The organism is Streptomyces sp. NPDC028308 (assembly GCF_055565855.1).
This window is the reverse complement of the sequence record NZ_JBVHTO010000005.1, coordinates 55,233-165,348: the sequence shown is the minus strand read 5'-3', so window position 1 is coordinate 165,348 and position 110,116 is coordinate 55,233. Positions and strand designations below refer to the sequence as shown.

Genomic DNA, 110,116 nt, shown 5'->3' with positions numbered 1-110,116 from the left:
CTCGGCCTCGGCCCCTCCGGACCGCAGGTGATCGAGGGACTGCACGGTGTGCCCTTCGCCCGGCCGCTCGCACGGATGCGGGAGACCGTCGAGATCGTGCGGCAGGCCGCCACCGGCGAGAAGATCGCCTACTCCGGGCGGGAGTTCGAGATCCCGCTGCCGGGCGGGGAGGCGAAACCGATGCGCCTGTCCATGCGCGCCGAGCACGACATCCCCGTGTACCTGGCGACCCTCTCCCCGAAGATGCTGGAGCTGACCGGTGAGATCGCCGACGGCTGGCTCGGGACGAGCTTCGTCCCCGAGGGGGCCGGCGCGGCGTACTTCGCCCACCTGGACCGGGGGCTGGCCGCCGCCGGACGGACGCGGGCCGACCTGGACGTCTGCCAGGGTGCCGAGGTCGCCTTCGCCGACGACGAGGACGCCCTGCGCGCCATGGTCGCCGGGCGGAAGAAGGAGCTGGCGTTCAGCCTCGGCGGCATGGGCTCCGCGTCCACGAACTTCTACAACAAGGCCTACAGCCGCCAGGGTTGGGCCGAGGTCGCGGCAGAGGTCCGTACGCGCTGGCAGGCCGGGGACCGGGACGGCGCCGCCGCGCTGGTGACGGACGAGATGGTGCTGGCGACCACCCTGATCGGCACCGAGGACATGGTCCGTGACCGGCTCCGCGTCTGGCGCGACACCGGCGTGGACACCGTCCGCCTCTACCCGGCCGGGGACACCCTCGACGCCCGCCTGACCACCCTGGGCCGGGCGGTCGAGCTGGTCCGCGGCATCGAGGCCGAGACGGCCCCGTAGCGTCCGCGAGGCCGCCGGACCGCGCGTGCCGCCACCTCGCAACGTCCGTGCAACGTCGCGGGGTGTCGGCTGAGCACAGCCACGGGACGGGACCGCGTCGCGCCCCGACACTCCGAGGACGGGAGCCACCGCTGTGGACACCACCGCGCGCGTCGAACTGACCACGGCCGCCGCCGAACTGCTGGGCCGGCTGCGCGAGCTGCACGGCCCGCTGATGTTCCACCAGTCCGGCGGCTGCTGCGACGGCAGCGCACCGATGTGCTACCCGGCCGGCGAGTTCCGCACCGGCGGTTCCGACATCCTGCTCGCCGAACTGGAGGCGGACGGGGTCGCGGAGCCGGTGCCGTTCTGGATGTCCCGGAGCCAGTACGAGGTCTGGCGGCACACCCGGCTGATCGTCGACGTCGTGCCCGGACGGGGCAGCGGCTTCTCGCTGGAGGCACCCGAAGGAGTGCGTTTTCTGATCCGTTCCCGCGTCGTCGGCACGTAGCCACCGGCGCGGCCACCGCCGTCTGGTGCACTCCCCCTGAGTCCTGGGACAGTTGACGAGACATCAGGGGGGACTGTGACGCCTCGCACCGCACGGTTCAGAACGGTACTGACGGCACTCGCGGCCTGGAGCGCGCTGGCCGGAGCGTCCTTGGCGGGCGCGTCTCCGGTGAACGCCGTGGAGGACGGCACCCGGATCGCTCCCGGCGTGCTCTACAAGGAGTTCGACCTGCGGGCGGCGAAGGGCGTGACCCACGTCCACCTGCTGACCGTCGACCTGCGCGACTCCCGTACCGGCGTCGGCCTGCTGTATCCCGGTGTCGTGGCTTCCCGGGAGCCCGTCTCGCGCCTCGCGGGCGCGCGCGGCGCCGTCGCGGGCGTGAACGGCGACTTCTTCAACATCACCGAGACCCAGCACCCCGGGATCGAGGCGACCGGGGCGCCCGTCGGACCGGCGATCGAGAGCGGGCACGCGCTCAAGGCGGCGGTCCCGGACGGACAGCGGTTCGGGCCCGCCCTGCCGCCGGGCACCACCACGAAGGACGTGCTCGGCGTGGGAACCGACGGCAGGGCCCGGCTGGACAGCCTGGCGCTCGACGGTTCCGTGCACACGCCGGACGGCCGGTTCGCCCTCGGCGGGCTCAACCAGTACGCCCTGCCCCAGGATTCGGTCGGCGCGTTCACCTCGGACTGGGGCGGTGTCTCACGTGCCCGCGCCGTGTGCGGGACGGACACCGACCGGGCCGCGCCCTGCAGTTCGGACACCTACGAGGTGACGGTCAGAGGCGGCCGGGTCGTCTCGGCCTCGGACATTCCCGGCTCGGGTCCCGTCGCGGCGGACACCACCGTCCTGGTCGGGCGGGAGGCGGGCGCCCAGCGGCTGCGCAAGCTGTCGGCGGGCGAGACGGTGCGGGTGCGGCACCGGCTGGTGGCGGCCCGTTCCCGGGTCGCGTACCGCTTCGCGCTCGGCGGCTACCCGGTCCTCCACGGCGGCGAGCCGCTGCCCGGCCTGGACGACACGACGTCGGCCGTACGGACCGCGGCCGGCATCGCGGACGGCGGCCGCCGCCTCCTCCTGCTCGCCGTCGACGGGGCACCCGCCTACCGCAGCGGACTGACGATCGCCGAAGTGGCGGACACGCTGCGGTCGTTGGGTTCCGAGGACGCCTTCAGTCTGGACGGCGGCGGCTCCACCACGCTGGTGGCCCGGGAGCCCGGAGCCGCCGCCGTCACCGTGCGCAACCACCCCAGCGGTGGGGCGGAACGTCCGGTGCCCAACGGCATCGGGGTCTTCTCACGGTCCTGACGTCAGGGGTTCAGGCTGCTCACGATGTCCGCCGTGGCCGTGAGTCCCTCGCTGATGGTCGGCGCCATGCTCGTGCTCGCCAGGTAGAAGCCGAGCAGGACGCAGACCACCGCGTGCGAGAGCTTCAGTGCGCCGTTGCGCACGAAGACCACCGCCAGGATCATCAGCAGGACCACCACAGAGATGGAAATGGCCATCGTCAACCTCCTCCGCCACGTCCACACCGCGGCATTCGGCCGCAAGTGTCGCGTAGCGGAGGGTTCTTCCGGGCTGCTGACGTGTCCTCCGAACGTGTGGAGTTCTACGGCCTGTCGTGTGCGTCGAGAAACGCCTCGAGGCCGGCCAGGTCATCGGTGTTGAGGTGGTCGACGCCGGCGGCGAGCAGTTCGCCCCAGACGGCGTCGCGTGCCGGACCGGCCAGGTCGGGGGTGGCCCAGAACCGCACCCGCTGGCCGCGCGCGTGCGCCGAAGCGACGATGCCGCGCAGCTTGCGCCGCTCCGCCTCGGGGAACTGCCCGACGCCCAGCCAGGTGAAGTTGAGCGTCCAGTTGTCGCTGATCAGCGGGACGAAGGAGGCGGGTGCCGCGGTGCCGAGGTCGGCGAGGCGGCCGTCGTAGAAGGCGCGGCGCTCGCTCTGCGCCTCCATCGGGACGCGGGCCGCCCGGTCGCCGGAGATCACGGCGGTCACCGCTCCCGGGTGCACCCTGCCGTGCGCGTAGCTGGTGAACAGGTGCTTGTGGCGCCGCAGACGGCGGTCGAGTTCGAGGTACGTCGACGCGCCCTCGGTCTTGATGTCGATGAGCAGTTGCAGGGGCCTGCGGTGTCCGCGGTACACGGAGCCGTGGTTGGCCTTGACGCGTGCGGCGAGGGGGTCCAGGTAGAGGGCTTCGAGGGTGCGGGCGGGGTCGAGGTCGACCGGGTCGTGGGCGACGAGGAGTTGGCCGTCCACGAGGTAGATGTCGGCCTCGACGCTGCCGAAGCGGTGGTCGAGGGCGTCCAGGAGGGGCCGCGGGTGCTCGTAGTCGTTGTGCGCGTGGGCCCGCCACAGGGGACGCGGGCGGTGGCCTCGCTCGCTCGCCCCGGCGTACGCGGAGGGCAGCGCCACGGAGCCTGCGAGGGCGGCACCGAGAGTGGTGAGGGCTCTGCGACGGGTGGTGAGGGCCATGCTGTCTCCCTGGGTGTGCCGTACCGGACAGGTGGGGGCACCGCCCGTCCGGGCGAGATCGGGTCGGGGAGAGTATGCGGTCCGCGCGGCCCCAAGGAGCAGTGGCGTGCGCGGAGTTGGCCGGACTGCCGTCCCGGGTTCACTTCACCGGCGGCGCACGCGAGAGGCCCGCCCCCGGAGGGACGGGCCTTGGGCGGGAGCGGTTCGGGCGTCAGGGTGCCCGCAGGTCGACCAGTGCGGCCAGTTCCTCCCGCTGCCTGCCCGCCGTGCCGTACGCGAGCGAGTCGGCCTTCGCGCGCTTCAGGTACAGGTGGACCGGGTGTTCCCAGGTCATGCCGATACCGCCGTGCAGCTGGAGGGCCTCCTCGGCGGCGTGCACGGCGACGGGGGCCGCGTACGCCTGGGCGAGGGCCGCTGCGACGTCGGTGTCCTCGCTGCCGGTGGCGATCGCGTCGGCGGCGTTGCGGGCGGCGGCGCGGAGGTTGACGACTTCCAGCCACACCTTCGCGAGGCGGTGCTTGAGCGCCTGGAAGCCTCCGACGGGCCGGTTGAACTGCTTGCGGTCCTTCAGGTAGCGGACCGTCTCGGTCAGGCACCAGTCGGCGAGGCCGAGTTGCTCGGAGGCGAGCAGGCCGGCACCGGACCGCAGGGCTCGGCGGATCACGGGCGCGGCGTCGGGACTCAGGAGGCGCGCCGGGGTCCCGTCGAGGACGACCGTGGCCAGGGGCCGGGTGAGGTCCAGGGAGACCTGCGGCGTGAGGGTGACGGCGTCCGCGTCGACGGCGTACAGGGCGCCGTCCTCGCCGGGGACGAGTAGGACGTCGGCGGTCACCGCGTCGGCGATGCCGGTCAACTCCCCGTGCAGCGCGCCGTCTTCGTACCGTACGGACTTGGGGGTGCCGCCCGGCGCGGTGGACAGGGCGACCGCGAGCACGCCGACGGTCCGGCCGGAGGCCAGCGCGGTCAGCAGGGTGTCGGCCTCGTCGCCCTCGCAGGCCAGCAGTGCCTCCGTCGCGACGACCGCGCTGGTCAGGTAGGGCACGGGCGCGACCGCGCGGCCCAACTCCTCCAGCACCACGGCGGCTTCGCGGTGGGTGGCGCCCTGACCGCCGCGCGCCTCGGGCACGAGGAGCCCGGCGAGGCCCATGCCCTCGGCGAGCGCCTTCCACAGGGCGCGGTCGTGCGGGGCGTCGGTCTCGGTGCGGGTGATGACGCCGGCCGCGTCGCAGTGGTCGGCGAGGAGGTCGCGGACGGCGGCGCGCAGCGCCTCTTCCTCCTCCGAGTACAGCAGATCGGTCATCGGGCCAGGTCCTTCCAGGCGACGTCCTTGTCGGTGCGCGGCTCGGAGGGCAGGCCCAGCACGCGTTCGGCGACGATGTTCAGCAGGACCTCGGTGGTCCCGCCCTCGATGCTGTTGCCCTTGGAGCGGAGGTAGCGGTAGCCCGCGTCGCGGCCGGTGAAGTCGACCTTGTCGGGCCGGCGCATCGTCCAGTCGTCGTACAACAGGCCCTCCTCGCCGAGGAGTTCGATCTCCAGGCCGCTGATCTCCTGGTTGAGACGCGCGAATCCCAGCTTCATGGCGGAGCCCTCGTGGCCGGGCTGGCCGGCGACGAGCTGCTGGCGCAGCCGCTCGCCGGAGAGCCGGGCGACCTCGGCCTCGACCCAGAGGGTCAGCAGCCGCTGGTGCAGGTCGTGGGTGCGCAGTTCGGGGCGCTCGCGCCAGGTCTTGGCGACCGGGCCGATCATGCCGCCCTCGCGGGGGATGCGCATGCCGCCGATGGACACGCGCTCGTTCATGAGGGTGGTCTGGGCGACCCGCCAGCCGTCCCCCACGTCACCGAGCCGGTGGGCGTCGGGGATGCGCACGTCGGTGAGGAAGACCTCATTGAACTCCGCCTCGCCGGTGATCTGGCGCAGCGGGCGCACGTCGACGCCGGGGTCGGTCATGTCGCAGACGAAATAGGTGATCCCGCGGTGCTTGGGCGCGTCGGGGTCGGTGCGGGCGATGAGGATGGCCCAGCGGGCGACGTGGGCGCTGGACGTCCAGACCTTCTGCCCGTTGACCACCCAGCCGTCGCCCTCGCGGACGGCGCGGGTGCCGAGCGCGGCGAGGTCGGAGCCGGCGCCGGGCTCGCTGAAGAGCTGGCACCAGACCTCCTCGCCGGTCCACAGGGGGCGCAGGAAGCGCCGCTTCTGCTCGTCCGTGCCGTAGCCGAGGATCGTCGGCGCGGCCATGCCGAGGCCGATGCCGATGCGCCGCGGGTCGTTGTCGGGGGCGCCCGCGGCCTCCAGTTCGGCGTCCACGACGGCCTGGAGGGCGCGCGGTGCGCCGAGGCCGCCGAGGCCCTCGGGGAAGTGGACCCAGGCGAGGCCGGCGTCGAAGCGGGCCCTGAGGAAGTCGAGGCGGTCCGTCGTCGCGGGCGGGTGCGCGGCCAGCAGCTCCCGGGTGCGCTCGCGCAGTGCGGCGGCGTCGAGGGCGCCGCCCGCTCGTGTGGCGCCGTTCATGCGTCTGCTCCGTTCTCCGGGGAGGGGACCACGGCCACGCGTCCGGTCGTGGTGCCGTCGGCGACGCGCTGCACGGCCGCGGCGGCACCGCTCAGCGGCACGCGCTCGCTGATCAGCGGCTTGATCGCGCCGCGTGCGGCGAGGTCGGTGAGCTGCTCGTGGCAGTGCTGGACGAGCTTCGGGTTCTTGGTGTTGTAGAGGCCCCAGTGCAGGCCGAGGATCGCGTAGTTCTTCACGAGCGCGTGGTTCAGGCCGGGGCTGGGGATGGACCCGCTCGCGAAGCCGACGACGACGATCCGGCCCTCGAAGGCGACGACCTTCGTGGACTGCGTGTACGCCTCGCCGCCGACGGGGTCGTAGATCACGTCGGCGCCGCGTCCGCCGGTGGCCTCCTTGACGGCGGCGATGACGTCCTCGGCGCGCCGGTCGACGACGACGTCGCAGCCGAGGTCGCGGGCGACGGCCGCCTTGTCGGCGCCGCCGACCACGCCGATGACGGTGGCGCCGGCGGCCTTGCCGAGCTGCACCGCCGCGCTGCCGACCCCTCCGGCGGCAGCGTGGACGAGCAGCGTCTCCCCCGCTTCCAGGCGGGCGCGCCGGTGCAGACCGAACCAGCCCGTCTGGTAGCCGATGTGCAGGGCGGCGGCCTCGGCGTCGTCGAGGGCCTCGGGCGCGGGCAGGACGGCGGCGGCGTCCGCGACGGCGTACTCGGCGAAGCCCCCGTAGGGCAGCGCGGGGTTGGCGAGGACGCGGCGCCCGTCCTCGGTCTCGCCGCAGATCTCGACGCCGGGCGTGAACGGCAGCGGCGGCCTGACCTGGTACTGCCCCCGGCACATCAGGGCGTCCGGGAAGTTGATGTTCGCGGCGCGCACCTTGAGCAGGAGCTGCCCCTGGCCGGGCACCGGCCGCTCCACGTCCGCGAGCCGCATCACCTCGCTCGGCTCGCCGTTCTGGTGCACTTGCCATGCCTGCATGCGGGGCCTCCACGGGACTGCTTCGTCTGACCGGGCTCGTCCGCATACTAAGCGGTCGCTTGCCGATCAGGGAACAGTCGCGTGCGTCACGGCGCGGCAGGCCTGGTGGGCCGCGCCCTGACGTGCATCCGCTCTCCCTGGGGCCCGAAGAGGCTCAGGAACTCGACCGGCCCCTCCCCCGTCGACCCGAACCAGTGCGGGACCCGGGTGTCGAACTCGGCCGCCTCGCCGGGGCCGAGCACCACGTCGTGCTCGCCGAGCACCAGCCGGAGCCTGCCCGAGAGCACGTACAGCCACTCGTAGCCCTCGTGGGTGCGCGGGTCGGGCTCCTGGCGGCGGACGGGTTCGAGGACCTTGAACGCCTGGAGCCCGCCGGGCTGGCGGGTGAGCGGCCAGTGGGTGCGGCCGTGGCGCTGGATCGGCTTGGCCCGTACGCGCGGGTCGTCGACCGGCGGCGCGCCCACCAGTTCGTCCAGCGCCACCTTGTGGGCCCGGGCGATCGGCAGCAGCAGCTCCAGGCTGGGTTTGCGCAGCCCGGACTCCAGGCGCGACAACGTACTCACGGAGATGCCGGTGGCCTCGGACAGCCCGGCGAGCGTGGCACCGCGCTCCTTGCGGATGCGCCGCAGCCGGGGCCCGACCCCAGCGAGGACGGCGTCCGCCTCCGCCGCGTCGTCCCGCGTCCCGCCCGTTCCCTCGTCGTCGTTCATGACCGTATTGCAGGTTCGGCAAAGCCATTTGTCAAGACGGCAGGTGCGGGGCGACCGTCTGGGTGGAGGTGGTCACCATGACCGAGAGGTACGAAGCAGTCGTCGTCGGCGGCGGCACGGCCGGACTGTCGGCGGCGCTGGTGCTCGGACGGGCCCGGCGCCGCACACTCGTCGTCGACGCCGGCGAACCGCGCAACGCGCCCGCCGCGCACATGCAGGGCTATCTGTCGCGCGACGGCATGCCGCCCGCCGAGTTCCTCGCCGAGGGACGGCGGGAGATCGCGCGGTACGGCGTGGAGCTGGTCCGGGACCGCGCCGTGGACGTCGCCCGGGACGGGACGGGTGAGTTCGACGTGACGCTCGCGAGCGGGCGCACGGCGCACGCGCGGCGGCTGGTCGTCGCCACCGGCCTGGTGGACGAGCTGCCGAAGGTGCCGGGCGTCGCCGAACGCTGGGGGCGCGACGTGCTGCACTGCCCCTACTGCCACGGCTGGGAGGTCCGCGACGAGTCCTTAGGCGTGCTCGCGGCCGGCCCGATGAGCGTCCACCAGGCGCTGATGGTCAGCCACTGGTCGAAGGACGTGCGGCTGTTCCTGCACACGGTGGACGAGGACACGCTCGCGGACGACGACCTGCGCCGGCTGGCCGCCGCCGGGGTCGAGGTCGTGCCGGGCGAGGTCGCCGGGCTCGTGGTCGACGGGGACCGGCTCACCGGGGTCCGCCTCGCCGACGGCTCGGTCCACGACCGCACCGTGGTCTTCGTCGGGGCCCCCATGTCCCCGCGCACCGAACTCCTGGAGCGGCTGGGTGCCGAGCACCACGAGACGGCGTTCGGCACCTACCCGGTGGTGGACGAGACGGGCCGCACGACCGTGCCCGGCGTCTGGGCGGCGGGCAACGCGACCAGCCACGCCGAGCAGGTCGTCAACGCGGCGGGCGCCGGCTACCGGGCGGCGGTCGCGCTCAACGGCGACCTGCTGTTCGCGGACCTCGACGCGGCGGTCGCCGGCGGCTGAGCACCTCGGCCGGCCGGTGTCCGGGCGGCGCGCGGGAGGCCCCCTGGGGGTGTGCGCGGGGCGGCTCCGTTGCACCATGGCTGCATGCTGCTGAGCCGGCTCGCCCACGTGTCCCAGGAGGTCGCCGCCACCTCGGCGCGCACCCGGAAGATCGCTCTGCTCGCCGAGCTGTTCCGCGAAGCCGACGCCGAGGACGTGCCGGTCGTCATCCCCTATCTGGCGGGCCGGCTGCCGCAGGGGCGGCTCGGCGTCGGCTGGAAGCTCCTCGGCACGCCGGTCCCGCCCGCCGCCGAGGCCACGCTGACCGTGCGCGACGTGGACGCCCGTCTGACCCGGCTCGGCGCGGTCACCGGCACCGGCTCCCAGGCCGAGCGCAAGCGGCTGATGGGTGATCTGCTGGCGGCGGCCACGGAGGCGGAGCAGCGGTTCCTGTTCGGGCTGCTGACCGGCGAGGTGCGCCAGGGCGCCCTGGACGCCGTGGCCGTGGAGGGGCTCGCCCTGGCGACCGGGGCGCCCTCCGCGGACGTACGGCGGGCCGTGATGCTCGCGGGGTCGCTGCAGACGGTGGCGCAGGCACTGCTCGGCGAGGGGCCCGGCGCCCTGGAGGCCTTCCGCCTCACCGTGGGCCTGCCGGTCCTGCCGATGCTGGCGCACTCGGCGGGCTCCGTCACCGAGGCCGTCGGCAAGCTGGGCCCGTGCGCCGTCGAGGAGAAGCTCGACGGCATCCGGGTGCAGGTGCACCGCGACGGCGACGAGGTCCGGGTCTACACGCGCACGCTGGACGACATCACCGACCGGCTGCCCGAGCTCACCTCCTCGGCGCTGGAGCTGCGGGGCGAGCGCTTCATCCTGGACGGCGAGGTCATCGCCCTGGACGAGAACGGCCGGCCGCGCTCCTTCCAGGAGATCGCGGGACGGGTCGGCTCACGGGTGGACGTGGCCACGGCCGCCGCGGCGGTGCCCGTCTCCCCCGTCTTCTTCGACGCGCTGTCCGTCGACGGGCAGGACCTGCTGGACCTGCCGTTCACCGAGCGGCACGCCGAGCTGGCGCGGCTGGTGCCCGAACCCATGCGGGTCCGGCGCGCCCTCGTGTCCGGTCCCGACGAGGCCGGCACCGCCGAGGAGTTCCTCGCGGACACGCTCGCCCGCGGTCACGAGGGCGTGGTGGCCAAGGCGCTGGACGCCCCCTACAGCGCGGGCCGGCGCGGCGCCGCCTGGCTGAAGGTCAAGCCCGTGCACACCCTCGACCTCGTGGTGCTGGCCGCCGAGTGGGGCCACGGGCGCCGCACGGGCAAGCTCTCCAACCTGCATCTGGGGGCCCGCGCCGACGACGGGACCTTCGTGATGCTGGGCAAGACGTTCAAGGGCATGACGGACGCGATGCTCGCCTGGCAGACGGAGCGGCTCCAGGAGCTGGCCCTCGACGACGACGGCCACGTGGTGCGCGTACGGCCCGGACTCGTCGTCGAGATCGCCTACGACGGTCTCCAGCGCTCCACCCGTTACCCGGCCGGCGTCACCCTGCGCTTCGCCCGCGTGCTGCGCTACCGCGAGGACAAGACGCCGGCCGAGGCCGACACCGTGGACACCCTGCTCGCGGCCCACCCGGAGGTGACGAGGTGACCGCCAAGCGCAGTGCGGGACTCCTGCTGTACCGGCGCACCGCGGCCGGGATCGAGGTGCTCCTCGGCCACATGGGCGGCCCGTTCTTCGCGCGGCGCGACGCCGGGGCGTGGACGGTGCCGAAGGGCGAGTACGAGCCGGACGAGCCGTCCTGGGACGCGGCGCGCCGCGAGTTCCAGGAGGAGCTGGGGCTGCCGCCGCCCGACGGCGAGGCGACACCGCTCGGTGAGGTGCGCCAGTCCAACGGCAAGATCGTCACGGCCTGGGCCATGGAGGCGGACCTCGACCCGGCCGACATGGTCCCCGGCACCTTCGAGATGGAGTGGCCCCCGAAGTCGGGGCGTCTCCAGGAGTTCCCGGAGCTGGACCGGGTGGAGTGGTGCGGCCTGGAGCGGGCCCGGGCGGTGATCGTGCCGGCGCAGTCGGCGTTTCTCGACCGTCTCGTGGAGCACTCGGACTGAGAGCCGGCGTCCGCACGACGGCACCGGCTCCGCAAGGAGCCCTCCGCGTTGCGCCCTGTCACGCCGCGCGGGAGGGTCGAAGGACAGCCCCGCTCTCAGGAGGTCGGCCATGCCCATCGCGACGGTGAATCCGGCGAACGGCGAGACACTCAAGACGTACGACGCGCTGGGCGCCGAGGAGATCGAGCGCAGGCTCGCCACCGCCGCGGCGACGTTCCGCACCTACCGCACCACCCCCTTCGCCGAGCGCGCGCGGCTGCTGCTCCGGGCCGCCGACCTGCTGGACGAGGACCAGGACGACATCGCGCAGGTGATGACCACGGAGATGGGCAAGCCGGTCAAGCAGGCCCGCGCCGAGGCGGCGAAGTGCGCCAAGGCGATGCGCTGGTACGCCGACCACGCCGAGGAGCTCCTCGCCGACGAGGAGCCGCCCGAGTCCGCGGCGCGCGACTCCGGCGCGTCCCGGGTGATCGTGCGCTACCGGCCGCTCGGCCCGGTGCTGGCCGTGATGCCGTGGAACTTCCCGCTCTGGCAGGTGGTCCGGTTCGCCGCGCCCGCGCTGATGGCGGGCAACGTGGGCCTGCTCAAGCACGCCTCGAACGTGCCGCAGACCGCCCTCTACCTGGAGGACCTCTTCCGCCGCGCCGGTTTCCCCGACGGCTGCTTCCAGACGCTGCTCATCGGATCCGGCGCGGTCGAGGACATCCTGCGCGACCCGCGGATCAAGGCGGCGACCCTCACCGGCAGCGAGCCGGCCGGCCGCGCGGTCGCGTCCGTCGCCGGTGAGGAGATCAAGAAGACGGTCCTGGAGCTGGGCGGCAGCGACCCGTTCGTCGTCATGCCGTCGGCCGACATCGACAAGGCCGCGCGGACAGCGGTGACGGCGCGGGTCCAGAACAACGGGCAGTCCTGCATCGCCGCCAAGCGGTTCATCGTCCACACGGACGTCTTCGACGACTTCGCCGAGCGCTTCGCCGCGGCCATGAAGGACCTCACGGTGGGTGACCCGATGGAGGAGGGGACGGACGTCGGTCCGCTCGCCACCGAGCAGGGCCGCGGCGACCTGGAGGAACTCGTCGACGACGCGGTGGAGAACGGCGCGACGGTCCTGTGCGGGGGCGAGCGGCCCGAGGGCTCCGGCTGGTTCTACGCGCCGACGGTCCTCGCCGACATCACCCCCGAGATGCGTATCCATCAGGAGGAGGCGTTCGGGCCGGTGGCCACGCTCTACCGGGCCGCCGACCTGGACGAGGCGGTCGAGATCGCCAACGACACGCCGTTCGGTCTGAGTTCGAACGTGTGGACGCGGGACGAGGCCGAGGTGGACCGGTTCGTGCGCGATCTGGAGGCGGGCGGCGTGTTCTTCAACGGGATGACGGCCTCCCATCCGGCCTTCCCGTTCGGCGGGGTCAAGCGGTCCGGCTACGGGCGTGAGCTGTCGGGGCACGGAATCCGAGAGTTCTGCAACATCACCACTGTGTGGCACGGAGCGTGAGCATCCGGCAGCTACGATCCCCTGTGTGAACCGCGAAGTGACCCTCCCCCTGATCGTCGACGACCGCGGCACGCTGCAGGTGTCGGCCGCGGACGTCAGCAAGCTGCTGCGCACGGTGGGCGGCCGGTGGCTGCATCTGGTGGAGGCCGGCCAGGACGGACTCGACGAGGACACGGTCGCGACCCTCACCATCGAACTCGCCAAGCTCGCCGACCGCATCGACGTCGCCTGCATCGCGCACAGCAGCGGTACGTCGGCGGGCTGACCGGGGGCCGGCCGTCCTCCGTGGACGGCCGACCCCCGGTCAGGCCGTCCGCTGGTCGAGTTCCCACAGGGCGTGCCAGAAGCGGGCCTCGCAGCCCTGCAGCAGACGGCCGTGACGCAGCGCCCTGTCCTCGTCGATCCGGCCGACGTCGATCCCTTCCTGGACGGCGGCCGACGCACGGCGCTCCAGCTCGGGGGCGGGCTCCGCGAAGAAGTCGAAGAACGCGCACGCCTCGTCGTCGAAACCGTGGTGGCGGCGCAGCGCCTCGGCGATCGCCGCGCAATAGCCGCCCCACGCCGCGAAGTTGGCGCTGAGCGCGAGGACGACGTCGGACGGCGACGCGTTCAGGGCCAGCCAGGCGACGTACGCGGGATAGGCCTGGCAGTCCGCGAGCGGCTCGTAGGCGGCCGCGCTCGTCTCGTCCGCCCCGCACGCGGCGGCGTACGCGCCGAGCCGCTCCTGCGCCAGCGCCTCGCCCTCGGCGAGCAGTTCGAAGAAGGCCGCGCTCGCCGGTTCGCCCGCCGACCGCCCCGCCAGATGTAGGAACGCCCGCCGGTCCGCGGCGATCACGTGCCGCTGCTCCAGGGCGAGCGCGGCGAGCGTGGAGCGCCGGGCCGCGCCCCGCGTGATCACCGGCAGCAGCCGGTTGGCGTGCGGGTCCGGAGCGAGCTCGCCCGTGGTGCTCTCCAGCAGTTCCCCGGCGGTCCGCGTCATCGCCCACTCCTTCGGTCCGGCTGCCCCGTGACCCCCGTGACCAGGTTGCCACGCCGTCCGCGTGTTCCCCGGTCTGGAGTAGTCCGACGCGATATCCGGGCGCCCCCGGGTGATCGTGGGGACACCACCGTTCCGTGGTGAACCACCCTTCCGCCGGGGGACGAAGCGTTCCCCGGAAGCGAAAGTAGGCGCTTCGACATGGCGACTTTGTGCAGACCCGCGGTTTCAGTCCCCGAACACGTCATCACGATGGAGCAGACGCTGGAGCTGGCCCGCTCCCGTCACCCGGACCATCCCCAACTCCCGCTGGCACTACGGCTGATAGAGAACACCGGGGTCCGCACCCGGCACATCGTCCAGCCGATCGAGGAGACGCTGCGGCACCCCGGCTTCGAGGACCGCAACAAGGTCTACGAGCGCGAGGCCAAGGCCCGTGTCCCCGCGGTCGTGCAGCGGGCGCTGGACGACGCGGAACTCCTCGCCACCGACGTCGACGTGATCATCTACGTCTCGTGCACCGGTTTCATGATGCCGTCGCTCACTGCCTGGCTGATCAACGAGATGGGCTTCGAGAGCGACACCCGGCAGATTCCCATCGCGCAGCTCGGCTGCGCCGCGGGAGGCGCCGCCATCAACCGCGCGCACGACTTCTGCACGGCCTACCCCGAGGCCAACGCGCTCATCGTGGCCTGCGAGTTCTGCTCGCTGTGCTACCAGCCGACCGACCTCGGTGTCGGTTCCCTGCTGTGCAACGGCCTGTTCGGTGACGGCATCGCCGCCGCCGCCGTGCGCGGCCGGGGCGGCACGGGCATCCGGCTGGAGCGCAACGGCTCGTACCTGATCCCCAAGACCGAGGACTGGATCATGTACGACGTCCGGGCCACCGGTTTCCACTTCCTGCTGGACAAGCGGGTGCCGACCACGATGGAGCCGCTCGCCCCGGCGCTCCAGGCGCTCGCGCGGCAGCACGACTGGAACGCCTCCGACCTGGACTTCTACATCATCCACGCCGGCGGCCCGCGCATCCTCGACGACCTCAGCACGTTCCTCCGCGTACCGCCGGAGGCCTTCCGCTTCAGCCGGGCGACCCTCACGGAGTACGGCAACATCGCCAGCGCCGTGGTCCTGGACGCGCTGCGCCGGCTGTTCGACGAGGGCGGCGCGGAGCACGCCTCGCGCGGGCTGCTCGCGGGCTTCGGCCCCGGCATCACCGCCGAGATGGCCCTGGGCCGCTGGCACGACGCGGCCCACGAGACGACGGTGACGGGATGACGGAACAGACGATCACCGGGGCGCTGCCGCCCGTACGGCACTGGCCCGCCCTCCATCTGACCGGCGTGGAGTTCGACCCCGTGCTGGCCGAGCTGATGCGCGAGGGCCCGGTCACCCGGATCCAGCTGCCGCACGGCGAGGGCTGGGCGTGGCTGGTGACGCGCCACGACGACGTGCGCATGGTCGCCAACGATCCCCGGTTCAGCCGGGCGGCGGTCATGGGACGGCAGGTCACCCGGCTGGCGCCGCACTTCATCCCGGCGGCGGGCGCGGTGGGCTTCGCCGACCCGCCCGACCACACCCGGCTGCGCCGCTCGGTCGCGGCGGCCTTCACGGCCCGCGGGGTGGAACGGCTGCGCGAGAGCGCCCGCCGCATGCTGGGCGACCTGGTCGACGAGATGATCCAGGACGGTCCGCCGGCGGACCTCACCGAGGCGGTCCTGAGCCCCTTCCCCATCGCGGTCATCTGCGAGCTGATGGGGGTGCCCGCCGAGGACCGGCGGAGCATGCACACCTGGACCCAGCTGATCCTGTCCTCCTCGCACGGGGCCGAGGTCAGCGAGCGGGCCAAGGACGAGATGAGCGCCTACTTCGCGAAGCTGGTGGGCGACCGGCGGGACAGTACGGGCGAGGACGTCGGTTCGCTGCTGGGCGCGGCGGTGGGCCGGGACGAGCTGACCATGGACGAGGCGGTCGGTCTCGCCGTGCTCATCCAGATCGGCGGCGAGGCGGTCACCAACAACTGCGGGCAGATGTTCTACATCCTGCTGACCCGCCCCGACCTGTGGGAGCGGCTGCGCGCCGAGCCGGAGATCCGGCCGCAGGCCATCGACGAGCTGCTGCGCTACATCCCGCACCGCAGCGCGGTGGGCCTGTCGCGCATCGCCACCGAGGACGTGGACATCAGGGGCGTCCGGATCCGGGAGGGCGACGCGGTGTACGTGTCGTACCTGGCCGCGAACCGCGACCCGGACGTCTTCCCGGACCCGGAGCGGATCGACTTCTCCCGCAGTCCGAACCCGCACGTCTCCTTCGGGTTCGGTCCGCACTACTGCGTGGGCGGCATGCTCGCCCGGCTGGAGTCGGAGCTGATGGTCGACGCGCTCGTCGACCGGGTGCCCGGGCTGCGGCTCGCGGTCCCGGCGGCCGAGGTCCCGTTCCGCCGGGGCGCGCTCATCCGGGGGCCCGAGGCCCTGCCCGTGACCTGGTGACCGGCTCATGACGGCGCTCACCCCGCCCGAGGGGCTCCTCGTACCGCCCGGCCACGGCCGGACGGTGCGCACCCCCGCCCAGCACGTGACCTTCAAGGTGACGGGCACCCACTCGCGCAGCGCGTCCAGCTTCGAGGTGGTCGTGCCGCCGGGCTTCGACGTGGGGGCGCATGTGCACACGCGCAGCGAGGAGCTCTTCTACGTGCTCGAAGGCGAGCTGGACGTGCTCGCCTTCGAGCCCCGGGTGCGGACCCCGGACCACTGGCAGCGGTGGGAGTCCGGCACGGGGAACGGGATCGTGCGGGCGACCCCGGGCACGGTGATCGTCGTGCCGCCGGGGTGCCCGCACGCCTTCGCGAACCCGACGGACACGCCCGCGAAGATGTTCTTCCAGGCGTCGCCGCCGCCGGATCACGAGCACTACTTCGAGGAGCTGCTGGAGATCCTGTCGGCGGGCGGTCCCCCCGACCACGCGGCGATCGAGGAGCTGCGCTCGCGCTACGACATCGAGCAGCTGACGCCCCTCAGACACCGCTGAGCCGCCGGAGGGGGCCGGCGCTTTGCCGGACACGGCCTAGCGGATCGGCATCCCGGAGAGGGTGCGGGCGATCACCAGGCGCTGGATCTCGCTCGTGCCCTCGAAGATGGTGTAGATCGCGGCGTCGCGGTGCATGCGCTCCACCGGGTACTCCCGGGTGAACCCGTTGCCGCCGAGGATCTGGAGCGCCTGGGCGGTGACCTTCTTGGCGGTCTCGCTGGCGAAGAGCTTCGACATCGAGCCCTCGGCGGCGGTGAACGGCTTGCCGTTGACCGCCATCCAGGAGGCACGCCAGACCAGGAGGCGGGCCGCGTCGATCGAGGTCCGCATGTCGGCGAGCTGGAAGGCGACGCCCTGGTTGTCGATGATCGGGCGGCCGAACTGCTCGCGCGTCTTGGCGTACTCCAGCGCCTCCTCGTACGCGGCGCGGGCGGTGCCGACGGCCATGGCGCCGACGGCCGGGCGGGACGCCTCGAAGGTGGCCATCGCGGCGTTCTTCACGCGCTCGCCGCCCTTCCTGGCGCGCTCGCGGGCCCGGGCGAAGCGCTCGTCGAGCTTCTCCTTGCCGCCGAGCAGGCAGGAGCCGGGGACCCGGACGTTCTCCAGGACGACCTCGGCGGTGTGCGAGGCGCGGATGCCGTGCTTCTTGAACTTCTGGCCCTGGGAGAGGCCGGGCGTGTTCGGCGGGACGATGAAGGAGGCATGGCCCTTGGAGCCGAGCTCGGGGTCGACGACCGCGACGACGACGTGGACGTTGGCGATGCCGCCGTTGGTCGCCCAGGTCTTGGTGCCGTTGAGGACCCACTCGTCCTTGGCCTCGTCGTAGACGGCGCGGGTGCGCATGGAGGCGACGTCGGAGCCGGCGTCGGGCTCGGAGGAGCAGAACGCGGCGACCTTGACATCGTTGGCGTCGCCGTACATCTGGGGGATCCAGGTGCCGATCTGCTCCTCGGTGCCGTTGGCGAGGACGCCCACCGCGGCGAGGCCGGTGCCGACGATCGACAGGGCGATGCCCGCGTCGCCCCAGAACAGCTCCTCCATGGCCATCGGGATGCCGAGGCCGGTGGCGTCGAAGTACTGCTGCGCGTAGAAGTCCAGGGAGTAGATGCCGACCTTCGCCGCCTCCTGGATGACCGGCCACGGCGTCTCTTCACGCTCGTCCCATTCGGCGGCCGCGGGGCGGATGACGTCGGCGGCGAAGCCGTGCAGCCAGTCCCGGACCTCCTTCTGTTCGTCGTTGAGCTCCATGGTGAACTCGGCCATGACCCCTCCAGCGCTGCAATCGCGTGTTACTTGCGGTAACGCGAGTCTGTTACCGGCCGGTAGGAAAAGTCAACTCCCGGATCCCGTTCGGCAGCCCGTTCGATCCGACGACGCCTGTGAGTGTTAGTTTGCGCAGGCGTCACCAAATAAGCACGGGTGGGGAGAGCACATGGAGACCACGCAGCGGACCGATCAGCAGAGGTCCGCCGACCGCCGCCGGCGCGAGCTGCTGGAGGCCGCCGACCGGGTGGTGCTCCGCGACGGCCCCGGCGCCTCGATGAACGCGATCGCCGCGGAGGCGGGGATCACCAAGCCGATCCTCTACCGCCACTTCGGCGACAAGGGCGGACTCTACGCGGCCCTCGCCAAGCGGCACACGGACGCCCTCCTCGAAGCGCTGCGGGCCGCCCTGGACGCCCCGGCCGACCGGAGGGAGCGCGTCGAGAAGACACTGGACACCTATCTGGCGGCCATCGAGGCCCGCCCGCAGGTGTACCGCTTCCTGATGCATCCGGCGGAGGCCGGGCAGCCGGGCGAGCAGGGCTTCGACGTCGGCCTGCACTCAGCTCCCCTGCTGCGCCGCATGGGCGAGGAGCTCGCGGAGGTCATCGAGGAACGCGTCGACCTGGGCCCCGGCAGCCAGCAGCTCGCCCGGGTCTGGGGACACGGCATCGTCGGCATGATGCACGCGGCCGGCGACTGGTGGCTCGGCGAACGGCCCTGTCCCCGCTCCGAGTTGGTACGGAGCCTCGCCGACCTGCTGTGGGGCCGGCTGGCCGCCGCCGGCGACAAGGCGGGCGGCCCCGGCTTCTGACCCCGCGACGGGCGCCCGAGCGGCCTCAGCGCGCCCAGGAGGCCCGCGCCGCCCGGCGCAGCACCCGGCGGCGCCGCCACCCCGTGACCCGGTCCGGGTACACCAGGCCGTCGAGGTGGTCGCACTCGTGCTGCAGACACCGGGCGAACCAGCCGGTGGCGTGCACCGCGACCGGCTCACCGGTCACCGTGAACCCCTCGACGACCGCGTGGTCGTACCGCTCGGTGCCCGCCTCCAGTCCCGGCAGCGACAGACAGCCCTCCGGACCGCGCAGCACCACCCCGTCCGCCGTGACGAGCCGCGGGTTCACCACGTGTCCCAGATGGCGGACGTCCTCGTCGTCGGGACAGTCGTACACGAACACCCGCAGCGGCTCCCCGACCTGGTTCGCCGCGAGGCCGACCCCCTGGGCCGCGTACATCGTCGCGAACATGTCCTCGACCAGCCCGGCCAGTTGGGGACCGAAGTCCGTGACGTCCCGGCAGGGGGCGTGCAGGACGGGGTCGCCGAGCAGGGTGAGGGGCCGGACTCGCCCTCGGGCGCCCGGGATGGAGCCTTGTCGCATGGCGGCAAGGGTACGGTCCTCAATGTCGCGCGAATGTCGCGCGGGCACCGTGACGGTGCCGCGATTCGGGCACGTGAGTGGATCTCGATAGGCTGAGGGCCACACGGTGCCGGGGGCAGAGGCGCGGCGCGTACGCAAGGAGGATCGAGAACGATGTCAGGCAACTCGGACCCGCTGACGCCGCGGGCCAAGCTGGCCGTGACGGCGGGCAAGGCGGCCGCGGCTGTCTCGCGTGCCGCTGGACGCGGCAGCGGATCGGTGATCGGCGGCCGGGTGGCACTCAGGCTCGACCCCGACCTGCTGGCCCGGCTCGCCACACACCTGGACGTGATCCTGGTGTCGGCCACGAACGGCAAGACCACCACGACCCGGCTGATCGCCGAGGCGCTGCGCGCCGCGGGCCCGGTCGTCTCCAACGCGCTGGGCGCGAACATGCCCGCCGGGATCACCTCGGCGCTGGCCGGCGGCTCCGACGCCAAGTTCGCGGTCATCGAGGTCGACGAGAAGTACCTGGCCGGAGTCGCGCGCGACACCGACCCCAAGGCGATCGCGCTGCTCAACCTCTCGCGCGACCAGCTCGACCGCGCCGCCGAGACCCGCATGCTCGCCGAGCACTGGCGCGAGGGCCTGGCCGGCACCAAGTCCGTCGTGGTCGCCAACGCCGACGACCCGCTGGTCGTGTGGGCCGCCTCCTCCTCGCCGAACGTGGTGTGGGTGGCCGCGGGCCAGATGTGGAAGGACGACGCCTGGTCCTGCCCGTCCTGCGGCGGTGTGATGCAGCGCCCCGGCGACGACTGGTTCTGCGGGGAGTGCGGTTTCCGCCGCCCCACGCCGAGTTGGGCGCTCTCCGGCGACTACGTCCTCGACCCGCACGGCTCCAGCTGGCCGATCCACCTCCAGCTGCCCGGCCGCGCCAACAAGGCGAACGCCGCCTCCTCCGCCGCCGTCGCCGCCGTGTTCGGCGTGCCGCCCCAGGTCGCCCTGGAGCGCATGTACCAGGTGCAGGCCGTGGCCGGACGCTACGACGTCGTGCAGTTCATGCAGCGCGACCTGCGGCTGCTGCTCGCCAAGAACCCGGCGGGCTGGCTGGAGACGTTCTCGCTGATCGACCCGCCGCCGACCCCGGTCATCCTGTCGGTGAACGCGCGCGGCGCCGACGGCACCGACACCTCCTGGCTGTGGGACGTCGACTACACGCGGCTCACCGGCCACCCGATCTTCGTGGTCGGCGACCGGAAGCTGGACCTCGCGGTGCGTCTGGAGGTCGCCAACCAGCACTTCCAGGTCTGCGAGAACCTCGACCAGGCCGTGCAGGCGGCACCGCCGGGACGCATCGAGGTCATCGCGAACTACACCGCGTTCCAGGACCTGCGCCGCCGCGTCGGAAACTGACCCAAGAGGATGACCATGACTGACAACCAACTGCGGCTGGTGTGGATCTACCCGGACCTGCTCAGCACGTACGGCGACCAGGGCAACGCCCTCGTCGTCGAGCGCCGGGCCCGTCAGCGCGGCCTCGATGTGGCCCGCCTCGACGTGCGCAGCGACCAGCCGATCCCGACCTCGGGCGACATCTACCTGATCGGCGGCGGTGAGGACCGGCCGCAGCGCCTCGCGGCGGAGCGGCTGCGCCGCGACGGCGGTCTGCACCGCGCGGTCGGCAACGGGGCGATCGTCTTCTCCGTCTGCGCGGGCTACCAGATCCTCGGCCACGAGTTCATCAACGACCTCGGCCAGCGCGAGCCCGGCCTCGGTCTCCTCGACGTGGTCTCCACCCGCGGCGAGGGCGAGCGGTGCGTCGGCGACGTGCTCGGCGACATCGACGCGCGTCTCGGCCTGCCGCCCCTGACGGGCTTCGAGAACCACCAGGGCATCACCCACCTGGGCCCGACGGCGCGCCCGTTCGCGAACGTGCGGCTCGGCAAGGGCAACGGCACCGGCGACGGCACCGAGGGCGCGTACAACGACACGGTCTTCGGCACCTACATGCACGGTCCCGTGCTGGCCCGCAACCCGCTGATCGCCGACCTGCTGCTGAAGCTGGCGCTCGACGTCAACGCGCTGCCGCCGATCGACGACCGGTGGTACGAGGCGCTGCGGTCCGAGCGGATCGCGGCGGCCCAGCAGCCCGCCTGAGGCACGGCGCGCCGTCCGCCCGCGGCCCCCGCGAAACGGTTCAGCAGAGCCCGTCTGGCACGGGTTCCGCTCACCTGTGCGGGGGCGTCCAGCAGGCGGACGCCCGGTGCGTCCCCGCCCCCTCCCGCCGGTAGGGTGGCGGGGATCCAGCCGGACAACGTGGTCCGGTCCCCGGCCCACGTGGAGAAGGTATTTCGGGCTATGCGCATTGGTGTCCTCACCTCCGGCGGCGACTGCCCCGGTCTGAACGCCGTCATCCGGTCCGTCGTGCATCGTGCCGTCGTCGACCACGGCGACGAGGTCATCGGCTTCCGGGACGGCTGGAAGGGCCTTCTGGAGTGCGACTACCTCAAGCTCGACCTCGACGCGGTGAGCGGCATCCTCGCTCGCGGCGGCACCATGCTCGGTTCCTCCCGGGTCCAGCCGGCGCATCTGCGTGACGGCGTCGAGCGGGCCAAGGGACACGTCGCCGAGCTGGGCCTCGACGCGATCATCCCGATCGGCGGCGAAGGCACCCTGAAGGCCGCCCGCCTCCTGTCGGACAGCGGGCTGCCGATCGTCGGCGTCCCGAAGACCATCGACAACGACATCGCCGTCACGGACGTCACCTTCGGGTTCGACACGGCCGTCGGCGTCGCCACCGAGGCCCTGGACCGGCTGAAGACCACCGCCGAGTCCCACCAGCGCGTGCTGATCGTGGAGGTCATGGGCCGCCACACCGGCTGGATCGCGCTGCACTCCGGCATGGCGGCCGGTGCCCACGCCATCGTCGTGCCGGAGCGCCCCTTCGACATCGAGGAGCTGGCCGCGAAGGTCGGCGAGCGCTTCGAGGCCGGCAAGCGGTTCGCCATCGTCGTGGCCGCCGAGGGCGCCAAGCCCCGCGAGGGCACGATGAGCTTCGACGAGGGCGGCAAGGACATCTACGGGCACGAGCGCTTCGCCGGCATCGCCCGCCAGCTCTCCCTGGAGCTGGAGGAGCGCCTCGGCAAGGAGGCCCGCCCGGTGATCCTCGGGCACGTCCAGCGCGGCGGCACGCCGACCGCGTACGACCGTGTCCTCGCCACCCGGTTCGGCTGGCATGCCGTGGAGGCCGTGCACCGCGGCGAGTTCGGCATGATGACCGCGCTGCGCGGCACCGACATCGTGATGGCGCCGCTCGCGGACGCGGTCGAGACGCTGAAGACGGTGCCCGACGAGCGCTACGCCGAGGCGGAAGTCGTTCTCTGACCCGCCGGAGATGCCCGGGTTCCGTCCCACTCGTGCGAAGTCCTGCCCCCGGTCGCAGCCGCGACCGGGGGCAGTTCTACTCTGGTGCGGACAGACAGCGCACAAACCCCACCCAGAGCCGTAAAAGGGCCGGGAGGGCACCCCCACGAAACAGGAGCCGGCGGATGGATCACAGCGGGCACGGCATGTCGACGGATCTGCCGCCGTTCACGCTGGGACGCGGCCTGGAGTGGTCCCCGGACCCCTTCTTCCTCGTCGCCTGCCTGCTGGGGCTCGGCCTGTACGGATGGGGCGTCGTGCGCCTCGCACGGCGCGGGGACACGTGGTCGCCCGGCCGGACCGCGTCCTTCGTCGTCGGCGTGCTGACCGTCCTGCTCATGATGTGCACCCGGCTGAACGACTACGGCATGGTCATGTTCAGCGTGCACATGGTGCAGCACATGGTGATCAGCATGCTGTCGCCGATCCTGATCCTGCTCGGGGCGCCGATCACGCTGGCGCTGCGCGCGCTGCCGGTGGCCGGGGTCCGCGGGCAGAAGGGTCCGCGCGAGATCCTGCTGATGTTCCTGCACAGTCGCTACATGCGGATCATCACGCACCCGGCGTTCACCATCCCGCTCTTCATCGCGAGTCTGTACGCCCTGTACTTCTCGCCGATCTTCGACTTCCTGATGGGGTCCAGGACCGGTCACGTCGCGATGATGTGCCACTTCCTCGCCGTCGGCCTGGTCTTCTTCTGGCCGATCATGGGCGTCGACCCCGGCCCGCACCGGCCCGGCTACCTGATGCGGATGCTGGAGCTGTTCGCGGGCATGCCGTTCCACGCCTTCTTCGGGATCGCGCTGATGATGGCGTCGGCGCCGATGGTCAAGACGTACGAGAACCCGCCCGCCTCGCTCGGCATCGACGCGCTCGCCGACCAGAACGCGGCGGGCGGCATCGCCTGGGCGTTCAGCGAGATCCCCTCGGTGCTGGTGCTCCTCGCGCTGCTCTTCCAGTGGTACGGCTCCGAGCAGCGGCAGGCCCGCCGGACCGACCGGGCCGCCGACCGCGACGGCGACAAGGAGCTGGAGGCCTACAACGCCTACCTCGCCTCGCTGGACGCGCGGGGGCGCTGAACCGGCCCTCTCCCGTCCCGGGTGACCCGTTCCGCGCCGGATCGGGGCACCATGGAGGTGGACGAACCAGAGGAGGGTGTCGCGATGCCCGGTTCCACGAAGACCATGGGGGTGCTCACCATAGGTGGGCTGGTCGCGGTGACGGCCTACACGGTGGCGTTGGGGAGCAACGGCTGGCTGTGGTTCGGCTGGGTCGTGCTCGGTCTGATCACGCTGGGGATGGTGGCCACCCGTACCACCTGAGGCGCGGGTCCCGGGCCGGCAGCCGGCCGTCCCGGGGACCGGGTCCGGGGGCGCCTCCCCCGGCCGTCAGTCGCCGGGCAGCCGTCCCGCGGAGTGCACGCCCGGCTGGTACTTCGGCACCCGGGCCGTGATCTTCATGCCCGCGCCCACGGCGGTCTCGATGACGAGGCCGTGGTCGTCCCCGTAGACCTGGCGCAGCCGCTCGTCGACGTTCGACAGGCCGATGCCGCCCGACGGGCTGACCTCGCCGGCGAGGATGCGGCGCAGCAGTGCGGGGTCCATGCCCACCCCGTCGTCCTCGATGACGACCAGCGCCTCGGCACCGGCGTCCTGGGCGGTGATGCTGATGCGGCTCTTGTCCGTCCTGCCCTCCAGCCCGTGCTTGACGGCGTTCTCCACCAGTGGCTGGAGGCAGAGGAAGGGCAGCGCGACCGGCAGCACCTCGGGGGCGATCTGCAGGGTGACGGAGAGCCGGTCGCCGAAGCGGGCGCGGACGAGCGCCAGGTAGTGGTCGATGGCGTGCAGCTCGTCGGCGAGGGTGGTGAAGTCGCCGTGCCTGCGGAAGGAGTAGCGGGTGAAGTCCGCGAACTCCAGCAGCAGTTCGCGGGCGCGCTCGGGGTCGGTGCGCACGAACGAGGCGATCACCGCGAGCGAGTTGAAGATGAAGTGCGGGGAGATCTGCGCACGCAGGGCCTTGATCTCGGCCTCGATCAGGCGGGTGCGGGAGCGGTCGAGGTCGGCGAGTTCCAGCTGGACCGAGACCCAGCGGGCGACCTCGGCCGCGGCCCTGACCAGGACGGCGGACTCGCCGGGCGCGCAGGCCACGAGGGCTCCGTGCACCCGGTCGTCGACCGTGAGCGGGGCGACGACGGCCCAGCGCAGGGGGCAGTCGGGCGTGGCGCAGCTCAGCCGGAACGCCTCGCCGCGGCCGGAGTCGAGCGGGCCTGCGAGCCGTTCCATGATCTCGCCCCGGTGGTGCTCCCCCACCCCGTCCCAGGCGAGGACGCTCTCCTGGTCCGTGAGGCAGAGGGCGTCCGTGCCGAGCAGGGTGCGCAGCCGCCGCGCGGACTTGCGGGCCGTCTCCCCGGTGAGGCCGGCGCGCAGCGGGGGTGCGGCGAGGGAGGCGGTGTGCAGGGTCTGGAAGGTGGCGTGCTCGACGGGTGTGCCGAGGCCCCCGAGGCTGCGGGGCCGGGAGGTGCGCCTGCCGAGCCAGAAGCCGGCGGCCAGCAGGGGCAGTACGGCGACGCACAGGCCGGCCAGGAAGCCGCTCACGGCCGTGCCCCCGCCCCGTCGGGGAGCGCGCTCAGCGCCTTCGGCGGCGTCCCGTCGGTTGCCGGGACCGGGCCGGTCCCCCGTGCACTGCTCACGCCTCGGCCTCCTTCGGGTGCGGTACGGCGGTGCGCCGCGGCTCGGACAGCTCCTCCGGCAGGTGGAAGCGGGCCAGGATCGCCGCGGTCCCCGCGGGCACCCGGCCGGGCGTGGCCAGGGACACCAGCACCATGGTGAGGAAGCCGAGCGGTACGGACCACAGCGCTGGCCAGGCGAGCAGCGCGTGCAGGGTGCCGGTGCCGGGGTAGCCGGCCATCGTCGCGGCGACGGCCACGAACGCGGCGCCGCCCCCGACCAGCATCCCGGCCGCCGCGCCGGGCGGGGTCAGCCGCCGCCACCAGATGCCGAGGACGAGCAGCGGGCAGAAGGAGGACGCGGACACCGCGAACGCGAGACCCACCGCGTCGGCCACGGGCAGCCCGCCCACGAGCATGCTCGCCGCCAGCGGTACGGCCATGGCGAGCACCGTCCCGAGGCGGAAGTGCCGTACTCCGCGGGCGGGCAGCACGTCCTGGGTGAGGACGCCCGCCACGGCCATGGTGAGTCCGGAGGCCGTGGACAGGAACGCGGCGAAGGCGCCGCCCGCGACCAGTGCCCCCAGCAGGTCGCCGCCGAGGCCGCCGATCATGCGGTCGGGGAGCAGCAGGACGGCGGCGTCGGCGTCCCCGGTCACGGTCAGCTCGGGGGCGTACAGCCTGCCCAGTGCCCCGTAGACCGGGGGCAGGAGGTAGAAGGCGCCGATGAGGCCGAGCACCGCGACGGTGGTGCGGCGGGCGGCGACCCCGTGCGGGCTGGTGTAGAAGCGGACCACGACGTGCGGGAGTCCCATGGTGCCGAGGAAGGTGGCGAGGATCAGGCCGTACGTGGCGTAGAGGGGGCGTTCCTCGCGGCCCGGGGCGAGCGAGGTCGACATGCCGCCGTCGTCGGCGCGGCCGGCGGCGGGGACCGGGGTGCCCGCGGCGAAGGACAGCCGGGTGCCCTGGGCGATGTGGTGGACGCCGGCCGGCAGCCGCAGCCGCTCCCGCGTGTGCCGGCGGCCGTCGACGGTGCCGGTGACCGTGACGGCCAGCGGCTCGGCGAGGTCCAGGTCGAGGCTGTCGTCGACGTGGACGACGCGCTGCTCGCGGAACGCGGCCGGCTCCTGGAAGGCGTGGCGGGGCGCGCCGTCGCCCTGCCAGGCGAGGACCAGGAACAGGGCGGGCACCAGCAGCGCGGTGAGCTTGAGCCAGTACTGGAAGGCCTGGACGAAGGTGATGCTGCGCATGCCGCCCGCGGCGACCGTCGCGACCACGACGAGCGCGACGAGCAGCCCGCCGAAGCGGTCGGGCGCGTCGGTGAGCACCGCCAGCGTGAGCCCCGCTCCCTGGAGCTGGGGCAGCAGGTAGAGCCAGCCGACTCCGACGACGAAGGCGCCGGCCAGCCGCCGGACCGGCTGGGAGGCGAGCCGCGCCTCGGCGAAGTCGGGCAGGGTGTACGCCCCGGAGCGGCGCAGCGGCGCGGCCACGAAGAGGAGCAGCACCAGGTAGCCCGCGGTGTAGCCGACCGGGTACCAGAGCATGTCCGGCCCCTGGACCAGGACGAGCCCCGCGATGCCGAGGAAGGAGGCCGCGGACAGGTACTCGCCACTGATCGCGGCGGCGTTGAGCCGCGGCCCGACGGTGCGGGAGGCGACGTAGAAGTCGGAGGTGGTCCGGGAGATGCGCAGTCCGAAGGCGCCGACCAGGACGGTCGCGAGGACCACCAGGGCGACGGCGGGGACGGCGTAGCTCTGGTTCACCGGGCGCGGCCAGTTCTCGTGTACGGGGTCATCTCAGCGGTCCTCGACCAGCCGGACGAAGTCCTTCTCGTTGCGTTCGGCCCGGCGCACGTACCAGCGGGCCAGCAGCACCAGCGGCGGGTAGAGGCCGAAGCCGAGCACCGCCCACTCCGCGCCCGCTCCGTCGGGCAGCGCGGCGAAGACGAGGGGCAGCGGGCCGATCAGGAGCACCAGGACGGCGAACACGGTGAGGGCGGCCCGCAGTTGGCTGCGCATGAGGGAACGGACGTAGGTGTGCCCGAGCGTGGTCTGCTCGTCGATCTCGGTCCTCGGCCGGTAGGAGCCCGCGGCGTGCGGGTACCGTCCGCGCGAGCGCAGCCGGGCGTGCGGGAGGGTGCGCCGGGGCACTCCGGTGACGACGACCCGGCGTTCGGTGGGGTCCTGCGGCACGCCGTCCCCCTCAGCCCGCGGTCCGGCGCAGCAGCAGATCACGCAGTTCGCGGGCGTGACGGCGGCTGACCTGGAGTTCGACGGCGCCGACCAGGACGCTGACGGTGCCCGCGTCCAGGCGGAGTTCGTCGACGTGGCGCAGGGCCACGAGGTGGCGCCGGTGGATGCGGACGAATCCGCGGGAGCGCCACCGCTCCTCCAGGGTGGAGAGGGGGATGCGCACGAGGTGGCTGCCCTGGTCGGTGTGCAGGCGGGCGTAGTCGCCCTGGGCCTCGACGTGGGTGATGTCCTCGACGGCGACGAAGCGGGTGACTCCGCCGAGCTCGACGGATATGTGGTCCGGGTCGGGTTCGTGCACGGGGATGAGCGGGGCGGAGTCCATGAGCTGGGCGGCGCGCCGGACCGCCTCCGCGAGCCGCTCCCGGCGCACGGGTTTGAGTACGTAGTCGACGGCCTTGAGGTCGAAGGCCTGGACGGCGAAGCCCTCGTGGGCGGTGACGAACACGACCAGCGGCGGCTTGGCGAACCCGGTGAGCAGGCGGGCCATGTCCAGTCCGTCGAGCCCGGGCATGTGGATGTCGAGGAAGACCACGTCGATGGCCTCGGGCCCGTCGGGTCCCGATTCGAGCGCGCGGTTGATCCGGCGCAGTGCCTCGGTCGCACCGCTCGCCCCCTCGGCGCTGCCGACCCGTGGATCGGCGTTCAGCAGGTAGAGGAGCTCCTCGAGGGAGGGTTGTTCGTCGTCGACGGCGAGCGCGCGCAGCATGAAGGTGGAGTGTAAGAGGAATTCGTACGCGTGGACATGTGCGGGCGCGGACGTTCCCGCCGTCCGGGGCGCGGGTGCGGCGGCGGACCCGGTGCCGGGCCCGTGCTGGATACAGTGCCGCCATGAACAGCAAGCCCGCCGTGTTCGACGACCTCGACCGCAAGATCATCACGGCTCTGACGGCGAACGCCAGGGCCACCTTCGCGGAGATCGGGGCGGTGATCGGGCTGTCGGCCACCGCGGTCAAGCGCCGGGTCGACCGGTTGCGGGAGACCGGGGTGATCACGGGTTTCACGGCCACGGTGAAGCCGACGGCGCTCGGCTGGCGCACCGAGGCGTACGTCGAGGTGTACTGCGAGGGCGCGGCCCCGCCCCGGCGGCTGGCCGAGGTGGTCCGCAACCATCCGGAGATCACCGCGGCGATGACCGTGACCGGCGGCGCGGACGCGCTGCTGCACGTACGGGCGACGGACGTGGAGCACTTCGAGGAGGTGCTGGAGCGGATCAGGACCGAGCCGTTCATCCGGAAGACGATCAGCTACATGGTGCTGTCCCACCTGCTGCCGGAGGCTCCGGAGGCGGGGGCGACCCACGCCGCCCCGGAAGACGCAGCAAACATGCGCTGACCACCGCGATCACGCAGCAATGCTGCGCACACGCGCAGCTCTCCACACTTGTCGCCCGTATCCCCTCATTCCTACCGTGGAAGCATCCCAGTCGACACCGCAGGAAGCGGAGGAACCTCTCTGTGCCCGACAGCCGTGTGCCGCGCCCCCGGCGCTTTCTCGTCTGCGAACCCAGACACTTCGCCGTGCAGTACGCCATCAATCCGTGGATGCATCCGGACCATCATGTCGACCCCGGTCTCGCCCACGGGCAGTGGCAGGCGCTGATCCGCGCCTACCGCGCCCACGGCCACACCGTCGACGTCGTCGACCCCGTCTCCGACCTCCCGGACATGGTGTTCGCGGCGAACTGCGCGCTCGTCCTCGCGGGCCGGGTCTTCGGCTCGTACTTCCTCGCCCCGCAGCGCCGGCCCGAGTCCCTGGCCTACGAGAGCTGGTTCAAGACGGCCGGCTTCGACGTCTACCGCCCGGAATCGGTGTGCGAGGGCGAGGGCGACCTGGTGCCGGTCGGCGACTACGTCCTGGCGGGCACCGGCTTCCGCACCACCCGCGAGGCCCATCACGAGGTCCAGGAGTTCTTCGGCGTCCCGGTCGTCAGCCTCCAGCTGGTGGACCCGCGCTTCTACCATCTGGACACGGCGCTGTTCGTGCTGGACGACGGGAAGGGCGGCGGCGAGGCGAACATCGCGTACTACCCGGAGGCGTTCTCGCCCGGCAGCCGCGAGGTGCTGACGCGCCTCTTCCCGGACGCGGTGATCGCCACCCGCGAGGACGCGATGACGTTCGGGCTCAACTCCGTATCCGACGGCCGCCACGTCTTCATCTCGCCGCGCGCCACCGCCCTCGCCGACCAGCTCGACCGCCACGGCTACGCCCCCGTCCCCGTCGACCTCTCGGAGTTCCACAAGGCCGGCGGTGGCATCAAGTGCTGCACTCAGGAGATCCGCTCATGACCGCTCCCGCCCCCGCGCGCACCTCCGCCGACGTCATCCGCGCCGAGGCACCCGTCCTCGCGCACAACTACCACCCGCTGCCGGTGGTCGTCGCCCGTGCCGAGGGCAGCTGGGTGGAGGACGTCGAGGGCCGCCGCTATCTGGACATGCTGGCCGGCTACTCGGCCCTCAACTTCGGCCACCGCCACCCCGCCCTGATCGAGGCCGCGCACCGCCAGCTCGACCGGCTGACCCTCACCTCCCGCGCCTTCCACAACGACCGGCTCGCCCGGTTCGCCGAGTCGCTGGCCGAACTGACCGGCCTCGACATGGTGCTGCCGATGAACACGGGCGCCGAGGCGGTGGAGAGCGCCGTCAAGGTGGCCCGCAAATGGGCGTACGAGGTCAAGGGCGTCCCGGCGGACCGCGCGACGATCGTCGTGGCCTCGGGCAACTTCCACGGCCGTACGACCACCATCGTCAGCTTCTCCACCGACGAGAGCGCCCGCGCCGGCTTCGGCCCCTTCACCCCGGGCTTCCGCGTGGTGCCGTACAACGACCTCGCCGCTCTGGAGGCCGCGCTCGACGAGACGACGGCCGCGGTGCTGATCGAGCCCATCCAGGGCGAGGCGGGCGTCGTCATCCCCGACGACGGCTATCTGACCGGCGTGCGCGAGCTGACCCGGCGTGCCGGGTGCCTGTTCATCGCGGACGAGATCCAGTCGGGGCTCGGCCGCACCGGGCGCACCCTCGCCGTCGACCACGAGAACGTCGTGCCGGACATGCTGCTCCTCGGCAAGGCGCTGGGCGGCGGCATCGTGCCGGTCTCCGCCGTGGTCGCCCGGCGCGAGGTGCTGGGGGTGCTGCGTCCCGGCGAGCACGGCTCCACGTTCGGCGGCAACCCGCTGTCCGCGGCGGTCGGTTCGGCCGTCGTGGAGCTGCTGGAGACCGGCGAGTTCCAGCGCCGGGCCGCCGAACTGGGGGTCGTGCTCAGGGGCGGGCTCGACGATCTGGTGGGCCGGGGTGTGGTGGGCTTCCGCGCGCGCGGGCTGTGGGCGGGAGTGGACATCGACCCGGCGATCGGCACGGGCCGCGAGATCAGCGAGCGCCTCATGCGGGAGGGGGTTCTGGTCAAGGACACCCACGGGTCCACCATCCGGCTCGCCCCGCCGCTGACCGTCACCGGTGAGGAACTGGGGTCCGCTCTCGGGGCTCTGGAGAAGGTTCTGGCGCACGGGGCCTGATACCGGCCACGTGACGACAGAGCGTGACGCCGGGATGGTTACGCCCGGCGACGGCCGTGCCTACACTGATCGCTCCCCTGGGGAATGAAGGAGCGGCAGAGTGTTCTACTACGTGCTCAAGTACGTGCTTCTCGGTCCGTTGTTGAGGCTGGTGTTCCGGCCTCGGATCGAGGGCCTGGAGCACGTGCCGTCGTCGGGCCCGGCCATAGTCGCCGGCAACCACCTGTCCTTCTCGGACCACTTCCTGATGCCCGCGATCCTCAAGCGGCGCATCACCTTCCTCGCGAAGGCCGAGTACTTCACCGGCCCCGGCATCAAGGGGAAGCTGACCGCGTTCTTCTTCCGCAGCGTCGGGCAGATCCCCGTGGACCGCTCGGGCAAGGAGGCCGGCCAGGCGGCCATCCGCGAGGGACTGTGCGTCCTGGCCAAGGACGAGCTGCTAGGCATCTACCCGGAGGGCACCCGCTCGCACGACGGCCGCCTCTACAAGGGCAAGGTCGGCGTCGCGGTGATGGCGCTCAAGGCGGGCGTGCCGGTGATCCCCTGCGCGATGATCGGCACGTTCGAGGCGCAGCCGCCCGGCCAGAAGATCCCGAGGATCCACCCCGTGGTGATCCGGTTCGGCACCCCGCTCGACTTCTCCCGCTACGCCGGGATGGAGAACGAGAAGGCCATCCTGCGCGCCGTCACCGACGAGATCATGTACGCCATCCTCACGCTCTCCGAGCAGGAGTACGTCGACACGTACGCGGCCGTCGCGAAGGCCGAGGCGAGCGCGGAACGGGCGGAGCGGGCCCGCAGGTTCCCGCGGCTGCCGCTGAGCTGACGGCGAAGGGGGCGGCCGGAGTACCGGCCGCCCCCTCGTCGTGAACCGGGCGCTGTTACGGCTTGGGCGTGGCGTGCGGAGCGCACGTCACGTCGGCCGCGTCGGTCTTGCCCGTGAGCAGGTAGGTGTCCACCCGCTCGTTGATGCACGGGTTGACCAGGCCGGTCACACCGTGCGAGCCCGCGTCCTTCTCGGTGATCAGGCGGGAGCCCTTGAAACGCTTGTGCAGCTCGACGGCGCCCTCGTACGGGGTGGCGGCGTCATTCGTGGACTGCACGATCAGGACGGCCGGCAGACCCTTGCCGGTCCGGACGTTCAGCGGGGTCTGCTGCTTGGCGGGCCAGGTGGCACACGGCAGGTTCATCCACGCGTTGGCCCACGTCATGAACGGGTAGTCCTTGTTGAGCCGCGTGTTGTCCCGGTCCCACTTCTGCCAGCTGGTGGGCCACTTGGCGTCGGTGCACTCGACCGCGGTGTAGACGGCGTTGCTGTTCTCCGAGGCCTTGTTGCCGGCGATGTCCGACGGGTCCGGGGCCGCGGCGTCGACGAGCGCCTGGGTGTCGCCGGCGACGTACTTGCTGAACACCGTCGCGATCGGAACCCACGACGAGTCGTAGTACGGGGCGCTCTGGAAGAAGCCGATCAGCTCGGCCGGTCCGACGACGCCGCCGAGCGGGCTCTTCTTTGCGGTGGCGCGCAGCTTGAGCCACTGCTCCTGGACCTCGGCACGGGTGTCACCGAGGTGGAAGGTCGCGTCGTTCTTCGCGACCCAGTCCTCCCAGTCCTTCCAGCGGCCCTCGAAGGCGACGTCCTGGTCGAGGTTGGCCTCGTACCAGATCTTCTCCCGCGAGGGGTTGACCACGCTGTCGACGACCATGCGGCGGACGTGGCCCGGGAAGAGCGTGCCGTAGACGGCGCCCAGGTACGTGCCGTAGGAGACGCCCAGGTAGTTGAGCTTCTTCTCACCGAGGGCGGCCCGGATGACGTCCAGGTCGCGCGCGGTGTTCGGCGTGGTCATCTGCGGCAGCATGTCGCCGCTGCGCTCGGCACAGCCGTCCGCGTACTCGGCGGCGAGCTTGCGCTGGGCGCGCTTGTCCGCCTCGGAGTCCGGGACCGGGTCGGCCTTCGGCGCCTTGACGAACTCCTGCGGGTCGATGCAGGAGATGGGGGCCGAGTGGCCGACGCCGCGCGGGTCGAAGCCCACGAAGTCGTACGCCTTCGCGGCGTTCGCCCAGATCGGGTTCTTGTTGGTGACCCGGGTCGGGAAGCGCATGCCCGAGCCGCCGGGGCCGCCCGGGTTGTAGACGAGGGCGCCCTGGCGCTCCTCCTTGGTACCGGTGTTCCCGATGCGGTCGACGGCGAGCTTGATCTGCTTGCCGTTGGGACGCGCGTAGTCGAGCGGCACCGTGACCCAGCCGCACTGGATCGGCTTGGCGAAGCCCCAGTCCGCCGGACAGTCCTGCCAGTCGATCCCGGCCTTGGCGGCCTTGGCCGCCGCGATCGCGGCACCCCTGGCCTGCCGGTCCTGACCGTGCCGGGCGTCGGCCGCGGCCGACGGCGCCGCGACGGCTCCGGCTATCAGGGTCGCGGTGACGAGCGCTCCGGCCGAACCGAGCGCGGCCACCCGCCTCGTCGGTCTGATACCACTCAAGTGGGACCTCCCCGTACATCGTTGCGATTGGTACGGGGATCCTTTCTGCTGTGAGACCCCTGAGAACAGAGGCCACGTGGCTTCTTTACTAATCCGATAACCGGTGCGCGCTGCTCCGTTGAGCGGGGCAGGCCCCGTCAGCCCAGTGCGCGCAGCGCCTCGTCGAGCGTCCGCCGCAGTCTCAGCGCGTCCGGCGCGAGGGCGCTCACGAGCACCGCGGGACCGGCGAGCGGAGTCAGCGCGGCGCTCTCCCCGAACAGTCGCGGCTCCTCCGGCCGCTCCTCGAACTCGGGTCGTACGACGACGAGTTGGCCCAGCGCGCGGTGACCGCCCAGCACGGCGGGGCCATCCCAGCCGCCGGGTGCACCGGGCCCGCAGGACAACTCCTGGTCCAGCACGGTCCTCGTGCCGAGGCGCACGGTGAGACGGCTGGTGAGCCGCCCCGGTTCCTCACCCGCGCGCCCGAGCACCTGCTCCTCGCGGAACACGAGCCGGGCGCCGACGGCCAGGTCGACGCGGGAGGAGACGTGCAGTTCGCTGCCGTTCGCGGAGATCAACTGCTCGGGCATCCAGCGCAGTTCACCCCCGGCGGCGACGGTGAGCCGGACGTCGTAGCGCGCCTCGCCCTTGGCCTGGCCCGGCAGGGCGATGGTGGCGGCGGCCGACCCCACGTGCAGGCGGGCACCCTCGCCGGCCGTCGCCTCGACGGTGAGGTGGTCGCCGCCCAGCGGGCCGCTCATCGCGCCGACGATCATCACGCGCGCCTCGGAGCCGTGGGCGCGCGTACGGCGGGGCGCCAGCGGGCCCTCGCCCTCCAGCACCGGCAGGGACGTGCCGCCTCTGCCGTCGGCGCGCGCCTCGATCCGCGCGGTGGCCCGTACTCCTGTCATGCCGTCCACGCCGCGTACTGCCGGCGCACCCACGCCGCGACGTCCGCCACCCCGGCCTCGCTCCTCAAGGACTGGAATACGACGGGGAGTTCGGCCCGCTGCGCCTTGGCGTCGGCGGCCATCCGCCCCAGGTCGGAGCCGACGTGGGGCGCGAGGTCCGTCTTGTTCACGACGAGCAGGTCGGCAGTGGTCACCCCGGGTCCGCCCTTGCGCGGGATGTCGTCACCGCCGGCGACGTCGATCACGAAGATCTGCGCGTCGACGAGGCCCTTGGAGAAGGTGGCCGTCAGGTTGTCCCCGCCGGACTCGACCAGGATGAGGTCCAGGCTCCCCAGTTCGTCCTCCAGGTCCTCGACCGCCTCCAGGTTGGCGGAGATGTCGTCCCGGATCGCGGTGTGCGGGCAGGCCCCGGTCTCCACGGCGGCGATCCGCTCGGGCGGCAGGACGGCCTCCCGCAACAGGAACTCGGCGTCCTCGCGCGTGTAGATGTCGTTCGTCACGACGGCGAGGGACAACTCGTCGCGCAGCGCCCGGCAGAGCGCGGCGACGGTCGCGGTCTTGCCCGAGCCGACGGGCCCGCCGAGCCCGATGCGCAGCGCGCGCCGGCTGCCGTCGGCCCGGTGGGCGTCGGCTCCGACGGCCGCGGGCCCGTCGTGGTGGTGGGAGTGGTCGAGGTGCATGAGCGGCTCCAAGTGCGTGTGGGCGCGTTCCGGCACGGACGGCGCGTCCGGCCGGCGGGCGGGTCCGTGCGGATCGGTACGGGGCAGGGCGTCCGGGATGCGGAACCTCGGACGACGGGTCGGGCAGGGGCGGCGGGGGACGCGGACTCGCGCACCGGGTGACCGGGTCACCCGAGTCGGGCTCGCCGGGTCACCAGGTCACGCGGGTCGCCGGCTCACGAGGCGAACAGCCGTACGGACCAGGCCGCGTGGGCCTGTGCCCCGATCTCCAGCAGCGGGGCGGAGGCGGCCGGCAGGGCGTCGGTGCCGTCGGTGAGCACCCGCCGGGCCGCGTCCGTCGCCGCCCGGGCCACCAGGTCCAGCTCGGGAGCGAGCCGGGCCAGGACGGCGGTGGCCTCGAACGGGTCGAGACTCAGCAGCCGGACCGTCGCCGTCGCCGGACCGCTCACGCTCTCGAACACCGAGCAGTGGGCGGCGTCCTCCGGTCCCAGTCCGGCGGCCCTGGCCGCGAGCCCGAGGACGACCGGCTGGTGCGCGCCCTTCGGGAACCGCCGTGCCAGGGCGTCCAGTTCGGGACTCGGCCAGGCGGCCCGCGCGGCCCGCACGAGCTGCCGTCCGAGCCGTCGCGCGGCCACCCGCAGCGCGGGCGAGGGCGTACGGGCGTCCGCGGCCGAGTCCAGTTCCCCCGGATCGGCTCCGGCCGCCGCCGCGGCGGCCAGGGCGGCCGACACCAGGCCCGTGGTGTGCAGCCGGCCCCGGCAGAAGTCCTCCAGGCTCGCCGCCCCGGTGATCCGTCCGGCCTTGACGGCCGCCTCCGCGCCGCCCGAGTGGGCGTGCCCGCCTGCGGGGAAGCGGCCGTCGGCCAGGACGAGCAGTGCCGCGCGGGTCATCAGAAGAGGAAGTAACGCTGGGCCATGGGCAGTTCGGCCGCCGGTGTCGCCTCGACCAGCTCCCCGTCGATGTGCACGGCGAAGCTGTCGGGGTCGACCCGTACCCGCGGGCGCGCGTCGTTCTCCCGCATGTCGGCCTTCGTCACCGCCCGCGTCGACTCGATGGGCACGAACCGTTTGCCGAGCGCGAGCCGCTCGGGCAGCCCGTCCTCGATCGCCAGCGGTGCCACGAAGTTGAACGAGTTGGCGGCCGGGGCCCGCCCGATCGCCCCGAACATCGGCCGCGGCAGGACCGGTTGCGGGGTGGGGATGGAGGCGTTGGCGTCGCCCATCTGCGCGTAGGCGATCTGTCCGCCCTTGATGACCAGGAGCGGCTTGACGCCGAAGAAGGCGGGCTCCCACAGCACGAGGTCGGCGAGCTTGCCGCTCTCCACGGAGCCGATCTCACGGGCGAGTCCCTGCGCGAGGGCGGGGTTGATCGTGTACTTGGCGACATAGCGGCGTACGCGGTGGTTGTCCGCGCGTCCGTCGCCGGGCAGTGCCCCGCGCCGGCGCTTCATCACGTGCGCCGTCTGCCAGGTCCGCATGACGACCTCGCCGACCCGGCCCATCGCCTGCGAGTCGGACGAGATGATCGAGATGGCGCCCAGGTCGTGCAGGACGTCCTCGGCCCCGATGGTGGAGGGCCGGATCCTGGACTCGGCGAAGGCGAGGTCCTCGGGGACGGCCGGGTTGAGGTGGTGGCAGACCATCAGCATGTCGAGGTGTTCCTCGGCGGTGTTGACGGTGAACGGCCGGGTCGGGTTGGTGGAGCTGGGCAGCACGTGGGACTCGGAGACCACGGTCATGATGTCCGGCGCGTGCCCGCCGCCCGCGCCCTCCGTGTGGTACGCGTGGATGCCGCGCCCGGCGATCGCGGCGAGGGTGTCGCCCACGAACCCGGCCTCGTTGAGGGTGTCCGTGTGGATGGCGACCTGGATGCCGGTCCGCTCGGCGACGGTGAGCGAGGCATCGATGACGGCCGGCGTGGAGCCCCAGTCCTCGTGCAGCTTGAGACCGAGGGCGCCGCCGCGGATCTGGGAGAGCATCGCCTCGTGGGAGACGGTGTTGCCCTTGCCGAGGAAGCCGATGTTGAGCGGGTACCGCTCCATCGCCTCCAGCATCCGGGCCAGGTGCCAGGGACCGGGCGTGACGGTGGTGGCCTTCGACCCCTCGGCCGGTCCGGTGCCGCCGCCGACCAGCGTGGTGATGCCGGAGGCCAGCGCCTCGTCGGCGATCTGCGGGCAGATGAAGTGGACGTGCGCGTCGATGGCACCGGCGGTGAGGATCCGTCCGTTGCCCGCGATGACCTCGGTCTCGGGGCCGATGACCAGGTCGGGGTGGACCCCGTCCATGGTGTCGGGGTTGCCGGCCTTGCCGATGCCGGTGATCCGGCCGTCGCGGATGCCGACGTCGGCCTTGACGACACCCCAGTGGTCGATGATCACGGCCCCGGTGATCACGGTGTCCGGGGTGCCGTCCGCGCGGGTGGCACGGGACTGGCCCATGGACTCGCGGATGACCTTGCCGCCGCCGAACACCGCCTCGTCCCCGGCGCGTCCGGGGCCGCCGCAGCGGTCCTCCTCGATCTCGACGAGGAGATCGGTGTCGGCGAGCCGGATCCGGTCGCCGGTGGTGGGGCCGAACAGGTCGGCGTACGCGGCCCGTGACAGCTCAGGCATCGAGGGCACCTCCGGTCTCACCGCGAAGTCCGGGCACCACGCGGGCACCGGCCAGCGGGACGAGTTCGACCTCGACGGGGATCCCGGGCTCGAACCGCACGGCGGTGCCGGCGGCGACGTCGAGCCGCTTGCCGCGCGCGGCGGCGCGGTCGAAGTCAAGACCGGGGTTGGCCTCGGCGAAGTGGTAGTGGGAGCCGACCTGCACGGGGCGGTCGGCGGCGTTGAGGACGGTGAGCCGGGTGACCTCGCGGCCTTCGTTGAAGGCGACGGGTCCGTCGGCGAACAGGATCTCTCCGGGGATCATCGGGCCGCTCCCCCGTCAGACGATCGGGTCGTGGACGGTGACGAGCTTGGTGCCGTCCGGGAAGGTCGCCTCGACCTGCACGTCGTGGATCATCTCGGGGATGCCCTCCATGACGTCGTCGCGGGTGAGCAACTTGCGCCCCGAGGACATGAGTTCGGCGACGGTGCGGCCGTCGCGCGCGCCTTCGAGGATGTGCGACGTGATGAGGGCGACGGCCTCGGGGTGGTTCAGTCTCAGCCCGCGGGCCCGGCGCTTCTCGGCGACGTCGGCGGCCACATGGATCAGCAGCCTCTCTTGCTCGTGCGGGGTCAGTTGCACGGCGTCCCACCTCACAGTCTCGCTCCGGACCGTGCGGGGTCCGGTTGCCGCAGCCACCGCGACAGGATAGGTGTAACACACAGGCAGATGGCGTGATCGTGCCCGCTCCGGATACGGAAACCCCTGGTGGCGTGGATCGGCAGGCTAGTTGGACGGAGTTTCGGCTACGTTAACCAGCCCTTGATCAGGTCATGACCGCGAGCTGGGCTCCCCCATACTCATCAGGCCCCTGAGTCCTTCCTGCGCGACTCCGGCGGGTGTCGCGCCGAACAGGGCCATCTGCGCGACGAATCCCTGCGCCAGGGCGATCATCGTCCGGGCGACGCTCTCAGCCGGGACGTCGGCCGGCATCATGCCCGCGTCCTGGTACGCCTCGACGACTCTCACCCAGACGGCCCGGACCTTGTCGTAGCCCCGGAGGAGTATCGCCGCGAGTTCCTCGTCGCGCAGCGTCTCGGTCCACACCTGGACGACGAGGCGCGGGAGGGCGAGGGCACCGTCGTCGACCAGTGCGGGCCTCGCGCCCAGGACCTGTTCGAGGACCTGCCCGACGAGAAGGTCGGGCGGCGGGGGCGGGCTCTGCCGGGCGGCCTCCTCGAAGGTGGCGCTGACCTCGTCCAGCACCTCGGTGACGATGGCGCCGATCAGCTCGTCCTTGCCGCTGAAGTAGCGGTAGACGGCCCCGGCGGAGAGGTCGACCTCCTTGAGGACGTCCTGCATCGACGTGGCGTGGAAGCCGTTGCGTGCGAAGCAGAGCGCCGCGCCGTCGAGGATCTGCCGGCGGCGGGCGTCGAGGTGTTCCTGGGATACACGGGCCATGGCCGACAACGTAAAACGAACGTTCCTTCTTGACAAGGCGCCGACGCCGTCCGACAGTGTGGGCGTTCGGTAAAACGAACGATCATTCTTTTTATTTTCGGCGCCCGGGCCCGGTACCGGGACTCCCCGCCCCGTCCAGTGGAAACGAGGAAGACCATGTCCGCCCCGCCCACCACCCCTTCCGCCGCCACCTCGCCGCCGGTGCCGCAGGGCCGCCGTATGGTCGCGGTCGTCGTGCTGGTGCCGGTCCTGGTGGCTCTCGCGCTCTGGGCCTTCGCCTGGCCCTCCGCCCGGCCGGCCCCGCGCGACCTCCCCGTCGGCGTGGCGGGCCCGGCCGCCGCCGCGGGCGAGACGCAGCGTCAACTGGAGTCCCGGGAGGGCGCGTTCGAGGTCCACCGGTACCCCGACGAGGCCGCCGCCCGGAGCGCCGTCGAGGACCGGACCGTATACGGAGCGGTGGTCGTCACCGAGCACGGACCCGAGCTGCTCACCGCGTCCGCCGCGAGTCCGCTCGTCGCCCAGCTCCTCCAGCAGGCGATGGCGGAGCGGGCACCGAAGGGCTCCGCGGTCCCGGTCACGGACGTGGTGCCCACCGACGCCGACGACCCGCGCGGCGCCGTGCTGGGCGCCGCCGTCCTGCCGCTGGCCCTGGCCGGTGTGGCGGCGGGCGCCGTGGTGACGCTGCTCGGCCTGCGCGGGTTCCGTGCGGTGGCGTCCCTGGTCGGTGCCGCCGCCCTGGTCGGCCTGGTGGCGACGGCTCTCGTCCACAGCTGGCTCGGGGCGCTCTCCGGCGACTGGTGGGCCGAGGCCGGCGCCTTCGGCCTGGCGACCCTGGCGGTGGGCGCCGCCGTCGCCGGTCTGGCCGCCCTCGCGGGGCCGCCCGGCATCGGTCTGGGTGCCCTGCTGGTGGTGCTGCTCGGCAACCCCTTCTCGGGTGCCGCCTCCGCACCCGAACTGCTGCCCGAGCCGGTGGGCGTGATGGGGCAGTGGCTCCCGCCGGGCGCGGCGGTGTCGCTCCTGCGCTCCGTGTCGTTCTTCGACGGCGCCGCGGCGACCACGCCGGCGCTGACGCTCACCTGGTGGGCCGCCCTGGGGCTCGGGGCCGTGCTGCTCCGGGCGTCCCTCACGCGCCGCCGGACGGCCACGCGACCGGCCACGGAGAGGGAACCGGTTCCGGCGGGCTGACCCGGCGAGACGCGGACGGCCCACCGCACCGGCGGCAACCGGCTGCACTTGGGGCCACGCGACCGGTGGCCGGGCGAGCCGGCACCGCAGGGGGGACCGACCCGCCAGACGCGGACGGCCCACAGCACCACGCCGGAACCGGCCGTACGGGGGTCGGCACGCCACCGCACGGGGCCGGCCCCCGAAGGGGAGCCGGGATCGGCGAGACACGGCCGCCCAACGCACCGCGCGGGACCCGCGGTAAGGGGGCCACGCGACCGGCGACCGAGAAGGAGCCGGCACCGGCGGGCTGACCCGACGAGCGTGGACGGCCCATCGCACCGGGCGGGACCCGGCCGGGCGGGAGCCGGCACCGGCAGGCGGACCGACCCGGCCAGACGCGGACGGCCCACAGCACCACGCCGGAACCGGCCCTACGGGGCTCGACGGCGCCCGCCACCGCACGGGGCCGGCGACCGAATGGGAGCCAGAACCGGCGAGACACGGCCAGCCCACCGCACCGCGCGGAACCCGCGGTAAGGGGGCCACGCGTCCAGCGACCGAGAAGAAGCCGGTGCGGGCGGAATGACCCGGCCAGACGCGGACCGCCCACAGCACCACGCCGAAACCGGCTATACGCGAGCTACGCGACCGGTGGCCGAACGGGAACCGGTACCGGCGAGGCGCAAGCGCCCACCGCACCGCGCGGGGCCCGCCCGTACGGGGGACGCGGCCGACCCGTGCGGTGGGGCGTCCGGAGGGCGCGTCACGGAGTGGGGCCGCGGTGCTCGGCGGCGATGCCGAAGCGGTGCCGCTCGCGAGGCGAGGGATTGATCTCGCGGACGTTGGAGACCGCGCTGACCACCTGCTCGTCCTCGGTGGCCCGGAGCTTCTCCAGCCGCTCCAGGTCGGCGGCCGAGACGAGGGCGACCAACGGCTTCCCGTGCCGCGTCACGACGACGCGCTCGTCGCCGTACACCACGCGGTTGATCAGATCGGCGAGTTCAGCCCTGGCTTGCGTCACCGGAATCTCGTAGGCCATGTTCCCCAGCTTAGACCGGGGTTCCGGGCCCCTCAGGGTGCGCGATCCGCCCTTACTCGACCGGCGGGCACGCGGCTCCCCCTTTTCGCTGTCAGCCAGGAACCTCGGCCCCCTTCTGTACGCCCTGTACATTTTTACAGGAGTTCTTCAGAGGAGGCGCGAGCCATGAACGAACCGTCCGCCCGCCACGTCCCGCCCGACCTCACCGGACGCCCCGGCGCGGGCTCCCGGACACCGGATCCCTACGCGAAGCTGCTCGACGAACGGATCGTGTTCCTCGGGACGCCGATCGACGACACGTCGGCGAACGACGTGACGGCTCAGTTCGTGCACCTCGAACACCGGGCGCCGGACCGGGACATCTCGCTCTACATCAACTCCCCCGGCGGCTCGTTCACCGCGATGACGGCGATCTACGACACGATGCGGCAGGTGTCCTGCGACGTGGAGACCGTCTGCCTGGGCCAGGCCGCGTCGACGGCCGCCGTGCTCCTCGCCGCGGGCACCCCGGGCAAGCGGCTCGCGCTGCCGGGCGCGCGTGTCCTCGTCCGCCAGCCGTCGGCCGCCGAGCCGGTGCGTGGGCAGGCGAGCGATCTGCTCATCCACGCGGCGGAGACGGCCCGCACCCGCGACACGCTGGAGGAGTTGCTCGCGCGGCACACGGGGCGGAGCCGGGAGCGGATCGCCGCCGACATCGAGCGGGACACGGTCCTGGACGCCCCGGCGGCGGTGGCGTACGGGCTGGTCGACCGGGTCGTGCCGCGCCACCGGTCCTCGCGCCCCGCGACCGGCGGAAGGTGAGGCGCCGATGCTGCCGCCCGAACTGCCTCCCCTGCCCGCGCTGACCCGCGCCGAGGCGGAGCTGATCGACCGTTACCTCGACGTCGTCGACCTGCTGGGCCGGATCAATCCGGCCCGCCCCGGGGACACCTACCGCGGCCTGCGGGCCGCCCAGGCGCTGGTCGTGAAAGCCGCCGCACTGCGGGACGCGCTCACTCTGATGCACCAGCGGGGCGAGAGCGAGGTCCACGCGCCGACCCTGGCCCAGGCCCTGCGGGTCCTGGACGGTGAGCGGCGAGCGGCCAGGGTCACCCTGCCGCCCCCGGCGGACAACTGACGCACCCCCATCCCGGGCCGGTCCCCGCCGCCGGCGCGCGGTGTCCGGCCCGGGACACAAACGCACCAAAAGGCGTACCCCCCAACGGCGTAGACGCGCCCCCTTTTTCCAGCCCTCCCGAGTTGCGCAACGCGCGTACACCAAGGGCGGAATGAGGCGTTCCGCCGCAGGTGCGCGCATGGTCGACACCCCCAACCCCCGTTCGAAATGGGGGGTGTCCACCCGAACGGGTGAGTGGTGAGTAACCCCACAAATCCCCGGTTCCGTTCGGATTTTCCGACATCCATGAGTGAAGATCCCTCCGACGACAAGCCCCCGCCGCAGCGGCGGGGCGGTCCGGGCGGACGCCGAGTCCTGCCGCCGCCCGGATGACCGGTCGACAGAAGTGGATCGGCAGGAGTGGAGGACCCAGCACGACGGGCCGCCGGAGCAATCCGCGTGGTCCTTGGGGTGAAGCCGCACACCGCGGCCGGGCAACTTCGCCAGCCCGAATCCGACAGGTCATCCTTCACAGGCGGCTGACGAAGGGTTGCGCATGACTGCGCTCAATCGTGTCCCGTCGCTGTGGACCCGGGCCGGTACGGCCTCGGCCCTCACCATCGCCGCCGTCGGCGGCAGCCTCGTGGTCCCCGGCGTCGCATCCGACGCCGCCGCGGCCTCGACGGCGACGAAGGCACTCCAGATCGCGGCCTCCAAGAAGGGTGCTCCGTACAAGTACGGCGCGACGGGGCCGCGCCGCTTCGACTGCTCCGGGCTCACGCTCTACTCGTACAAGAAGGCGGGCAAGAAGCTGCCTCGTACGGCCGCGGCGCAGTACAACAAGACCCATCACGTCTCCGCCTCGCACCGCAAGGCCGGAGACCTCGTGTTCTTCCACTCGGGCCGGAACGTCTACCACGTCGGCATCTACGCCGGGAAGGGACGGATCTGGCACTCGCCGAAGACCGGAGAGGTCGTGAAGCTCACGAAGATCTGGACGAAGAGCGTCTGGTACGGCCGGGTCGGCTGACCCGCCCGTAGAGGGCGGCGGCGGTCGCCGTCGCCCTCCGAGGGCGTGACCGGGGCCGGAAGCGGATACACGTCCGTCCATGGCCGACCGACACCCTCACTCCGCGCGGAACGAGACGTCCCTGGAGCGCGCGGACCGCAACTTCGCCGAACTGCTCCAGGAACTGCGCGTCGTCCAGACGGGCGTGCAGATCCTCTTCGCGTTCCTGCTGACCCTGGCGTTCACCCAGCGGTTCCCGTCGCTCGACACGGTGCAGCGCGCCACGTACGTCACCACGCTGCTCCTCGCCGTGCTGGCCGCCGCCCTGTTCGTCGCGCCGGCCGCCCTGCACCGGTCGCTGTTCCAGCAGAACGCCAAGGCCACCATCGTGCGGGTCTCCTCCGCTCTCGCCTCCGCAGGGCTGTGCGTCCTGACGCTGGCCTTCACCGGCTCCGTGCTGCTCGTCGTGGACGTCACGCTGGGGCGGGGGGCGGGAATCGCCGCGGCGGCGGGGACGCTGGCCGTCTGCGTGACGCTGTGGGGCGTCCTGCCCAGGCTCGTAAGGCGCTCTCTGAGGGCGAAGGGGGCCCCGGTGGGCAAACAGGGGCAGGACGGGCCGATGGGGCGCCGGTGACGGCCCTGAGGGCCCCGGCGGCGGGGAGCGTCTCCGGACGGGGCGCGCGACGCGTACGCGGGGACGGCGTGGCCGGGTGCCGCGTCAAGGTTCCTGTCCCGCCGTGACCGGCTGGGCCGGGAGGGACCAAGGGAGCTCGATCGCGACCGTCTTGCCGCCCTCCCGGGTGGGCCGCACGCTCATCTTTCCGCCGCACTCGGCGGTGAGCCAGCGGATGATCACGAGACCGCGGCCGTTGTCCTGCTGGACGGCCGCGGGCAGCCGCTTCGGGAAGCGCGGGTGGCTGTCGGTGACGCCGATGCGCAGCTGCTCGTCGCGGTCGAGCACGACGTCGACGGTGAAGGTCGGGGACTGCCCGAGGGTGTGCTGGACGGCGTTGGTGGCGAGTTCGGACACGATCAGGCGTACGGTCTCGGCGATGTCGGAGTCACCCGGCAGACCCCACTCGGCGAGCACGCCGGTGACGTAGTTCCGGGCCGCGGAGACCGAGGCGGGATCGCTCGGCAGAGTGACGGATGCTTCCTGGTGATCTGCCATGGCGACGTCGTCCCTTTCCCACGGGACCCGTAGTCCGACACGGAGCGGATGGTTCGAGTACGGTCCCGGACTGGTGCTTCGCGCCAGACTGCCATCACCGCACGCCTCACGGGCGCCATCCACCAAGATATGCATATATCTGTCGCTCGAAGCGGTGAACTCTGCGGCGAGCGAACCCATTTGGCCGGGTCCCGGGCTCATCCTCTACCGTCGCCGTGAACGCCGCTCACCGGGCGGAAGGAGACGGCCATGCGACACGGTCCAGCGGTGCGGCGCCGCAAGCTGGGCGCCGAACTGCGCGCCCTGCGCACCCGGGCGGGACTCACGAGCGGCGAGGCGGCCCGGCTCGTCGGGTGGCACCAGTCGAAGGTGAGCCGGATCGAGACCGGCACCAGCGGGGCGAAGCCGCCGGACGTGCGCCGGCTCCTCGACGCCTACGGCGTGCAGAACCCCGGGCTGCGGGAGCTGCTGATCGGGCTGGCGGGCTCCGAGGGCGGCGGGCGCGACCACTGGTGGCACGCCTACCGCGGTGTACTCCCGCCTGCGTACCGGGACTTCATCAGTCTGGAGTCGCAGGCCAGCACCATGCGCACGCTGGAGACGTCCGTCGTACCGGGCCTGCTGCAGACACCCGAGTACGCCCGAGCGGTCACCCGGGCGGCCGTGAAGGGGCTGGAGGACGGAAAGCTGAACACGCTCGTGGAGGTACGGCTGGCCCGTCAGGACGTGCTGTGTTCGAATGCGCCGCTGGAACTGAGCGCCGTGCTCGACGAGGCGGTGCTGCGGCGGACGGTCGGCGGACCTGCGGTGATGGAACGCCAACTGGAACGGCTGCTGGAGGCGGCGCACCTTCCTCACGTGCGCCTCCAGGTCCTCCCCTTCGCGACCGGAGCCCACATCGGAATCACCGGGCCTTTCGTAATCTTCTCATTTCCGAACACTTCTGATCTGGATGTGGTTGTTCTTGACCACATGACGAGTAGCCTCCATCTCGAACGGAAAGAAGACCTCCAGGCCTATACGGAGGCCTTCAACACCCTTCGGATCCACGCCCTTTCGCCCGAGGAGTCCGTGGATTACATCGCCGCGATACGTGACGGCGCGTGAGGAGTCTTCATGTCCGCACTGCCTCGGTACGTACCTTCCAGCACGTCCCTGCACGGCGTGCGCTGGCTGCGCAGCAGCCGGAGCACCGGGATGAACAACTGCGTGGAGACCGCGCGACCGGGACCGGGCCCCTGGGCCGGGCTGGTCGCCGTCCGCGACTCGAAGAACACCGCGGGGCCCGCCCTGCTCTTCGCCCCGGCCGCCTGGGAGGGGTTCATCGCCGCCCTGGGCTGAGCCCCGCACCACCCGCCTCGCCGTACCGGGCTGGTCCCCGGGGCGTTCACCGCGTCCGGCTGATCACCCGTACGGCGTGCTCGATCTGTCCCTCGGCGAGGTCCGCGCGGGCGGTCAGCCGCAGGCGCGAGACACCGTCCGGCACGGACGGCGGCCGGAAGCAGCCGACGGCGAGACCCGCCTCCCGGCAGCCGGCCGCCCACGCCACCGCCCGCTCCGGGGACGGCGCGCGCACCGACACCACCGCGGCGTCCGGCCGGACCGCCTCCAGGCCCTCGGCCGTCAGCCGGGTGTGCAGGGTGCCCGCCACCCGCCGTGCACGTGCCGCCCGCTCCGGTTCACGGCGCAGCAGCCGCAGCGCCGCCAGCGCCGCGCCCGCCGCGGCCGGTGCGAGGCCGGTGTCGAAGATGAAGGTCCGGGCCGCGTTGACCAGATGGTCGATCACCGCGGCCGGTCCGAGGACCGCGCCGCCCTGGCTGCCCAGCGACTTGGAGAGCGTGACGGTGACGACGACGTCGGGCGCGCCCGCCAGACCGGACGCCTCCGCGGCACCGCGCCCGCCCTCGCCGAGCACGCCGAGGCCGTGCGCGTCGTCGACGACGAGACCGGCCCCGTACTCCCGGCAGGCGGCGGCGAGTCCGGCCAGCGGTGCCGCGTCCCCGTCCACCGAGAAGACGGTGTCCGACACGACGACGGCCGGCCCCTCGTGGGTGCCGAGCGCCTTGCGGACCGCGTCCGGATCGCCGTGCGCGACGACCTGTGTCGTGCCGCGGGCCAGCCGGCAGCCGTCGATCAGCGAGGCGTGGTTGCCCGCGTCGGAGACGATCAGCGAGCCGTGCGGCGCGAGCGCCGTGACGGCCGCGAGGTTGGCGGCGTACCCCGATGAGAAGACGAGCGCGGACTCGAAGCCGCAGAAGTCGGCCAGCTCCCGCTCCAGTTCGCCGTGCAGCTCCGTCGTGCCGGTGACCAGCCGGGAGCCGGTGGCGCCGCCGCCCCAGCGCCGCGCGGCCTCGGCCGCCGCCTCCGTGATCTCCGGATGGCGGGCGAGGCCCAGGTAGTCGTTGCTCGCGAGGTCGAGGAGCGGGGAGTCGGCGGGGCGCGGGCGCAGGGTGCGGACGAGACCCGCCCGGCGGCGGTGCTCCGCCTGCTCGTCGATCCACGCGAACGGCGATGCGGCCATGCTGGCGCCTCCGGGCCCTGATGAGGTCGTTTTGTGGACAGTGCACAGACCCTAGCCGCCCGGCTCGCCGCCCAGGATGTGGCAATACCCACACCTCGAACGGTCTCTGTTGTGCAAACTCTCCTTGGCCCCGGGCGGTCGCATAGGCAAGGATCGGACCTCATGGACCTGCTGAACACGCTGGTGGACAAGGGGCTTCGGCGCGAGCTGCCGACCCGGGACGAAGCTCTGGCCGTGCTGGCCACGTCCGACGACGAGCTGCTCGACGTGGTGGCGGCGGCGGGCAAGGTGCGCCGTCACTGGTTCGGCCGACGGGTGAAACTCAACTATCTGGTCAACCTCAAGTCCGGTCTGTGTCCCGAGGACTGCTCCTACTGCTCGCAGCGGCTCGGTTCGAAGGCCGAGATCCTGAAGTACACCTGGCTCAAGCCCGACGAGGCCTCGCAGGCCGCGGCGGCGGGCCTGGCGGGCGGCGCCAAGCGCGTGTGCCTGGTGGCGAGCGGGCGCGGTCCGACGGACCGTGACGTGGACCGGGTCTCCGACACCATCAAGGCAATCAAGGACCAGAACGAGAGCGTCGAGGTGTGCGCCTGCCTGGGGCTGCTCTCCGACGGGCAGGCCGAGCGGCTGCGCGAGGCGGGCGCGGACGCCTACAACCACAACCTGAACACGTCCGAGGGGACGTACGGGGACATCACGACCACGCACACGTACGCCGACCGCGTGGACACGGTGCAGAAGGCGCACGCGGCGGGACTGTCCGCGTGCTCCGGCCTGATCGCGGGCATGGGCGAGAGCGACGAGGACCTGGTCGAGGTCGTCTACGCGCTGCGCGAGCTGGACCCCGACTCCGTTCCGGTGAACTTCCTGATCCCGTTCGAGGGCACCCCGCTCGCCAAGGAGTGGAACCTGAGCCCGCAGCGCTGCCTGCGCATCCTGGCGATGGTCCGCTTCGTCTGCCCCGACGTCGAGGTCCGGATCGCCGGCGGGCGCGAGGTCCACCTGCGCACGATGCAGCCGCTCGCGCTGCACCTGGCCAACTCGATCTTCCTCGGCGACTACCTCACCAGCGAGGGCCAGGCAGGCAAGGCCGACCTGGAGATGATCGCGGACGCCGGCTTCGAGGTGGAGGGTGCGGGCGAGGTCACGCTGCCCGAGCACCGCGCGCCGGCCGGCGGGTGCGGTTCCCGGGAGAGCGCGGGCTGCGGCTCGCACGAGGGCGCGGGCTGCGGGTCGCACGCCGAGGCGGGCTGCGGGTCGCACGAGGGCGGCGGTGGCGGCGGTGTCTGCGGGTCGGCCGCCGCGCCGCAGGCGAGCGAGGCGCGGACCGACCTCGTCGCGGTCCGCCGACGGGGTGCCGGAACGGACCTCGCGCCCAATGCCTGAGCTGTCCGTGCCGGAACTGCTCGACCTGGACCGGCGGCACGTCTGGCACCCCTACGGTCCGATGCCGGGCCGTCAGACGCCGCTCGTCGTGGAGTCGGCGAGCGGCGTGCGGCTGCGGATGGCCGACGGTTCGGGCGAGCTGATCGACGGGATGTCGTCGTGGTGGTCGGCGATCCACGGCTACAACCACCCGGTCCTGAACGACGCGGTGCGCGGCCAGCTGGACCGGATGAGCCATGTCATGTTCGGCGGGCTCACCCACGAGCCCGCCGTGCGGCTGGCGAAGCGTCTTGTCGACATGTCTCCGGAGGGCTTGGAGCACGTCTTCCTCGCCGACTCCGGTTCGGTCTCGGTCGAGGTCGCCGTCAAGATGTGCCTCCAGCACTGGCGTTCGCTGGGCCGTCCCGGCAAGCAGCGGCTGCTGACCTGGCGCGGCGGATACCACGGCGACACGTGGCAGCCGATGTCCGTGTGCGATCCCGAGGGCGGGATGCACGAGCTGTGGCAGGGCGTCCTCCAGCGCCAGGTCTTCGCCGACGCGCCCCCGGCCGCGTACGAGGAGTCGTACGCCGAGCACCTGCGTGAGCTGATCGGGCGGCACGCGGACGAGCTGGCCGCGGTGATCGTGGAACCGGTGGTGCAGGGCGCGGGCGGGATGCGCTTCCACTCCCCCGAGTATCTGCGGGTGCTGCGCGAGGCGTGCGACGCCCACGACGTGCTGCTGGTCTTCGACGAGATCGCGACCGCGTTCGGCCGCACGGGCACGCTGTTCGCGGCCGAGCAGGCCGGGGTGACGCCGGATGTGATGTGCGTCGGCAAGGCGCTGACCGGCGGGTACGTGACGATGGCGGCGACACTGTGCACGGCGCGCGTCGCCGACGGCATCTCGCGCGGCGAGGTCCCGGTGCTGGCCCACGGGCCCACGTTCATGGGCAACCCGCTGGCGGCGGCCGTGGCGTGCGCCTCCATCGACCTGCTGCTCGGGCAGGACTGGCAGACCGAGGTCAAGCGCATCGAGACCGGCCTGCGCGACGGGCTCGCGCCGGCGGCGGAGCTGCCGGGGGTGCGGGACGTGCGGGTGCTCGGCGCGATCGGCGTGGTGCAGCTGGACCACGACGTCGACATGGCGGCGGCGACGCGGGCCGCCGTGCGCGAGGGCGTGTGGCTGCGGCCGTTCCGCGACCTCGTCTACACGATGCCGCCGTACGTCACCGGCGACGCGGACGTGAAACGTATCGCCCGCGCGGTGTGCGCGGCGGCACGGGAGGGATGACATGCGGGACACAGCGGTACTGGTGATCACGGGGACGGGCACGGAGGTCGGCAAGACCGTCACGACCGCCGCCGTCGCCGCCGCGGCGGTCGCGGCGGGCCGGTCGGTGGCGGTGCTCAAGCCCGCCCAGACGGGCGTGGGTCCGGACGAGCGCGGCGACGCCGACGAGGCGGCGCGCCTCGCTGGCGGCGTCACGACGCTCGAACTCGCCCGGTTCCCCGAGCCGTTGGCACCCGGCACGGCCGCCCGCCGGGCCGGCCTTTCGCCGGTACGGCCCGCTCAGGTGGCGGAGGCCGCGGCCAAGCTGGCCACCGAGCACGACCTCGTCCTGGTCGAGGGCGCGGGCGGTCTGCTCGTCCGCTTCGACGAGGCGGGCGGCACGCTGGCGGACGCGGCGCGGCTCCTGGACGCGCCGGTGCTGGTCGTCGCCTCGGCCGGTCTCGGCACCCTGAACACGACCGAGCTCACCGCCCTCGCCCTGCGCGAGCGCGGGCTCGACCTCGCGGGCGTGGTGATCGGCAGCTGGCCCGACTCCCCGGATCTGGCGTGCCGTTGCAACCTCGCGGACCTGCCCGTGGTGTCCGGGGCGCCGCTGCTCGGGGCGCTCGCGGCCGGGGCGGGTTCGCTGGCCCCCGCCGACTTCCGCACGGCGGCGCCGAGTTGGCTGGCCCCCCGGTTGCACGGGACGTGGGACGCGGACGCTTTCACGGCCGCCGAGGCTCCGTAGCCGCGAGTCCGTCCGGGTCCCGAGGCGGCTGCCGGTCGTCCCGGGACCGGGCCCGTTCGCAGCGCCACGCGACCCGGGCTTCGCGGCCGGGCCGTGGGAAGAGGTCCCGATACAGGGGAACGGCCCGCGGCTGCCTGGCTTCTCGTGCGTGCCGGGCGGCGGTCCGGACGGGGCGCACGGGACAGCTCACAGGCTCCACTGGCGCAGTTCGTGGGCGATCTCCTGGACCGTGGCCTCGCCGCTCTTCACCAACCGGGCGAGATCGCGGACCTGTTCGGGCGAGATGACGACCTTGACGCCGCCGGCGACGAGGTAGGCGTACGCGACGGCCGACGCGAACAGCGCGTTGGACCGCTCCAACGCCGGTACGTGCAGAAGGAGTTGCAGCAGGGCCGCGGCTCGGTCGTGCGGAGTGTCGTAGACGGGGGTGCCGAATATCTCCGCCTCGTGCCTGCTGACGGCGGCGACGAGTGCGCCCCAGTCGGTGACCTGGGGATCTCCTGGCGTCTTCTGTTCGGCGATCATGAGGAGCCAGGCGAGATCGATTCTGAGATGGCTCAACGGATCAACGACGACCTTCGCGCTTGCCCTCACGCTCCGCGCCGAACTCCTCGGCGAAGACGGTCTCGTACTGCTTCATGAAGTCGGCGGCGGCGTCCACGAAGGTGTGGCCGGCCTCGCCGGTGTCCTGTCTGACCAGCTCTTCGATGTAGCGGTTGACGCTCATGCCGCGCTCCAGGGCACGCTCGCGGGCGGCACGGGCGGTGCCCTCGTCCACCCGCACGTTCAGCTGGGTCTTCGCCATACCTCGAAGCTAGCGCCGAAGTGCTAGCAGCGGCAAGGGGGCCCCTGAGGTCCTCCCAGGGGTGGAAAGTGCCCCTTACATCGGTGTCGGGGGCCCGACCTGGGGCGGAGAACGACCGGCACCTCGGGGGGATACCGGGTGTGCCCCCGGTCACACTACGCTCTGCCCGACATGGAACCGGCACGTCGGACGTCTGGGAGGCGGCCTTGTCCACACCCGCAGCGGAGCACGCGCCAGGACGGGCGGAGGCCGACGGGATCGCGGCCGGCGCCCGCGGTCTGACCAAGGCCTACGGCTCCGGCGAGACGACCGTGCTCGCCCTCGACTCGGTGGACGTGGCGATCGCGCGCGGCCGGTTCACCGCCGTCATGGGCCCCTCCGGCTCCGGCAAGTCCACGCTCATGCACTGCCTGGCGGGGCTCGACACCGTCTCGGCCGGGCAGGTGTGGCTCGGCGACACCGAGATCACCGGGCTCAAGGAGCGCGAGCTGACCCGGCTGCGGCGGGACCGCATCGGCTTCATGTTCCAGTCGTTCAACCTGATCCCGACCCTGAACGCGGCCGAGAACATCACGCTGCCCATGGACATCGCCGGCCAGAAGCCCGATCAGCAGTGGCTGGACCGGGTCATCGACACGCTCGGGCTGCGCGACCGTCTCAAGCACCGGCCCGCCCAGCTGTCCGGCGGCCAGCAGCAACGCGTGGCCTGCGCCCGCGCCCTCGCCTCCCGCCCCGAGCTGATCTTCGCGGACGAGCCGACCGGCAACCTCGACTCCCGCGCCGGGCTGGAGGTGCTCGGCTTCCTGCGCGAGGCGGTGGACGAGCTGGGGCAGACCGTCGTGATGGTCACGCACGACCCGGGCGCCGCCGCCCACTCCGACCTGGTGCTGTTCCTGGAGGACGGGCGGATCGTGGACGAGATGGCGCGGCCGACCGCCGAGGCGGTCCTGGAGCGCATGAAGCGCTTCGACTCCGCCCGCTCCGCGTTCACCGATCCGGCCGCCGCCGGTGCCCCGCCGGTGGTGGCGCAGCGGGATCCGGACGACCCGTCCGCCCCCGGAGACCGGCGCTCCGACGGCGGTTCCGGCGACGTCACCCTCGACAAGGACTGAGGCGGTCGTGCTCAAGGCGACACTGCGGAGCTTCCTCGCGCACAAGGGACGGCTGCTGCTCTCGGCGCTGGCCGTCATCCTGTCCGTCGCGTTCGTCGCGGGCAGCCTGATCTTCTCGGACACCGTCACCCGCACCTTCGACCGGCTCTTCGCCTCGACGTCCGCCGACGTGACCGTGTCACCCCGGGACGACCTGACATCGCAGATCCCGTCCGGGGCGACCGCCACCGTGCCGGCCTCGCTCGCCGACCGGGTGGCCGGGATCGACGGGGTGGCGACCACGCACGGTGACGTGTCGGTCGAGAACATCACCGTCGTCGACAGCGAGAACGAGTCGGTCGGGCCCACCACGGGCGCGCCGACCATCGCCACCGACTGGTTCGTCACCGACCGCAGCCCGGTGAAACTGACCTCCGGGCACGCGCCGGAGGGAGCGGGGCAGGCGCTCCTCGACGCGGACACGGCGAAGAACAAGCACGTGAGGATCGGCGACACGCTCACGGTGCTCGCCCGGCCCGGGTCCTTCAAGGTGCGGGTGGTCGGGATCGCCACCTTCACGACCACCAACCCCGGCGCCGCACTGGTCTATCTCGACACGCCGACCGCCCGCTCCAAGCTGCTCGGCCGCGCCGGAGTGGTCACCAGTATCGCCGTGACCGCCGAGCCGGGGGTGAGCGACGACGCGCTCAAGCGGCGCATCGCCGCCGAACTCGGCACGGACAAATACGAGTTGCAGACGGCCGACGAGGAGGCGGAGTCGGCGGCCGAGGAACTCGGCGGCTTCCTCGACGTGATCAAGTACGTGATGCTGGGCTTCGCCGGGATCGCGGTCCTGGTCGGCGTCTTCCTCATCGTCAACACCTTCTCGATGCTCATCGCTCAACGCACCCGCGAACTGGGCCTGTTGCGGGCACTGGGAGCCGACCGGCGGCAGGTGCGCCGCTCCGTGCTGACGGAGGCGACGCTGCTCGGCCTGGTCGGCTCGACGCTCGGTCTCGCCGCGGGCATCGGCCTGGCGGCCGGACTGATCGAGCTCATGGGCGCGTTCGGGATGAACCTGAAGTCCACCGAGATGGTGATCGGCTGGGCGACCCCCGTCTCCGCGTACGTCGTCGGAGTCGGCGTCACCTTCCTGGCGGCGTACCTCCCGGCCCGCCGCGCGGCGCACGTCTCCCCGATGGCGGCCCTCGCCGACGCGGAGATCGCGGGAGTGGGACGGCCGTTGCGGACGCGCGCGATCGTGGGCGGGCTCGTCGGCGTGGCCGGTGCCGCCGCCCTCGTGGGCTGCGTGACGGCGACCGACACCTCGTCGGCCGCGTCCCTGCTGGGGCTCGGGGTGGTCCTCACCCTCGTCGCCACCGTGATCGCCGGCCCGCTGCTGGTGCGGCCCGTGATCCGGGTGCTGGGCGGCGCCTTCCCGGCCCTGTTCGGCTCCGTCGGCCGGATGAGCCAGCGCAACGCGCTGCGCAACCCGCGGCGCACCGGTGCCACCGCCGCGGCCCTGATGGTGGGCCTCGCCCTCGTCGGCGGGATGTCGGTGGCGAGCGCGTCCATGAGCAAGTCCTTCGACCAGCAGATCGACAAGACCCTGGGCGCCGACTTCGTGGTGCAGAACAGCAACTTCCTGCCGTTCCCCCAGGAGATCACCGACAAGGTCAGCGCCACCGACGGCGCCGGGCTCGTCGTACGGCAGCGGTTCACCCCCGTGGCGGTCCGGCTCCCGGACGGCAAGCGCGTCGAGACCACCGCCGCCGCCTACGAGCCGCGGCTGGACGAGGTCGCCCACATCACCTACGCCCGGGGCGACACGGCTGCGGCACTCGCGGACGGCCACATCGGCATGGACGCCGAGTTCGCCGAGGACCACGGCGTCCGCGTCGGCGGCACAGTCCCCGTCGAGTTCCCGGGCGGGCGCACGACCGAGCTGGAGGTGGCCGCCCTCACCGCGCAGGAGTCCGCCGAGGGCTTCGGCGTGCAGGGCGGCCTGTACTTCGGCTTCGGGACCATAGAGAAGTACGTGCCCGACGGGCAGGACTCCGCGCTGTACGTGAACGCGCGGGCCGGCACCGACGCGGACGGGCTGCGCGCGGGCCTGGAGCGGACGCTCGATCCGTATCCGCAGGTGCAGGTGCGCGATCTGGCCGACTACAAGAAGCTCATCCACGACCAGATCGCGGTGCTGCTCTACCTCGTGTACGCGCTGCTCGGGCTCGCGATCGTCATCGCCGTGCTCGGAGTGGTCAACACCCTCGCCCTGTCGGTGGTGGAGCGCACCCGCGAGATCGGACTGCTGCGCGCGATCGGGCTGGCCCGGCGTCAGCTGCGCCGGATGATCCGCCTGGAGTCGGTGGTGATCGCCGTCTTCGGTGCGGTCCTCGGCCTGGCGCTCGGGCTGGTCTGGGGGCTGTGCGTGCAGCAGGTGCTCGCCCTTCAGGGCATGACGGCGCTGGCGATCCCCTGGAGCACCATCGTGGCGGTGGTGGTCGGTTCGGCGGTCGTGGGCATCGTCGCGGCGCTGCTCCCGGCGCTGCGGGCCTCACGGATGAACGTGCTCGCGGCCATCGCACACGAGTGACCCGGGCCGCGCCCGGGCCCAGGCGGGCGCCGCACGGCGCGTAGCGGCGCCCGCCCTGGTTCGTAAGGCCGGCGCCGCGTCCGCCATGGGTTCGTGGGACCCGTCGCACGGGCTCGCGGGCCTTCCAAATCGCGGAATTCCCGTGTCGCGCGCGGAGGCCCGTGGTGGGATCGCGGCATGACCGATCTGCGGATACGGGCCGCCACGGCCGAGGACCTGGACAGCGTGCTCGCCTTCTGGAAGACGGCGGCCGAGGGCGCGAGCATCAGTGACGACCGGGACGGCGTGGAGCGGCTGGTCCTCCGCGATCCCGAGGCGCTGATCCTCGCGGAACGCGACGGGGAACTGGTCGGCACGGTGATCGCGGGCTTCGACGGCTGGCGCTGCCATCTGTACCGACTGGCGGTGCACCCCCGGCGACGGCGGCTGGGCATCGGCTCGGCGCTCCTGGCGGCGGCCGAGGAGCGGTTCGTACGGCTCGGCGGGCGCCGCGGGGACGCGATGGTGCTGAAGCGGAACGAGACCGCGCATCATGCCTGGCGCGCTGCGGGGTACACGCCCGAGGAACACTGGCGCAGGTGGGTCAAGCCCCTCACGGACTGATCCACTTTGCCCATCCTTTACCATTGACCCATCAGCCGTTCTCCCGCATGGAAAGGTGTGAGCGTCCGCCCATGGGCGAACCTCCCGGTACGCGGCACTGCCGTCCCCCCGGTCTCCGACATCGCGCGATCCCCCCGCCCCTGGCCGATCATGGGACGGAGGTGACCCGATGACCGAAGTGCTCCTTCTCCTGGTGGCGATCCTGCTCTCCGTGGCCTGTGGCGCCTTCGTCGCGGCGGAGTTCTCTCTGACCACGGTCGAGCGCGGCGAGCTGGAACGCGCCGTCGAGCGCGGTGAGCGGGGCGCCTCCGGTGCCCTCAAGGCCGCACGCAACCTGACGTTCCAGCTGTCCGGCGCGCAGCTCGGCATCACGGTGACCAACCTGGTCGTCGGCATGCTCGCCGAACCGTCCATCGCCAAGCTGATCGCCGGCCCGCTGGAGGCCATGGGCGTGCCGAGCGGCGCCTCGCACTCGATCGCGCTGGTGCTGGGAACGGCCCTGTCGACCGTCTTCCTGATGGTCGTCGGCGAGCTGGTGCCCAAGAACTGGGCGATCTCCTCGCCGCTCGCCGTCGCCAAACGGGTGGCGAGCCCGCAGCGCTGGTTCAGTGCCGCGTTCCGCCCGTTCATCACCCACCTGAACAACACCGCGAACCGCCTGGTGCGCCGTTTCGGCATCGAGCCGGCCGAGGAACTGGCGTCCGCGCGCGGCCCCAAGGAACTCGTCGCGCTGGCCCGCCACTCGGCCAAGGCGGGCGCGCTCGAACCGGACACCGCCGAGCTCTTCGTCCGCACCCTGAACCTCACCGATCTCACCGCCGAGAACGTGATGACGCCGCGCGTGCAGGTCATCGCCCTGGACGTCCAGGCGACCTGCGAGGACGTGGCGAACGCGACGCGGGCCACCGGCCTGTCCCGGTTCCCGGTCTACCGCGGGAACCTCGACTCGGTGGTCGGTGTCGTGCACATCAAGGACGTGCTGACGGTGCCCGCGGGGCTGCGGGCCCGCACGTCGATCGCCCAGATCACGCGCGAGCCGCTCTTCGTGCCGGAGTCCCTGACCGTCGACCGCCTCCTGGACCGGCTGGCCGGCAAGCGCACGATGGCCGTCGTCATCGACGAGTACGGCGGCACCGCCGGCGTCGCGACGCTGGAGGACATCGTCGAGGAGGTCGTCGGGGAGGTGCGGGACGAGCACGACCCGCACGAGACGCCCGACCTGGCCCCGGCCGGCGAGGACGGCGAGGGCCGCACGCTCTACTCGGCCGACGGATCGGCCCGCACCGACCAGCTCGAACGCGTCGGCCTGCGGGTGCCGGACGGCCCGTACGAGACGCTGGCCGGCCTCGTCGCCGCCGAGATCGGGCGCATCCCGGCCGTCGGCGACACCGTCGAGGTGGCCGGCTGGCTGCTCGAGGTGACGGACGCCGGGGGCCGCCGCGCCGCCCGGGTGCTGCTGCACGCGCCCGGCAGCGGGCAGGGCGCCGGACACAAGGAGGAGGCACGATGACCGCCGTCCAACTGCTCATCGGCCTGGCCACGCTCGTCGTGAACGCCTTCTTCGTGGGCGGCGAGTTCGCCCTGATCTCCGTGCGCCGCAGCCAGATCGAGCCGCACGCCGAGGAGGGCGACCGCCGTGCCCGCAGCGTGCTGTGGGGTCTGGAGCACGTGTCCGCGCTGCTGGCGGCGGCGCAGCTGGGCATCACCCTGTGCACACTGGTGCTCGGCGTGGTCGCCGAGCCCGCCATCGCGCACCTGCTGGAGCCGGTGTTCCACGCGGTGGGCGTCTCCGAGGGCGCGGGCCACGCGGTCTCGTTCGTCATCGCGCTGACCCTGGCGACGTATCTGCACATGCTGCTCGGCGAGATGGTCCCGAAGAACGTCGCGCTGGCCGAACCGGTGCGGACCGCGCTGCTGCTGGGCCCGCCGCTGGTCGCGCTGGCCCGTGGACTGCGCCCGGTCATCTTCTCGGTGAACGCCTTCGCGAACGGGCTGCTGAAGCTGCTCCGGGTGGAGGTCAAGGACGAGGTCACGGCCACGTTCTCGGACGACGAGCTGGCCCGCTTGGTCGCGGACTCCGGCGAGGCCGGCCTCATCGACGACCGCGCCCGGGAGCGGCTGCACGACGCCCTGGAGCTCGGCCGGCGGCCGGTGCGCGACGTCGTACTGCCGCTGGAGAGCGTGGTCTACGCGAGTGTGGGGGTCACGCCCGAGCAGCTGGAGCGGCTGTCGGCCGAGAGCGGGTTCTCCCGCTTCCCCGTGGTGGACGACGGTCGCCGGATCGTCGCGTACCTGCACGTCAAGGACGCGCTGGACGCGATGCCTCGCGACCTGCCGTTCTCGGTGCGGGACATGCGCCCGATCGCCCGGGTCCGGGAGAACACCCCGCTGGACGACGTCCTGACGGCCATGCGCCGAAGCCGTACGCACCTGGCGGCGGTCCTCGGCGAGGACGGCCGTCTCTCGGGGCTCGTGACCATGGAGGACGTCCTGCGCGAACTGTTCGGCCAGCCGGTGTGAGGTCCGGAAGCTGATGGCCACCGGGGCCCGGTGCACGCCGGGTCCCTGGTGCGCGCCGGGCTCCGGTCCGGCCGCCCCGGGGCGGGCCGCTACCGGGGGCCTCGAACCGACGGTGTGCGGCTGATCCCTCGGTGCGCACGGACGGACCCGGCGGGGGGGGGGGGGGGGGGGCGGCGCGGGGGGCGCGGGGGGGGGGGGGGGGGGGGGCGGGGGGGGGGGGGGGGGCCCCCGGGGGGGTGGGGGACCGGGTGGCGGTGGGGGGGCGGGCCCAGGTGGGCGGGCGGGCGCCCCCGGTGGGCGCCGCGGGGGTCCGGGCCGCCCGCGGTGGGCCCCCGGGGCCGGGGCCACGCCGGGTCCGTCCGCGTAGGCGGCCGTAGGCGGAGGCCGACCGACCGGCGGGTATGGAGCCGCGTTACCATCGCTCTCGCCATGCAGACGAAACCCACCCACACCAGTCTTGTCGCGGTCGGCGACTCCTTCACCGAGGGCATGTCGGACCTGCTGCCCGACGGCTCGTACCGCGGCTGGGCCGACCTCCTCGCGGCCCGGATGGCCGCGCACACGCCCGGCTTCCGCTACGCCAACCTGGCGGTCCGCGGCAAGCTGATCGGCCAGATCGTCGCGGAGCAGGTGCCGTTGGCCGCCGCCATGGAGGCCGACGTGATCACGCTGGTCGGCGGGCTCAACGACACCCTGCGGCCCAAGTGCGACATGGGCCGGGTCCGCGGCCTGCTGGAAGAGGCCGTGGAGCGGCTCGCGCCCTCCTGCAAGCAGCTCGTGCTCATGCGCAGCCCCGGCCGCAACGGCCCGGTGCTGGAGCGCTTCCGGCCCCGCATGGAGGAACTGTTCGCCTGCATCGACGACCTCGCGGCCCGGCACGGCGCCATCGTGGTCGACCTGTACGGGGCCGCCGCGCTGTCCGACCCGCGCATGTGGGACGTGGACCGGCTCCACCTGACGTCCGAGGGGCACCGCCGGGTCACCGAGGCGGTCTGGCAGGCGCTCGGCTACGACCCCGAGGACGTCGACTGGCACGCACCGATGCCGCCCAGCCTGCCGCCCGGCTGGGTCGCGCGCCGCACGGCGGACGTGCGGTTCGCCCACCGGCACCTGCTGCCGTGGATCGGACGCCGGCTGACCGGCCGCTCCTCGGGTGACGGCCTGCCGGCCAAGCGTCCCCACCTGCTGCCGTGGGAGAAGCCGGAGGCATGAGCCCCGGCGCCCGCCGACGGGGCTCGCGCTCCGTCGGCGGTGGCGTGGACCGGCGCGGTGGCGCAGGATCGGTTCGGCGGGACGCGCGGCGAAGGGAGCCAGGGTGAGCACCTCCGTGATCAACCTCAAGGGGCGGATCCACGACTTCGGCCCCCGGCTGGAGGACGCCCCCGACGACCTGGTGTACATCGGGCGGCGCTGGACCTTGGGCCACTGGGACCTCCCCCAGCACCCGCTGTACAACCCGTTCGCCTACGACACCCCCAAGAAGAAGCGTGACGGCACCCGCGCCGAGGTGATGGCCAAGTACCGGGCGTACCTCCTCGAACGGCCCGAGCTGCTGGAGCAGGTCCCCGCGCTGCGGGGCAGGACGCTGGCGTGCTGGTGCGCCCCCGAGCTGTGCCACGGCGACATCCTGGCGGAGCTGGCCGACGCCTCGTGAGCGGCCGGCCGCCGCCCGCCGGCCCGGGACGCTCCCCTGCCCCGGCGCGCACTCGTAGCTTCCGACGAACAACCCCGCGGCGCTGGCCTGCACGAATCGCCAGTAGAATCCGTACACGTGACTGCCGCGCCTGCAAAGCCCCGTATCCCGAACGTACTCGCCGGACGCTACGCCTCCGCCGAGCTCGCCACGCTCTGGTCCCCCGAGCAGAAGGTCAAGCTGGAGCGTCAGCTCTGGCTCGCCGTGCTGCGGGCCCAGCGGGACCTCGGGATCGAGGTGCCGGACGCCGCCGTCGCCGACTACGAGCGGGTGCTCGACCAGGTCGACCTGGCCTCGATCGCGGAGCGCGAGAAGGTCACGCGGCACGACGTGAAGGCGCGGATCGAGGAGTTCAACGACCTCGCCGGGCACGAGCACGTGCACAAGGGCATGACGTCCCGTGACCTCACGGAGAACGTCGAGCAGCTCCAGATCCGCCTCTCGCTGGAGCTGGTGCGCGACCGTACGGTCGCCGTCCTGGCGCGTCTGGGCAAGCTGGCCGGCGAGTACGGCGAGTTGGTCATGGCCGGCCGCTCGCACAACGTGGCCGCGCAGGCCACCACCCTCGGCAAGCGGTTCGCGACCGCGGCCGACGAGCTGCTCGTCGCCCACGCGCGGGTCGAGGAACTGCTCGGCCGCTACCCGCTGCGCGGCATCAAGGGCCCGGTCGGCACCGCGCAGGACATGCTCGACCTGCTCGGCGGCGACGCCTCGAAGCTCGCCGACCTGGAGCAGCGCATCGCCGGGCACCTCGGCTTCTCGCAGGCGTTCACCTCGGTCGGCCAGGTCTACCCCCGCTCGCTCGACTACGAGGTCGTGACCGCGCTGGTGCAGCTGGCGGCGGCTCCGTCCTCGCTGGCCAAGACGATCCGGCTGATGGCCGGCCACGAGCTGGTCACCGAGGGCTTCAAGCCGGGCCAGGTCGGCTCCTCGGCGATGCCCCACAAGATGAACACCCGCTCCTGCGAGCGCGTCAACGGCCTGATGGTGATCCTGCGGGGCTACGCCTCCATGACGGGTGAGCTGGCGGGCGACCAGTGGAACGAGGGCGACGTGTCGTGCTCGGTGGTGCGCCGGGTCGCGCTGCCGGACGCGTTCTTCGCCCTGGACGGCCTCCTGGAGACCTTCCTGACCGTCCTCGACGAATTCGGCGCCTTCCCCGCCGTCGTCGCCCGTGAGCTGGACCGCTACCTGCCCTTCCTGGCGACCACGAAGGTCCTCATGGGCGCGGTGCGGGCCGGTGTCGGCCGCGAGGTCGCGCACGAGGCCATCAAGGAGAACGCGGTCGCCTCCGCCCTCGCCATGCGCGAGCAGGGTGCCGAGCGCAACGAGCTGCTCGACAAGCTCGCCGCGGACGAGCGCATCCCGCTGGACCGCGCCCAGCTCGACGCCCTGATGGCCGACAAGCTGTCCTTCACGGGTGCCGCCGCCGGTCAGGTCGCCGTCGTCGTCGGCCGCATCGAGGAGATCGTCAAGCAGTACCCGCAGGCCGCGGGCTACACCCCGGGGGCGATCCTCTGACGCGGCCCACTCCCGCGGACCTGGAGGCCGCCCGCGACCGGCTGGTGCCGGATATCGTCGCGGACGGCCTCCGCGTCCTGTTCTGCGGCATCAACCCGGGTCTGATGACCGCCGCCACCGGCCACCACTTCGCCCGGCCCGGCAACCGCTTCTGGCCCGTGCTGCACCTGTCGGGTTTCACCCCGCGGCTGCTGAAGCCGTCCGAACAGGGCGAGCTGCCGTCGTACGGGCTCGGGATCACGAACGTGGTGGCGCGCGCGTCGGCGCGGGCCGACGAACTGACCGCCGAGGAGTACCGCGAGGGCGGACGGCTGCTCGCCGCCAAGGTGGAGCGGCTGCGTCCGAGGTGGCTGGCCGTGGTGGGTGTCACGGCGTACCGCGCCGCGTTCGACGACCGCAAGGCCAAGGTGGGGCCGCAGGAGCGGACGATCGGGAGCAGCCGGGTGTGGGTGCTGCCCAACCCGAGCGGTCTGAACGCCCATTGGACGGCGGCGTCGATGGCGGAGGAGTTCGCCCGTCTGCGGGAGGCCGCGGAGGCGGACGGCGGGGCTCCCTCGTAGGGACCGGTCCGCGGAGCGCGTGCCTGGCGTCCTCCGGACCCTGCTCCGAGGCGGTGCGGGCGGGCGCCGTCAGGTCAGGGCGGGTCCATGACCGTGACCACGGCGAGGAGTTGGAAGGGCAGCTCCTTGTCCCACTGCGAGACGCCGAGGGCTATCCAGCGGCCGTGCGCCTCCGCCCGCCAGAGGTGCAGGTCGGGCACGTGGGCGCTCAGCGAGCCCCACGGCTCCGGTATCTCCTCGCCCGCCTCGGCCCGTTCGAGGACGCTCATCAGGGAGAACCTCCGCGGCGGGCCCCAGCGGTCCGCCAGCCGCTCCGCGAGGCCGTCCCGGTCGGCCTCGTACTGCTCCTCCGCCTCCAGGCGGCGGGTGCCGTCGTCCTCCCAGAAGTCCTCGCTCGTGGCCAGTTCCGCCAGGTGGTAGCCCGGTCCCCCGGTGCCGACGTCCGATCGGCCGGGCTCCGGGGGGAACGCCTCGGAGCACAGCCGGTCGATCGTGGCGAGTTGCCGCGCGATGGTCATGCCGTCCAGTAAACCGGCCCCCACTGACAATTGGCGGTCCGTCAGCGCCCCACCCCCGTGGGCCCGGTGACCGTCAGGCGTCGCGCCGCCGGACGCTCCACGCTCCCGCGCACAGGGCCGCCACCGCCCAGGCGGCGGTCACGGCCAGTCCGGTCCAGGGGCCGAGGGCGCCGTCCCAGGTGTCGCGCAGCGCCACTTGGCCCGCCCGGTCGGGGAGGTAGTCGGCCGCGCCGCCGGAGACCCCGCCGACCACGAAGGAGACGATGAGCAGGAACGGGATCAGGATGCCCAGTGTCGCGACCCCGCTGCGCAGCAGGGCGGTCAGTCCGGCTGCCAGAAGGGCCATGAGGGCGAGGTAGAGGCCGCAGCCGACGACGCCGCGCAGCGCCTCGGCCCCGGTGACACCGCTCCAGCGGGAGCCGAGAACCGCCTTCCCGACGGCGAGCGTCACGACTCCGGTGACCAGGCCCACGGCCAGTGCCGGTACGCCGACGGCCACCGCCTTGGCCGCGAACCAGCGCCATCGGTCCGGCATCGCGGTCAGCGAGACCCGCAGGGCCCCCTCCCGGAACTCGGCGGCGACGGCCTGCGCGCCGAAGGTGACCGCCGCGATCTGCCCGAAGCTGACGCCGAAGAACGCCGAGTACAGGGCGTCGAATCCGGTGCCGTCGGACTCGTCGGCCCCGGCGAGCGCGGAGAAGGAGGCGGTGAGCAACGGGACCGCGAGCAGCGCTCCGAGGAGTGGGCGCAGCGTACGGACCTTGATCCACTCCGCGTGGAGTGCGGGGACGAACGGCACGGTCAGGCCTCCTGAGACGGTACGGGGGACGGTGTGGCGGTGAACTCGGCCTCCGGTGAGGTCAGTTCGAGGTAGGCCTGTTCCAGGGTGGCTTCCTCCGCCGCGAGTTCGAGGATCGGGAGCCCGGCGCCGGAGACGAGGTGCCCGATGTCCTCCACGCGCGCGTGCGGCACGGTCCAGCGTCCGTCCTCGCCCTCGACGGCCTCGTGGCCGTGCCGTGCCAGCAGGCGGCTCAGCTCCTTGCCGTCCGTGGTCCGCACCCGGACGCGGGGCCGCACGCGCGCGTGGATGAACTCCCGCACGGGCGTGTCGGCGAGCAGGCGTCCCCGGCCGAGGACGATCAGGTGGTCGGCGAAGGACGCCGTCTCGGTCATCAGATGGCTGGAGACCAGGACGGTGCGGCCCTCCCGGGCGAGCCGGCGGAGCAACTCCCGTATCCAGACGATGCCTTCGGGGTCGAGTCCGTTGGACGGCTCGTCCAGCAGCAGCACCGGGGGGTCGCCGAGAAGCGCAGCCGCGATGCCGAGCCGCTGCCGCATGCCCAGCGAGTACGTTCGCACCCGGTGCCGTGCGACCGGGGCGAGTCCCGTCTCCTCCAGGACCTCGTCCACCCGGCGTCCCGGGACGCGGTTGCTCGCCGCCAGTGCGCGCAGGTGGTCGCGCGCGGTGCGGGAGCCGTGCGGGGCGCCCGCGTCGAGCAGCGCGCCCACCTGACGCAGCGGCTCGCGCAGCGAGGCGTAGGGCCGTCCCCCGATCGTGGCGGTGCCGGACGTGGGCCGGTCCAGCCCCAGCACGAGCCGCATGGTGGTGGACTTCCCGGCGCCGTTGGGCCCGAGGAACCCGGTGACCCGGCCGGGCCGCACGCTGAACGTCAGCCCGTCCACGGCGCGTCCGGTCCCGTACTCCTTGGTGAGGTCCTGTACGTCGATGCTGGTCATGGCACCAGCGTGGCCGTGTCCGGGCCGCCGTCCCTCCCCCGCGCGGGGAAAGCGTCTCCCCCGCTCGGGGGAGCCCCGCTGTCGGTGCCGCCTGGCACGATGACGCAATGGACCGGTTCCTGCGCCCGCTGACGAGCGCGACGACGTACACGCGTCTGCTGCACCTGTGGGTGCCGATGCTCTTCGTCAGCGTGTGGCTGTTCATCGACATGTCCCGGCCGTGGGTGCCGGCCCTGCTGCTGATCCCGCTGGGACTGGTTCCGGCCGTGCGGGCGGGCGAGGGTGTGCAGGCGCGCCTGATGCTGATGCCGGACGGGGGGACGGCCGTCTCGGTCACCAGGTCGGCCGCGTGGCGGGACCGGCTGCGGACGGTGCTGTGGCTGGAGGCGCGGATGGCGCTGGGGGCGGTCACGACGGCGGTGTGCGTGTGGCTGCCGGTGCTCGTCGTCGATCTGTTCCGGGCCGCCTTCGGCGACGCGCCGGTCCACGACCCGCTCCTGACGGTGGACCACCCGCACTGGGGCTACGTCCTGCTCGTCCCGCTGCCCGTGCTCGCCCTGTACGCCGCGGTCCTCGGTCTGGGCGGCCTGGTCACGGCGCTCGCGCGCCGCCTGCTCGGCCCCTCCCCCGGTGAGCGGCTGGCGGCCTTGGAGGAGCGGACCGAGCAGCTGCTGGAGCGCAACCGCATCGCCAGGGAACTGCACGACTCCATAGGGCACGCGCTGACGGTGGCCGTGGTGCAGGCTGGAGCGGCGCGCACGGCCCGGGACCCGGCGTTCACGGACCGGGCCCTGGCGGCGATCGAGGACACCGGCCGGGCCGCTCTGGAGGACCTGGAGCGGGTCCTGGGTGTGCTGCGCGAGGCGGAGCGCCCGGCGAGCAGCCGTCCCGCGCTGACCGAGGCGGACCGCCTCCTGGAGTCCGCGCGTGCCTCCGGCGCCGAGGTCGACGCCGAGGTGACGGGCCCCCTGGAGAGCGTTCCGGGCCCGGTCTCCCGGGAGGGCTACCGCATCCTCCAGGAGTCCCTCACGAACGCGCTGCGGCACGCGGGCGGAGTGCCGGTCCGGGTCCGGGTCGCGGTCGCGGACGGCACCCTCGGCCTGGAGGTGCGCAACCCGCTGACGGCGACCGTCCCCGGTCCCGGCCGGGGCAGCGGACTGCGGGGCATACGGGAGCGCGCGGCGCTGCTCGGGGGCCGCGCGCGGACGGGCCCCGACGAGGGCGAGTGGCGGGTGCGCGTGGAGCTGCCGCTGGGCTGATCTACGCTGGCCGGATGCCGGTCACCCCCGTCACCGTTCTGCTCGTCGACGACGAACCCCTCGTACGCGCGGGTCTGCGTGCCGTCCTCGAAGCGCAGCCGGACATCGAGGTGTGCGGTGAGGCGGCCGACGGCGCGGCAGTGATCCCGCTGGTGCGGCGGCTGCGCCCCGACGTGGTCGCCATGGACGTGCGGATGCCGCTGCTGGACGGGATCGAGGCCACCCGGGCGGTGCTGCGGACCGTCGCCGACCCGCCGAAGATCCTCGTGATCACGACGTTCGAGAACGACGAGTACGTCTACGAGGCGCTGCGCGCCGGCGCCGACGGGTTCCTGCTGAAGCGGGCCCGGCCCGCCGAGATCGTGCACGCCGTACGGCTGGTCGCCGAGGGCGAGTCCCTGCTGTTCCCCGCGTCCGTGCGGCAGTTGGCCGCCGAGTACGGCGACGGCGGCGGGAATCCGGCGGCCCGGGCGCTGCTGGAGCGGGCCACGCTGACCGGGCGGGAGGCGGAGGTGCTGCGCCTGATGGCCCGGGGTCTGTCCAACGCGGAGATCGCCGCCCGGCTGATCGTCGGGACCGAGACGGTCAAGTCCCACGTCAGCGCCGTACTGGCCAAACTGGGCGCCCGCGACCGCACTCAGGCGGTCATCACGGCGTACGAGTCGGGGTTCGTGTCACCGGGCTGAGACGGACCCGTCGGTAACCTGGGGGTGCCCGGCACTCGCCGGAGGCCGCCACGCCGAGTACGATCCGGCCAACACGCGCGCGAGCTGGGAGGAAAGACGTTGGGGCGGTTGACCGGCGGGGACCCCTCTCTGCTGCGAAGGATCAATTCCGCGGTGGTGCTGCACGCCCTGCGTGCCACGGACTGCGCGACCCTCACCGAGATCACCCGGGTGACCGGGCTGTCCCGGCCCACGGTCGAGGGCGTCGTCGAGGGTCTGATCGAGGCGGGGCTGGTCGTCGAGAAGGCCGCCGACGACAGTGCCGCGAGGCGCCAGGGACGGCCCGCCAGGCGCTTCAGGTTCCGGGCGGAGGCGGGGCACCTGCTGGGCCTGGAGATCGGCCCGCACCGGGTCGCCGCGCTCCTCGCCGACCTGGACGGCCGGGTGCTGGGCGCCATCTCCAAGGAGGTCGAGGAGACCGCTCCGGCGGACGAGCGGCTCGAACGGCTGCGGGGCGCGGTCGCCGAGCTGCTGCGCCGGGCGGGCGTCGCGCGCAGCTCCCTGCGGGCGGTGGGGGTGGGCAGCCCCGGCATCGTCGAGGCGGACGGCACCGTCCGACTCGGTACGGCCCTGCCGGAGTGGACGGGCCTGCCCCTCGGCGAACGGCTCAGCCGCTCCTTCAAGTGCCCGGTGCTGGTCGAGAACGACGCCAACGCGGCGGCGGTCGCGGAGCACTGGAAGGGCGCGGCGACGGAGTCCGACGACCTGGTGTTCGTCCTGGCTGGGCTGAGCCCGGGCGCCGGATCGCTGATCGGCGGCCGGCTGCACCGGGGCTACGGCGGCGCCGCCGGGGAGATCGGGGCGCTGCACCTGCTGGGCCGCGGGGCGACGCCGGAGACGCTGCTGTCGACGACGGACGAGCCCCTGCACCCCCTCGACGAGCAGGCCGTCGCCGACGTCTTCGCGCTCGCCCGCGAGGGCGACCAGCGGGCCCGGGCCGCCGTCGACCGGTTCATCCAGCGGCTGGTCCACGACGTGGCGGCGCTGGTGCTCGCGCTCGACCCGGAGCTGGTCGTCATCGGCGGCTGGGCGGCCGGTCTCGACGGTGTACTGGAGCCGTTGCGGCGGGAGTTGGCGCGCTACTGCCTGCGGCCCCCGAAGGTGGCGCTGTCCCTGCTGGGCGAGGCGGCGGTCGCCACGGGCGCGCTGCGGCTGGCCCTGGACCACGTGGAGGAGCAGCTGTTCGCCGTGGAGGGCACGGTCACCGCACGTCGCTGACACGTCCTCAAACGCGGCGAGAGACGTCGACGCCCCGGCCGGTGGCCGGGGCGTCGACGTGTCCCGCGTGAACTCGGGTGCGGGCGCTGTCGCCCGCCGGGTCAGGAGGCGCGGCGCTCCTGGTCGTGGTGGATCTCGACGCCGCCGGAGTCCCCGAAGGTCAGCCGGCAGGTGTCGGCCCGGTACGTGGCCAGCGAGACGGCCACCGTGCGCCCTTCGGCGAAGAAGCGGGTCGTGACGACGAGGACGGGCGCCCCGGGGAGGCGGTCGAGTTCCTTGGCGTCGTCCGCGCGCGCGGAGCCGAGTTCCACCGCACGGTCCTGGCCCTCCAGGCCCAGGCGCTGGAGCTCGCGCAGCACGGCACGCGCGCGGGCCGGACCGGAGGGTGCGTCGATGGAGCTGAGGTCCGGCACCGAGGCGGCCGGGACGTAGAGCAGTTCGGCGGCGACCGGCTGCCCGTGCGTCACCCGGGAGCGGCGCACGACGTGCACCGCCTCGCCGCGGTCCGTCCCCAGCATGTCGGCGACCGCGCCGGGCGGCACGGCCAGTGTGCAGTCCGCGGGCTGCCAGGCGTCACCGGCCGCGCCCGGCCAGGTGTGCTGCTCGGACCCGACGGCGACGCCCACGCGCGGCGGGGCGACCGTGGTGCCCACTCCGCGGCGGCGCTGCAGGCGGCCTTCCAGTTCCAGCTGTTCGAGGGCCTGCCGGAGCGTGGCGCGGGCGACTCCGAACCGGGCCGCGAGGTCCCGCTCGTTGGGCAGGATCTCGCCCACCGAGAACTCGGAGTCGAGTGCCTCACTGAGCACGGTCTTGAGATGCCAGTACTTCGGCTCCGGCACCGTTTCCAGCTGCGTGGTCCCCACCCTGTCCTCCGCAATCGCCGTGGCCCGGCGGCGTTTTAGCGCCCTTGTTTATTAAAGGTTCCTGCACTATCCCTGCGACCATAGGACGGGCCCCACCCTTGGTCAAGACCAATCCTCGATCCCTTGCGGATTGCTCGGGTGCCTTGCCGCGCAGCGTTCATACGGCGTTCGCGCCGGGTCACGTGCGCGACACGAGCGCGCGGCACGGGGCGCACGGCCGCCCGGGGACCCGGCCGCGCGTGAACCGGCGCACGGCAGGAAGCCCCCGCCGGGACGACGGGGGCTTCGGGACTTCCGGGGCCGGTGGGGCAGGTGGGGCCGGCGAGTCAGTGGGGTGACAGGGAGAGCAGCTTCTCCGGGTTGCGTATGACGTAGACGCACTGGATCCGGCCGTCCGTGACGTCCAACTGGAAGACGCTGTCGACCTTGTCGCCGGACAGCACCAGGAAGGCGGCGCCGCCGTTCAGCTCCACCATGCGGAACGAGACGTCCGGCACGCCCTTGCCCGAGACCGCGTGCAGGAAGCGGCCCACCTTGTCCGCGGAGTGCAGGACCCGGAGCGGCGCCTTGGACAGCCCGCCGCTGTCCCCGACCAGCTGGACCTCGGGGGCCAGCAGGGACATGAGGCCCGCCAGGTCGCCGTCCACCGCGGCGGCGAGGAACCGCTCGGTCAGCGCGCGGCGTTCGGCCGGATCGACCTCGTAGCGGGGCCGTCGTTCCTCGACGTGCCGGCGCGCCCGGCCCGCAAGCTGGCGTACCGCCGCCTCGCTGCGGTCCAGGGTGGTGGCGATCTCCGCGTACGGGAATCCGAACGCCTCCCGCAGCACGAACACCGCGCGTTCGAGGGGCGACAGGGACTCCAGGACCACGAGCACGGCGAGGGAGACGGAGTCGGCGAGCACGGCCCGTTCGGCGGTGTCCGGCGCGGTGTCCCCGAACTCGGTGACGTACGGCTCGGGCAGCCAGGGGCCCACGTAGGCCTCGTTGCGCGACTGCACCTGGCGCAGCCGGTCGATGGCGAGCCGGGTGGTGACGCGCACCAGGTAGGCGCGCGGTGTGCGCACGTCCGAGCGGTCGGAGTCCGACCAGCGGAGCCACGCCTCCTGCACCACGTCCTCGGCGTCGGCGACCCTGCCGAGCATGCGGTAGGCGACGCCCATCAGGACGGGGCGGTGCTCTTCGAAGACGTCGGTGGCGGTGCCGGTGTCCGTGGTCACCCGTCCATCCCATACGACCTCCGGCCTCGTGTCCAGGCGATATCCCACCCACGGCGCGGCGCCGGGCACTCGGCGCGCCCGCGCCGGCCGGGCGGGGCGTCGAGCCCGCGCCGTCGGGCGTTCGGTGCCGGTCGGGCACGATGTCCGGCGGGCCTTCCAAGTCGGGCCGGTACGGGGGCTACCCGCCGGTAGCCATTGCTGACAAGCTGTCTACGAACGTGTCCGTCACCCGTGCCCGTCGCCCGTCAGCGCGTCCCATGTGAGGAGCAGCACCATGTCCGCCACGGTCTCCTTCACCGTCCCCTCTCCGCACGGCCCCGAGCCGGTGACCCTGTCCTACACGCGTGTGGGCACCGGCGAACCGCTGCTCCTGCTGCACGGCATAGGCCACCACCGGCAGGCCTGGGACCCCGTCCTGCACATCCTGGCGGCCGAGCGGGACGTGATCGCGGTGGATCTCCCCGGGTTCGGCGAGTCCCCCGCCCTGCCCGTCGGGCTGACGCACGACCTCGCCACCATGAACGCCGCGCTGAGCGCGTTCTGCGACGCCCTGGACCTGGACCGACCGCACGTCGCGGGCAACTCCCTCGGCGGCCTGCTGGCCCTCGGACTCGGCCGCGACAAGCTCGTACGCTCCGTCACGGCACTGTCGCCCGCGGGCTTCTGGACGCAGGCCGAACGTCGGTACGCCTTCGGGGTCCTGACCGCGATGCGGCACGCCGCGCGCCGCCTGCCGCTGCCCCTCGTGGAGCGCCTCTCCCGGACGGCCGCCGGGCGCACGGTGCTGACGAGCAGCATCTACGCGCGGCCTCACCGCCGTTCACCCGAGGCAGTCGTCGCCGAGACGCTCGCGCTCGCCCACGCGGAGGGCTTCTCCGAGACCCTGCGGGCCGGCATCACCGTCCGGTTCACCGACGACGTCCCGGGAGTGCCGGTCACCGTCGCGTGGGGCACCCGGGACCGGCTGCTGGTCCGCCGTCAGGGCGTCCGCGCCAAGCGGATCATCCCCCGCGCCCGCCTCGTCCGGCTGCCCGGCTGCGGCCACGTCCCGATGAACGACGATCCGGCCCTGGTGGCGCGGGTCGTCCTGGACGGCAGCCGCTGACCGGCGCGCCCGCACCCTGAGCGCCCCCGAGCCCAGGGCGACACCGGCCCCCACGAGGGCACTGCCGACGGCCTGCGCGGCGCCGTACGCCCCCGTGCCGACGAGGGGCGCTGTGCAGGCGGCGGCGACGGGGATGAGCCCGGAGAAGAGCGTGGCGCGTTCCGCGCCGATGCGCTGCATGCCCATGTACCAGCAGACGAAGCCGACGACCGTGACGACCACCGCCTGCCACAGCAGGGCCGCCGCCTCGGTGGCGTCCGGTACGCGCAGCCACCCGCCGCCGTCCGCGAGCAGCCCCGCCGCGGCCGACTCGGCCGCGGCGACCGCGCAGACGGTGGCGGACAGCAGCCGGGGCCCCAGCGGGCGCAGCACGGGCACGGCGAGGACCGCGAAGCCGACCTCCCCGCCGAGCGCGCACGCGGACCAGGCGATCCCCGCGCCGTCCGTACGCCCCCATCCCTGCACGGTGAAGGCGCCGACCGCGACCAGCAACGCCCCGTACAGGACGAGGCGTTGGGGCCGGCGCCCGTCCAGGAGGGGGACGAGGACGGCGACCGCCACCGGGGCGCAGCCGACGAACACCCCTGGAACCGCCGGTTCCGCGGTGCGTTCGGCCGCGATGACGGCGAGGTTGAAGCCGACCATGCCCACCGCCGCGAGGAGGGCGAGGCGCGTCCACTGGCGCGGGGCGAGGCGGCGCAGCGGTGCCGTGCCGCCCCGGCCGAGGAGGGGCAGGAGCAGCAGGCAGGCCAGGCCGTAGCGCAGGAACTGGCCACCCGCGTACGGGTAGTGGCCCAGCACGCTGTTGGCGGTGAAGGAGCCTCCGACGAGGACGCAGGCGAAGGCGGCGAGCAGGGCTCCGCGGGTGGTGGCGTTCATGGCGGTGACGCTACGAAGCGTCCCGGTCCGGTTTAAGGTCCACTTCCATGACGCCATCGGGGACCAATCGGGACGAGGGGGCCGTGGCGCGGTCGCCGTGGGCCGCCGCCTGGGAGCTGCTGCTGCCGGCCGCGTCGGCGCCCGCACGCGCGCGTGGCCGCACCCTCCAGGCGGCGCTGCGGGAGGCGGTGCGCTCGGGACGGCTCGCGCCGGACACCCGGCTGCCGCCGAGCCGGGAACTCGCGGCCGATCTCGGGGTGTCACGAGGGCTCGTCACGGAGGCGTACGAGCAGCTGACGGCGGAGGGATACCTGCGCAGCGGCCGGGGCGCCGGGACCTGGGTGGGCGGCGCGGCCCGGGCGGCCCGACCGCCCGCGCGCGATCTCGCGCCGCGCTCCCCGGGCGCCCGCGCCGACTTCCTGCCCGGCACACCGGACCTGTCTCTGTTCCCGCGCGCCGCCTGGGCCGCCGCGCAGCGCGGGGTGCTCGCCGAACTGCCCCACCACGCACTCGGTTACCCCGATCCGCGGGGGCTGCCCCGGCTGCGGACCGCCCTGGCCGAACTGCTCTCCCGGCGCCGGGGCGTGGTCGCGGACCCGGAGCGGGTGGTGGTCGTCTCCGGGGTGGCGCAGGCGACGACGCTCCTCGGATTCGTGCTCCACGCGCGCGGGGTGCGCACCGTCGGTGTGGAGGACCCCGGCAGCCCCGAGCACGGCGCCCTCTACACCTCGGCCGGCCTCACCGCCGTCCGCCTGCCGCTCGACCGCGAGGGCCTGTCGACCGGCCCCCTGTACGACTCCGGAGTGCGGGCGGTCGTCACCACCCCCGCCCACCAGTTCCCCTCGGGGATCGCGTACTCGGCGCGGCGCCGTGCCGAACTGCTCGACTGGGCCCGCTCGGTGGACGGTCTCGTGGTCGAGGACGACTACGACGGGGACTTCCGCTACGACCGTGCCCCGGTGGGCGCGCTCCAGGGCCTGGACCCGGAGCGCGTCGCGTACACCGGGTCGGTCAGCAAGTCGCTCGCGCCCGGGCTCCGGCTGGGCTGGCTCCTCGTGCCCGGGTCGCTCGCCGAAGAGGTCGTCGAACGCAAGCGGACCATGGATCTCGGCCATCCCGCCATCGACCAGGCCCTCATGGCGCGGTTCCTGGAGCGCGGTGACTACGACCGGCAGCTGCGGCGCTGCCAGCGCGCCTACCGGGAGCGGCGCGACACGCTCGTGGCCGCCCTCGACGAGCACTTCCCCGGCACGAAGGTGTCGGGGATCGCCGCCGGACTGCACGCCATCGCCGAACTGCCCGACCGGTACGGGCCCCCGGACCGCTTCCTGCGGCTCGCGGCCGCCGAGGGCATCGCGGTGCGGCCGCTGTCGGACTACGGCACGGCGGTCGACGAGGGCGTGCGGCTGGTGCTGGGGTACGCGCACCTGTCCCCGGCCCGCATCCGGGAGGGGGTGCAGTTGATGGCGGCGGCGGTACGCCACGGGTGACGGGGATTCGCCGGTGGGTCGCCGGCCGGTGGCGCACGCCGGTTCCCCTGCCGGTGCGGTCAGTTGTTCACTTGGGGTTTCCGTGTGCGCTGCGGCGCACCAGTAGTTGTGGCACTGCACACTGGCCGGAACCCGTCCCTGGAGGCGCATCCATGTCACACCGTCCGCCGTTTCCCGGCCGCCGCAGCGTGCTGCGCGGCTCTCTCGCCGCGTCGGCGGCCCTGGCCGTGCCGGCTGCGGCCGGCGCCGCTCCGGCGTTCGCCCTGTCGGGACGGCCGGAGGCGGGCTGGGGCGTCCAGGCCGGCGACGTCACGACCGACTCCGGTCTGGTGTGGGTGCGTTCCGACCGGCCGGCCCGGATGATCGTCGAGACGTCGGCCACCGAGTCCTTCCGCAACGCCAGGAGATGGCACGGTCCGCTGCTCGGCCCCGGCACCGACTTCACCGGCACGACCAGGCTGCGCGGGCTGCCGCCGGGCGAGCAGATCCACTACCGCGTGCTGCTCGCCGACCCCGACGACCCGCGGCGCACCGGCGAGCCCGTCCCCGGCACCTTCCGCACGGCACCGGTCCGGCGGCGCGACGGCGTACGCTTCCTGTGGTCGGGCGACCTGGCCGGGCAGGGCTGGGGCATCAACCCCGACCGCGGGGGCTACCGCATCTACGACGCCATGGCGGCGCTGGACCCGGACTTCTTCCTGTGCAGCGGCGACAACATCTACGCCGACGGGCCGATCTCCGCGACCGCCGCCCTGCCCGACGGCAGCACCTGGCGGAACGTCACCACCGAGGAGAAGTCCAAGGTCGCCGAGACCCTGGCGGAGTTCCGCGGCAACTTCCGCTACAACCTGCTGGACGACAACCTCCGCCGCTTCAACGCCCAGGTGCCGTCCATCGTGCAGTGGGACGACCACGAGGTGCGCAACAACTGGTACCCGGGCGAGGTGATCGCGGCGACGGACACGCGGTACACCGAGAAGAGCGTCGACGTGCTGGCCGCGCGCGCCAACCGCGCGTTCGGCGAGTACTTCCCGGTCTCCGCGCTGCGTCCGGGCGCCCGGGAGGGACGGGTGCACCGCGTCGTGCGCCATGGCCCCCTGCTCGACGTCTTCGTGCTGGACATGCGCACCTACCGCAACGCCAACACCCCCGGCACCCAGACCACCGACCCCCAGGGCATCCTCGGCGAGGAGCAACTGCGGTGGCTCAAGCGGGAACTGTCCCGCTCGCGCGCCGTGTGGAAGGTGATCGCCGCCGACATGCCCCTCGGGCTGGTCGTGCCGGACACCACCGAGGGGCAGAAGAACATCGAGGCGGTGGCCCAGGGCGATCCGGGGGCACCGCTCGGGCGCGAACTGCAGATCGCCGAGCTGCTGCGGTACATCAAGCACCGGCGGATCACGGGTACCGTGTGGCTGACGGCCGACGTCCACCACACCTCGGCCCAGCACTACCTGCCGGAGCGCGCCGCGTTCACCGACTTCGAGCCGTTCTGGGAGTTCGTCTCCGGCCCCCTGAACGCCGGCGCGTTCCCGGCCAGCGCCCTCGACGGCACGTTCGGCCCCGAGCGGGTGTTCGTGAAGGCGCCCACCGCGTCCAACGTCTCGCCCGCCGGGGGCTACCAGTTCTTCGGCGAGGTGGACATCGACGGCGGCAGCGGCGACCTGACGGTCCGGCTGCGCGAGCAGGACGGCACCGTGCTGTTCACGAAGGTGCTGCGACCGGGCCGGGTCGGGCAGTGACCCGTCGCTGAGCCGGACGGTCCCGTACCCTCGAACCGATGGGCAGCGCACCGGAGTCATCCCCCGGTGCGCCGCTCCGTTCGCCGTGCGCCACCACGGTCTGCCGGGCACAACCACCGGCGGCACAGGGGCCATTGTCAGTGGTGGCCTCTACGGTTCTCCCAACGCGATCTCCGCACGCCGGGGTCGGCGCCCGGCCGCACCAAGCCGCGAGGGCGCGTTCCACGGCGTCCTCCACCCTCGCGCGCGCCGCGCGGACCGTGCGGCCCGGGGTCGTTCCCGGGCCGGGGCCGCCGCCCGCGCCGGGGTCGTGCGCACAGTGGGGGCCGGGAGACCGAGGATCGACGGGGGCGTGCGATGGGTGTGCTGATGGAGGCCGTGCGGGCGGGGCGGACGGCTGAGGTCGTGAGCCTGCTGGACGGCATGACCGATACGGAACGCAGGGCGTGCCTCCCGGGGCTGAGACAGCTCCGCAAGGAGCTGGGGGCGACTCCTTGGAACGTGGAGTCCCGCCGCGCCCAGCCCGCGCTGCACGCGGCCGGAGCGGCATGCCAGACCGGGGCCGCCGCGGCGGCCACCTGGCTCGCGGCGCCCGATCTGCGCTGGTCGCAGGCGTCGCCGGCCGTCCTGCTCGACGTGCTCGGGGACCGTGACCCCGCGTGGCTGGCCGACGTGACGCACCGGCTCGCCCAGCAGCCGCTCGCCTCCGGTGTGCCGTACGCGCTGATGGCGGGTCTGGTGCGGCTGTCCGGGTGTGCCGCGCCGACGACGGACGCCTATGTCCAGGGCTGGATGGAGCATCTCGGCCATGTCTGGAAGCGCGGGGACACCGTCCTGGACCGGCTGCGCAGGGATCCCCACCTGACGGAGCTGGCCACCGCCCTCTTCACGACCGACGGCATCGGCGCCCGCGTGGAGTGGCAGTACGGTGAGGGCGCCGACATCTGGACGGTGGCCCTGGCCCGGCTCGGCGGCGAGGGCCTGCTGGACCGCCGGACCATGGTCGACGCCTGTGTGGCCAGGCTGCTGCGGGGCGGGTCGCCGGCCGACCACCGGGTGTTCCTGCGGCTGTTGGTCTCGCTGAAGCTCACTCCGGACGAACGGCGGGAGCGTGTCGGCGACTGGATCGCCCTGGTCCGCGACGCACCCTCGGCCGTGGCCGCACACGCCCAGGCCGTGCTGGGCGCTCTCGCCCTCGACGGGCAGCTGACCGCCCGCCGTATCTCGGAGATGTCCGGCGGGGTGCTGCCGCGCAGCGAGAAGAAGCTGGTCCGCACCCAGCTCATCCTGCTGGCCAAGGTGATCGGACGCGATCCGTCCACGGCCGCGGAGCTGCTGCCCGCGGTGGCACCGGCGTTCACGCACCAGGATTCCGGGGTGCAGGAGCGGGCGCTGAAGCTCGTGGAGCGCCACTTCGACCGGCTGGAGGACGCCGCCGCGCGGTCCGAACTGTCCCGGGCGGCGCACCGGTTGACGCCGGGACTGCGCGCGCGGGCGGCCCAGTTCCTGGGAGAGGAGCCCAGCGACGGGGAGGAGGCCGGCGCGCTGCTGGCGTCCGGCTGAACGCCGCGTGACCGGGAGTGTCTCCCGTCCGCGTCACACCCGGTGACGACAATCATAGAAAATGAAATAAAAAGGACAGAGAGACACTTAACCGATCAGTCACAAAGCGTTCGTGATCACGCAACACCGTTCCTTCACAGTGGCTGCATGACTCCGGACATGTCTGATGTGACGCGCACGAAGCACGGGCGCCCCGTGCACCACTGGCGGCGGGACCTCGTCGAGCTCGCCGCCCTGTTCACGGCCGTCGCGGTGGCCGACGCCGTGGCCAACCTGATCGGGCACGGCCCCGACGGCCCCGCCCTGCTGGGGATCTCGGCCGTCGTCCTGGTCGCCACGGCCGGATTCCACACCTGGTGGGCACGACGCCACGGTCACGCACCGCCGACAGGCGATACCGGCGCCCGGCCGCCCGCCGGGGCACTCCAGGCCGGGCAGCCCGAGGCCCCGGCGTCCGGGGACGCCGCGGAGGCACCCGTCCTGTGGCGGATGCGGACCACGGTGCAGGACGCTCCGGGCTCGCTGGCCGCGCTGTGCACCGCGCTGGCCCGGCACGAGGTCGACATCCTGAGCCTGCAGACCCATCCGCTGGCCGAGGGCACGGTGGACGAGTTCCTGCTGCGCGCCCCCGCCGCCCTGACCGCCGCCGAGGTCACCCGCGCCGTCGCCGGGGCGGGCGGCAGCGGCACGTGGATCGAGCGGGCAGACGCCCACGACCTGGTGGACGCGCCGACCCGGGTCCTCGGCCTCGCCACCCGCACCGCCCTGGACGCCGCCGAACTCCCGCTGGCGCTGCGGCAGTTGCTCGGCCGCTGCACAATCCGCTCACTGCCCGCCAGGTCACCGGGTTCCGGCCGTGCGAACGAGACCGCCCCCGTCGAGGGCGCCCTTGAGGACACGGTGATGCGGCTGCGGGCTCCCGAGGGCGGCGTGATCACCGTGGAGCGGCCGTATCTGCCGTTCACGCCGACCGAGTTCGCCCGGGCGCGGGCGCTGGTCGAGCTGGACGCGCGGCTCGGACCGCGCATCCCGCGCGGCCTCGACGTCCTGACGCTGCCCGAGGGCAACGCCATCACGGTGCGCCGGGCCGACGCCGCCGACCACGAGGCCGCGAAGGCCATGCACGAGCGCTGCTCGCCGCGCACCCTGAGCATGCGGTACCACGGCCCCGTCGGGGACGCCGACCGCTATCTGAACCACCTGCTCAGCCCCCGCTTCGGGCGGACGCTCGCCGTGCAGACCGCCTCGGGCCGCATCGTCGGCCTCGGCCACCTCCTGTGGGACGGCGACGAGACCGAGGTCGCCCTGCTGGTCGAGGACGAGTGGCAGCGGCGCGGCATCGGCGGGGAACTCCTCGGCCGGCTCGTCGCCATGGCGGTCGAGGCGGGCTGCGAGAGCGTGTACGCCGTGACGCAGGCGTCCAACACGGGCATGGTCGCCGCGATGCGTGCCCTGGATCTCCCCCTCGACTACCAGATCGAGGAGGGCACCCTCGTCATCACCGCCCGCCTCGAGAGCGCCCCGTCCGCCGCACCGCAGTCGCGGAACCACGCGGGCGGACGGGCCACCCGGGACTGACGACGGAGCCCGGTGCCGGTGCCATTACGGCACCGGCACCGGACACATCCGGTACGCGGCCACGTCCGGTACGCCGGGCAAGTCCGGTAGGCCGGGCACCCCGAGCACGTCCGGTACGCCGGGCGCATCCGGTACGCCGGGCGCATCCGGTACATCGAGCACGCCTGGCACGCCGGGCACATCCGGTACGCCGGGCGCGTCCGGTAGGCCGGGCACGCCGGGCACATCCGGTACGTCGAGCACGCCGGGCACATCCGCAACACCCCGCACGCCGGGCGCCCCGGGGCCGTATGGCACACCCGCAACCGTCCGACACGCCTGGCCCGACTGGCCCGCCTGGCCCGCCTGGACACCGGCCCGCCTGGACACCGGCCCGTCAGAGACCGTACGCGCCCGACACCCGGAACCGCAGGCACCAGAGGCACCACCGCGCTCACCGCGACGGCCAGGCCACGACGGTCCGTCGGCGGGGCCACCCGCCTCGCCGCGGGCGGCGTGTGCACCCCAGGCACGGCAAGCCCCACCCGCAGCGGCCCGGCGTATCCCGCCGGGCCGTTCGCGCGTGCCGGGAGCGCGCGGCGCCCCGCGGGCCGACGCGACTCCCACCCGTCGGTACGGCCCCCGCCGGGCCTCGGCCGTCACCTGACCGCGGCCACCACCGGTCCGCAGCACCCGCCGGTCCGCGGCCCCCTCCCCTCGGCGCCCGCCGTCAGGCCCCCTGTGCAGCCACCTCGCGCCGGCGACCCTGGTCCCGCGGCTCCGGAGGCGAACCCAGTGCGGTGTCCAGGTCGGCCCACAGGTCGTCCACGTCCTCCAGGCCCACCGACAGACGCAGCAACTGGTCGCTGACGCCCGCGTCCTGGCGGTCGGCCGAGGGGACGATGCGGTGGCTGATGGACGCGGGGTGCTGGATGAGGGAGTCGACGCTGCCCAGGCTCACGGCGGGGGTGATCAGGCGGACCCCGGCGATGACCTCGTGCGGGTCGCCGACGACCTCGAAGGCGATCATGGCGCCGCCGATGCGCGGGTAGTGCACGCGGGCCACCCGCGGATCGGCGGCCAGCCGGCCGGCGAGTTCGGCGGCGTTGGCCGAGGCCGCCCGGACCCGTACCGGAAGCGTCGACAGGCCCCGCAGCAGCAGATAGCCGGCGAGCGGGTGGAGCACCCCGCCGGTCGCGAACCGCACCTGGCGCAGTCCCCGCGCGAACTCCTCGTCGCAGGCCACCACCCCGGCCATGACGTCGCCGTGTCCGCCCAGGTACTTGGTGGCGCTGTGCAGGACGAGACGGGCGCCCTGCTCGGCCGGCCGCTGGAGCACGGGCGTGGCGAAGGTGTTGTCCGCGAGCAGCGGTACCGAACCGCAGGAGTGCGCGACGGCCCGCAGGTCGAGTTCGGCGAGCGTCGGGTTGGCCGGGGACTCGACCATGACCAGTCCCGTGTCGGGCCGCAGCGCGTCCGTGATCCCGGCCGGGTCGACCCAGGTCACCTCCGAGCCCAGCAGCCCGGCGGTCAGCAGATGGTCGCTGCATCCGTACAGCGGCCGTACGGCCACCACGTGGCGCAGGCCCATCGCGTTGCGCACGAGCAGGACCGCGCTGAGCGCCGCCATGCCGCTGGCGAAGGCGACCGCGCTCTCGGTGCCTTCGAGCCGGGCCAGCGCGGTCTCGAAGCGGGCGACCGTCGGGTTGCCGAGGCGCCCGTAGACCGGCGGCCCCTCCGGTTCGGCGCCGTCCGCGGCGAAGGCGTCGATGCGGGCGGCCTCGCCCCGGCTGTCGTAGGAGGGGTAGGTGGTGGACAGGTCGATCGGCGCGGCGTGCAGGCCCAGCCGTGCGAGGTCGTCGCGCCCGGCGTGCACGGCCTCGGTGGCCAGCTTGCGGGGCGCGGGGCGAGGATCGGGGACGCGGGAGGCGTTCGGGGTGACGGAGTCCATGGCCGCAGCCTGAACACCGGACGGGCCTACGGCGTCGAACCCCGTGCTACGTTCGGGCCATGGCCGAAACCGTCGTACTGGATCCGGTGGATCTTCATCTGCTGCGGCTGCTGCAGAACGACGCACGGACCACCTACCGCGATCTTGCCACGCAGGTCGGGGTCGCGCCGTCGACCTGCCTGGACCGGGTGACCCGGCTGCGCCGCGCCGGGGTCATCCTCGGGCACCAGCTGCGGCTCGACCCGGCGAAGCTGGGGCGCGGTCTGGAGGCCCTGCTGTCCGTGCAGGTCAGGCCGCACCGGCGGGAGTTGGTCGGACCGTTCGTCGACCGCATCCGGGCGCTGCCGGAGTCCCGTACGGTCTTCCACCTCACCGGCCCCGACGACTACCTCGTGCACGTGGCGGTGTCGGACATGACGGATCTGCAGCGCCTGGTGATCGACGAGTTCACGTCCCGGCGCGAAGTGGCCCGGGTCGAGACCCGGCTGATCTTCCAGCAGTGGGACTGCGGGCCCCTGCTGCCCCCGCAGCGGGACGCCTCCACGGCCACATCGGCGCACGGGGCACAAGGAGCCACGCCCTCAGCGGAATCGGGCTGACGCGGACGGGTTCCTCGTATGAGGATTGTCCGCATGTCAGACACCAAGAGCCCGCTGCCCCGCGAGGTCGCCGACACCTATGTCGACGAGCTCATCGCCCTCGACCCGGTCACCGGTACCTACCTCGGCGACAAGGCAAGTTCGACCAGGCTGCCGGACACCTCGCCCGCGGGCCAGGAGGCCCTGGCGGAGCTGGCACGGACGACGCTGGCACGGCTCGACGAGGCCGAGCGGCAGCCTGGCGCGGACAGCGGCATCGAGCGCCGCTGCGCCCGTCTGCTGCGTGAGCGCCTGACCGCCGAACTCGCCGTGCACGACGCCGACGAGGGACTGCGGGTGGTGAGCAACCTGCACTCCCCCGCGCATTCGGTGCGTGACATCTTCTCCCTCATGCCGACCGGGACGGACGAGGACTGGGCGGCCGTCGCCGAGCGGCTGCGCGCGGTGCCCGCCGCGCTGGAGGGCTACCGCGAGTCCCTGGCCCTCGGCCTGGAGCGCAAGCTGTACGGCGGTCCGCGTCCGACGGCCACCTTCATCACCCAGCTGACCGAGTGGGCGGACCCGCACGGGCAGGGCCGCGGCTGGTTCGAGGACTTCGTCTCGCCCGGTCCCGAGGCCCTGCGCGATGATCTCGACTCGGCCGCCCGCACGGCGACCGCGGCCCTGGCGTCCCTGCGGGACTGGATGCGCGACGTGTACGCGCCCGCCATCGAGGGCGCGCCGGACACCGTGGGCCGTGAGCGGTACGCGCGCTGGTCGCGGTACTACAACGGCACGGACCTCGACCTCGACGAGGCGTACGCGTACGGCTGGTCCGAGTACCACCGGCTGCTCGGCGAGATGAAGCAGGAGGCGGAGAAGATCCTGCCGGGTGCCGCGACGCCGTGGGTGGCGCTCGCGCACCTGGACGAGCACGGCACGCACATCGAGGGGGTCGACGAGGTCCGCGACTGGCTCCAGGGCCTGATGGACGAGGCGATCGACGCTCTCGACGGCACCCACTTCGAACTCGCCGAGCGGGTACGGCGGGTGGAGTCCCGTATCGCGCCGCCCGGGAGCGCGGCGGCCCCGTACTACACGGCCCCGTCCGAGGACTTCTCGCGCCCGGGCCGTACCTGGCTGCCGACGATGGGCCAGACCAGGTTCCCGGTGTACGACCTGGTGTCGACCTGGTACCACGAGGGCGTTCCCGGTCACCACCTCCAGCTCGCGCAGTGGGCGCACGTCGCCGAGGACCTCTCCCGCTACCAGGCCGGCGTCGGCGGGGTGAGCGCCAACTGCGAGGGCTGGGCGCTGTACGCGGAGCGGCTCATGGACGAGCTGGGCTTCCTCACGGACCCGGAGCGGCGGCTCGGCTACCTGGACGCGCAGATGATGCGGGCGGCCCGGGTGATCGTGGACATCGGCATGCACCTGGAGCTGGAGATCCCGGCCGAATCGCCGTTCCACCCGGGTGAGCGCTGGACCCCGGCGCTGGCCGAGGAGTTCTTCGGCTCCCACAGCAGCCGGCCGGCGGACTTCGTGGAGAGCGAGCTGACCCGCTACCTGTCCATCCCCGGGCAGGCCATCGGCTACAAGCTCGGCGAACGGGCGTGGCTGCTCGGCCGGGAGAACGCGCGGAAGCGGCACGGTGCCGCCTTCGACGCCAAGGCCTGGCACATGGCGGCGCTCTCCCAGGGCTCCCTGGGGCTGGACGACCTGGTGGACGAGCTGTCCCGGCTGTAGCCGGTCCGCCGTCCCCGGCGGGCGGGCCCGGGCGGGAGCCCGGACCCGGCCGCCGGTCCCGTGACGGGCGCCGGGTCAGCCGGTCAGCCGGCGCAGCTGTACGAGTCCCAGCCACGTCTCGGGTCCCGGTTCCACGTAGGCCGCGCGGACGCCGTACCGGCCGGGCTCCAGGGCGACCCGCAGGTGGTCCGTCCGCTCGGAGACCCGGCCCGGCCAGGCGGCGTCGAACAGGAGCACCGGTCCGGGGACGTCCCACCGCACCTCCGGCTCCCACACCGCCGCGTCGAGCGCGGCCGGGACGCCGGCGAGGAGTTCGGCCTCGGAGTCGGCGGCGCACCACCGTACGAAGGTGCCGTGCCGGGGCAGGAACGTGGTGGAGGCGGGTTCGTCCCCGAGGACCAGGGCCCGGGTGTCCCCCACCGGCACCAGGCCGATGAACCCCTCGACGTCGCAGGCCCGGTCGTAGTCGGACGACATGTCGTCGCCGTCGGCCCCCGACCAGAACGGCAGGACCACCTCGGGAATCGCTATGAGCGGCCCGCCGCCCGACTCGACCCACTCCACCGCACCCGGTTCCGCGTAACGCGCCATGCGCAGAAGTTACAGGCAGCGTTCCGCTCCGGCTCTCCCGCTCCCCCGCTCCGTCCGAATTCCCCTGTTCCGCCCCAACGCCTCGGCGTGGCAGGCCCCTTGGGGTGCCGCGGACGGCGGACTCAGCAGCCGCACTCGTCGGCGTCCACCGGCGCGGTCAGCGCGTCGGCGCTGCGCCGCTCGCTTCCCTCCCAGGTCTCGTAGGCGAAGCCCTCGCGCACCCAGTACTCGAATCCGCCGAGCATCTCCTTGACCTGGAAGCCGAGTTCGGCGAGCGCCAGGGCCGCGCGGGTCGCGCCGTTGCAGCCGGGGCCCCAGCAGTAGGTGACGACGGGCACGGAGCGGTCGAGGAGCTGCTCGGCCTGCTCCGGGATGAGCGCGGTGGGCAGGTGGACGGCGCCGGGCACGTGTCCCTGGTCCCAGGAGGCCGTGGAGCGCGAGTCGAGCACGACGAACCCGGGGTCGCCGCCCGCCGCGAGCACGGAGGCGACGTCGGACACGTCGGCGTGGAAGGCGAGGCTCGCGCCGAAGAAGGCGGCGGCCGCGGCCGGAGTCGCGGGGGCGATCCGCAGCACGGGGTTCGTGGCGGTCGCGTCGGTGGTGGCGGTCACGGTCATGGTCAGGCCTTCCTCCCGGTCCCGTCGTACCGGCGCTTTCACCGCGCCGGCCGTACGGGACTTCCTGTCCAGAAACCTACGGTCGGCGGCCGCCTCGATGAAGTGGCGAATCACGGCGTCGGTCTTGCCCGACCGGGGATTTCCCTGTTGTCTCTCGGGTATGACCGCGTATTCCCCGGACGCCACCGACTGGCGCATCCTCGACGTCCTGCAACGCGAGGGCCGGGCCAGCTTCGCCGAGCTGGCCCGCGCCGTCTCCATGTCCGCGAGCGCGGTCACCGAGCGGGTGCGCCGGCTGGAGGAGGCGGGCGTCATCCAGGGCTACGCGGCCGTCGTCGCCCCGGAGAGCCTCGGGCTGCCGATCCTCGCCTTCGTCCGGCTCCGGTATCCGACCGGCAACTACAAGCCCTTCCACGACCTGGTGGCGGTGACGCCCGAGATCCTGGAGGCCCACCACGTCACGGGCGACGACTGCTTCGTCATCAAGGTCGCGGCGCGCTCCATGGCCCATCTGGAGGAGGTGACGGGCCGGATCGGCACCCTGGGTTCGGTGACGACCAGCGTCGTCTACTCCTCGCCGCTGCCCCGGCGCCCGGTGGGCCGCTGAGTCCGGCAGGGGCCCGCCGGGGCGGGTCAGCCCGCGCCCCGCTGGCGTACGGCCGAACCCGTCCGGCCCTTCACGATCTCCAGCTGGGCGTGGATCCGCCGCCGCAGGTCCCCGACGTGGCTGACGATGCCGACGCTGCGGTCGCGTTCCCGGAGGGAGTCCAGTACGTCGAGGACCTCGTCCAGGGTCTGTTCGTCCAGGCTTCCGAAGCCCTCGTCGATGAAGAGGGTGTCGAGCCGGACCCCGCCGGCCTCGTCCGTGACCACGTCCGCGAGACCGAGCGCCAGCGCGAGCGAGGCGAAGAAGGTCTCGCCGCCGGACAGCGTCGCGGTGTCCCGCTCCCGGCCGGTCCAGGCGTCGACCACGTGCAGGCCGAGTCCGCTGCGGCCGCGGCCGGAGCGGTCGTCGGAGTGGACGAGGGTGTAGCGCCCGGACGACATCCGTTGCAGCCGCACGGTCGCCGCTGCGGCGACCTGCTCCAGGCGCGCGGCCAGCACGTACGACTCCAGGCGCATCTTGCGCTCGTTGTCCGCGGAGGTGCCCGCGGCGAGGCCCGCCAGTCGCGCCACCCGGTCGTACTCCTCCCGCAGGGGCCCGAGGCGGCGTACGCCCGCGAGCGCCCGCGCGGACAGCCGGTCGAGCTCGGCGCAGCATCGGGCGGCGGCGTCCCCGGCCGAGACGGCGTCCTGGAGTCCGCGGGCCGCGGACTCGGCGGCCCGCTCGACGGCCCAGAGGTCCACGGGTGGCAGCTGGGCGGCGGCCGCGGTGTCGGCCTCGGCGAGGACCGCGCGAACGGCCGCCTCCTCCGACTGCCAGGCGTCGAGGCGCCGTTGCAGGTCGCGGTGGGCCGCGTCGTCCAGCAGGGCGGCGGACGCGGCGAGCGGGGTGTCGAACCCGGCGCGGAAGGCCGCGTCGGCGAGGCGCGCGTCCGCCGACTTGAGCCGCTGCGCGGCCTCTTCGGCCTCGCGTGCGGCGTCCGCGGCGTCGGTGAGCCTGGCGGCTCGCCGCTCCAGCTGCGCCGACCGTGCCGCCACGCTGTCGGCGTCGCCCCGGACGTGCGCCAACTCCTCTTCCAGCGTGAGCCTTTCACGGTCCAGCGTGTCCCGGCGGGCCACGCGGGACGCGGCCCGTACCTCGGCCGCCTGCTGTGCCGCGACCCGGCGCCCGTGCTCGCGCTCGGCCTGGGCGAGCGCCTCCCGGGAGCCGTGCAGCCCGGAAGCGGCGGCCCGCGCCTCGGCGTACAGCCGCTCCAACTCCTCGACCTCCTCGGCGAGTTGCCCGGTCGGGGTGTCGCCCGCCTCGGCGGTGGCCGCGGCCAGCGCCTCACGTACGAGGCCGAGGCGGCGTTCGTCCTCGGCGCGCTGCTCGTCGGCGTCCTGGTAGGCGGCGAGCGCCCGCTCCTCGGCCTCCCGGTCGACGTGTCCGTCGATCTTCCGGGCCGGTGCGGGGTGTTCCGTGGCGCCGCACACGGCGCAGGGTTCGCCGTCGGCCAGGTTCGCGGCGAGTTCGGCCGCGATGCCGTTCAGCCGCTGTTCCTTGAGGTCCAGCCAGTGGGCGCGGGCGTCCGCCGCCCGCTCCCGGGAGGCGAGCACCTGCTCCTGGGCCCCGTCCGTGTCGCGGGCGAACTGGTCGCGCTGACGGGCGGCGTTCAGCCGTCTGCGGGCCGGGTCGCGCTGGACGGCCAGCTGTTCGGCGCGGGCGGCGGCCTCCTGCGCGCCCTCGATGTCCGTCTGGAGGGCGGCGCGGGTGGCGTCCCATCCAGCGAGCCAGCTCGCGGCCTCCTGGAGCACGTCCTCGTCGGCGCGCTCCTGCCGGTCGAGTCCGTCGCGCTCGGCGACGAGTTCGGCCAGCCGCTGCTCGGCACGGCGCGCCGACTCCAGGCCGCCCAGCTCCTCGGCGGCCTTGCGCGCGGCGACGGCGAGCCCGGCCGCTCCGGCCCCGGCGAACGTCTCGGGCAGCAGCTCGCGCGCGCGGGTCTCCTTCGCGGCGGCGCGCCGGTGCTCGGCCTCGGTGACCTCGCGCAGGTCGAGCGCGGGGGCCACGGCCTCGGCCTTGCGGGCCCGCTCCATCCGGGCCCGCGCCTCGCGGTAGCCGTCGGCGCGCTCCTCCAGACGCGCGGCCCGCTCGCGTGCCTCGGTGAACCGGCGCTGCAGCCGGGCCACTTCGCGCGCGTCGTCGAGTTCCCGCTCGGCGGCGGCATGCGCGGACTCCGCGGTCCGCCGGGCGCACTGGGCGACGGTGAGCCGCTCTCGGGCCGTGCTGCGGGCGATCGCCGCCCAGGTCAGGACGGCCTCGGCGAGCCCGGGGTCGCCGGGCGCGAGGTCGGGCAGGGGCTCGGTGTCGCCCGCCGCCTGCTGCATGCGGTGCGCGTCGGCGAGCAACTCGGTGTCGGCGGCGCGCACCTGGGCCTCGGCCGCCCGGCGCCGCTCGGCGAGCCGCTTCTCCACCTCGGCGAACCGGTGGGTGTCGAAGAGGCGTCCGAGGAGCTTGCCGCGTGCCTCGGCGTCGGCCCGCAGGAAACGCGCGAAGTCGCCCTGGGGCAGCAGGACGACCTGGCAGAACTGCTCGCGGCTCATGCCGAGGAGCTGGGTGATCTCCTCGCCGATCTCCTGGTGCGAGCGGCTGAGGTCCTTCCAGGCGCCCGCCGCTGCGTCGTACTCGCGCAGCCAGCTCTGCGCCTTGTCGACCGTCGTGCCCGAGCCGCGCTTCTTGGGGCGTGCCCAGGGCGGCTGCCGGGTGATCTCCAACCGGCGCCCGGACACGGTGAGTTCGAGGCGGATGGAGGTGCGCGTGCCGGGCGCCGCGTGGTCGCTGCGCAGGCTCAGGCCCTGGCCGCTCTGCCGGGCGCCCGGCACGGCTCCGTACAGGGCGTAGCAGACGGCGTCGAGGACGGACGTCTTGCCCGCGCCGGTCGGTCCGTGCAGCAGGAAGAGTCCCGCGGCGGACAGCTCGTCGAAGTCGACCTGCTGCTCGCCGCCGAAGGGGCCGAAGGCGGTGATGTCGAGCCGGTGCAGCCTCATGCGGCCCTCACCTCCGCGCGGGCGCCTCGCCGTGCCTCGGGCGCGACCGCCGGCCCGGCGACCGCTCCCCGGATGCCACGGGCGTCGGTTCCGCCGCCCGTCGCCCTTTCGGCGTCGTGTCCCAGTGCCACCGGTGCCCCCGTCCTCTCCGGCCGATGCCGTGTCACCGGGCGACCTCCCGGACCGTCTCGTCGGCGCGGACCGCGTCGAAGGCGTCGCGCAGCACGGACCGCTCGTGCGCGTCGGGTCCGGCGCCGCGCACATGGGCGACGAAGTCCTCGGCGATCTCCTGCTCGCCCCGGCCCGCGAGCCGGCGCGCGTAGGACACCTCGGGTTCGCCGGACGCCCGCTCGGGGTCGAAGACGAGGCTGAGGGTGTGCGGGAACCGCTCGGTCAGCCGGGCCATGGGTTCGGCGGGGCGCACGGGGTCGGTGAGGGTCGCCTCGACCCACGCGTCCTCGTGGCGGATCAGGGCGGGGTCGGCCAGCAGGTCTCCAAGTCGGCCGCGGATCCGGGCGAGGGCTCGCGGCACCGGGCAGTCGACGCGCTCCGCGCCGAGGGCGCCGTCGCGGCCCAGCTCCACCAGCCACATGCTCTTGCGGTGGTCGGCCTCCGAGAAGGAGTACGGCAGCGGGGAGCCCGAGTAGCGGACGCGCTCGGTGATCGTCTGACTGCCGTGCAGGTGACCGAGCGCCACGTAGTCAACGCCGTCGAAGACGCCGGCGGGCACGGCGGCGACCCCGCCGACGGTGATGTCCCGCTCGCTGTCGCTGACCTGGCCGCCGGTGACGAAGGCGTGCGCGAGGACCACGGAACGCGTGCCCGGGGGACGCGCGGCCAGGTCGGCGCGGACCCGGTCCATGGCGGCGGCGAGCACCGCCTCGTGTCCCGCCCTGTCGACGCCGAACTGGTCCTTCACCAGGGCGGGCTCCAGATACGGCAGGCCGTAGAAGGCCACGTCGCCGTGCGGGTCGGGGAGGACTACGGGGGTCCCGCACGCCGAGGCGTCGGTCCGCAGGTGGATGCCCGCCCGCCCGATGAGCCCCGCGCCGACGCCGAGCCGGCGCGCCGAGTCGTGGTTCCCGGAGATCATCACCGTCGGCACGCCCAGGTCCGCGAGCCGGTGCAGTGCGTCGTCGAAGAGCTCCACCGCGGCCAGCGGAGGCACCGCGCGGTCGTACACGTCACCCGACACGACCACCGCGTCGACGCCGCGCTCGCGCACGGTCGTGACGAGGTGACCGATGAACTCGGCCTGGGCACCGAGCATGTTCACCCGGTGGAACGCCCGGCCGAGATGCCAGTCGGAAGTGTGCAGGAGCCTCATGATCCCCGAGACTAACGGGCGGGTCGGACATCACGGACGGCTACTCCCGTATCGGCCCGTTATGCGTCCCCATATGCCTCTCCGCCCAGTTCGAACCCAGCTGTCCCCGCTGTGACGTCGGCCAGCCAGGACCGGAACGCGTCCACGTCGGCGTCCGGCAGCCCGATCCCGATGGTGACCGCCTCGCCGTAGCTCACCTCGCGCACGGCGCGTCCGGTGGACCGCAGCTCGTTCTCCAGCTTGCCCGCGCGCTGGTGGTCCACGGTCACGGTCGCCAGCCGGAACCGTCTGCGGGTGAGCGTGCCGACCGCGTCCAGCGCCTCGCCGACAGCGCCTCCGTAGGCCCTGATGAGTCCGCCGGCGCCGAGTTTGACGCCTCCGTAGTAGCGGGTCACGACCGCGACGACGTACCGCATGTCGCGGCGCAGCAGCATCTGGAGCATGGGGACGCCCGCGGTCCCGCCCGGTTCGCCGTCGTCGCTCGCCTTCTGCACGGCGGCGTCGGCTCCGATGACGTAGGCGTAGCAGTTGTGCGTGGCGTCCGCGTGCTGTCTGCGGACGCCGGCGACGAAGTCCTGGGCCTCCTGCTCGGTGGCGGCGGGAGCGAGCGCGCAGAGGAAGCGCGAGCGGTTGATCTCGGTCTCGTGCACGCCCGCGCGGGCCACTGTGCGGTACTCGTCCTGCATTCCGCCAGCGTATGCGGTGCCCCTGTCGGCGGATCACCGCGTCCGGGACCGCCGGCGCCGGGCGGCGGTCAGGGCGTGTCGTCCGGTCGCCTGCCGCGCGGGACCGTCACGTCCGTCAGGAGTGCGGCGCCGGGCGCGAGGTCCCGCCAGGCGTTGCCGTGCCAGGCGAGGATCGCCACGGCCGAGGTCGGGAACTTGGTCCGTACGTGCTCCAGCGTGTCGTCGAGTCCGTCCCCGGCGAGGGCGAGCACCAGCTCCGCGAGCCCGGGGTTGTGCCCGACGAGCAGCAGTGTCCGCACCGGGTCCGCGACCTCGCGCACGGCCTCCAGCAGGTGCGCGGCGCCGGCCCCGTACAGCCGCGGGTCGAGCCGCACGGGCGGGGGTGTGCCCCACTGCGCCGCGACGAGGTCCCAGGTCTGGCGGGCGCGTACGGCGGTGGAACAGAGCACGAGGTCGGGGAGGCAGTCCGCCGCGGCGAGCGAGCGTCCCGCGGCCGGGGCGTCGCGGCGGCCGCGCGGGGCGAGCGGCCGTTCGTGGTCGGGTACGCCGTCGGGCCAGGCGGACTTGGCGTGCCGCAGCACGACGAGTCTGCGCAACGGTCCCGCGCCCGTGCGCGCGATCATCCCGAGGTCCCGATGTCCCGGGTGAGTTCGAGTCCGAGGAGCCGGTCCGCGTAGGCGTACGTCTCGAAGCGGGCGCCGTCCGGGATGTCCTCGGCGTTCTCCACGCCGTGCAGCACCCGCAGCACGGCGGGCACGTCAAGGTCGTCCTCCCAGGCGGCGCGCAGCTGCTGCTTCACGTGCTCGGGAACGGGCTTGGAGGGGCGGGTGGCCCAATTCGCGACGGCCTTGCGCCACCGGGCCAGCTGCTCCCCGGCCCGGGCCACCGTCTCGTCGTCGAGGTCGGCGCGCTCCCGGCGGGGCCGGGCGAGGAGGGCGAGCCGCAGCACCCCGGGTTCGGCGGTGCCGTTCGCCGGGGCGACCTCGACGCGGATGCCGTCCGCGGGGACCGGGTCCTCGTCGGCCGTGTCCGTCCCGACGACGTGCACGGTCTGGCCGCCGGGCGCGGTGCGGCCCTCGGGCGGCCTGATGCCGAGTTCGAGGGCGAGGGCGCGGAGTCCGGGAGGTGGATCGGCGACCGTGACGACGGGGGTTTTCCCGATCTCCAGGGCCCGGGCCAGCACGTCGGCCACCAGCAGGACGCGCAGGGCCGAGGTGTCGTCCCGCGACACGTGCGCCTCGACGCGGGTCAGGCCCCGGGGGGCGGCGACGGCGTCCGTGGGCTCGCCCGTTCGGGCATCGGTGATTCGCAGCACGGGGTGAGCGTAGGCGGGGGACGGCCCGCGCGCAGGGCGGTGGGCGCCATTTTGGACAGGCCGCGCGCGCGGGGTGCGGCTCGGCCGGGGAATCATCGGGTGCCCCGGACCGTTTCCCGGCTGAACGTTCTTCTCTGGGACTCTAGGAGGCCGACCGTGTACGGCGACCCGGCAACGATCCGCAAGATCCTCACGGAGCTCGGCGACACGTGGGCGATCGTGGGCCTGTCGCCGAACCGGCAGCGGGCGGCGTACGGCGTCGCGGCGGTGCTCCAGCGCTACGGCAAGCGGATCGTCCCCGTCCACCCCAAGGCCGAGACGGTCCACGGCGAGCAGGGTTACGCCTCCCTGTCGGACATCCCCTTCAAGGTCGACGTGGTGGACGTGTTCGTCAACAGCGACCTCGCGGGACCCGTCGCCGACGAGGCGGTGGCGATCGGCGCCGACGCCGTCTGGTTCCAGCTCGGTGTCGTCGACGAGGCGGCCTACGAGCGCACCCGCGCGGCCGGCCGGGACATGGTCATGGACCGCTGCCCGGCGATCGAGATCGGCACCCTGGGCTAGCGGACCCGGTGTCCGGGGCGGACGGCGGCGCTCGCCACGGGCAGGCGGGAGCCGTGAGACCCCGAGCGCCGCCCGCTCCTCGTCCCAGCGCCGGTGACGCCCGACCTCGCGAACGCCGGGACTCCGACCGGTGCCCGTTACGCCGACTCCGCTTGCCGCCGCCGGTGGAAGCCGTCTCCCTCCCGCGCCGCTCAGAGCCCGATCGCCCCGTCGATCCGCTCGCGGAGCAGGTCGGCGTGGCCGTTGTGACGGGCGTACTCCTCGATCATGTGGACGAGGACCCAGCGCAGGGACACCGTGCCGCGCCAGGAGTCGACGCCCTCGATGTCGAGGTGGGGCGCGTCCGTCACGAAGTCCTCGGCGAACGCCACTTCGGCGTGCCACGCCTCCCATGCCTCCGCCGCCACGGCCGGACCGGGCACCGCTCCGCCGAAGTCGCCGTCGGGATCGGCCCGCGAGGAGAAGCGGGCCGGAGCGTCCTGCCCGGCGAGCACGGACCGGAACCAGCGGCGCTCGACGTCGGCGAGATGGCGCACGAGTCCGAGCAGCGACAGCGTCGAGGGCGGCACGGAACGCCGGCACAACTCGTCGCCCAGTCCGGCGCACTTGAGTTCCAGGGTCGTGCGCTGTGCGGCGAGGAAGCCGATGAGCAGGCGCCGTTCGTCCCCGGTCGCCGGGCCGGTGTGCCGCGGGTCGGGGCCGGCGCCGGTGAACAGGTCGCCTCTTCTGCTGGGAGTCGTCATGGGTCCATCATCAACTCCCTTACGCACGGCCGGAGTACGGCCGCCGTCTCACCCCCGCGCCGTGTAGCGGTCCACCAGGTCGTACCAGCCCGCCTCGACGCGCTCCAGCGAGACGCCCCGCCGGGTGAGCAGGTGGTGGACGAGGGTCGGGTCGAGATAGGCGAGCAGGGTGTGCGCGACGAGTTCGACGTCGCCGCCCACCCGCGCCTGCCGCAGGAGCAGGGAGACGTGGGTCAGCCGCAGGCCGTACGCGGGCGAGGTGTGGCGGCGTCCCGCTTCCGCGTGGGCGGCCAGATAGAGGTCGCGGTGGGCCTGCTCGTGGCGGATGACGGCCGCCCCGAACGACCGCAGGCGCTCCAGGGCGGGGGCGTCCGGGCCCAGCGGCGGCGGGCCGGTGAGGAAGGCGGCCTGGACCTGCCGCTCGTAGTGGTCCAGGAGCGCCATGAGCAGTCCGGTGCGGTCGCCGAACCGCCGGAAGACGGTGCCCTTGCCGACCTGCGCGGCCAGCGCGACGGCCTCCATCGTCAGATTGGCGGCGCCGCGTTCGGACGCCAGCCGGGCCGCGACCTCCAGCAGCCGCGAGCGGTTGCGGGCGGCGTCGGCCCGCAGCTGGGGCGGCTCGTCGACGGCGGTCAGGGTGAGCTCCAGCAGCCCGGCCTGGGCATCGTTCGCGGTCGGGGGCGGGGGCGGCGGGAGCGAGGTCATGGCACCAGCGTAGCGCTCACCAGGGAAAGTGGACCCTGGTCCGTTTCAGTGATAGAAATCGTACCGGACCCCGGTCCGCTTAGTCGCGGAGCGTGGGGCCGGTGCGGGCCCTCCCCGCCGCACGCCGCCTTGACCCGCTCTCTGAGGAGTTTCGCCATGTCCGTCCGCATCCTGGCGCTCGTCGGCAGCCTTCGCGCCGGTTCGCACAACCGCCAGCTCGCCGAGGCCGCCGTCAAGCACGCCCCCGAGGGCGTCGAGATCGAGCTGTTCGAGGGGCTGGCCGAGGTGCCCTTCTACAACGAGGACATCGACGTCGAGGGCGACGTGCCGGCCGCCGCCGCCCGGCTGCGCGCCGCCGCCGGCCAGGCCGACGGCTTCCTGCTCTTCTCCCCCGAGTACAACGGCACCATGCCGGCCGTGCTGAAGAACGCGATCGACTGGCTGTCCCGCCCGTACGGCGCCGGTGCGCTCGGCGGCAAGCCGGTCGCCGTGGTCGGCACCGCGTTCGGCCAGTTCGGCGGCGTCTGGGCGCAGGACGAGGCCCGCAAGGCCGCGGGCATCGCCGGCGGCACCGTGCTGGAGGACGTCAAGCTGTCCATCCCCGGCTCCGTGACCCGCTTCGCCGAGACGCACCCGGCGGACGACGACGAGGTCGTGACGGGCCTGACCGAGGTCCTCCGGCAGCTGACCTCGCAGGCCACCCCCGCCGCCGCCTGACCCGCGCGGCCCGCCGGACGCCCGGCACCGGAACGACACAGGGGTACGGCACAAGTGCCGTACCCCTGGCGTGCGTTCGAGGCCCGGCGCGGGCAACCCCCGCTTCCGGCGCGGGAATCAGGCGACGCCCAGCCCCTCCAGCACCACGGCGTTGGGCAGTTCGGCGAACGCCTTCCCCGGCACCAGCAGCTTCCCGCGCCGCCGCCCGCTTCCGACCAGGACGTACGGCAGGTCGACGACCGCCGAGTCCACCAGCACCGGCCAGTCGTCCGGCAGCCCGAGGGGCGTGATGCCGCCGTACTCCATCCCCGTCTCCCCGGTCGCGGTGTCCATCGGGGCGAACGAGGCCTTGCGTGCGCCGAGTTGGCGCCGCACCGCGCCGTTGACGTCGACGCGGGTGGCGGAGAGTGCGACGCAGGCGGCCAGTGTGGTCTCGCCGCCGCGCCTGCCCGCGACGACCACGCAGTTGGCGGACCGGTCGAGCAGGTCCTTGCCGTAGTGCTCGACGAAGACGGCGGTGTCCGCCCACTCCGGCTCGGTGTCGACGTACAGGATCTGGTCGGCGGGCACACTGCCGCTCCAGCGGCGTACGGCGTCGGCGACCGGGGCCGTGAGCACGTCGAGGCAGTCCGGTACGGGCGTGGCGGTGTCGAAGTCTCCGATGGGTGCGCGCATGCCGGCACGCTAACAGCCGGGCGGGCGGAGCCGGCCGGGGGTCTCAGTGCACGGGCGGCACCGACACGGCCATGATCATCTCGAGTGGCTCGTCACCCTGGTTGCCGTACGTGTGGGGGACGTTGGCCTCGAAGGAGACGCTGGCGCCGGTGGGGACGCGATGGGCGACCCCGTCGAGCGTGAGCGTCAGCTCCCCCGCGGTGACGTGGATCAGCTCGACCGTGCCGCCGGGATGCGGGTCGGAGTCACTGCCCTCGCCCGGCATCAGCCGCCAGTCCCACATCTCCAGCGGGCCGGGGGCCTCGGTGCCCGCGAGCAGCCGGTTGAAGCTGCCCGCGTCGGTGTGCCACAGCCGCACCGCCTGCTCGGCCGGGACGATACGGACCTTGGGCCCCTGCTCGTAGTCGAGCAGGGTCGTGATGCTGACCCCCAGGGCGTCACCGATCTTGACGACCGTGCCGATGCTCGGGTTGGTCCTGGCCTGCTCGATCTGGATGAGCATGCCGCGGCTGACCCCGGCCCGGGCGGCGAGCGCCTCCAGGGTGAAGCCCCGCTCGGTGCGCCAGCGCTTGACGTTGCGCGCCAGGGACTGGTTCAGCAGGTCGAGGTCCGACACATTCCGTCCAATATTCTGGATGACAGAGTTCATTGTGCTGCACTACGGTGTGGTGCACCGGATTGTTCACTGCACTGTACTGCGAGGCGACCCATGACAGCACTCTTCGCCCTGGCCACCAGTCTCCTGTGGGGCCTGGCCGACTTCGGTGGCGGACTGCTGACCCGGCGCCTGCCCGCGCTGACCGTCGTCGTGGTCTCGCAGACCATCGCGGCGGGAGTCCTCGGCGCGATCGTGGTGGCGACGGGCGGGTGGCGGGAGGCGGGGCCGCAGCTGTGGTTCGCGGTGGCCGCCGGACTGGTCGGGCCGGTCGCGATGCTCGCGTTCTACAAGGCCCTGGCGCTCGGTCCGATGGGCGTCGTCTCACCGCTGGGCTCCCTGGGCGTCGCCGTGCCGGTCGGGGTGGGCCTGGTGCTGGGCGAGCGCCCGGGCATCCTTCAGTTCGCGGGCATCGCGGTCGCCGTCGCCGGGGTCGTGCTGGCCGGCGGCCCGCAGTTCAGGGGCGCCGCCGTACAGCGTCAGGCGGTGCTGCTGACCCTGCTCGCCGCGTTCGGTTTCGGCGGGGTGATGTCGCTGATCGCCGAGGCGTCCTCGACTCTCACCGGCCTCTTCCTCGCCCTGTTCGTGCAGCGCGTCACCAACGTGGCGGCGGGCGGCGCGGCCCTCTGGGTCTCCGTCCGGCGGGGCGCCAGGGCGCTCCCCGAGGACGGCGGGGCGGCCGTCGTCCGCGGTGCGCTGCCCGCCCTGGCCTTCGTCGGGCTCGCCGACGTCGCGGCCAACGGCACGTACGCGACCGCGGCCCAGCTCGGTCCGGTCACCGTGGCCGCGGTGCTCGCCTCGCTCTACCCCGTGGTCACGGCCCTCGCGGCCCGCGGCATCCTCAGCGAACGTCTCCGCGGGATCCAGGCGGCCGGCGCGGGCCTAGCCCTGATCGGCACGGTCCTGCTTGCCACCGGCTGACCGGCGCACGGGCGCACAGGACGCCCCCGGCAAGGGCGACCGGCGACCGGGTACGTTCACGCGCGGAAAGCGGGACAACGGGAACGCCGGGCGTCAGGACTCCGCCCGCACGTCCTCGGTCTCCGCGCCCGGCTCCGTGAGGCGGGCCATCGTCTCCGCGTCCAGGTCCGTCAGGCGGCTGATCTGCTCCGCGTCGAGGTCCGAGAGCGCGAGCAGCTGCTGCGGCGTCACCCCGTCCGGGATCGGCACCGGCGCCGGCGTGCGCAGCGGCGGCTGCCAGCCGAGCCGCGCGTCCCAGCGTCGTACGACCCTCGCCGGGGCCCCGGCCACGACCGCGTGGTCGGGAACCGTCCCGCGCACCACCGCCCCCGCGGCGACCACCACGTTGCGGCCGATCCGCGCCCCCGGCAGGATCACGGCCCCCGTCCCTATCCAGCACCCGGGCCCGATGGACACCGGGTCCATCCGCGGCCACTGCTTCCCGATGGGCTCGTGCGGATCGTCGTACGAGTGGTTCGTGGAGGTCACGTACACGTACGGCCCGAAATAGCAGTCGCTGCCGATGGTGACCGTCGTGTCCGCGATGACGTGGCTGCCCCGGCCGAGGACGACGCCGTCCCCGATGCGCAGGATCGGGTCGGGACCGAGGTCGAGGTCGGGCATCAGACCGGCGGTCAGCGTGACCTGCTCGGCGATGATGCAGTGCGCGCCGACATGGATCCAGGGCTCGCCGAAGACGGTGCCCAGCGGGAAGGCGAGACGCGTGCCGGTTCCCATCGCGCCGAACCGGAACCGCCCCGGCTGCGCCGCCGTGACCGCCCCGGTGCGCTGCACCCAGGCCCAGCCCGCGTGGACGGCGCGCTGCGCGAGGCGGCGCCGCCATGATGAGAACGTGTTCTTGCTCGTGGGCACCCGCTCACCGTACTCAGCGTGCCGTGCGGGCACCCGGCCGTTCACCTGTGATCTTCGCCCCACCCGGCCGCCCCGGCCCCGCGTCCATCGCCTACGGTGCCGTTGACGAGGGCCCATCGAGGAACCCATCGAGGAACAAGGAGAGTGCGATGACGCACCAGGCGCTGATCGCGGGCGTGGGCGGCAAGGAACCCCAGGTCGACCCGGGGGCGTTCACGGCCCCCACGTCCGTGGTGCTCGGCGAGGTGACGCTGAGCGCGGGCGCGAGCCTCTGGTACGGCGCCGTGCTGCGCGGCGACGGCGGCCCGATCGTCGTCGGTGCCGACAGCAACATCCAGGACAACTGCACGCTCCACGTCGACCCGGGCTTCCCCGTGACCATCGGCGAGCGCGTGTCGGTCGGGCACAACGCCGTGGTGCACGGAGCCACCGTCGAGGACGACTGCCTGATCGGGATGGGCGCCACGGTGCTGAACGGGGCCGTGATCGGGGCCGGTTCGCTGGTGGCGGCGCAGGCGCTGGTGCCGCAGGGGATGCGGGTGCCGCCGGGGTCGCTCGTCGCGGGCGTGCCCGCCAAGGTCAAGCGGGAGCTGACGGCCGAGGAGCGCGAGGGCATCGCGCTGAACGGCGCCTTCTACGTGGAGCTGGCCAGGACGCACCGGGCCGCGCACGAGGAGAGGTGAGCTCGGACCGTCCGGTCAGTCGGCGGCGGGGGCCGGGACGGGCTCCGGCTCGATGGCGGCGGCCCCGGCCGCCGGCGCCTTGTCCGCCTCGGCGTGGGCGGCCGCCTGCTTCGTCTTGCGCCGGACGATCAGCAGCGAGGTGGCCCCGATGAGCAGCGCCACCACGAGCCCCAGCCAGGAGAAGCGCTTGAGCCAGGACTCGGCGACGACGCCGACGTAGTAGATGACGGCGGTCGTGCCGCCCGCCCAGAGGATCCCGCCGAGCACGTTGGCGATGAGGAACTTCCAGTACGGCATCCGCAGCACGCCCGCGAGCGGGCCCGCGAAAATGCGGAGCAGGGCGACGAAGCGGCCGAAGAAGACCGCCCACATCCCCCACTTCTCGAAGGACCGCTCGGCGGTGGCGATGTGCCCCTCGCTGAAGTGCCTGGGGAACTTCCTGCCCAGCCAGGCGAGCAGCGGGCGTCCGCCCTTGCGGCCGATCGCGTAGCCGATGGAGTCACCGACGATCGCGCCCACGCTGGCGCAGACGCCGAGGACGACCGGGTTGATGCCGGCGTGCTGGGAGGAGAGCAGCGCCGCGGAGACCAGGATGATCTCGCCGGGCAGCGGGATACCCAGGCTCTCCAGTCCGATGACCAGTCCCACGAGCGCGTAGATGCTGACCGCGGGCACCGTCTCGAGCCATTCCTGGACGTGCAACGCCGGTTCCTCCCGTATCGCTGTGCAAGGCCCGGGCCCACCGCTGTGCGGGGTCGCCCGGCGCGCACCCTCCCCCTGGGCGCCCGCCGGGCAGCCTACCCGCTCGGCCCCCGGAGGCGGAGTCCCGGAGGGCGCCCCGGTGTTCCCGCCGCCCGGAGCCGTTCAGGGTGCCACCGCCCGCGGATGGTCCCCGTGTGGCTGGGCGGCTGGTACGGGGGCCACAACTCGCCGCCCGTGCACAGCGGTTGCCGTGGGCGTGGTGAGGACCGCGCGAGGTATCAGCTCGTCACCTCCGCGGTCGTACGCAGCCGCAGGGCGCGCGAGGACGAACCCGCCCATACCGTGCGGCGGCCCGTGCCGAGGACCCAGCCGTGGTGCTTCGCGTCCCACGAGGAGAGGGTGCGCCGTGTCACCGTCACGCCGACCCGGCGCCGCTCCCCCGCGCGCAGGGTGAGGCGCCGGTAGCCGCCGAGGATCCGGACGGCCTGGTCGAGCCGCAGGTCGGGCGAGCGTCCGACGTAGACCTGCGCCACCTCGACGCCGTCGCGCCGCCCGGTGTTGCGCACCGTGAACGTCACCTCCAGGCCGCGCCGGCTCTCCCGTACCCGCAGGTCCTCGTAGGCGAAGGAGGTGTACGACAGTCCGTGCCCGAAGGGGAAGAGCGGGCGCACGCCCTGCGCGTCGTACCACCGGTGGCCGGCGTGGACGCCCTCCGAGTACTCCTCGACGCCGTCGCCGCCCGGGTAGCGGAGCGGGTCGCCGGCGACCGGGTGGTGGGCGTCGTCGGCCGGGAAGGTCTGGGTGAGCCGCCCGCCCGGGTCGCAGTCGCCGAACAGGACGGCGGCCGTGGCGGCGGCACCCTCCTGACCGGGGTAGTACATCTGGAGCACGGCGGCCGTCCGAGGCAGCCAGGGCATCGCCGTCGACGACGAGGTGTTGAGGACGACCGTGGTGCGGGGGTTCGCCGCGGTCACCGCCTCGATCAGCTCCGCCTGGTGACCGGGCAGGGCGAGCGTGGTGCGGTCCTGGCCCTCGGTCGCGTCCTCGTAGGCGAAGAGGACGACGCTCCGCGCGGCACGGGCGGTCCGTACCGCCTCGGCGACGTCCTGCGCCCGGGTCGCGCCGGTGACGCGCCGCAGCCGGAACACCTGGCCCCGCGCGCCGCCCTTCGCGGTGATCTCCACCTTGTGCGCGCCCGCGCCGAGCCGCAGCGTCCTGCGGCGCACGGACAGCCCGTCGGGCGCGGCGGTGACGAGGCCGCCCTGGAAGTACTCGGCGTATCCGGCCCGCACGGGGTAGAGGTCCTCGCCGTCGAGGCGGACCTGGGGCCGCTCACCGGAGTAGTGGACGACGAGCGTCCACTCGTCGGCGTCCGCGACGGTCAGCGTCCCCTCGTAGGTCCACGTCCGCCCGGCCGGGACCTCCTGGCCCTCCGGGTCGACGGCGCCGCTGAGAGCGCCGTCCGGCAGCGGCTTGCCGTAGAGGTCCTCGCCGAGCGCGTACGACACGTGGGCGCCGCGGCCCGCGCGGGCGCGGATGGCGTCCAGGGGGCTTTCGGCGCGGTCGGGGACGACGTGCGCGCTGCCTCCGCCGCTGACGAACGGGAACGCGCCGGTGGGGCCGACGACGGCGATGCTCCGGGCGGCGGCGCCGGCCAGGGGCAGCGCGCGGTCCTCGTTGCGCAGCAGGGTGGCCCCGGCCCTGGCGACCTCCAGGGCGACGGCCGCGCCCGCTGCCGGGTCCCGCTCCGGGCGGGGCGGGGCGCTGCCGTCGAGGAGCCCGAAGCGGTCCATCACGGTGAGGACGCGGCGTACGGCCCGGTCGACGTACCGCTCGGACACGCCGCCGTCCCGTACGGCCTTCTTCAGCGGCGCGCCGAAGTACGTGCCGTCCGGCATCTCCATGTCGAGGCCGGCGGTGATCGAGGCGACGGTGCTGTGGGCGGCGGACCAGTCGGTCATCACCCAGCCCTCGAAGCCCCACCGTTCGCGCAGGACGTCGGTGAGCAGCGGCCCGCTCTCGCAGGCGAAGGTGCCGTTGACCTTGTTGTAGGCACCCATGACGGCACCGACGCCGGCGTCTACGGCCGCCTCGAAGGCGCGCAGTTCGACCTCGTGCAGGGTCTGCTCGTCGATCCGCACGTCGACGGACATGCGGTCCTTCTCCTGGTTGTTCAGCGCGAAGTGCTTGACGGTCGCGACGAGTCCCTCGTCCTGGATGCCGCGGATCTCGGCGGCGACCAGGTCCGCCGCCGCCAGCGGGTCCTCGCCGAACGTCTCGAAGTTGCGGCCCCCGTACGGGGTCCGGACGAGGTTCACCATCGGCGACAGCAGCACGTCCTGGCCGAGCGCCCGGCCCTCGCGTCCGATGACCTGGCCGTAGCGCCGGGCGAGGTCCGGGTCGAAGGCGGCGGCGAGCAGGACGGGGGCGGGCAGCGCGGTGGCGTGGCGGGTGACGCGGACTCCGGCGGGGCCGTCGGCCAGCCGGAGCGGGGGGATGCCTAGGCGGGGGACCCCGGGGACGTAGCCGGCCTGCCCGAGCGGGTCGGGGTCGGTGGCGCCGTGCAGGAGGGAGATCTTCTCGTCGAGGGTGAGCCGGGCGATCAGGCCTTCGACACGCCGGTTCGCGGGCGCGTCGCCCCTTCGGGTGGCCGCGTGCGCTCCGGCCGCGGTGCCGGTTCCGGTGGCCGCCGCGGCGACCGCGACGGCGCTGCCCAGCAGCCGCAGGGCGGAACGCCGGGAAAGGGTGGGGGACATGGGCCGTCACTCCTTCTGTGCGCGGACACGTCGTCGTGGACCGCGTGCACACGTGCCGACGGCAGCCGTGTCCGGCCCTTGCACGCACTATGCGCCGACGCCCACTTGACAGCCCGTCAGACACCACGGGAGCGGCGCGAAAACTGTGACCGCCGGTGACTCGTGCCGGCGCAGCAGCGAAGGGCAGCGGGCAGGTGCCCCGGCAGGGCGCGGAATCAGGGGGTGACGGGCCGGCGGGACGGCCAGGTCAGCCGCAGGCCGGGCCTACGTCAGCACCGGGGTTCGTCAGCACCCGGGGACGTGCGCCATCCGCACGTCGGCGGACAGTCCGCACCGGGGTTCGTCACCAGGGGTTCGTCAGCACCGGGGGCGCGCGCCTTGCGCACGCCGAACGGAAGGTCCGCACCGGGGTTCGCCGGCCGGGGACGTGCGCGCCGGGGTCATGAGCACCCGGGACAGCAGAGCCGCGGAGTCGGCGGCGGAGGCGTACGACCGGGCCTTCGTCGCGGAGCCGACACCCGACAGCCGACAGCCGACAGCCGAGATTCGCACGCGCCGGGATGCCCCCCCCAGGGCGTCACAGGCGCGGCAGCGACCCCGTCCGGCGCACGCGGCGCGGTCGTCCTTGTGGGCGGCCGTCCCGGGCGGCCGGAGTGGGCCGGCTGCCCGGGGCGTGGAGGATCAGCCGTTCGGGCGGAGGGTCCAGACAACCGTCATCTCGCCGGTGACGGCACCGTCCGCGCGCTGGATGGCGATGGCGACCGGGAACTCGGGCCGCTGACCCGCGTCGAGTTCGGCGACGACCTCGGCGGCCGGACGGCCCAGCGTCGCGGTGGCGGTGACGGGGCCCATGGCGAGCTTCTTGTACGCGATCGCGGCGCTGACGGCGAGCGGCACGGCGCGCGACAGCTGCTCCCCGAACGCCGCCAGGACGATCGCGCCGCTCGCGGACTCACCGAGCGTGAACATCGCTCCGGCGTGCGGGCCACCGACGTGGTTGTGGTACTCGCCCTGGTCCGGCAGGGCTACCACTGCCTTCTCCGGCGTGGTCTCCAGGAACTCCAGGTTGAGGGTCCTGGCCATCGGCACGGTGGCGGCGAGCATCTCGCCGATCGACATCTGGTCTGCGCTCATGCGCTGATGTTACCCACGAGTAGCCACCGTTGGCCAGGACCCGTGGGCGATCCCCGCGTCCCCTCGGTGCGGGTATACGGCGGAAAGCCCGGGAAAGGGCGGATCCGGTCCCCCGCCCCGGGCGCGGATGCCGGCGCCCGGTACAGGTCTGACGAGAGGCAGTGACCCAAACGTGTCACGGGCGGCACTAGGGTTACTGCCCATGTGGCCAGGACAGCAGCCGCCCGGGGGCGAGCAGAACCCGCAGGACCAGAACCAGAACCCGTACCAGCAGTCGGGTTACCAGCAGCCGAATCCGTACCAGCAGCAGGGATACCAACAGCCGGGGTACCAGCAGCCCAACCCGTACCAGCAGCAGCCGGGTTCGGGGCAGTGGGGCGCTCCCACCCCCGCGGGCGCGCCCGAGCCGTCGCCCGGTGGCGGGAAGAGCACGAAGGTCGTCGCGATCGTGGCCGCCTCGGCCGTGGTCGTCACCGCCGCTGTCACCGGTGTGCTGGTCCTCGGCGGCGACAAGGACGACAAGGCCGACGGCAAGAACACCAAGCCGTCCGCCACCGCCTCCGAGAAGCCGAGCGAGTCCCCCACGGGTGAGAACCCGCGCGGCACCGACGACGAGAAGCCGACCATCGCCGGCTGGAAGGTCGTCATCAACCCCAAGTGGGGTACGGCGTTCGACGTCCCGGCGGAGTGGGAGGTGCGCACCCCCGGCACCTTCATCGGCTTCGAGGACGCCCAGAAGGAGGACGGCTCCGCGGTCGTCGGCATGTCGGCACCCGCCTTCCTCAAGGAGAAGTGGTGCACGACCGACGACGACAAGGACGGCACGAAGGACGACACCGAGCTCGCGGCGGCCGGCACCAAGGGCCAGAGCGGCGCGAAGAGTGCGGCCCAGGCCGCCCGCAGTGACTCCGCGACCTGGGCCTGGGCCGGTTACACGGACCAGACCAAGGCCGACGAGAAGAAGATCGTGATCGGCAAGGCCGAGGACTTCACCTCGGCGTCGGGCCTCAAGGGCAGCATCGCGACGAGCTACACACGCGGGGTCAAGAAGGACGACAAGTGCGACACCGAGGGCAAGGCGACCACGTTCGCCTTCAAGAACTCCTCGGGTGACTTCGCCTCCTTCACCTTCTACGGGGCCAAGGGCGTCAAGGACGAGGTGCCGGACGCGATCGTGAAGAAGATCGCCTCCACGGTGCGGCTGCACGGCGACCCCGAGTCCTGAGCCGCCGTCCGGCACCGGACGGTCCGGTGGGCCCGGCACCTGACGGGCAATCGACTTGATGGGACGGGACGCGGCGGGGGAAAGTCGGCGGGTGAACAGTGCCGTCGACGCTCCCCGCCACCGCCCCTCCTGGGCCGGCCGGAACTACTCCCTGCTGACCGCCGCCGCGGTCGTCACCAACCTGGGCAGCCACGGCGCCCTGATCGCGGCGGCCTTCGCGGTCCTCGACGCGGGCGGTGACGGCGCGGACGTCGGCCTGGTCGCGGCGGCGCGCACCCTCCCGCTGGTCCTGTTCCTGCTGATCGGCGGCGCGGTCGCGGACCGGCTGCCGCGCCACCGGGTGATGGTCGCGGCCAACGCGCTCAACTGCCTCTCCCAGGCGGCCTTCGCGGTCCTCGTCCTCGCCGGGGAGCCGAGGCTGTGGCAGATGATGCTGCTCACCGCGCTCGGGGGCACGGGGCAGGCGTTCTTCAGCCCGGCGGCCGAGGGCATGCTGATGTCCTCCGTCACCGGGGAGCAGGCGAGCCGCGCCTTCGCCCTGTTCCGGATGGCGATGCAGGGAGCGGGACTGGGCGGCGCGGCCCTCGGCGGGGCGATGGTCGCCGTGACCGGACCCGGCTGGGTGCTGGCCGCTGACGCGCTGGCCTTCGCGGTCGCCGGATCCCTGCGCGCGTTCCTCGACGTGAGTCACATACCGTCCCGCGTGCCCGGCGGCGGAATGCTCGCCGATCTGCGCGACGGATGGCGGGAGTTCACCGGGCGGCCGTGGCTGTGGGCGATCGTCGCGCAGTTCTCCGTCGTGGTCGCGGTGGTCGGCGCCGCCGAGTCGGTCTTCGGTCCGCTGGTCGCGCGTGACAGTCTCGGCGGCGCCGGACCGTGGGGCCTGGCCCTCGGTGCGTTCGGCGCCGGCACCGTCGGCGGGGCGCTCTTGATGACGCGCTGGCAACCGCGCCGGCTGCTGCTCGCGGGCACGCTGTGCGTCTTCCCGCTGGCCGCTCCGTCCGCCGCGCTGGCCGTCCCCGTGCCGCTGGGCTCGCTGTGCGCCGTGATGTTCGTCAGCGGCCTGGCGATCGAGGTGTTCGGTGTCTCGTGGATGACCGCACTCCACCAGGAGATCCCCGAGGACAAGCTCTCCAGGGTGTCGGCGTACGACTGGTTCGGCTCGATCGCGATGGTCCCGCTGGCTACGGCCCTCGCCGGCCCGGCGGAACAGGCCTTCGGCCGCGGCGCCTCCCTGTGGGGCTGCGCGGTGCTGGTCGTCGTGGTCACGGCGGCGGTCCTGTGCGTGCCCGACGTACGGAACCTGACGCGCCGGACGAAGGCGGTGGCACGGGCCACGCCGGTGTCGGACGTCGTCCTGGGGTCAGCCGATGCCGAAGGCTCCGTCGGGCGGCTCGGGTGAGGGCACCGCGTCCTCGTCGTGCACGGGAGCCGCGCCGCCGATGAAGTCCCGCAGTGCGGAGCCGTGTTCGACGCGGGCGGGGAAGGCGTCGGAGGCGGTACGGCGGGCGAGGGCCGCGGTGTCGAGGGGGCGGTGGGACGCCACGAGCACGGCGTTTCCGAACCGGCGGCCGCGCAGCACGCCCGGTTCGGCGATGAGCGCCAGCTCCTCGAACACCGTGGAGAAGGTGGCCAGTTGGGAGCGGAGGAAGGCGAAGGGCGCCGCGTCGGCGAGGTTGGCCAGGTAGACGCCGTCGGAGCGCAGGGCACGTCCGGCGGCGCGGGCGTAGGCCACGGACGTCAGGTGTGCCGGGACGCGCGAGCCCCCGAAGACGTCCGCGAGCACGACGTCCGCCGACCCGGGCGCGGCGGCCTCCAGCCAGTCGCGGGCGTCCGCGCCGTGCACGGTGATCCCCGCCGCCTCGGGCAGCGGCAGGTGCTCGGTGACGAGGGCCAGCAGGGCGCGGTCCGCCTCCACGACGTCCTGGTGTGAGCCGGGCCGGGTCGCCGCGAGGTAGCGGGGCAGGGTGAGGGCGCCGCCGCCGAGGTGCACGACGTCCAGTGCCCGTCCCGGTTCCGCGACGGTGTCCAGCACGTGCCCGAGCCGCCGCGCGTACTCGAACTCCAGGTGCGTCGGGGCGTCCAGGTCGACGTACGACTGCGGGGCCCCGTCGACCGTGAGCAGCCAGGCCCGCCGCCGGTCGATGTCCGGCATCAGCTTGGCGGTCCCGTGATCCACGTCCCGCGTCACGGGTATCGGCTCGTCCACGGCTCCATTGTGCCGTCGTTCACGCACCGCGAAGGGCCAGGCCCGTCCCACCGGCCAACGGGGACGGCCCGCGCTCCCCCGCCCCCGCTCAGCCCCGCCACACTTCCGCGAGCTCCGTCGCGTGTGCCGGTGCCTGGTCCAGCCCGGCTCGCGCCGCGGCTGCCCGTACTGCCGGGTCCAGCGGGTTGCGCCCGAACGCCCGCTTCGCCGCCCGGCCGGGTGTGACGACAGCCACGCGCGCACCGGCCTCCGCCAGCCTGCGGCCCTGCACGGCGGCGGGCACCAGGGGGCCGCCGCCGACGGCCAGGGGCGCGAGGACGACCACGCGCTCGTATCCGGCGGCCAGGTGGGCGTTGGCAGCGGAGTGGATACCGCCGTCGCTGTACCGGCGGCCGCCGATGGTGACCGGCGGCCAGACGCCGGGGACGGCGCAGCTCGCGGCCACGGCGTCCACGAGGGCGACGCCGCTGTCCTTGCCGAAGACGCGCAGTTCGCCGGTGGCCGTGTCCACGGCGGGCATCAGCAGGGCGCGGTCGGGCCACTCTGGCGAGACGAGCCGGCTCTCGATGGCCGCGCGGCGCTCGGCCTCGGAGGTGGTGTTCGCCGCGAGCGCCGTCCGGCCGAGCCTTCGGCCGTACGCCTCGGGGGTGCGCGAGGTCAGCGCGGACCAGACGAACCGGAGGATCAGCGCGGGACCCAGACGTCCGGCGATCTCGGCGGCGGGCGGGACGAGCTGGCGCCGGTAGAGCCCCTCCAGCGTCAGCTCGCCGGAGGTGAGCTGGGCGCCGACCGAGGATCCGGCGGACGTGCCGATCACCACGTCGGCGTCGCTCAGGTCGACGCCGGCCTCGCCGAGCCCGTACAGGATTCCCGCCAGCCAGCCGATCCCGGCGTGGCCTCCGCCACCGAGCACAAGTGCCTTGCCTGCCACGGTTTTCCGCCCTCCCGCGCCGCCCGTCGCCCTGGGAGGCCAGTGTCGCGCACGGCAGCGGCACGCACCGGCGCGGGTGCCCGCCCTCTTCGGGACGGGCACCCGCGCCGTGCGAGCCCTGCGCCGGTCTCAGCCGACCGACGTCACCGTGCCCGCGCCGACCGTCCGGCCGCCCTCGCGGATCGCGAAGCCGAGACCGGGCTCCAGCGGGACCTCGCGTCCGAGCTCCACCGTCATCGTGACGGTGTCACCGGGCCGCGCGAGGGCCGCCTCGCCCAGGTCGACGTCGCCGACCACGTCCGCGGTGCGGATGTAGAACTGCGGCCGGTAGCCGGTCGCGACGGGCGTCGTACGGCCGCCCTCGCGCGTCGGCAGGACGTACACCCGCGCCGAGAAGCGGCGTCGGGGGACGACGCTGCCGGGCGCCGCGACCACGTGCCCGCGGCGCACCGCGTCGCGGGGCACTCCGCGCAGCAGCAGGGCCACATTGTCCCCGGCCTGCGCCTCCGCCATGGGCTTGCCGAAGGTCTCCAGGCCGGTGACGACGGTGTCCACGGCCGCGCCGAGCACCTCGACCCGGTCGCCGACCCGGATCGTGCCGCGCTCCACCGCGCCCGTCACGACCGTGCCGCGCCCGGTGATGGTGAGCACGTTCTCGACGGGGAGCAGGAACGGCGCGTCGAGATACCGCTCCGGCATGGGCACGTACGTGTCCACGGCGTCGAGCAGCGCGTCGATCGCGGCGGTCCAACGGGGGTCGCCCTCAAGGGCCTTGAGCCCGGAGACCCGTACGACGGGCACGGCGTCGCCGCCGTAGCCGTGCGCGGAGAGCAGCTCGCGGACCTCCAGCTCCACGAGGTCGGCGAGCACCGCGTCCTCACCGTCGTCCACGGCGTCGGCCTTGTTGAGGGCGACGACGATGTGGTCGACACCCACCTGCCGGGCGAGCAGCACGTGTTCGGCGGTCTGCGGCATGATCCCGTCGAGCGCGGACACGACGAGGATCGCCCCGTCGAGCTGGGCAGCGCCGGTGACCATGTTCTTCACGTAGTCGGCGTGGCCCGGCATGTCCACGTGCGCGTAGTGCCGGGTGTCGGTCTCGTACTCGACGTGGGCGATGTTGATGGTGATGCCGCGCGCGGCCTCCTCCGGCGCCCGGTCGATCCGGTGGAACGGGACGAACGTGCCGGAGCCGCGCTCGGCGAGGACCTTGGTGATGGCGGCGGTCAGGGTGGTCTTGCCGTGGTCGACGTGCCCCATGGTGCCGATGTTCAGGTGCGGTTTGGTCCGCACGTAAGCCGTCTTGGGCATGGCTGTACCTCGAAGCCTCTTCGTGTCAGCTGAGCTGAGTGAGAGCTCCGGCGCACACGGGCCGGAGCGGGGACCCCGAGGACTCGCCGACCCTCCCCCTGCGGGGTCCGCCGGACGATCCGGGAAGGGTCAGCTTCGGGCGCCGTCGACGGCGGCCGTGACGATGAGGACGGCAGCCTTCGGCGCATCCGCTGCTGCGGATGTCGCGAGGAGGAAGGCGTGCCGGAACATGAGGCGATCATCGCCGACGCGTGTGCGCACGTCGAATGGTTTTCCGCGGCCCGGTCACGCCCGGTGCCGACGGGGCGTCAGGGGCCGGTGGTGCGGCGGGCCGGCGCCGCGTGGGGGCCGACGGGTGACGGGCCCCCGGGCCTCACTGGGGGTGCGGGACGAGGGCCCCACACTCTCTGCCGACCCGACGCGGGCGGCGGATGCACGGGACGCCCGGCCGCCGGGATCCGTGACGCGGGGCCGTCCTCGCGCGACGGACAAAGAGAGGTCGCCCGCGCGCCGGGGGCAAAGAGGGGCCGTCTACGCGCCGCGGGCAAAAAGAAGAGGAAAGGAGGGGTGTCCGCTCCTTTCCACTCTCAACGTATAGCGCACCGGGGGCCTTGCGGCAAGGCCCCCGTGATGCCGCACACTGACCGGCCGAAGCCGACCGCCGTGCCACCCCGAACCGGAGCCGATGCCTGTGAATCCGCTGACCACCAGCGTGTTCGACCTTCCCGACCACCTGTCCCCCAAGGCCGACCCGGAGCTGATCGCCGCCGACGAGCGGTACTTCGCGGCCCTCGCGCGGACCCTCGACCAGACGATCGCCGAGCTGTCCGACCGTCTCGCCGCCGAACGCAGGGCACCCGGCGGCACGGGCCGCCAGGCGATGGACCGGGACGCGGAGATCCACCGCCTGACCGCCCGCCTGGGCACCCTGCGCCGCTTCGGCCTGGACCTGTGCCTCGGCCACATGGTCGCCGCCGACGGTTCCGGACCCGTGTACGTCGGCCGGCTCGGCCTGACCGACAGCACGGGCCGACGGCTGCTGCTGGACTGGCGCTCACCCGCCGCCGAGCCGTTCTTCGGCGCCACCCACGCCGACCCGATGGGGCTGGCCAGTCGCCGTAGGTACCGCTGGACCCGCGGCCGGATCGGCGACTACTGGGACGAGGTGTTCACCGCGGACGGGTTCGCCGGGCACGCCGCGCTCGACGACCAGAGCGCGTTCATCGCCAGTCTCGGCGGCAACAGGTCGGCCCGGATGCGCGACGTGCTCGGCACCATCCAGGCCGACCAGGACGCCATCATCCGGGCGGGTTCCCGGGGAGCCCTCGTGGTGGACGGCGGTCCGGGTACGGGGAAGACCGTCGTCGCCCTGCACCGCTCGGCCTACCTCCTGTACTCCGACCCGCGTCTGAGGCAGCGCCGGGGCGGTGTGCTGTTCGTCGGCCCGCACCGGCCCTACCTCGCGTATGTCTCGGACGTCCTGCCCAGCCTCGGCGAGGAGGGCGTGCAGACCTGCACGCTGCGGGATCTCGTCACCGAGGGAGAGGGGGCGGCGGCCGAGACCGATCCGGAGACGGCCCGGCTCAAGTCGTCCGCGGACATGGTGCGGGCGATCGAGACCGCCGTCAGGTTCTACGAGGAGCCGCCGGCGAAGGGGATGACGGTCACCACCCCGTGGTCCGAGGTCCTGCTCGGTGCCGACGACTGGGCCACGGCGTTCGAGGCGGCGGAGCCGGGCAGCGCGCACAACGAGGCACGCGACCAGGTCTTCGAGGAGCTGCTCACGATCCTCGTCGAGAAGCACGACGAGGACGCGCCGGCCGAGGCGGTCCGCAGATCGCTGCGGCAGGACAGGGAGCTGGTCGCGGCCTTCGACCGGGCGTGGCCGCTGCTGGAGGCGGCCGACCTGGTGGGGGATCTGTGGTCGGTGCCGGCCTATCTGCGGCTGTGCGCCCCCTGGCTGAGCCGCGAGGAGGTACGCCGGCTCCAGCGCGCCGACGCCCGGGCCTGGACGGTGTCCGATCTGCCGCTGCTGGACGCGGCACGGCAGCGGCTCGGCGATCCGGAGGCCGCCCGGCGCCGGCGCCGGCAGGAGTCGGTCCTGGCGGCGCAGCGCGAGCGCATGACGCAGGTGGTCGACAACCTGATCGAGGCCGCGGCCGACTCGGGTGCCGACGGCGACGACGGCGAGGGCCTCGTGAGGATGCTGCGCGGTGAGGACGCCCGGGTCAGCCTGGTGGACGAGTCGGAGCTGCCCACCGCCGATCCGGACCTGCTCGCCGGACCGTTCGCGCACGTCGTCGTGGACGAGGCCCAGGAACTCACCGACGCGGAGTGGCAGATGCTGCTCCTGCGGTGCCCGTCACGGAGTTTCACCGTCGTCGGGGACCGCGCCCAGGCCAGGCACGGCTTCACCGAGTCGTGGCGGGAACGGCTGGAGCGGATCGGCCTCGACCGGATCACGCTCGCCTCTCTCGACGTCAACTACCGCACGCCGGCGGAGGTCATGGCGGAGGCCGAGCCGGTCATCCGTGCCGCGCTGCCGGACGCGAACGTGCCGACGTCCATCCGCAGCAGCGGCGTCCCGGTCGTCCACGGGACGGTCTCGGACCTGGACGCGGTCCTGGAGAGCTGGCTCGCCGACCACGCCGACGGGATCGCGTGCGTGATCGGAGCCCCGGGTTTCCGGGCGAGGTCCCGCGTCCGGTCGCTGACCCCCGAGCTGTCCAAGGGGCTGGAGTTCGACCTGGTCGTCCTCGTGGACCCGCAGGACTTCGGCACGGGGATCGAAGGTGCGGTGGACCGGTACGTGGCGATGACCCGGGCGACCCAGCGGCTCGTCGTCCTGACGGGTTCCTGAGCCCGGCGGGCGGTCGCTCAGCCGCCGCGGTTGAGGTGAGCGGACGGAACGTCAGCAGGGGGCGCTGTCCGGCATGCCGCCCGACACACACGATGTCGGGGAATCTGTGACCTCCGTGAGACGAACCATACGGCGATCACACACACCGGTCGGTTAGTGTCACCGGATGCTCGATGCCACCACCCGCTCTGGGGGCACCGCCACGGCCACTCCCCCG

110 protein-coding genes, 1 pseudogene and 1 riboswitch (2 of these 112 only partly in view) are annotated in these 110,116 nt (G+C 73.3%); of the genes and pseudogenes, 59 read left to right on the top strand and 52 right to left on the bottom strand.

The window, feature by feature from the left end; genetic code table 11:
• The 3 genes from ACZ4VA_RS13325 to ACZ4VA_RS13315 form a co-directional block, all read left to right on the top strand.
• Positions 1-795, top strand: the 3' portion of a protein-coding gene (locus ACZ4VA_RS13325) for an LLM class flavin-dependent oxidoreductase (RefSeq protein WP_355790342.1). 267 nt of this gene lie to the left of the window's left edge; 795 of the gene's 1,062 nt are visible here — the last part of the coding sequence; the start codon falls outside the window, past its left edge; it ends in the stop codon at positions 793-795.
• 133 nt (positions 796-928) lie between these two features.
• Positions 929-1,285, top strand: coding sequence for a DUF779 domain-containing protein (locus ACZ4VA_RS13320; protein ID WP_468081253.1), 357 nt, complete (start codon positions 929-931; stop codon positions 1,283-1,285).
• A gap of 75 nt (positions 1,286-1,360) precedes the next feature.
• Entirely contained in the window at positions 1,361-2,590 is a 1,230-nt protein-coding gene (locus ACZ4VA_RS13315; protein ID WP_468081251.1) for a phosphodiester glycosidase family protein, read from the top strand.
• 2 nt (positions 2,591-2,592) lie between these two features.
• Here the strand turns inward: ACZ4VA_RS13315 and ACZ4VA_RS13310 are convergent, their stop codons facing one another.
• From ACZ4VA_RS13310 to ACZ4VA_RS13285, 6 genes are all read right to left on the bottom strand, one after another.
• A complete protein-coding gene (locus ACZ4VA_RS13310) occupies positions 2,593-2,787 on the bottom strand; it encodes a hypothetical protein (protein WP_355790336.1) in 195 nt (64 codons plus the stop codon).
• 104 nt (positions 2,788-2,891) lie between these two features.
• Positions 2,892-3,755 (bottom strand): phosphatidylinositol-specific phospholipase C/glycerophosphodiester phosphodiesterase family protein, encoded by an 864-nt coding sequence (locus ACZ4VA_RS13305; protein WP_356164586.1) that lies wholly within the window; start codon positions 3,753-3,755, stop codon positions 2,892-2,894.
• A gap of 211 nt (positions 3,756-3,966) precedes the next feature.
• Entirely contained in the window at positions 3,967-5,055 is a 1,089-nt protein-coding gene (locus ACZ4VA_RS13300; protein ID WP_468081248.1) for an acyl-CoA dehydrogenase family protein, read from the bottom strand.
• Positions 5,052-6,260 (bottom strand): acyl-CoA dehydrogenase family protein, encoded by a 1,209-nt coding sequence (locus tag ACZ4VA_RS13295; protein WP_468081246.1) that lies wholly within the window; start codon positions 6,258-6,260, stop codon positions 5,052-5,054. The genes ACZ4VA_RS13300 and ACZ4VA_RS13295 overlap by 4 nt, the downstream gene beginning before the upstream one ends.
• Positions 6,257-7,234, bottom strand: coding sequence for an NADPH:quinone oxidoreductase family protein (locus tag ACZ4VA_RS13290; RefSeq protein WP_356164591.1), 978 nt, complete (start codon positions 7,232-7,234; stop codon positions 6,257-6,259). Before ACZ4VA_RS13290 ends, ACZ4VA_RS13295 begins: the two co-directional genes overlap by 4 nt.
• Positions 7,235-7,320: 86 nt before the next feature.
• Entirely contained in the window at positions 7,321-7,944 is a 624-nt protein-coding gene (locus ACZ4VA_RS13285) for a helix-turn-helix domain-containing protein (RefSeq protein WP_355783731.1), read from the bottom strand.
• A 77-nt stretch (positions 7,945-8,021) separates the two neighbouring features.
• Here ACZ4VA_RS13285 and ACZ4VA_RS13280 point away from each other — a divergent pair, with 77 nt between their 5' ends.
• The 5 genes from ACZ4VA_RS13280 (at position 8,022) to ACZ4VA_RS13260 (ending at position 12,804) form a co-directional block, all read left to right on the top strand.
• A complete protein-coding gene (locus ACZ4VA_RS13280) occupies positions 8,022-8,960 on the top strand; it encodes an NAD(P)/FAD-dependent oxidoreductase (protein ID WP_468081242.1) in 939 nt (312 codons plus the stop codon).
• An 84-nt stretch (positions 8,961-9,044) separates the two neighbouring features.
• Positions 9,045-10,583: an ATP-dependent DNA ligase gene (locus ACZ4VA_RS13275; protein WP_355783738.1), complete on the top strand. Its 1,539-nt coding sequence runs from the start codon at positions 9,045-9,047 to the stop codon at positions 10,581-10,583.
• Complete coding sequence (locus tag ACZ4VA_RS13270) at positions 10,580-11,044, top strand: NUDIX hydrolase (RefSeq protein ID WP_355783741.1); 465 nt, start codon at positions 10,580-10,582, stop codon at positions 11,042-11,044. The genes ACZ4VA_RS13275 and ACZ4VA_RS13270 overlap by 4 nt, the downstream gene beginning before the upstream one ends.
• Positions 11,045-11,153: 109 nt before the next feature.
• Positions 11,154-12,539 carry an NADP-dependent succinic semialdehyde dehydrogenase gene (locus ACZ4VA_RS13265; protein ID WP_355783744.1) on the top strand — a complete coding sequence of 462 codons (1,386 nt, stop codon included), beginning with the start codon at positions 11,154-11,156 and terminating at the stop codon, positions 12,537-12,539.
• A gap of 25 nt (positions 12,540-12,564) precedes the next feature.
• Entirely contained in the window at positions 12,565-12,804 is a 240-nt protein-coding gene (locus ACZ4VA_RS13260) for a DUF6213 family protein (RefSeq protein WP_354729392.1), read from the top strand.
• A gap of 39 nt (positions 12,805-12,843) precedes the next feature.
• On the opposite strand, the gene ACZ4VA_RS13255 is transcribed toward ACZ4VA_RS13260, so the two are convergent.
• Positions 12,844-13,518, bottom strand: coding sequence for a transcriptional regulator (locus tag ACZ4VA_RS13255; protein ID WP_355783750.1), 675 nt, complete (start codon positions 13,516-13,518; stop codon positions 12,844-12,846).
• Positions 13,519-13,716: 198 nt separating this feature from the next.
• Here ACZ4VA_RS13255 and ACZ4VA_RS13250 point away from each other — a divergent pair, with 198 nt between their 5' ends.
• From ACZ4VA_RS13250 to ACZ4VA_RS13240, 3 genes are read left to right on the top strand one after another with little or no spacing between them, the layout of a single operon-like run.
• On the top strand, positions 13,717-14,790 hold the full coding sequence (locus ACZ4VA_RS13250; protein WP_355783753.1) for a type III polyketide synthase: 1,074 nt from the start codon (positions 13,717-13,719) through the stop codon (positions 14,788-14,790).
• On the top strand, positions 14,787-16,001 hold the full coding sequence (locus ACZ4VA_RS13245) for a cytochrome P450 (RefSeq protein ID WP_356164598.1): 1,215 nt from the start codon (positions 14,787-14,789) through the stop codon (positions 15,999-16,001). Before ACZ4VA_RS13250 ends, ACZ4VA_RS13245 begins: the two co-directional genes overlap by 4 nt.
• A gap of 7 nt (positions 16,002-16,008) precedes the next feature.
• Positions 16,009-16,539, top strand: a complete 531-nt coding sequence (locus ACZ4VA_RS13240; RefSeq protein WP_356164600.1) for a cupin domain-containing protein — start codon at positions 16,009-16,011, stop codon at positions 16,537-16,539.
• A gap of 36 nt (positions 16,540-16,575) precedes the next feature.
• Here the strand turns inward: ACZ4VA_RS13240 and ACZ4VA_RS13235 are convergent, their stop codons facing one another.
• The gene (locus ACZ4VA_RS13235; RefSeq protein ID WP_356164602.1) at positions 16,576-17,802 is read right to left on the bottom strand and encodes an acyl-CoA dehydrogenase family protein; all 1,227 of its coding nucleotides are present in this window, start codon (positions 17,800-17,802) and stop codon (positions 16,576-16,578) included.
• A 169-nt stretch (positions 17,803-17,971) separates the two neighbouring features.
• On the opposite strand from ACZ4VA_RS13235, the gene ACZ4VA_RS13230 reads away from it, so the two are divergent.
• Complete coding sequence (locus ACZ4VA_RS13230) at positions 17,972-18,616, top strand: TetR/AcrR family transcriptional regulator (protein WP_356164604.1); 645 nt, start codon at positions 17,972-17,974, stop codon at positions 18,614-18,616.
• Positions 18,617-18,641: 25 nt separating this feature from the next.
• Here ACZ4VA_RS13230 and def read toward each other — a convergent pair whose 3' ends face one another.
• Positions 18,642-19,181 carry a peptide deformylase gene (gene def / locus ACZ4VA_RS13225; RefSeq protein WP_356164606.1) on the bottom strand — a complete coding sequence of 180 codons (540 nt, stop codon included), beginning with the start codon at positions 19,179-19,181 and terminating at the stop codon, positions 18,642-18,644.
• A 153-nt stretch (positions 19,182-19,334) separates the two neighbouring features.
• Here def and ACZ4VA_RS13220 point away from each other — a divergent pair, with 153 nt between their 5' ends.
• From ACZ4VA_RS13220 to ACZ4VA_RS13200, 5 genes are all read left to right on the top strand, one after another.
• Positions 19,335-20,573 (top strand): MurT ligase domain-containing protein, encoded by a 1,239-nt coding sequence (locus ACZ4VA_RS13220; protein WP_355792021.1) that lies wholly within the window; start codon positions 19,335-19,337, stop codon positions 20,571-20,573.
• Between the two features lie 15 nt (positions 20,574-20,588).
• Positions 20,589-21,317: a type 1 glutamine amidotransferase gene (locus ACZ4VA_RS13215; protein ID WP_121408719.1), complete on the top strand. Its 729-nt coding sequence runs from the start codon at positions 20,589-20,591 to the stop codon at positions 21,315-21,317.
• Positions 21,318-21,518: 201 nt separating this feature from the next.
• On the top strand, positions 21,519-22,544 hold the full coding sequence (locus ACZ4VA_RS13210) for a 6-phosphofructokinase (RefSeq protein ID WP_355792023.1): 1,026 nt from the start codon (positions 21,519-21,521) through the stop codon (positions 22,542-22,544).
• Between the two features lie 164 nt (positions 22,545-22,708).
• Positions 22,709-23,662, top strand: coding sequence for a cytochrome c oxidase assembly protein (locus ACZ4VA_RS13205; RefSeq protein ID WP_355795853.1), 954 nt, complete (start codon positions 22,709-22,711; stop codon positions 23,660-23,662).
• Positions 23,663-23,746: 84 nt separating this feature from the next.
• Positions 23,747-23,905, top strand: a complete 159-nt coding sequence (locus ACZ4VA_RS13200; RefSeq protein WP_356164609.1) for a hypothetical protein — start codon at positions 23,747-23,749, stop codon at positions 23,903-23,905.
• Between the two features lie 66 nt (positions 23,906-23,971).
• Here the strand turns inward: ACZ4VA_RS13200 and ACZ4VA_RS13195 are convergent, their stop codons facing one another.
• The 4 genes from ACZ4VA_RS13195 to ACZ4VA_RS13180 form a co-directional block, all read right to left on the bottom strand.
• Positions 23,972-25,177, bottom strand: a complete 1,206-nt coding sequence (locus tag ACZ4VA_RS13195) for a sensor histidine kinase (protein ID WP_356164611.1) — start codon at positions 25,175-25,177, stop codon at positions 23,972-23,974.
• A 91-nt stretch (positions 25,178-25,268) separates the two neighbouring features.
• On the bottom strand, positions 25,269-27,011 hold the full coding sequence (locus ACZ4VA_RS13190; RefSeq protein WP_355784315.1) for a sodium/solute symporter: 1,743 nt from the start codon (positions 27,009-27,011) through the stop codon (positions 25,269-25,271).
• A gap of 33 nt (positions 27,012-27,044) precedes the next feature.
• Positions 27,045-27,440 (bottom strand): hypothetical protein, encoded by a 396-nt coding sequence (locus ACZ4VA_RS13185; protein ID WP_356164614.1) that lies wholly within the window; start codon positions 27,438-27,440, stop codon positions 27,045-27,047.
• Between the two features lie 10 nt (positions 27,441-27,450).
• Entirely contained in the window at positions 27,451-28,206 is a 756-nt protein-coding gene (locus ACZ4VA_RS13180) for a LytR/AlgR family response regulator transcription factor (RefSeq protein WP_468081232.1), read from the bottom strand.
• A gap of 122 nt (positions 28,207-28,328) precedes the next feature.
• Between ACZ4VA_RS13180 and ACZ4VA_RS13175 the strand changes: the two genes are divergently transcribed.
• The 4 genes from ACZ4VA_RS13175 to ACZ4VA_RS13160 all read left to right on the top strand — a co-directional run bounded on the left by ACZ4VA_RS13175 (position 28,329) and on the right by ACZ4VA_RS13160 (position 31,834).
• Positions 28,329-28,832 carry an Lrp/AsnC family transcriptional regulator gene (locus ACZ4VA_RS13175; protein ID WP_356164616.1) on the top strand — a complete coding sequence of 168 codons (504 nt, stop codon included), beginning with the start codon at positions 28,329-28,331 and terminating at the stop codon, positions 28,830-28,832.
• 122 nt (positions 28,833-28,954) lie between these two features.
• Positions 28,955-29,785 (top strand): dimethylargininase, encoded by an 831-nt coding sequence (gene ddaH, locus ACZ4VA_RS13170; protein WP_355784326.1) that lies wholly within the window; start codon positions 28,955-28,957, stop codon positions 29,783-29,785.
• Positions 29,782-31,008, top strand: coding sequence for an ornithine--oxo-acid transaminase (gene rocD / locus ACZ4VA_RS13165; RefSeq protein WP_356164619.1), 1,227 nt, complete (start codon positions 29,782-29,784; stop codon positions 31,006-31,008). The genes ddaH and rocD overlap by 4 nt, the downstream gene beginning before the upstream one ends.
• Before the next feature lie 100 nt (positions 31,009-31,108).
• Positions 31,109-31,834 (top strand): lysophospholipid acyltransferase family protein, encoded by a 726-nt coding sequence (locus ACZ4VA_RS13160; protein ID WP_355784332.1) that lies wholly within the window; start codon positions 31,109-31,111, stop codon positions 31,832-31,834.
• A gap of 55 nt (positions 31,835-31,889) precedes the next feature.
• Here the strand turns inward: ACZ4VA_RS13160 and ACZ4VA_RS13155 are convergent, their stop codons facing one another.
• The 8 genes from ACZ4VA_RS13155 to ACZ4VA_RS13120 all read right to left on the bottom strand — a co-directional run bounded on the left by ACZ4VA_RS13155 (position 31,890) and on the right by ACZ4VA_RS13120 (position 39,107).
• Positions 31,890-33,485, bottom strand: coding sequence for an alpha/beta hydrolase (locus ACZ4VA_RS13155; RefSeq protein ID WP_356164620.1), 1,596 nt, complete (start codon positions 33,483-33,485; stop codon positions 31,890-31,892).
• Positions 33,486-33,622: 137 nt separating this feature from the next.
• Positions 33,623-34,375: an urease accessory protein UreD gene (locus ACZ4VA_RS13150; RefSeq protein ID WP_468081229.1), complete on the bottom strand. Its 753-nt coding sequence runs from the start codon at positions 34,373-34,375 to the stop codon at positions 33,623-33,625.
• Positions 34,372-35,055 carry an urease accessory protein UreG gene (gene ureG, locus ACZ4VA_RS13145; RefSeq protein WP_355794774.1) on the bottom strand — a complete coding sequence of 228 codons (684 nt, stop codon included), beginning with the start codon at positions 35,053-35,055 and terminating at the stop codon, positions 34,372-34,374. Before ureG ends, ACZ4VA_RS13150 begins: the two co-directional genes overlap by 4 nt.
• A 215-nt stretch (positions 35,056-35,270) precedes the next feature.
• On the bottom strand, positions 35,271-35,945 hold the full coding sequence (locus ACZ4VA_RS13140; protein ID WP_356164622.1) for an urease accessory protein UreF: 675 nt from the start codon (positions 35,943-35,945) through the stop codon (positions 35,271-35,273).
• Positions 35,945-37,666 (bottom strand): urease subunit alpha, encoded by a 1,722-nt coding sequence (locus ACZ4VA_RS13135; RefSeq protein WP_356164624.1) that lies wholly within the window; start codon positions 37,664-37,666, stop codon positions 35,945-35,947. The genes ACZ4VA_RS13140 and ACZ4VA_RS13135 overlap by 1 nt, the downstream gene beginning before the upstream one ends.
• Positions 37,659-37,970, bottom strand: a complete 312-nt coding sequence (locus tag ACZ4VA_RS13130; protein ID WP_355785192.1) for an urease subunit beta — start codon at positions 37,968-37,970, stop codon at positions 37,659-37,661. Before ACZ4VA_RS13130 ends, ACZ4VA_RS13135 begins: the two co-directional genes overlap by 8 nt.
• A 15-nt stretch (positions 37,971-37,985) precedes the next feature.
• Positions 37,986-38,288, bottom strand: a complete 303-nt coding sequence (locus ACZ4VA_RS13125) for an urease subunit gamma (RefSeq protein ID WP_028808600.1) — start codon at positions 38,286-38,288, stop codon at positions 37,986-37,988.
• Positions 38,289-38,477: 189 nt separating this feature from the next.
• Entirely contained in the window at positions 38,478-39,107 is a 630-nt protein-coding gene (locus tag ACZ4VA_RS13120) for a TetR/AcrR family transcriptional regulator (protein ID WP_355785195.1), read from the bottom strand.
• A gap of 156 nt (positions 39,108-39,263) precedes the next feature.
• On the opposite strand from ACZ4VA_RS13120, the gene ACZ4VA_RS13115 reads away from it, so the two are divergent.
• Complete coding sequence (locus ACZ4VA_RS13115) at positions 39,264-40,292, top strand: ABC transporter permease (protein WP_356164627.1); 1,029 nt, start codon at positions 39,264-39,266, stop codon at positions 40,290-40,292.
• Between the two features lie 745 nt (positions 40,293-41,037).
• On the opposite strand, the gene ACZ4VA_RS13110 is transcribed toward ACZ4VA_RS13115, so the two are convergent.
• Positions 41,038-41,313 carry a type II toxin-antitoxin system Phd/YefM family antitoxin gene (locus ACZ4VA_RS13110; RefSeq protein ID WP_355779370.1) on the bottom strand — a complete coding sequence of 92 codons (276 nt, stop codon included), beginning with the start codon at positions 41,311-41,313 and terminating at the stop codon, positions 41,038-41,040.
• 165 nt (positions 41,314-41,478) lie between these two features.
• On the opposite strand from ACZ4VA_RS13110, the gene ACZ4VA_RS13105 reads away from it, so the two are divergent.
• From ACZ4VA_RS13105 to ACZ4VA_RS13090, 4 genes are all read left to right on the top strand, one after another.
• Positions 41,479-42,114 carry an ATP-dependent Clp protease proteolytic subunit gene (locus tag ACZ4VA_RS13105; RefSeq protein WP_468081224.1) on the top strand — a complete coding sequence of 212 codons (636 nt, stop codon included), beginning with the start codon at positions 41,479-41,481 and terminating at the stop codon, positions 42,112-42,114.
• Between the two features lie 7 nt (positions 42,115-42,121).
• On the top strand, positions 42,122-42,430 hold the full coding sequence (locus ACZ4VA_RS13100) for a hypothetical protein (protein WP_356164631.1): 309 nt from the start codon (positions 42,122-42,124) through the stop codon (positions 42,428-42,430).
• Positions 42,431-42,797: 367 nt separating this feature from the next.
• Positions 42,798-42,962, top strand: a riboswitch (cyclic di-AMP (ydaO/yuaA leader).
• 3 nt (positions 42,963-42,965) lie between these two features.
• A complete protein-coding gene (locus ACZ4VA_RS13095) occupies positions 42,966-43,439 on the top strand; it encodes a C40 family peptidase (protein ID WP_355787422.1) in 474 nt (157 codons plus the stop codon).
• A 79-nt stretch (positions 43,440-43,518) separates the two neighbouring features.
• Entirely contained in the window at positions 43,519-44,052 is a 534-nt protein-coding gene (locus ACZ4VA_RS13090; RefSeq protein ID WP_355787420.1) for a DUF6328 family protein, read from the top strand.
• Positions 44,053-44,136: 84 nt separating this feature from the next.
• Here the strand turns inward: ACZ4VA_RS13090 and ACZ4VA_RS13085 are convergent, their stop codons facing one another.
• Complete coding sequence (locus tag ACZ4VA_RS13085) at positions 44,137-44,589, bottom strand: ATP-binding protein (RefSeq protein WP_355787418.1); 453 nt, start codon at positions 44,587-44,589, stop codon at positions 44,137-44,139.
• A gap of 249 nt (positions 44,590-44,838) precedes the next feature.
• Here ACZ4VA_RS13085 and ACZ4VA_RS13080 point away from each other — a divergent pair, with 249 nt between their 5' ends.
• Positions 44,839-45,696 carry a helix-turn-helix domain-containing protein gene (locus tag ACZ4VA_RS13080; RefSeq protein WP_355787415.1) on the top strand — a complete coding sequence of 286 codons (858 nt, stop codon included), beginning with the start codon at positions 44,839-44,841 and terminating at the stop codon, positions 45,694-45,696.
• A 9-nt stretch (positions 45,697-45,705) separates the two neighbouring features.
• Positions 45,706-45,930 (top strand): DUF397 domain-containing protein, encoded by a 225-nt coding sequence (locus tag ACZ4VA_RS13075; protein WP_355787412.1) that lies wholly within the window; start codon positions 45,706-45,708, stop codon positions 45,928-45,930.
• Between the two features lie 46 nt (positions 45,931-45,976).
• On the opposite strand, the gene ACZ4VA_RS13070 is transcribed toward ACZ4VA_RS13075, so the two are convergent.
• Complete coding sequence (locus ACZ4VA_RS13070; protein ID WP_355787409.1) at positions 45,977-47,110, bottom strand: 8-amino-7-oxononanoate synthase; 1,134 nt, start codon at positions 47,108-47,110, stop codon at positions 45,977-45,979.
• Positions 47,111-47,272: 162 nt separating this feature from the next.
• Here ACZ4VA_RS13070 and bioB point away from each other — a divergent pair, with 162 nt between their 5' ends.
• From bioB to bioD, 3 genes are read left to right on the top strand one after another with little or no spacing between them, the layout of a single operon-like run.
• On the top strand, positions 47,273-48,496 hold the full coding sequence (bioB, locus tag ACZ4VA_RS13065; RefSeq protein ID WP_468081219.1) for a biotin synthase BioB: 1,224 nt from the start codon (positions 47,273-47,275) through the stop codon (positions 48,494-48,496).
• The gene (locus tag ACZ4VA_RS13060; protein WP_388904777.1) at positions 48,489-49,769 is read left to right on the top strand and encodes an adenosylmethionine--8-amino-7-oxononanoate transaminase; all 1,281 of its coding nucleotides are present in this window, start codon (positions 48,489-48,491) and stop codon (positions 49,767-49,769) included. The genes bioB and ACZ4VA_RS13060 overlap by 8 nt, the downstream gene beginning before the upstream one ends.
• Before the next feature lies 1 nt (position 49,770).
• Positions 49,771-50,496, top strand: a complete 726-nt coding sequence (bioD, locus tag ACZ4VA_RS13055; RefSeq protein WP_356164642.1) for a dethiobiotin synthase — start codon at positions 49,771-49,773, stop codon at positions 50,494-50,496.
• Positions 50,497-50,682: 186 nt separating this feature from the next.
• Here bioD and ACZ4VA_RS13050 read toward each other — a convergent pair whose 3' ends face one another.
• Entirely contained in the window at positions 50,683-51,057 is a 375-nt protein-coding gene (locus ACZ4VA_RS13050) for a fic family toxin-antitoxin system, toxin component (RefSeq protein WP_355780443.1), read from the bottom strand.
• 4 nt (positions 51,058-51,061) lie between these two features.
• Positions 51,062-51,301, bottom strand: coding sequence for a toxin-antitoxin system HicB family antitoxin (locus ACZ4VA_RS13045; protein ID WP_355780445.1), 240 nt, complete (start codon positions 51,299-51,301; stop codon positions 51,062-51,064).
• A 206-nt stretch (positions 51,302-51,507) separates the two neighbouring features.
• Between ACZ4VA_RS13045 and ACZ4VA_RS13040 the strand changes: the two genes are divergently transcribed.
• The 9 genes from ACZ4VA_RS13040 (at position 51,508) to mug (ending at position 61,885) form a co-directional block, all read left to right on the top strand.
• On the top strand, positions 51,508-52,413 hold the full coding sequence (locus ACZ4VA_RS13040) for an ABC transporter ATP-binding protein (protein ID WP_356238733.1): 906 nt from the start codon (positions 51,508-51,510) through the stop codon (positions 52,411-52,413).
• Between the two features lie 7 nt (positions 52,414-52,420).
• Complete coding sequence (locus ACZ4VA_RS13035; RefSeq protein WP_468081215.1) at positions 52,421-54,988, top strand: ABC transporter permease; 2,568 nt, start codon at positions 52,421-52,423, stop codon at positions 54,986-54,988.
• A gap of 177 nt (positions 54,989-55,165) precedes the next feature.
• Complete coding sequence (locus ACZ4VA_RS13030; RefSeq protein WP_452920090.1) at positions 55,166-55,591, top strand: GNAT family N-acetyltransferase; 426 nt, start codon at positions 55,166-55,168, stop codon at positions 55,589-55,591.
• A gap of 169 nt (positions 55,592-55,760) precedes the next feature.
• Positions 55,761-57,101, top strand: coding sequence for a hemolysin family protein (locus ACZ4VA_RS13025; protein WP_468081213.1), 1,341 nt, complete (start codon positions 55,761-55,763; stop codon positions 57,099-57,101).
• Positions 57,098-58,111 (top strand): hemolysin family protein, encoded by a 1,014-nt coding sequence (locus ACZ4VA_RS13020; protein ID WP_355780461.1) that lies wholly within the window; start codon positions 57,098-57,100, stop codon positions 58,109-58,111. The genes ACZ4VA_RS13025 and ACZ4VA_RS13020 overlap by 4 nt, the downstream gene beginning before the upstream one ends.
• A 429-nt stretch (positions 58,112-58,540) precedes the next feature.
• The gene (locus ACZ4VA_RS13015; RefSeq protein ID WP_389389094.1) at positions 58,541-59,323 is read left to right on the top strand and encodes an SGNH/GDSL hydrolase family protein; all 783 of its coding nucleotides are present in this window, start codon (positions 58,541-58,543) and stop codon (positions 59,321-59,323) included.
• Between the two features lie 103 nt (positions 59,324-59,426).
• Complete coding sequence (locus tag ACZ4VA_RS13010; protein WP_355787936.1) at positions 59,427-59,765, top strand: DUF4326 domain-containing protein; 339 nt, start codon at positions 59,427-59,429, stop codon at positions 59,763-59,765.
• A gap of 117 nt (positions 59,766-59,882) precedes the next feature.
• The gene (gene purB, locus ACZ4VA_RS13005) at positions 59,883-61,325 is read left to right on the top strand and encodes an adenylosuccinate lyase (RefSeq protein WP_356171176.1); all 1,443 of its coding nucleotides are present in this window, start codon (positions 59,883-59,885) and stop codon (positions 61,323-61,325) included.
• A 44-nt stretch (positions 61,326-61,369) separates the two neighbouring features.
• Entirely contained in the window at positions 61,370-61,885 is a 516-nt protein-coding gene (gene mug, locus ACZ4VA_RS13000; RefSeq protein WP_468081209.1) for a G/U mismatch-specific DNA glycosylase, read from the top strand.
• Positions 61,886-61,959: 74 nt separating this feature from the next.
• Here mug and ACZ4VA_RS12995 read toward each other — a convergent pair whose 3' ends face one another.
• From ACZ4VA_RS12995 to ACZ4VA_RS12985, 3 genes are all read right to left on the bottom strand, one after another.
• The gene (locus ACZ4VA_RS12995; RefSeq protein ID WP_389389092.1) at positions 61,960-62,403 is read right to left on the bottom strand and encodes a hypothetical protein; all 444 of its coding nucleotides are present in this window, start codon (positions 62,401-62,403) and stop codon (positions 61,960-61,962) included.
• Positions 62,404-62,476: 73 nt separating this feature from the next.
• Positions 62,477-63,202 carry an ABC transporter permease gene (locus ACZ4VA_RS12990; protein WP_389389091.1) on the bottom strand — a complete coding sequence of 242 codons (726 nt, stop codon included), beginning with the start codon at positions 63,200-63,202 and terminating at the stop codon, positions 62,477-62,479.
• A 2-nt stretch (positions 63,203-63,204) separates the two neighbouring features.
• Positions 63,205-64,140, bottom strand: a complete 936-nt coding sequence (locus tag ACZ4VA_RS12985) for an ABC transporter ATP-binding protein (RefSeq protein ID WP_356171187.1) — start codon at positions 64,138-64,140, stop codon at positions 63,205-63,207.
• A 107-nt stretch (positions 64,141-64,247) separates the two neighbouring features.
• On the opposite strand from ACZ4VA_RS12985, the gene ACZ4VA_RS12980 reads away from it, so the two are divergent.
• From ACZ4VA_RS12980 to ACZ4VA_RS12970, 3 genes are all read left to right on the top strand, one after another.
• Positions 64,248-65,399 carry a sensor histidine kinase gene (locus ACZ4VA_RS12980; protein ID WP_355791689.1) on the top strand — a complete coding sequence of 384 codons (1,152 nt, stop codon included), beginning with the start codon at positions 64,248-64,250 and terminating at the stop codon, positions 65,397-65,399.
• A 14-nt stretch (positions 65,400-65,413) separates the two neighbouring features.
• Positions 65,414-66,085 carry a response regulator transcription factor gene (locus ACZ4VA_RS12975; RefSeq protein WP_356243732.1) on the top strand — a complete coding sequence of 224 codons (672 nt, stop codon included), beginning with the start codon at positions 65,414-65,416 and terminating at the stop codon, positions 66,083-66,085.
• Between the two features lie 99 nt (positions 66,086-66,184).
• Complete coding sequence (locus ACZ4VA_RS12970; RefSeq protein WP_356243729.1) at positions 66,185-67,342, top strand: ROK family transcriptional regulator; 1,158 nt, start codon at positions 66,185-66,187, stop codon at positions 67,340-67,342.
• 101 nt (positions 67,343-67,443) lie between these two features.
• On the opposite strand, the gene ACZ4VA_RS12965 is transcribed toward ACZ4VA_RS12970, so the two are convergent.
• Positions 67,444-68,205: a GntR family transcriptional regulator gene (locus ACZ4VA_RS12965; RefSeq protein ID WP_389389090.1), complete on the bottom strand. Its 762-nt coding sequence runs from the start codon at positions 68,203-68,205 to the stop codon at positions 67,444-67,446.
• 326 nt (positions 68,206-68,531) lie between these two features.
• Positions 68,532-69,422 carry an RNA polymerase sigma-70 factor gene (locus ACZ4VA_RS12960; protein ID WP_356171200.1) on the bottom strand — a complete coding sequence of 297 codons (891 nt, stop codon included), beginning with the start codon at positions 69,420-69,422 and terminating at the stop codon, positions 68,532-68,534.
• 274 nt (positions 69,423-69,696) lie between these two features.
• On the opposite strand from ACZ4VA_RS12960, the gene ACZ4VA_RS12955 reads away from it, so the two are divergent.
• Entirely contained in the window at positions 69,697-70,527 is an 831-nt protein-coding gene (locus ACZ4VA_RS12955) for an alpha/beta fold hydrolase (protein ID WP_355796196.1), read from the top strand.
• Positions 70,528-71,052: 525 nt separating this feature from the next.
• Here ACZ4VA_RS12955 and ACZ4VA_RS12950 read toward each other — a convergent pair.
• A pseudogene (locus ACZ4VA_RS12950) lies at positions 71,053-71,406 on the bottom strand (EamA family transporter); the annotation flags it as partial.
• A gap of 47 nt (positions 71,407-71,453) precedes the next feature.
• Between ACZ4VA_RS12950 and pdxR the strand changes: the two are divergent.
• The 4 genes from pdxR to ACZ4VA_RS12930 all read left to right on the top strand — a co-directional run bounded on the left by pdxR (position 71,454) and on the right by ACZ4VA_RS12930 (position 77,779).
• Complete coding sequence (pdxR, locus tag ACZ4VA_RS12945) at positions 71,454-72,896, top strand: MocR-like pyridoxine biosynthesis transcription factor PdxR (RefSeq protein WP_356243720.1); 1,443 nt, start codon at positions 71,454-71,456, stop codon at positions 72,894-72,896.
• Positions 72,897-73,048: 152 nt separating this feature from the next.
• Positions 73,049-74,638 carry an alkaline phosphatase D family protein gene (locus ACZ4VA_RS12940; protein ID WP_468081204.1) on the top strand — a complete coding sequence of 530 codons (1,590 nt, stop codon included), beginning with the start codon at positions 73,049-73,051 and terminating at the stop codon, positions 74,636-74,638.
• A 357-nt stretch (positions 74,639-74,995) separates the two neighbouring features.
• Entirely contained in the window at positions 74,996-76,201 is a 1,206-nt protein-coding gene (locus ACZ4VA_RS12935; protein ID WP_468081202.1) for a hypothetical protein, read from the top strand.
• A gap of 195 nt (positions 76,202-76,396) precedes the next feature.
• The gene (locus ACZ4VA_RS12930) at positions 76,397-77,779 is read left to right on the top strand and encodes a GNAT family N-acetyltransferase (RefSeq protein ID WP_388907051.1); all 1,383 of its coding nucleotides are present in this window, start codon (positions 76,397-76,399) and stop codon (positions 77,777-77,779) included.
• Between the two features lie 24 nt (positions 77,780-77,803).
• On the opposite strand, the gene ACZ4VA_RS12925 is transcribed toward ACZ4VA_RS12930, so the two are convergent.
• Positions 77,804-78,022 (bottom strand): hypothetical protein, encoded by a 219-nt coding sequence (locus tag ACZ4VA_RS12925; protein ID WP_468081199.1) that lies wholly within the window; start codon positions 78,020-78,022, stop codon positions 77,804-77,806.
• A gap of 466 nt (positions 78,023-78,488) precedes the next feature.
• On the bottom strand, positions 78,489-79,709 hold the full coding sequence (locus tag ACZ4VA_RS12920) for a trans-sulfuration enzyme family protein (RefSeq protein WP_468081197.1): 1,221 nt from the start codon (positions 79,707-79,709) through the stop codon (positions 78,489-78,491).
• Positions 79,710-79,768: 59 nt separating this feature from the next.
• Here ACZ4VA_RS12920 and ACZ4VA_RS12915 point away from each other — a divergent pair, with 59 nt between their 5' ends.
• The gene (locus ACZ4VA_RS12915; RefSeq protein ID WP_355794126.1) at positions 79,769-80,308 is read left to right on the top strand and encodes an Lrp/AsnC family transcriptional regulator; all 540 of its coding nucleotides are present in this window, start codon (positions 79,769-79,771) and stop codon (positions 80,306-80,308) included.
• Positions 80,309-80,341: 33 nt separating this feature from the next.
• Positions 80,342-82,033 carry a DUF885 domain-containing protein gene (locus ACZ4VA_RS12910; protein ID WP_468081195.1) on the top strand — a complete coding sequence of 564 codons (1,692 nt, stop codon included), beginning with the start codon at positions 80,342-80,344 and terminating at the stop codon, positions 82,031-82,033.
• Between the two features lie 75 nt (positions 82,034-82,108).
• On the opposite strand, the gene ACZ4VA_RS12905 is transcribed toward ACZ4VA_RS12910, so the two are convergent.
• Positions 82,109-82,624, bottom strand: a complete 516-nt coding sequence (locus tag ACZ4VA_RS12905) for an immunity 21 family protein (protein ID WP_356171213.1) — start codon at positions 82,622-82,624, stop codon at positions 82,109-82,111.
• 122 nt (positions 82,625-82,746) lie between these two features.
• Entirely contained in the window at positions 82,747-83,241 is a 495-nt protein-coding gene (locus ACZ4VA_RS12900) for a rhodanese-like domain-containing protein (RefSeq protein WP_355779627.1), read from the bottom strand.
• A gap of 160 nt (positions 83,242-83,401) precedes the next feature.
• On the opposite strand from ACZ4VA_RS12900, the gene ACZ4VA_RS12895 reads away from it, so the two are divergent.
• Positions 83,402-83,848, top strand: coding sequence for an Lrp/AsnC family transcriptional regulator (locus ACZ4VA_RS12895; protein ID WP_356171217.1), 447 nt, complete (start codon positions 83,402-83,404; stop codon positions 83,846-83,848).
• A gap of 26 nt (positions 83,849-83,874) precedes the next feature.
• Here the strand turns inward: ACZ4VA_RS12895 and ACZ4VA_RS12890 are convergent, their stop codons facing one another.
• The 5 genes from ACZ4VA_RS12890 to ACZ4VA_RS12870 all read right to left on the bottom strand — a co-directional run bounded on the left by ACZ4VA_RS12890 (position 83,875) and on the right by ACZ4VA_RS12870 (position 90,196).
• Complete coding sequence (locus ACZ4VA_RS12890; RefSeq protein WP_388906994.1) at positions 83,875-86,868, bottom strand: AAA family ATPase; 2,994 nt, start codon at positions 86,866-86,868, stop codon at positions 83,875-83,877.
• A 163-nt stretch (positions 86,869-87,031) separates the two neighbouring features.
• On the bottom strand, positions 87,032-88,195 hold the full coding sequence (locus ACZ4VA_RS12885; RefSeq protein WP_356243702.1) for an exonuclease SbcCD subunit D: 1,164 nt from the start codon (positions 88,193-88,195) through the stop codon (positions 87,032-87,034).
• A 59-nt stretch (positions 88,196-88,254) separates the two neighbouring features.
• Positions 88,255-88,881, bottom strand: coding sequence for a YigZ family protein (locus ACZ4VA_RS12880; protein WP_355794353.1), 627 nt, complete (start codon positions 88,879-88,881; stop codon positions 88,255-88,257).
• A gap of 68 nt (positions 88,882-88,949) precedes the next feature.
• A complete protein-coding gene (locus ACZ4VA_RS12875; protein WP_356171226.1) occupies positions 88,950-89,504 on the bottom strand; it encodes a SixA phosphatase family protein in 555 nt (184 codons plus the stop codon).
• Positions 89,501-90,196 (bottom strand): hypothetical protein, encoded by a 696-nt coding sequence (locus tag ACZ4VA_RS12870; RefSeq protein ID WP_355794141.1) that lies wholly within the window; start codon positions 90,194-90,196, stop codon positions 89,501-89,503. The genes ACZ4VA_RS12875 and ACZ4VA_RS12870 overlap by 4 nt, the downstream gene beginning before the upstream one ends.
• Positions 90,197-90,352: 156 nt before the next feature.
• Here ACZ4VA_RS12870 and ACZ4VA_RS12865 point away from each other — a divergent pair, with 156 nt between their 5' ends.
• Positions 90,353-90,760, top strand: a complete 408-nt coding sequence (locus ACZ4VA_RS12865) for a CoA-binding protein (protein ID WP_355794142.1) — start codon at positions 90,353-90,355, stop codon at positions 90,758-90,760.
• 191 nt (positions 90,761-90,951) lie between these two features.
• On the opposite strand, the gene ACZ4VA_RS12860 is transcribed toward ACZ4VA_RS12865, so the two are convergent.
• Positions 90,952-91,503, bottom strand: coding sequence for a DinB family protein (locus tag ACZ4VA_RS12860; protein ID WP_468081190.1), 552 nt, complete (start codon positions 91,501-91,503; stop codon positions 90,952-90,954).
• A 48-nt stretch (positions 91,504-91,551) separates the two neighbouring features.
• Complete coding sequence (locus ACZ4VA_RS12855; protein ID WP_356171233.1) at positions 91,552-92,208, bottom strand: TetR/AcrR family transcriptional regulator; 657 nt, start codon at positions 92,206-92,208, stop codon at positions 91,552-91,554.
• Positions 92,209-92,364: 156 nt separating this feature from the next.
• Between ACZ4VA_RS12855 and ACZ4VA_RS12850 the strand changes: the two genes are divergently transcribed.
• Positions 92,365-92,925, top strand: a complete 561-nt coding sequence (locus ACZ4VA_RS12850) for an NAD(P)H-dependent oxidoreductase (RefSeq protein ID WP_356171235.1) — start codon at positions 92,365-92,367, stop codon at positions 92,923-92,925.
• Positions 92,926-93,042: 117 nt separating this feature from the next.
• Here ACZ4VA_RS12850 and ACZ4VA_RS12845 read toward each other — a convergent pair whose 3' ends face one another.
• A complete protein-coding gene (locus ACZ4VA_RS12845) occupies positions 93,043-93,600 on the bottom strand; it encodes a YbaK/EbsC family protein (protein ID WP_355786528.1) in 558 nt (185 codons plus the stop codon).
• A 43-nt stretch (positions 93,601-93,643) separates the two neighbouring features.
• Positions 93,644-94,216 carry a helix-turn-helix domain-containing protein gene (locus tag ACZ4VA_RS12840; RefSeq protein WP_355786530.1) on the bottom strand — a complete coding sequence of 191 codons (573 nt, stop codon included), beginning with the start codon at positions 94,214-94,216 and terminating at the stop codon, positions 93,644-93,646.
• Positions 94,217-94,309: 93 nt separating this feature from the next.
• On the opposite strand from ACZ4VA_RS12840, the gene ACZ4VA_RS12835 reads away from it, so the two are divergent.
• Positions 94,310-95,176 (top strand): DMT family transporter, encoded by an 867-nt coding sequence (locus ACZ4VA_RS12835; protein ID WP_355786533.1) that lies wholly within the window; start codon positions 94,310-94,312, stop codon positions 95,174-95,176.
• A gap of 93 nt (positions 95,177-95,269) precedes the next feature.
• On the opposite strand, the gene ACZ4VA_RS12830 is transcribed toward ACZ4VA_RS12835, so the two are convergent.
• The gene (locus ACZ4VA_RS12830) at positions 95,270-96,088 is read right to left on the bottom strand and encodes an acyltransferase (RefSeq protein ID WP_355786536.1); all 819 of its coding nucleotides are present in this window, start codon (positions 96,086-96,088) and stop codon (positions 95,270-95,272) included.
• 149 nt (positions 96,089-96,237) lie between these two features.
• Here ACZ4VA_RS12830 and ACZ4VA_RS12825 point away from each other — a divergent pair, with 149 nt between their 5' ends.
• Complete coding sequence (locus ACZ4VA_RS12825; RefSeq protein WP_355786539.1) at positions 96,238-96,771, top strand: gamma carbonic anhydrase family protein; 534 nt, start codon at positions 96,238-96,240, stop codon at positions 96,769-96,771.
• A 15-nt stretch (positions 96,772-96,786) separates the two neighbouring features.
• Here the strand turns inward: ACZ4VA_RS12825 and ACZ4VA_RS12820 are convergent, their stop codons facing one another.
• The 3 genes from ACZ4VA_RS12820 to ACZ4VA_RS12810 all read right to left on the bottom strand — a co-directional run bounded on the left by ACZ4VA_RS12820 (position 96,787) and on the right by ACZ4VA_RS12810 (position 101,348).
• Complete coding sequence (locus ACZ4VA_RS12820) at positions 96,787-97,473, bottom strand: DedA family protein (RefSeq protein ID WP_468081186.1); 687 nt, start codon at positions 97,471-97,473, stop codon at positions 96,787-96,789.
• Positions 97,474-97,751: 278 nt separating this feature from the next.
• Positions 97,752-100,229, bottom strand: a complete 2,478-nt coding sequence (locus ACZ4VA_RS12815) for a beta-glucosidase (protein WP_468081184.1) — start codon at positions 100,227-100,229, stop codon at positions 97,752-97,754.
• A gap of 681 nt (positions 100,230-100,910) precedes the next feature.
• Positions 100,911-101,348 carry a DUF4442 domain-containing protein gene (locus ACZ4VA_RS12810; protein WP_356171371.1) on the bottom strand — a complete coding sequence of 146 codons (438 nt, stop codon included), beginning with the start codon at positions 101,346-101,348 and terminating at the stop codon, positions 100,911-100,913.
• Positions 101,349-101,565: 217 nt separating this feature from the next.
• Here ACZ4VA_RS12810 and ACZ4VA_RS12805 point away from each other — a divergent pair, with 217 nt between their 5' ends.
• Together ACZ4VA_RS12805 and ACZ4VA_RS12800 are read left to right on the top strand one after the other, a co-directional pair.
• Positions 101,566-102,588 (top strand): DUF8017 domain-containing protein, encoded by a 1,023-nt coding sequence (locus tag ACZ4VA_RS12805; protein WP_355789162.1) that lies wholly within the window; start codon positions 101,566-101,568, stop codon positions 102,586-102,588.
• A gap of 58 nt (positions 102,589-102,646) precedes the next feature.
• Positions 102,647-103,990, top strand: coding sequence for an MFS transporter (locus ACZ4VA_RS12800; RefSeq protein WP_452922888.1), 1,344 nt, complete (start codon positions 102,647-102,649; stop codon positions 103,988-103,990).
• On the opposite strand, the gene ACZ4VA_RS12795 is transcribed toward ACZ4VA_RS12800, so the two are convergent.
• The 3 genes from ACZ4VA_RS12795 to tuf form a co-directional block, all read right to left on the bottom strand.
• Complete coding sequence (locus ACZ4VA_RS12795) at positions 103,952-104,797, bottom strand: spermidine synthase (RefSeq protein ID WP_468081181.1); 846 nt, start codon at positions 104,795-104,797, stop codon at positions 103,952-103,954. The two genes, ACZ4VA_RS12800 and ACZ4VA_RS12795, sit on opposite strands and share 39 nt — an antisense overlap.
• An 88-nt stretch (positions 104,798-104,885) precedes the next feature.
• Positions 104,886-105,728: a patatin-like phospholipase family protein gene (locus ACZ4VA_RS12790; protein ID WP_468081179.1), complete on the bottom strand. Its 843-nt coding sequence runs from the start codon at positions 105,726-105,728 to the stop codon at positions 104,886-104,888.
• A 129-nt stretch (positions 105,729-105,857) separates the two neighbouring features.
• On the bottom strand, positions 105,858-107,039 hold the full coding sequence (tuf, locus tag ACZ4VA_RS12785; RefSeq protein ID WP_402372410.1) for an elongation factor Tu: 1,182 nt from the start codon (positions 107,037-107,039) through the stop codon (positions 105,858-105,860).
• Between the two features lie 691 nt (positions 107,040-107,730).
• Here tuf and helR point away from each other — a divergent pair.
• Both helR and ACZ4VA_RS12775 read left to right on the top strand, forming a co-directional pair.
• On the top strand, positions 107,731-109,899 hold the full coding sequence (gene helR / locus ACZ4VA_RS12780) for an RNA polymerase recycling motor ATPase HelR (protein ID WP_468081487.1): 2,169 nt from the start codon (positions 107,731-107,733) through the stop codon (positions 109,897-109,899).
• 166 nt (positions 109,900-110,065) lie between these two features.
• A protein-coding gene (locus ACZ4VA_RS12775) for a TVP38/TMEM64 family protein (protein ID WP_356171263.1) crosses the window boundary here: on the top strand, positions 110,066-110,116 show its 5' end (the start). Its footprint extends 786 nt past the window's final position; only the first 51 of its 837 coding nucleotides appear in the window; it begins with the start codon at positions 110,066-110,068; the stop codon falls past the right edge of the window.

What these genes read in the sequence shown, in the direction of transcription:
- ACZ4VA_RS13100 (WP_356164631.1), top strand. Translation starts at nt 42,122, where the DNA reads ATGCTGCCGCCCGAACTGCCTCCCCTGCCCGCGCTGACCCGCGCCGAG.
- ACZ4VA_RS13175 (WP_356164616.1), top strand. Translation starts at nt 28,329, where the DNA reads ATGAACAGCAAGCCCGCCGTGTTCGACGACCTCGACCGCAAGATCATC.
- pdxR (WP_356243720.1), top strand. Translation starts at nt 71,454, where the DNA reads ATGACGCCATCGGGGACCAATCGGGACGAGGGGGCCGTGGCGCGGTCG.
- ACZ4VA_RS13090 (WP_355787420.1), top strand. Translation starts at nt 43,519, where the DNA reads ATGGCCGACCGACACCCTCACTCCGCGCGGAACGAGACGTCCCTGGAG.
- ACZ4VA_RS13310 (WP_355790336.1), bottom strand. Translation starts at nt 2,787, where the DNA reads ATGGCCATTTCCATCTCTGTGGTGGTCCTGCTGATGATCCTGGCGGTG.
- ACZ4VA_RS13105 (WP_468081224.1), top strand. Translation starts at nt 41,479, where the DNA reads ATGAACGAACCGTCCGCCCGCCACGTCCCGCCCGACCTCACCGGACGC.
- ACZ4VA_RS12815 (WP_468081184.1), bottom strand. Translation starts at nt 100,229, where the DNA reads ATGTCCCCCACCCTTTCCCGGCGTTCCGCCCTGCGGCTGCTGGGCAGC.
- ACZ4VA_RS12935 (WP_468081202.1), top strand. Translation starts at nt 74,996, where the DNA reads ATGGGTGTGCTGATGGAGGCCGTGCGGGCGGGGCGGACGGCTGAGGTC.
- ACZ4VA_RS13130 (WP_355785192.1), bottom strand. Translation starts at nt 37,970, where the DNA reads ATGATCCCCGGAGAGATCCTGTTCGCCGACGGACCCGTCGCCTTCAAC.
- ACZ4VA_RS13305 (WP_356164586.1), bottom strand. Translation starts at nt 3,755, where the DNA reads ATGGCCCTCACCACCCGTCGCAGAGCCCTCACCACTCTCGGTGCCGCC.
- bioB (WP_468081219.1), top strand. Translation starts at nt 47,273, where the DNA reads ATGGACCTGCTGAACACGCTGGTGGACAAGGGGCTTCGGCGCGAGCTG.
- ACZ4VA_RS12850 (WP_356171235.1), top strand. Translation starts at nt 92,365, where the DNA reads ATGTCCGTCCGCATCCTGGCGCTCGTCGGCAGCCTTCGCGCCGGTTCG.
- ACZ4VA_RS13250 (WP_355783753.1), top strand. Translation starts at nt 13,717, where the DNA reads ATGGCGACTTTGTGCAGACCCGCGGTTTCAGTCCCCGAACACGTCATC.
- ACZ4VA_RS12860 (WP_468081190.1), bottom strand. Translation starts at nt 91,503, where the DNA reads ATGACGACTCCCAGCAGAAGAGGCGACCTGTTCACCGGCGCCGGCCCC.
- ACZ4VA_RS12905 (WP_356171213.1), bottom strand. Translation starts at nt 82,624, where the DNA reads ATGGCGCGTTACGCGGAACCGGGTGCGGTGGAGTGGGTCGAGTCGGGC.
- def (WP_356164606.1), bottom strand. Translation starts at nt 19,181, where the DNA reads ATGCGACAAGGCTCCATCCCGGGCGCCCGAGGGCGAGTCCGGCCCCTC.
- ACZ4VA_RS12995 (WP_389389092.1), bottom strand. Translation starts at nt 62,403, where the DNA reads ATGACCATCGCGCGGCAACTCGCCACGATCGACCGGCTGTGCTCCGAG.
- ACZ4VA_RS13025 (WP_468081213.1), top strand. Translation starts at nt 55,761, where the DNA reads ATGACCGAAGTGCTCCTTCTCCTGGTGGCGATCCTGCTCTCCGTGGCC.
- ACZ4VA_RS13115 (WP_356164627.1), top strand. Translation starts at nt 39,264, where the DNA reads ATGTCCGCCCCGCCCACCACCCCTTCCGCCGCCACCTCGCCGCCGGTG.
- ACZ4VA_RS12885 (WP_356243702.1), bottom strand. Translation starts at nt 88,195, where the DNA reads ATGAGGCTCCTGCACACTTCCGACTGGCATCTCGGCCGGGCGTTCCAC.
- ACZ4VA_RS13135 (WP_356164624.1), bottom strand. Translation starts at nt 37,666, where the DNA reads ATGCCTGAGCTGTCACGGGCCGCGTACGCCGACCTGTTCGGCCCCACC.
- ACZ4VA_RS13210 (WP_355792023.1), top strand. Translation starts at nt 21,519, where the DNA reads ATGCGCATTGGTGTCCTCACCTCCGGCGGCGACTGCCCCGGTCTGAAC.
- ACZ4VA_RS13235 (WP_356164602.1), bottom strand. Translation starts at nt 17,802, where the DNA reads ATGGCCGAGTTCACCATGGAGCTCAACGACGAACAGAAGGAGGTCCGG.
- ACZ4VA_RS12900 (WP_355779627.1), bottom strand. Translation starts at nt 83,241, where the DNA reads ATGACCGTGACCGCCACCACCGACGCGACCGCCACGAACCCCGTGCTG.
- ACZ4VA_RS13060 (WP_388904777.1), top strand. Translation starts at nt 48,489, where the DNA reads ATGCCTGAGCTGTCCGTGCCGGAACTGCTCGACCTGGACCGGCGGCAC.
- ACZ4VA_RS13240 (WP_356164600.1), top strand. Translation starts at nt 16,009, where the DNA reads ATGACGGCGCTCACCCCGCCCGAGGGGCTCCTCGTACCGCCCGGCCAC.
- ACZ4VA_RS12880 (WP_355794353.1), bottom strand. Translation starts at nt 88,881, where the DNA reads ATGCAGGACGAGTACCGCACAGTGGCCCGCGCGGGCGTGCACGAGACC.
- ACZ4VA_RS12845 (WP_355786528.1), bottom strand. Translation starts at nt 93,600, where the DNA reads ATGCGCGCACCCATCGGAGACTTCGACACCGCCACGCCCGTACCGGAC.
- ACZ4VA_RS12940 (WP_468081204.1), top strand. Translation starts at nt 73,049, where the DNA reads ATGTCACACCGTCCGCCGTTTCCCGGCCGCCGCAGCGTGCTGCGCGGC.
- ACZ4VA_RS12825 (WP_355786539.1), top strand. Translation starts at nt 96,238, where the DNA reads ATGACGCACCAGGCGCTGATCGCGGGCGTGGGCGGCAAGGAACCCCAG.
- ACZ4VA_RS12955 (WP_355796196.1), top strand. Translation starts at nt 69,697, where the DNA reads ATGTCCGCCACGGTCTCCTTCACCGTCCCCTCTCCGCACGGCCCCGAG.
- ACZ4VA_RS12805 (WP_355789162.1), top strand. Translation starts at nt 101,566, where the DNA reads ATGTGGCCAGGACAGCAGCCGCCCGGGGGCGAGCAGAACCCGCAGGAC.
- ACZ4VA_RS13030 (WP_452920090.1), top strand. Translation starts at nt 55,166, where the DNA reads ATGACCGATCTGCGGATACGGGCCGCCACGGCCGAGGACCTGGACAGC.
- rocD (WP_356164619.1), top strand. Translation starts at nt 29,782, where the DNA reads ATGACCGCTCCCGCCCCCGCGCGCACCTCCGCCGACGTCATCCGCGCC.
- ACZ4VA_RS12910 (WP_468081195.1), top strand. Translation starts at nt 80,342, where the DNA reads ATGTCAGACACCAAGAGCCCGCTGCCCCGCGAGGTCGCCGACACCTAT.
- ACZ4VA_RS13300 (WP_468081248.1), bottom strand. Translation starts at nt 5,055, where the DNA reads ATGACCGATCTGCTGTACTCGGAGGAGGAAGAGGCGCTGCGCGCCGCC.
- ACZ4VA_RS13220 (WP_355792021.1), top strand. Translation starts at nt 19,335, where the DNA reads ATGTCAGGCAACTCGGACCCGCTGACGCCGCGGGCCAAGCTGGCCGTG.
- ACZ4VA_RS13290 (WP_356164591.1), bottom strand. Translation starts at nt 7,234, where the DNA reads ATGCAGGCATGGCAAGTGCACCAGAACGGCGAGCCGAGCGAGGTGATG.
- ACZ4VA_RS12875 (WP_356171226.1), bottom strand. Translation starts at nt 89,504, where the DNA reads ATGATCGCGCGCACGGGCGCGGGACCGTTGCGCAGACTCGTCGTGCTG.
- ACZ4VA_RS13045 (WP_355780445.1), bottom strand. Translation starts at nt 51,301, where the DNA reads ATGGCGAAGACCCAGCTGAACGTGCGGGTGGACGAGGGCACCGCCCGT.
- bioD (WP_356164642.1), top strand. Translation starts at nt 49,771, where the DNA reads ATGCGGGACACAGCGGTACTGGTGATCACGGGGACGGGCACGGAGGTC.
- ACZ4VA_RS13095 (WP_355787422.1), top strand. Translation starts at nt 42,966, where the DNA reads ATGACTGCGCTCAATCGTGTCCCGTCGCTGTGGACCCGGGCCGGTACG.
- ACZ4VA_RS12800 (WP_452922888.1), top strand. Translation starts at nt 102,647, where the DNA reads ATGGGACGGGACGCGGCGGGGGAAAGTCGGCGGGTGAACAGTGCCGTC.
- ACZ4VA_RS12835 (WP_355786533.1), top strand. Translation starts at nt 94,310, where the DNA reads ATGACAGCACTCTTCGCCCTGGCCACCAGTCTCCTGTGGGGCCTGGCC.
- ACZ4VA_RS13110 (WP_355779370.1), bottom strand. Translation starts at nt 41,313, where the DNA reads ATGGCCTACGAGATTCCGGTGACGCAAGCCAGGGCTGAACTCGCCGAT.
- ACZ4VA_RS13070 (WP_355787409.1), bottom strand. Translation starts at nt 47,110, where the DNA reads ATGGCCGCATCGCCGTTCGCGTGGATCGACGAGCAGGCGGAGCACCGC.
- ACZ4VA_RS12975 (WP_356243732.1), top strand. Translation starts at nt 65,414, where the DNA reads ATGCCGGTCACCCCCGTCACCGTTCTGCTCGTCGACGACGAACCCCTC.
- ACZ4VA_RS13285 (WP_355783731.1), bottom strand. Translation starts at nt 7,944, where the DNA reads ATGAACGACGACGAGGGAACGGGCGGGACGCGGGACGACGCGGCGGAG.
- ACZ4VA_RS13230 (WP_356164604.1), top strand. Translation starts at nt 17,972, where the DNA reads ATGGAGACCACGCAGCGGACCGATCAGCAGAGGTCCGCCGACCGCCGC.
- ACZ4VA_RS12855 (WP_356171233.1), bottom strand. Translation starts at nt 92,208, where the DNA reads ATGACCTCGCTCCCGCCGCCCCCGCCCCCGACCGCGAACGATGCCCAG.
- ACZ4VA_RS13015 (WP_389389094.1), top strand. Translation starts at nt 58,541, where the DNA reads ATGCAGACGAAACCCACCCACACCAGTCTTGTCGCGGTCGGCGACTCC.
- ACZ4VA_RS13205 (WP_355795853.1), top strand. Translation starts at nt 22,709, where the DNA reads ATGGATCACAGCGGGCACGGCATGTCGACGGATCTGCCGCCGTTCACG.
- ACZ4VA_RS12890 (WP_388906994.1), bottom strand. Translation starts at nt 86,868, where the DNA reads ATGAGGCTGCACCGGCTCGACATCACCGCCTTCGGCCCCTTCGGCGGC.
- ACZ4VA_RS13265 (WP_355783744.1), top strand. Translation starts at nt 11,154, where the DNA reads ATGCCCATCGCGACGGTGAATCCGGCGAACGGCGAGACACTCAAGACG.
- ACZ4VA_RS13180 (WP_468081232.1), bottom strand. Translation starts at nt 28,206, where the DNA reads ATGCTGCGCGCGCTCGCCGTCGACGACGAACAACCCTCCCTCGAGGAG.
- ACZ4VA_RS13255 (WP_355783750.1), bottom strand. Translation starts at nt 13,518, where the DNA reads ATGACGCGGACCGCCGGGGAACTGCTGGAGAGCACCACGGGCGAGCTC.
- ACZ4VA_RS13020 (WP_355780461.1), top strand. Translation starts at nt 57,098, where the DNA reads ATGACCGCCGTCCAACTGCTCATCGGCCTGGCCACGCTCGTCGTGAAC.
- ACZ4VA_RS12810 (WP_356171371.1), bottom strand. Translation starts at nt 101,348, where the DNA reads ATGTCGATCGGCGAGATGCTCGCCGCCACCGTGCCGATGGCCAGGACC.
- ACZ4VA_RS13295 (WP_468081246.1), bottom strand. Translation starts at nt 6,260, where the DNA reads ATGAACGGCGCCACACGAGCGGGCGGCGCCCTCGACGCCGCCGCACTG.
- ACZ4VA_RS12915 (WP_355794126.1), top strand. Translation starts at nt 79,769, where the DNA reads ATGGCCGAAACCGTCGTACTGGATCCGGTGGATCTTCATCTGCTGCGG.
- ACZ4VA_RS13245 (WP_356164598.1), top strand. Translation starts at nt 14,787, where the DNA reads ATGACGGAACAGACGATCACCGGGGCGCTGCCGCCCGTACGGCACTGG.
- tuf (WP_402372410.1), bottom strand. Translation starts at nt 107,039, where the DNA reads ATGCCCAAGACGGCTTACGTGCGGACCAAACCGCACCTGAACATCGGC.
- ACZ4VA_RS13215 (WP_121408719.1), top strand. Translation starts at nt 20,589, where the DNA reads ATGACTGACAACCAACTGCGGCTGGTGTGGATCTACCCGGACCTGCTC.
- ACZ4VA_RS12985 (WP_356171187.1), bottom strand. Translation starts at nt 64,140, where the DNA reads ATGACCAGCATCGACGTACAGGACCTCACCAAGGAGTACGGGACCGGA.
- ACZ4VA_RS13200 (WP_356164609.1), top strand. Translation starts at nt 23,747, where the DNA reads ATGCCCGGTTCCACGAAGACCATGGGGGTGCTCACCATAGGTGGGCTG.
- ureG (WP_355794774.1), bottom strand. Translation starts at nt 35,055, where the DNA reads ATGCACCTCGACCACTCCCACCACCACGACGGGCCCGCGGCCGTCGGA.
- ACZ4VA_RS13080 (WP_355787415.1), top strand. Translation starts at nt 44,839, where the DNA reads ATGCGACACGGTCCAGCGGTGCGGCGCCGCAAGCTGGGCGCCGAACTG.
- ACZ4VA_RS12895 (WP_356171217.1), top strand. Translation starts at nt 83,402, where the DNA reads ATGACCGCGTATTCCCCGGACGCCACCGACTGGCGCATCCTCGACGTC.
- ACZ4VA_RS13140 (WP_356164622.1), bottom strand. Translation starts at nt 35,945, where the DNA reads ATGACCCGCGCGGCACTGCTCGTCCTGGCCGACGGCCGCTTCCCCGCA.
- ACZ4VA_RS12980 (WP_355791689.1), top strand. Translation starts at nt 64,248, where the DNA reads ATGGACCGGTTCCTGCGCCCGCTGACGAGCGCGACGACGTACACGCGT.
- ACZ4VA_RS13075 (WP_355787412.1), top strand. Translation starts at nt 45,706, where the DNA reads ATGTCCGCACTGCCTCGGTACGTACCTTCCAGCACGTCCCTGCACGGC.
- ACZ4VA_RS13150 (WP_468081229.1), bottom strand. Translation starts at nt 34,375, where the DNA reads ATGACAGGAGTACGGGCCACCGCGCGGATCGAGGCGCGCGCCGACGGC.
- ACZ4VA_RS13085 (WP_355787418.1), bottom strand. Translation starts at nt 44,589, where the DNA reads ATGGCAGATCACCAGGAAGCATCCGTCACTCTGCCGAGCGATCCCGCC.
- ACZ4VA_RS13275 (WP_355783738.1), top strand. Translation starts at nt 9,045, where the DNA reads ATGCTGCTGAGCCGGCTCGCCCACGTGTCCCAGGAGGTCGCCGCCACC.
- ACZ4VA_RS12920 (WP_468081197.1), bottom strand. Translation starts at nt 79,709, where the DNA reads ATGGACTCCGTCACCCCGAACGCCTCCCGCGTCCCCGATCCTCGCCCC.
- ACZ4VA_RS13120 (WP_355785195.1), bottom strand. Translation starts at nt 39,107, where the DNA reads ATGGCCCGTGTATCCCAGGAACACCTCGACGCCCGCCGCCGGCAGATC.
- ACZ4VA_RS13280 (WP_468081242.1), top strand. Translation starts at nt 8,022, where the DNA reads ATGACCGAGAGGTACGAAGCAGTCGTCGTCGGCGGCGGCACGGCCGGA.